Annotated in this window: 97 protein-coding genes and 3 tRNA genes; 47 read left to right on the top strand and 53 right to left on the bottom strand. The window is 39.8% G+C overall.

Going from position 1 to position 115,343, the window contains the following annotated elements; genetic code table 11:
- Nucleotides 1-17: 17 nt before the first annotated feature.
- Nucleotides 18-90: transfer RNA gene (locus tag B4A24_RS12680), tRNA-Lys, on the top strand.
- 196 nt (nucleotides 91-286) lie between these two features.
- Here the strand turns inward: B4A24_RS12680 and B4A24_RS12675 are convergent.
- Nucleotides 287-910, bottom strand: coding sequence for a hypothetical protein (locus B4A24_RS12675; RefSeq protein ID WP_293945398.1), 624 nt, complete (start codon nucleotides 908-910; stop codon nucleotides 287-289).
- A gap of 99 nt (nucleotides 911-1,009) precedes the next feature.
- Nucleotides 1,010-1,477: a hypothetical protein gene (locus tag B4A24_RS12670; protein WP_293945396.1), complete on the bottom strand. Its 468-nt coding sequence runs from the start codon at nucleotides 1,475-1,477 to the stop codon at nucleotides 1,010-1,012.
- Between the two features lie 521 nt (nucleotides 1,478-1,998).
- On the opposite strand from B4A24_RS12670, the gene B4A24_RS12665 reads away from it, so the two are divergent.
- Nucleotides 1,999-2,934 (top strand): 1-phosphofructokinase family hexose kinase, encoded by a 936-nt coding sequence (locus B4A24_RS12665; protein WP_293945394.1) that lies wholly within the window; start codon nucleotides 1,999-2,001, stop codon nucleotides 2,932-2,934.
- Nucleotides 2,935-2,988: 54 nt separating this feature from the next.
- Nucleotides 2,989-3,702, top strand: a complete 714-nt coding sequence (locus B4A24_RS12660) for a hypothetical protein (RefSeq protein ID WP_293945392.1) — start codon at nucleotides 2,989-2,991, stop codon at nucleotides 3,700-3,702.
- 22 nt (nucleotides 3,703-3,724) lie between these two features.
- On the opposite strand, the gene B4A24_RS12655 is transcribed toward B4A24_RS12660, so the two are convergent.
- The 5 genes from B4A24_RS12655 to B4A24_RS12635 all read right to left on the bottom strand — a co-directional run bounded on the left by B4A24_RS12655 (nucleotide 3,725) and on the right by B4A24_RS12635 (nucleotide 11,063).
- On the bottom strand, nucleotides 3,725-4,726 hold the full coding sequence (locus B4A24_RS12655) for a YihY/virulence factor BrkB family protein (protein ID WP_293945391.1): 1,002 nt from the start codon (nucleotides 4,724-4,726) through the stop codon (nucleotides 3,725-3,727).
- 97 nt (nucleotides 4,727-4,823) lie between these two features.
- Nucleotides 4,824-6,149, bottom strand: a complete 1,326-nt coding sequence (locus tag B4A24_RS12650; RefSeq protein ID WP_293945389.1) for a hypothetical protein — start codon at nucleotides 6,147-6,149, stop codon at nucleotides 4,824-4,826.
- Nucleotides 6,100-8,169 carry a hypothetical protein gene (locus B4A24_RS12645; RefSeq protein WP_293945387.1) on the bottom strand — a complete coding sequence of 690 codons (2,070 nt, stop codon included), beginning with the start codon at nucleotides 8,167-8,169 and terminating at the stop codon, nucleotides 6,100-6,102. Before B4A24_RS12645 ends, B4A24_RS12650 begins: the two co-directional genes overlap by 50 nt.
- Nucleotides 8,170-8,240: 71 nt before the next feature.
- Nucleotides 8,241-8,873 carry a response regulator gene (locus tag B4A24_RS12640; RefSeq protein ID WP_172394301.1) on the bottom strand — a complete coding sequence of 211 codons (633 nt, stop codon included), beginning with the start codon at nucleotides 8,871-8,873 and terminating at the stop codon, nucleotides 8,241-8,243.
- A gap of 12 nt (nucleotides 8,874-8,885) precedes the next feature.
- Nucleotides 8,886-11,063 (bottom strand): tetratricopeptide repeat-containing sensor histidine kinase, encoded by a 2,178-nt coding sequence (locus tag B4A24_RS12635; RefSeq protein WP_293945385.1) that lies wholly within the window; start codon nucleotides 11,061-11,063, stop codon nucleotides 8,886-8,888.
- Between the two features lie 277 nt (nucleotides 11,064-11,340).
- Here B4A24_RS12635 and B4A24_RS12630 point away from each other — a divergent pair, with 277 nt between their 5' ends.
- Both B4A24_RS12630 and B4A24_RS12625 read left to right on the top strand, forming a co-directional pair.
- Entirely contained in the window at nucleotides 11,341-11,673 is a 333-nt protein-coding gene (locus B4A24_RS12630) for a DMT family transporter (protein WP_172394303.1), read from the top strand.
- Nucleotides 11,674-11,726: 53 nt separating this feature from the next.
- A complete protein-coding gene (locus B4A24_RS12625) occupies nucleotides 11,727-13,025 on the top strand; it encodes a DEAD/DEAH box helicase (RefSeq protein ID WP_293945382.1) in 1,299 nt (432 codons plus the stop codon).
- Nucleotides 13,026-13,060: 35 nt separating this feature from the next.
- On the opposite strand, the gene B4A24_RS12620 is transcribed toward B4A24_RS12625, so the two are convergent.
- The 3 genes from B4A24_RS12620 to recQ all read right to left on the bottom strand — a co-directional run bounded on the left by B4A24_RS12620 (nucleotide 13,061) and on the right by recQ (nucleotide 17,265).
- Nucleotides 13,061-14,146: an SGNH/GDSL hydrolase family protein gene (locus tag B4A24_RS12620; protein WP_293945381.1), complete on the bottom strand. Its 1,086-nt coding sequence runs from the start codon at nucleotides 14,144-14,146 to the stop codon at nucleotides 13,061-13,063.
- Nucleotides 14,147-14,241: 95 nt separating this feature from the next.
- The gene (gene kdsA, locus B4A24_RS12615) at nucleotides 14,242-15,057 is read right to left on the bottom strand and encodes a 3-deoxy-8-phosphooctulonate synthase (RefSeq protein ID WP_293945379.1); all 816 of its coding nucleotides are present in this window, start codon (nucleotides 15,055-15,057) and stop codon (nucleotides 14,242-14,244) included.
- 18 nt (nucleotides 15,058-15,075) lie between these two features.
- Nucleotides 15,076-17,265: a DNA helicase RecQ gene (recQ, locus tag B4A24_RS12610; RefSeq protein WP_293945377.1), complete on the bottom strand. Its 2,190-nt coding sequence runs from the start codon at nucleotides 17,263-17,265 to the stop codon at nucleotides 15,076-15,078.
- A 101-nt stretch (nucleotides 17,266-17,366) separates the two neighbouring features.
- On the opposite strand from recQ, the gene B4A24_RS12605 reads away from it, so the two are divergent.
- The 4 genes from B4A24_RS12605 to B4A24_RS12590 all read left to right on the top strand — a co-directional run bounded on the left by B4A24_RS12605 (nucleotide 17,367) and on the right by B4A24_RS12590 (nucleotide 20,553).
- On the top strand, nucleotides 17,367-18,332 hold the full coding sequence (locus tag B4A24_RS12605) for a KpsF/GutQ family sugar-phosphate isomerase (RefSeq protein ID WP_293945375.1): 966 nt from the start codon (nucleotides 17,367-17,369) through the stop codon (nucleotides 18,330-18,332).
- Nucleotides 18,333-18,430: 98 nt separating this feature from the next.
- Nucleotides 18,431-18,805 carry a DUF1573 domain-containing protein gene (locus B4A24_RS12600; RefSeq protein ID WP_104382153.1) on the top strand — a complete coding sequence of 125 codons (375 nt, stop codon included), beginning with the start codon at nucleotides 18,431-18,433 and terminating at the stop codon, nucleotides 18,803-18,805.
- 94 nt (nucleotides 18,806-18,899) lie between these two features.
- Entirely contained in the window at nucleotides 18,900-20,099 is a 1,200-nt protein-coding gene (locus B4A24_RS12595; protein WP_293945373.1) for a pyridoxal phosphate-dependent aminotransferase, read from the top strand.
- Between the two features lie 160 nt (nucleotides 20,100-20,259).
- Nucleotides 20,260-20,553, top strand: a complete 294-nt coding sequence (locus B4A24_RS12590) for a hypothetical protein (RefSeq protein ID WP_104382155.1) — start codon at nucleotides 20,260-20,262, stop codon at nucleotides 20,551-20,553.
- 60 nt (nucleotides 20,554-20,613) lie between these two features.
- On the opposite strand, the gene cmk is transcribed toward B4A24_RS12590, so the two are convergent.
- From cmk to topA, 3 genes are read right to left on the bottom strand one after another with little or no spacing between them, the layout of a single operon-like run.
- Nucleotides 20,614-21,309, bottom strand: coding sequence for a (d)CMP kinase (gene cmk, locus B4A24_RS12585; protein ID WP_288812400.1), 696 nt, complete (start codon nucleotides 21,307-21,309; stop codon nucleotides 20,614-20,616).
- Nucleotides 21,309-21,722 carry a hypothetical protein gene (locus B4A24_RS12580; protein WP_104382157.1) on the bottom strand — a complete coding sequence of 138 codons (414 nt, stop codon included), beginning with the start codon at nucleotides 21,720-21,722 and terminating at the stop codon, nucleotides 21,309-21,311. The genes cmk and B4A24_RS12580 overlap by 1 nt, the downstream gene beginning before the upstream one ends.
- Nucleotides 21,723-21,724: 2 nt before the next feature.
- On the bottom strand, nucleotides 21,725-24,124 hold the full coding sequence (gene topA, locus B4A24_RS12575) for a type I DNA topoisomerase (RefSeq protein WP_293945369.1): 2,400 nt from the start codon (nucleotides 24,122-24,124) through the stop codon (nucleotides 21,725-21,727).
- A 423-nt stretch (nucleotides 24,125-24,547) separates the two neighbouring features.
- Between topA and B4A24_RS12570 the strand changes: the two genes are divergently transcribed.
- Nucleotides 24,548-25,393 carry a glycerophosphodiester phosphodiesterase family protein gene (locus B4A24_RS12570; RefSeq protein ID WP_293945367.1) on the top strand — a complete coding sequence of 282 codons (846 nt, stop codon included), beginning with the start codon at nucleotides 24,548-24,550 and terminating at the stop codon, nucleotides 25,391-25,393.
- 80 nt (nucleotides 25,394-25,473) lie between these two features.
- Here the strand turns inward: B4A24_RS12570 and B4A24_RS12565 are convergent, their stop codons facing one another.
- Complete coding sequence (locus B4A24_RS12565; RefSeq protein WP_172394313.1) at nucleotides 25,474-26,289, bottom strand: patatin-like phospholipase family protein; 816 nt, start codon at nucleotides 26,287-26,289, stop codon at nucleotides 25,474-25,476.
- Nucleotides 26,290-26,399: 110 nt separating this feature from the next.
- On the opposite strand from B4A24_RS12565, the gene B4A24_RS12560 reads away from it, so the two are divergent.
- The 3 genes from B4A24_RS12560 (at nucleotide 26,400) to ppk2 (ending at nucleotide 32,136) form a co-directional block, all read left to right on the top strand.
- Nucleotides 26,400-27,104: a DsbA family oxidoreductase gene (locus B4A24_RS12560; protein WP_293945365.1), complete on the top strand. Its 705-nt coding sequence runs from the start codon at nucleotides 26,400-26,402 to the stop codon at nucleotides 27,102-27,104.
- Nucleotides 27,105-27,173: 69 nt separating this feature from the next.
- Nucleotides 27,174-30,716 (top strand): chromosome segregation protein SMC, encoded by a 3,543-nt coding sequence (gene smc, locus B4A24_RS12555; RefSeq protein WP_293945363.1) that lies wholly within the window; start codon nucleotides 27,174-27,176, stop codon nucleotides 30,714-30,716.
- 610 nt (nucleotides 30,717-31,326) lie between these two features.
- Complete coding sequence (gene ppk2, locus B4A24_RS12550) at nucleotides 31,327-32,136, top strand: polyphosphate kinase 2 (RefSeq protein WP_293945361.1); 810 nt, start codon at nucleotides 31,327-31,329, stop codon at nucleotides 32,134-32,136.
- Between the two features lie 75 nt (nucleotides 32,137-32,211).
- Here ppk2 and pckA read toward each other — a convergent pair whose 3' ends face one another.
- On the bottom strand, nucleotides 32,212-33,828 hold the full coding sequence (gene pckA, locus B4A24_RS12545) for a phosphoenolpyruvate carboxykinase (ATP) (protein WP_293945359.1): 1,617 nt from the start codon (nucleotides 33,826-33,828) through the stop codon (nucleotides 32,212-32,214).
- Between the two features lie 245 nt (nucleotides 33,829-34,073).
- Between pckA and B4A24_RS12540 the strand changes: the two genes are divergently transcribed.
- Nucleotides 34,074-34,910: an MBL fold metallo-hydrolase gene (locus B4A24_RS12540; RefSeq protein WP_293945358.1), complete on the top strand. Its 837-nt coding sequence runs from the start codon at nucleotides 34,074-34,076 to the stop codon at nucleotides 34,908-34,910.
- An 80-nt stretch (nucleotides 34,911-34,990) separates the two neighbouring features.
- Here the strand turns inward: B4A24_RS12540 and B4A24_RS12535 are convergent, their stop codons facing one another.
- The 4 genes from B4A24_RS12535 to rpe form a co-directional block, all read right to left on the bottom strand.
- Complete coding sequence (locus B4A24_RS12535) at nucleotides 34,991-35,863, bottom strand: hypothetical protein (RefSeq protein WP_172394319.1); 873 nt, start codon at nucleotides 35,861-35,863, stop codon at nucleotides 34,991-34,993.
- Nucleotides 35,864-36,039: 176 nt separating this feature from the next.
- Nucleotides 36,040-38,307 carry an aconitate hydratase gene (locus B4A24_RS12530; protein ID WP_293945357.1) on the bottom strand — a complete coding sequence of 756 codons (2,268 nt, stop codon included), beginning with the start codon at nucleotides 38,305-38,307 and terminating at the stop codon, nucleotides 36,040-36,042.
- Nucleotides 38,308-38,357: 50 nt separating this feature from the next.
- Nucleotides 38,358-41,120, bottom strand: coding sequence for a bifunctional aconitate hydratase 2/2-methylisocitrate dehydratase (locus B4A24_RS12525; RefSeq protein WP_293945356.1), 2,763 nt, complete (start codon nucleotides 41,118-41,120; stop codon nucleotides 38,358-38,360).
- Between the two features lie 368 nt (nucleotides 41,121-41,488).
- Complete coding sequence (gene rpe, locus B4A24_RS12520) at nucleotides 41,489-42,169, bottom strand: ribulose-phosphate 3-epimerase (RefSeq protein WP_293945355.1); 681 nt, start codon at nucleotides 42,167-42,169, stop codon at nucleotides 41,489-41,491.
- A 150-nt stretch (nucleotides 42,170-42,319) separates the two neighbouring features.
- Here rpe and B4A24_RS12515 point away from each other — a divergent pair, with 150 nt between their 5' ends.
- The 11 genes from B4A24_RS12515 (at nucleotide 42,320) to B4A24_RS12465 (ending at nucleotide 54,948) form a co-directional block, all read left to right on the top strand.
- Nucleotides 42,320-44,437, top strand: a complete 2,118-nt coding sequence (locus B4A24_RS12515) for an HD family phosphohydrolase (RefSeq protein ID WP_293945354.1) — start codon at nucleotides 42,320-42,322, stop codon at nucleotides 44,435-44,437.
- A gap of 127 nt (nucleotides 44,438-44,564) precedes the next feature.
- Nucleotides 44,565-44,651, top strand: a tRNA-Ser gene (locus B4A24_RS12510).
- A gap of 254 nt (nucleotides 44,652-44,905) precedes the next feature.
- A complete protein-coding gene (locus B4A24_RS12505; protein ID WP_293945352.1) occupies nucleotides 44,906-45,775 on the top strand; it encodes a hypothetical protein in 870 nt (289 codons plus the stop codon).
- Between the two features lie 52 nt (nucleotides 45,776-45,827).
- On the top strand, nucleotides 45,828-48,203 hold the full coding sequence (locus tag B4A24_RS12500; RefSeq protein ID WP_293945350.1) for a hypothetical protein: 2,376 nt from the start codon (nucleotides 45,828-45,830) through the stop codon (nucleotides 48,201-48,203).
- 712 nt (nucleotides 48,204-48,915) lie between these two features.
- Nucleotides 48,916-49,758 (top strand): DUF3347 domain-containing protein, encoded by an 843-nt coding sequence (locus B4A24_RS12495; protein ID WP_293945348.1) that lies wholly within the window; start codon nucleotides 48,916-48,918, stop codon nucleotides 49,756-49,758.
- 281 nt (nucleotides 49,759-50,039) lie between these two features.
- Nucleotides 50,040-50,972: a TIGR01777 family oxidoreductase gene (locus B4A24_RS12490; RefSeq protein ID WP_293945346.1), complete on the top strand. Its 933-nt coding sequence runs from the start codon at nucleotides 50,040-50,042 to the stop codon at nucleotides 50,970-50,972.
- A 58-nt stretch (nucleotides 50,973-51,030) separates the two neighbouring features.
- Nucleotides 51,031-51,891, top strand: coding sequence for a fumarylacetoacetate hydrolase family protein (locus tag B4A24_RS12485; protein WP_293945345.1), 861 nt, complete (start codon nucleotides 51,031-51,033; stop codon nucleotides 51,889-51,891).
- Nucleotides 51,892-52,058: 167 nt separating this feature from the next.
- Nucleotides 52,059-53,078 (top strand): methionine ABC transporter ATP-binding protein, encoded by a 1,020-nt coding sequence (locus B4A24_RS12480; RefSeq protein WP_293945343.1) that lies wholly within the window; start codon nucleotides 52,059-52,061, stop codon nucleotides 53,076-53,078.
- Nucleotides 53,071-53,724, top strand: a complete 654-nt coding sequence (metI, locus tag B4A24_RS12475) for a methionine ABC transporter permease MetI (protein ID WP_293945341.1) — start codon at nucleotides 53,071-53,073, stop codon at nucleotides 53,722-53,724. Before B4A24_RS12480 ends, metI begins: the two co-directional genes overlap by 8 nt.
- Nucleotides 53,725-53,739: 15 nt before the next feature.
- Entirely contained in the window at nucleotides 53,740-54,552 is an 813-nt protein-coding gene (metQ, locus tag B4A24_RS12470) for a methionine ABC transporter substrate-binding lipoprotein MetQ (protein WP_293945339.1), read from the top strand.
- Between the two features lie 15 nt (nucleotides 54,553-54,567).
- Entirely contained in the window at nucleotides 54,568-54,948 is a 381-nt protein-coding gene (locus B4A24_RS12465) for a YchJ family protein (protein WP_293945337.1), read from the top strand.
- 53 nt (nucleotides 54,949-55,001) lie between these two features.
- Here B4A24_RS12465 and B4A24_RS12460 read toward each other — a convergent pair whose 3' ends face one another.
- The 3 genes from B4A24_RS12460 to B4A24_RS12450 form a co-directional block, all read right to left on the bottom strand.
- On the bottom strand, nucleotides 55,002-55,886 hold the full coding sequence (locus B4A24_RS12460) for an alpha/beta fold hydrolase (protein WP_293945335.1): 885 nt from the start codon (nucleotides 55,884-55,886) through the stop codon (nucleotides 55,002-55,004).
- 200 nt (nucleotides 55,887-56,086) lie between these two features.
- A complete protein-coding gene (locus tag B4A24_RS12455) occupies nucleotides 56,087-57,523 on the bottom strand; it encodes a dicarboxylate/amino acid:cation symporter (RefSeq protein WP_293945334.1) in 1,437 nt (478 codons plus the stop codon).
- 175 nt (nucleotides 57,524-57,698) lie between these two features.
- On the bottom strand, nucleotides 57,699-58,049 hold the full coding sequence (locus B4A24_RS12450) for a 4Fe-4S dicluster domain-containing protein (RefSeq protein ID WP_172394333.1): 351 nt from the start codon (nucleotides 58,047-58,049) through the stop codon (nucleotides 57,699-57,701).
- A 157-nt stretch (nucleotides 58,050-58,206) separates the two neighbouring features.
- Here B4A24_RS12450 and B4A24_RS12445 point away from each other — a divergent pair, with 157 nt between their 5' ends.
- From B4A24_RS12445 to B4A24_RS12420, 6 genes are all read left to right on the top strand, one after another.
- Nucleotides 58,207-59,220: an acyl-CoA reductase gene (locus B4A24_RS12445; RefSeq protein WP_293945332.1), complete on the top strand. Its 1,014-nt coding sequence runs from the start codon at nucleotides 58,207-58,209 to the stop codon at nucleotides 59,218-59,220.
- A gap of 55 nt (nucleotides 59,221-59,275) precedes the next feature.
- Nucleotides 59,276-59,479 carry a fructose-6-phosphate aldolase gene (locus B4A24_RS12440; protein WP_108631977.1) on the top strand — a complete coding sequence of 68 codons (204 nt, stop codon included), beginning with the start codon at nucleotides 59,276-59,278 and terminating at the stop codon, nucleotides 59,477-59,479.
- A gap of 5 nt (nucleotides 59,480-59,484) precedes the next feature.
- A complete protein-coding gene (locus tag B4A24_RS12435) occupies nucleotides 59,485-60,165 on the top strand; it encodes a cell division ATP-binding protein FtsE (protein WP_172394336.1) in 681 nt (226 codons plus the stop codon).
- A 157-nt stretch (nucleotides 60,166-60,322) separates the two neighbouring features.
- Nucleotides 60,323-60,871: a nucleotide exchange factor GrpE gene (locus B4A24_RS12430; protein ID WP_293945327.1), complete on the top strand. Its 549-nt coding sequence runs from the start codon at nucleotides 60,323-60,325 to the stop codon at nucleotides 60,869-60,871.
- Nucleotides 60,872-60,881: 10 nt separating this feature from the next.
- Nucleotides 60,882-62,036, top strand: a complete 1,155-nt coding sequence (gene dnaJ, locus B4A24_RS12425; RefSeq protein ID WP_293945325.1) for a molecular chaperone DnaJ — start codon at nucleotides 60,882-60,884, stop codon at nucleotides 62,034-62,036.
- Between the two features lie 312 nt (nucleotides 62,037-62,348).
- A complete protein-coding gene (locus tag B4A24_RS12420; protein ID WP_293945323.1) occupies nucleotides 62,349-62,936 on the top strand; it encodes an outer membrane beta-barrel protein in 588 nt (195 codons plus the stop codon).
- A 62-nt stretch (nucleotides 62,937-62,998) separates the two neighbouring features.
- Here the strand turns inward: B4A24_RS12420 and B4A24_RS12415 are convergent, their stop codons facing one another.
- Complete coding sequence (locus B4A24_RS12415; RefSeq protein WP_293945321.1) at nucleotides 62,999-63,772, bottom strand: C40 family peptidase; 774 nt, start codon at nucleotides 63,770-63,772, stop codon at nucleotides 62,999-63,001.
- A 73-nt stretch (nucleotides 63,773-63,845) separates the two neighbouring features.
- On the opposite strand from B4A24_RS12415, the gene B4A24_RS12410 reads away from it, so the two are divergent.
- Entirely contained in the window at nucleotides 63,846-64,319 is a 474-nt protein-coding gene (locus tag B4A24_RS12410) for a universal stress protein (RefSeq protein ID WP_293945320.1), read from the top strand.
- A gap of 90 nt (nucleotides 64,320-64,409) precedes the next feature.
- On the opposite strand, the gene B4A24_RS12405 is transcribed toward B4A24_RS12410, so the two are convergent.
- From B4A24_RS12405 to B4A24_RS12380, 6 genes are read right to left on the bottom strand one after another with little or no spacing between them, the layout of a single operon-like run.
- On the bottom strand, nucleotides 64,410-65,585 hold the full coding sequence (locus tag B4A24_RS12405; RefSeq protein WP_293945318.1) for an RsmB/NOP family class I SAM-dependent RNA methyltransferase: 1,176 nt from the start codon (nucleotides 65,583-65,585) through the stop codon (nucleotides 64,410-64,412).
- A 7-nt stretch (nucleotides 65,586-65,592) separates the two neighbouring features.
- Nucleotides 65,593-66,876, bottom strand: a complete 1,284-nt coding sequence (locus B4A24_RS12400; RefSeq protein WP_293945316.1) for an ABC transporter substrate-binding protein — start codon at nucleotides 66,874-66,876, stop codon at nucleotides 65,593-65,595.
- Nucleotides 66,833-68,383, bottom strand: a complete 1,551-nt coding sequence (guaA, locus tag B4A24_RS12395; protein WP_293945314.1) for a glutamine-hydrolyzing GMP synthase — start codon at nucleotides 68,381-68,383, stop codon at nucleotides 66,833-66,835. The genes B4A24_RS12400 and guaA overlap by 44 nt, the downstream gene beginning before the upstream one ends.
- 42 nt (nucleotides 68,384-68,425) lie before the next feature.
- Entirely contained in the window at nucleotides 68,426-69,262 is an 837-nt protein-coding gene (gene pyrF / locus B4A24_RS12390; protein WP_293945312.1) for an orotidine-5'-phosphate decarboxylase, read from the bottom strand.
- Between the two features lie 19 nt (nucleotides 69,263-69,281).
- A complete protein-coding gene (locus B4A24_RS12385; protein ID WP_293945311.1) occupies nucleotides 69,282-69,875 on the bottom strand; it encodes a TlpA family protein disulfide reductase in 594 nt (197 codons plus the stop codon).
- 8 nt (nucleotides 69,876-69,883) lie between these two features.
- The gene (locus tag B4A24_RS12380; RefSeq protein WP_293945309.1) at nucleotides 69,884-70,627 is read right to left on the bottom strand and encodes an RluA family pseudouridine synthase; all 744 of its coding nucleotides are present in this window, start codon (nucleotides 70,625-70,627) and stop codon (nucleotides 69,884-69,886) included.
- An 83-nt stretch (nucleotides 70,628-70,710) separates the two neighbouring features.
- Between B4A24_RS12380 and panB the strand changes: the two genes are divergently transcribed.
- The 6 genes from panB (at nucleotide 70,711) to B4A24_RS12350 (ending at nucleotide 78,011) form a co-directional block, all read left to right on the top strand.
- The gene (gene panB, locus B4A24_RS12375; protein ID WP_293945307.1) at nucleotides 70,711-71,526 is read left to right on the top strand and encodes a 3-methyl-2-oxobutanoate hydroxymethyltransferase; all 816 of its coding nucleotides are present in this window, start codon (nucleotides 70,711-70,713) and stop codon (nucleotides 71,524-71,526) included.
- A gap of 9 nt (nucleotides 71,527-71,535) precedes the next feature.
- Complete coding sequence (locus tag B4A24_RS12370) at nucleotides 71,536-72,138, top strand: hypothetical protein (RefSeq protein ID WP_293945305.1); 603 nt, start codon at nucleotides 71,536-71,538, stop codon at nucleotides 72,136-72,138.
- Between the two features lie 85 nt (nucleotides 72,139-72,223).
- Nucleotides 72,224-72,379, top strand: coding sequence for a 30S ribosomal protein THX (locus B4A24_RS12365; RefSeq protein ID WP_288811625.1), 156 nt, complete (start codon nucleotides 72,224-72,226; stop codon nucleotides 72,377-72,379).
- 171 nt (nucleotides 72,380-72,550) lie between these two features.
- Complete coding sequence (locus tag B4A24_RS12360; protein WP_293945303.1) at nucleotides 72,551-73,612, top strand: efflux RND transporter periplasmic adaptor subunit; 1,062 nt, start codon at nucleotides 72,551-72,553, stop codon at nucleotides 73,610-73,612.
- Nucleotides 73,613-73,618: 6 nt separating this feature from the next.
- The gene (locus B4A24_RS12355) at nucleotides 73,619-76,702 is read left to right on the top strand and encodes an efflux RND transporter permease subunit (RefSeq protein WP_293945301.1); all 3,084 of its coding nucleotides are present in this window, start codon (nucleotides 73,619-73,621) and stop codon (nucleotides 76,700-76,702) included.
- 7 nt (nucleotides 76,703-76,709) lie between these two features.
- A complete protein-coding gene (locus B4A24_RS12350; protein ID WP_293945299.1) occupies nucleotides 76,710-78,011 on the top strand; it encodes a TolC family protein in 1,302 nt (433 codons plus the stop codon).
- A 103-nt stretch (nucleotides 78,012-78,114) separates the two neighbouring features.
- On the opposite strand, the gene B4A24_RS12345 is transcribed toward B4A24_RS12350, so the two are convergent.
- Nucleotides 78,115-78,381, bottom strand: coding sequence for a hypothetical protein (locus B4A24_RS12345; protein WP_172394354.1), 267 nt, complete (start codon nucleotides 78,379-78,381; stop codon nucleotides 78,115-78,117).
- Nucleotides 78,382-78,704: 323 nt separating this feature from the next.
- On the opposite strand from B4A24_RS12345, the gene B4A24_RS12340 reads away from it, so the two are divergent.
- Complete coding sequence (locus tag B4A24_RS12340) at nucleotides 78,705-79,430, top strand: acyl-[acyl-carrier-protein] thioesterase (protein WP_293945296.1); 726 nt, start codon at nucleotides 78,705-78,707, stop codon at nucleotides 79,428-79,430.
- A 28-nt stretch (nucleotides 79,431-79,458) separates the two neighbouring features.
- On the opposite strand, the gene B4A24_RS12335 is transcribed toward B4A24_RS12340, so the two are convergent.
- The 16 genes from B4A24_RS12335 to B4A24_RS12260 all read right to left on the bottom strand — a co-directional run bounded on the left by B4A24_RS12335 (nucleotide 79,459) and on the right by B4A24_RS12260 (nucleotide 96,952).
- Nucleotides 79,459-80,088 (bottom strand): gluconate 2-dehydrogenase subunit 3 family protein, encoded by a 630-nt coding sequence (locus B4A24_RS12335; RefSeq protein WP_172394356.1) that lies wholly within the window; start codon nucleotides 80,086-80,088, stop codon nucleotides 79,459-79,461.
- A 19-nt stretch (nucleotides 80,089-80,107) separates the two neighbouring features.
- Nucleotides 80,108-81,541, bottom strand: a complete 1,434-nt coding sequence (locus B4A24_RS12330) for a Gfo/Idh/MocA family protein (RefSeq protein WP_293945293.1) — start codon at nucleotides 81,539-81,541, stop codon at nucleotides 80,108-80,110.
- A 19-nt stretch (nucleotides 81,542-81,560) separates the two neighbouring features.
- Nucleotides 81,561-83,246: a GMC oxidoreductase gene (locus B4A24_RS12325; protein WP_293945292.1), complete on the bottom strand. Its 1,686-nt coding sequence runs from the start codon at nucleotides 83,244-83,246 to the stop codon at nucleotides 81,561-81,563.
- Between the two features lie 43 nt (nucleotides 83,247-83,289).
- Nucleotides 83,290-84,534, bottom strand: coding sequence for a nucleoside permease (locus B4A24_RS12320; RefSeq protein ID WP_172394947.1), 1,245 nt, complete (start codon nucleotides 84,532-84,534; stop codon nucleotides 83,290-83,292).
- Between the two features lie 95 nt (nucleotides 84,535-84,629).
- The gene (locus B4A24_RS12315) at nucleotides 84,630-85,553 is read right to left on the bottom strand and encodes a hydroxypyruvate isomerase family protein (protein WP_293945290.1); all 924 of its coding nucleotides are present in this window, start codon (nucleotides 85,551-85,553) and stop codon (nucleotides 84,630-84,632) included.
- Between the two features lie 15 nt (nucleotides 85,554-85,568).
- Entirely contained in the window at nucleotides 85,569-86,552 is a 984-nt protein-coding gene (locus tag B4A24_RS12310; RefSeq protein WP_293945289.1) for an FAD:protein FMN transferase, read from the bottom strand.
- Between the two features lie 52 nt (nucleotides 86,553-86,604).
- A complete protein-coding gene (locus B4A24_RS12305; protein WP_172394360.1) occupies nucleotides 86,605-87,918 on the bottom strand; it encodes a Gfo/Idh/MocA family oxidoreductase in 1,314 nt (437 codons plus the stop codon).
- Nucleotides 87,919-87,952: 34 nt separating this feature from the next.
- A complete protein-coding gene (locus tag B4A24_RS12300) occupies nucleotides 87,953-88,921 on the bottom strand; it encodes a formylglycine-generating enzyme family protein (protein ID WP_293945287.1) in 969 nt (322 codons plus the stop codon).
- A 236-nt stretch (nucleotides 88,922-89,157) separates the two neighbouring features.
- Nucleotides 89,158-89,748, bottom strand: coding sequence for a hypothetical protein (locus tag B4A24_RS12295; protein WP_293945285.1), 591 nt, complete (start codon nucleotides 89,746-89,748; stop codon nucleotides 89,158-89,160).
- A 5-nt stretch (nucleotides 89,749-89,753) separates the two neighbouring features.
- A complete protein-coding gene (locus B4A24_RS12290; protein ID WP_293945283.1) occupies nucleotides 89,754-90,497 on the bottom strand; it encodes a hypothetical protein in 744 nt (247 codons plus the stop codon).
- Between the two features lie 415 nt (nucleotides 90,498-90,912).
- Nucleotides 90,913-91,176, bottom strand: a complete 264-nt coding sequence (gene rpmA / locus B4A24_RS12285) for a 50S ribosomal protein L27 (protein WP_046672918.1) — start codon at nucleotides 91,174-91,176, stop codon at nucleotides 90,913-90,915.
- A 43-nt stretch (nucleotides 91,177-91,219) separates the two neighbouring features.
- Nucleotides 91,220-91,531 carry a 50S ribosomal protein L21 gene (gene rplU, locus B4A24_RS12280; RefSeq protein ID WP_028068281.1) on the bottom strand — a complete coding sequence of 104 codons (312 nt, stop codon included), beginning with the start codon at nucleotides 91,529-91,531 and terminating at the stop codon, nucleotides 91,220-91,222.
- Between the two features lie 149 nt (nucleotides 91,532-91,680).
- Entirely contained in the window at nucleotides 91,681-93,723 is a 2,043-nt protein-coding gene (locus tag B4A24_RS12275; protein WP_293945281.1) for a M13 family metallopeptidase, read from the bottom strand.
- Nucleotides 93,724-93,791: 68 nt separating this feature from the next.
- On the bottom strand, nucleotides 93,792-95,300 hold the full coding sequence (locus B4A24_RS12270) for a carbon-nitrogen hydrolase family protein (protein WP_172394364.1): 1,509 nt from the start codon (nucleotides 95,298-95,300) through the stop codon (nucleotides 93,792-93,794).
- A 154-nt stretch (nucleotides 95,301-95,454) separates the two neighbouring features.
- Entirely contained in the window at nucleotides 95,455-95,796 is a 342-nt protein-coding gene (locus B4A24_RS12265; protein ID WP_104382326.1) for a DUF3467 domain-containing protein, read from the bottom strand.
- A gap of 37 nt (nucleotides 95,797-95,833) precedes the next feature.
- Nucleotides 95,834-96,952, bottom strand: coding sequence for a M42 family metallopeptidase (locus tag B4A24_RS12260; protein ID WP_293945279.1), 1,119 nt, complete (start codon nucleotides 96,950-96,952; stop codon nucleotides 95,834-95,836).
- Nucleotides 96,953-97,115: 163 nt separating this feature from the next.
- On the opposite strand from B4A24_RS12260, the gene lgt reads away from it, so the two are divergent.
- From lgt to B4A24_RS12240, 4 genes are all read left to right on the top strand, one after another.
- Nucleotides 97,116-97,931: a prolipoprotein diacylglyceryl transferase gene (gene lgt, locus B4A24_RS12255; RefSeq protein WP_293945277.1), complete on the top strand. Its 816-nt coding sequence runs from the start codon at nucleotides 97,116-97,118 to the stop codon at nucleotides 97,929-97,931.
- A 495-nt stretch (nucleotides 97,932-98,426) separates the two neighbouring features.
- On the top strand, nucleotides 98,427-99,617 hold the full coding sequence (trpB, locus tag B4A24_RS12250) for a tryptophan synthase subunit beta (RefSeq protein WP_293945275.1): 1,191 nt from the start codon (nucleotides 98,427-98,429) through the stop codon (nucleotides 99,615-99,617).
- Nucleotides 99,618-99,737: 120 nt separating this feature from the next.
- Nucleotides 99,738-99,962, top strand: a complete 225-nt coding sequence (locus B4A24_RS12245; RefSeq protein WP_293945274.1) for a hypothetical protein — start codon at nucleotides 99,738-99,740, stop codon at nucleotides 99,960-99,962.
- Nucleotides 99,963-100,130: 168 nt separating this feature from the next.
- Nucleotides 100,131-100,700 (top strand): helix-turn-helix domain-containing protein, encoded by a 570-nt coding sequence (locus B4A24_RS12240; RefSeq protein ID WP_293945272.1) that lies wholly within the window; start codon nucleotides 100,131-100,133, stop codon nucleotides 100,698-100,700.
- A 97-nt stretch (nucleotides 100,701-100,797) separates the two neighbouring features.
- Here the strand turns inward: B4A24_RS12240 and B4A24_RS12235 are convergent, their stop codons facing one another.
- The 7 genes from B4A24_RS12235 to B4A24_RS12205 form a co-directional block, all read right to left on the bottom strand.
- A complete protein-coding gene (locus B4A24_RS12235) occupies nucleotides 100,798-102,978 on the bottom strand; it encodes a DUF4954 family protein (RefSeq protein ID WP_293945270.1) in 2,181 nt (726 codons plus the stop codon).
- Between the two features lie 8 nt (nucleotides 102,979-102,986).
- On the bottom strand, nucleotides 102,987-104,828 hold the full coding sequence (gene glmS / locus B4A24_RS12230; protein ID WP_293945268.1) for a glutamine--fructose-6-phosphate transaminase (isomerizing): 1,842 nt from the start codon (nucleotides 104,826-104,828) through the stop codon (nucleotides 102,987-102,989).
- 152 nt (nucleotides 104,829-104,980) lie between these two features.
- Nucleotides 104,981-108,133, bottom strand: coding sequence for an efflux RND transporter permease subunit (locus B4A24_RS12225; protein WP_293945266.1), 3,153 nt, complete (start codon nucleotides 108,131-108,133; stop codon nucleotides 104,981-104,983).
- Between the two features lie 65 nt (nucleotides 108,134-108,198).
- Nucleotides 108,199-109,254, bottom strand: a complete 1,056-nt coding sequence (locus B4A24_RS12220) for an efflux RND transporter periplasmic adaptor subunit (RefSeq protein ID WP_293945264.1) — start codon at nucleotides 109,252-109,254, stop codon at nucleotides 108,199-108,201.
- A 14-nt stretch (nucleotides 109,255-109,268) separates the two neighbouring features.
- A complete protein-coding gene (locus tag B4A24_RS12215) occupies nucleotides 109,269-110,585 on the bottom strand; it encodes a TolC family protein (RefSeq protein ID WP_293945262.1) in 1,317 nt (438 codons plus the stop codon).
- A 28-nt stretch (nucleotides 110,586-110,613) separates the two neighbouring features.
- A complete protein-coding gene (locus tag B4A24_RS12210; protein WP_293945260.1) occupies nucleotides 110,614-111,213 on the bottom strand; it encodes a TetR/AcrR family transcriptional regulator in 600 nt (199 codons plus the stop codon).
- Nucleotides 111,214-111,385: 172 nt separating this feature from the next.
- Nucleotides 111,386-112,057, bottom strand: a complete 672-nt coding sequence (locus B4A24_RS12205) for an NUDIX hydrolase (protein ID WP_172394375.1) — start codon at nucleotides 112,055-112,057, stop codon at nucleotides 111,386-111,388.
- Nucleotides 112,058-112,242: 185 nt separating this feature from the next.
- Here B4A24_RS12205 and pfkA point away from each other — a divergent pair, with 185 nt between their 5' ends.
- From pfkA to B4A24_RS12185, 4 genes are all read left to right on the top strand, one after another.
- Nucleotides 112,243-113,220: a 6-phosphofructokinase gene (gene pfkA / locus B4A24_RS12200; RefSeq protein WP_371412046.1), complete on the top strand. Its 978-nt coding sequence runs from the start codon at nucleotides 112,243-112,245 to the stop codon at nucleotides 113,218-113,220.
- A gap of 18 nt (nucleotides 113,221-113,238) precedes the next feature.
- On the top strand, nucleotides 113,239-114,090 hold the full coding sequence (locus tag B4A24_RS12195; RefSeq protein ID WP_172394377.1) for a hypothetical protein: 852 nt from the start codon (nucleotides 113,239-113,241) through the stop codon (nucleotides 114,088-114,090).
- A 4-nt stretch (nucleotides 114,091-114,094) separates the two neighbouring features.
- Nucleotides 114,095-115,093, top strand: coding sequence for a type I glyceraldehyde-3-phosphate dehydrogenase (gap, locus tag B4A24_RS12190; protein WP_172394378.1), 999 nt, complete (start codon nucleotides 114,095-114,097; stop codon nucleotides 115,091-115,093).
- Between the two features lie 176 nt (nucleotides 115,094-115,269).
- Nucleotides 115,270-115,342, top strand: a tRNA-Phe gene (locus B4A24_RS12185).
- Nucleotide 115,343 lies beyond the last annotated feature (1 nt).

Genomic DNA, 115,343 nt, shown 5'->3' with positions numbered 1-115,343 from the left:
AGTTCAAAAAGAAGTACGATTCCGTAGCTCAGCTGGTAGAGCAATACACTTTTAATGTATGGGTCCTGGGTTCGAATCCCAGCGGGATCACAAAAGGAAAAGCTAATCGCAAGATTAGCTTTTCTTGTTTAAAGGTATCAGGATTCGAACGAAAGGTCGGCCGGGTTCGATCCAACTCCCATTCATAAATTCCTTTCTCAAAGATGAGAAGGTACTTCCTTGTCCATATCCGGATGAGTATTCCTGTTCATCCAATTTAAGTGTAAAATCTGCGATTTTCCAGTATTCAATTTAATTCCTGCGCTGTACCAGCCTGTACTTTTTTAAATTTACCGTCGTTTTCTAAAATGAAGGTTTCGGTTTCAAAAATAGGATCTTCGCTCATCCAATTGCTATTTGTTACCACTATTTTATTTTTCTCTATTCTACTCGTTTTCGCAAATGCAGATTCCGCTACTTCATCATATGCAATTTCCAGTTTGTCGATTATTTTGCTGTCCTTATCTATTGTGATCAATATTGTGAATAATTCGTGCTCACCGCCTTGGTAGGTAGCCACAATGGAAGCAAATTTTTCAGAAAATGGTATTTTATAATTAAGCCTAAAATTTGTCGCATCTTTACGTCTCGGGTCAAAATTGATCTTTTTCAGAAAACCGCTATCACGTATCCCTGATTTTTCAAAATTCTCGAAGTCAGTGGAGTCCAATATCGGAAAATGCCGGATGGGAAGCGATGTTAACAGATCAGTTTCTGCACCCGAAATTACCTTAATTGGCACTGAATGCACGCTATCCTTTCCAAATACTTCTTTTAATGGAGATTTTTCCATCATTTTCTTTTCCGTTTTATTATCACACGCCGTGAAAACAAACGCTGTTACCAGAATAAGTGTATATATTTTTATCATCCCACCCTTTTTAAGATAAATTGTTATGCTATTCCTTCTATAGATCTTTAGTCAATTATATAAGGATCAACCTAAAATTTTGCTTTTGCTACTTTAAAATCAATTGTTAGCTCGTTCCCCATCTATATTCATCTTTACCTGATAAACATGTTCAACAATGTACTTCCATTCATTGTTATTATAGGCATTCATTTTTGAGATGGTATCAGAATTGCTTACTACAATAATCTTGATATCAATTCCATCCATGGATTGAACACTTTTACCTCCCTTTGCGGACTTAAATGCTACCAAATTGATATTAGCTATAAGGTTATTCCAATCCTGAGATACTGTTTTCTTACGATATTCCGAATTCTTCTCCGGATTAGCGGCGACAGTTTGCTTATAGTGCGTGGAATCCTCATCTATTAACATACGGGAGCTATACCCCAGCTGGCCACCGGCACACATGATTTCAACCGACTGTATTTCTATATTTTTCATAACCTTAGGCTGGGCGGTTTTATAGTTGTTGCTGTCAGCACAACTGAGCAAAAACAACGATAAAATAGTTAATTTATACATCTCTCAAAATTTAGACTTTAATATTTGGTTTACTTGTGTCAGTCTACTGAAAACCAACCACAATTGCTACGGTCCAGGTCCCCTATTCAATACTGCCTCTGATTTTTCATTCACTGTTGGTATTATTTAATTTACCAATGTACCTTCACGAATAACACTATAAATTTAAGACATTTATCATCCCGCTTAAGCGCAATTTTATATTCGCAGAGGATGGCTTATAATCCGTCGGACACAAATCATTATTTAAATCACGGTCTTTGCACTATGATCAATTGCCGCTAAAAAACAATGGAGCGAACTGCTTGACAGCGTTAATGTCGTAGAAAGTGAGCCTGTGACAGTCGCGAGGATGTATATCAAGACAATGGCCTGTAAATTTCATCATAATTGTGTATATATTACAAATATCAATTATCTTCATGGTATGGACGCTATCTTTATTGTAATTCGCTCCTGAGGTAATGGTATTATGGCAATAAGGAGTATAGGATAAACCTGAATTTAACAACAGTAATAGGATGAAAAAATCTATTTTAACCATAACATTAAACCCCTCGGTAGACAAAAGTACCAGTGTTCAAAACATCGTTCCAGAAAAAAAACTGCGCTGCAACGCTCCAAAGTACGAAGCCGGAGGCGGCGGTATTAACGTAAGCCGCGCGCTCAAACGGCTTGGCATACCTTCTGATGCGCTTTTTACTTCCGGTGGAAAAACGGGCGATATGCTGGAGCTTCTTTTGAAACAGGAAGGACTCGATATTATACCAATCCACATAAGCAGTGAAACAAGAGAAAACTTTATTGTTGTAGACCAGACCACCAACCAGCAATACCGGTTTGGATTTCCAGGTGCATCTTTTACAGCAAATGAACAAGATGAAATTCTGACTATTATCGACCAATTATATCCGGCACCTGATTTTGTTGTCATCAGTGGTAGCCTTCCAGGCGACATCTCCGCTGAATTTATCGGGTTTCTTATCAAGAAATATAAAACAAAAGGAAGTAAAGTCGTCGTAGATACATCCGGAGATGCCCTTAGAGCTGCACTGGAGGAAGGTGTGTTTTTGCTGAAACCCAATGCTGGTGAATTGGCAGCCCTTGTCGGGAAAGAGGAACTGGAAAATACAGATTTAGATCATGCTGCCCAACAAATAATTGCACAGGGCCAAGCGGCCATTGTTGTGGTATCTTTGGGGGCTCAGGGAGCTGCATTGTATACCGCAACAGAAAAAATTCGAATGATCCCACCGCTTGTAAAAACACGTAGTACGGTTGGTGCCGGGGACAGCATGGTTGCGGGCATGGTTTCCGTTCTGGCTGGACAGGGAACTCCTGAAGAAATACTTCGTATGGGAATTGCCTGTGGCTCAGCCACCACAATGGCTGAAGGAACTGCCCTTTTTCAAAAGAAAGATGTGGATAGATTATATGCCGAAGTCAGAAAGCACTAAGCGATCGTATAACTCACAAACAGGCGAGTTTTAAGCTAATCAATTATCGTATTTATGCACATCAAAAAAATTCAGAACAACAATCTCTTTGCTTATAGAAGATTACGCAGGGCAATCGGGTATTTGGGAATTCTCCTGCCCGTGATCTTAGTTTCATTTTCACTTTTCAAGTTTTTTGACACAACGATACAACCGTCCATAAGTCATTATTATTTTTCAAACCTGCGTGAAATTTTTACAGGAACATTATGTGCCGTAGGGTTATTTCTTATTTGCTATAAAGGCAATGGAAACAAAGTCATCTGGAAGAATGACAACCTGCTTACAAACCTTGCTGGATTTATGGCGATTGCAGTCGCATTTATTCCTACGGATCCGATCGGTACCAGCTGCACACAATGTACGCTGATTTCGATTGGATTGAAAGAACTGCACTATGGATTTGCTGCTGTACTTTTTCTAACTTTTGCATTCCTTTCGATCAATGTATTTACAATTGGCCAAGAACCGAACAGCGAGATACCCATAAGCATACTAAATGAAAACAATATTTACCGATTTTGTGGATATGGTATAATCATTTGCATTGCATTCATTCCGCTCAAGCTCTTTGGACACGCGACACTTGTATTTGAAGCGATAGCGCTCTTTTTATTCGGCACATCATGGCTGATCAAAGGGCGTGCTCTGGGAGATAAAGGCCATATTGGCGAAAAGCTATACCGTGAGCACAATACCACCGACACCGAAGAGAGAGCATCGAACTAAAAGCTAAAAAGCCGACAAGGTCCTAATGTTTGTGATCATCTGCCGGATCAATTTCCACCCTCTTCTCCTCCTGAGTCAGGGGAGCCGGCGGAATCTCACCATCTGCGCGTTCGATCTCCTGGGTTTCCACATGTACGGCGAACTGGGCGGGCTCAATCGGGATCCCCATCACCGTTGCGTATTCTCTTGTGTAGATGGCTCCGAAATATAAAATAGCTGCAGTATAATATACCCAAAGCAAAATCAGGACAAAGGAGCCCGCAGCACCATAGGTATCCTGTGTCGCCGAATGCTCGAGGTATATTCCGATCAGATAACGGCCAAAAACAAATAAAATCGAGGTAAACAAAGCACCTGCGCGCACAGTTCGCCACTCAATATTAACATCTGGAAGGACTTTAAATATGATACTAAAAAGTAGGAATATGATTCCAAACGACAGCGCAAAGTTGATTCCATCAAGCAACAGTACCGTCATGTCAGGAAAATAGCGCTGCAATTGTCCGGTCATAGCCAAAATTACTCCATTGATAATCAGGGTGACGACCAACAAAAACCCGAGTCCGATGACCAAAGAAGAGGACAACAAACGGTCCTGAATTAACTTTAACCAGCCTTTTTTTGGTTTTGCCCGTACATGCCAGATTTTATTGATTGAATTCTGAATATCTCCAAATACAGTGGTCGCTCCCAAAATCAAGGTGATGCTACTGATGATCAGAGCCATATTGGATTTTCCCGATAGTTCAAGATTTTGGATAACTTCCTGGATCTGTTTGGCCGCACTATTGCCTACCAAGCCGCGCAACTCCATAAACACCTTTCCTTCAATAGCATCTTCGCCATAAAATATTCCGGCAAGTGCGATGATCAATACTAAAATCGGACCGATAGAAAAAACAGTATAGTAAGATAAGGAAGCACTATATTTCATTGAATCTTCATTTATAAATCCAGCAACGCTACTTTTCAAAATGCGCCAGTAGGTCTTTATTTTACTTCTACTTTTAGTTCTAATATCCATAGTAATCACCTTTGTTATTATGAATAAACTGCTCAGCAGCAAAGAAAGTTTTGGATTTTACAAAGAAACAGTGAAGAACTCTTGTATCACTACCTGATTATTTATGCGAATAGTCCCGAATAGTTCCCTGAAGAATAAGCTGATTTGACCGGGAAACTTTCAAGCTGAGATCCATGTCCGAAGCAATCGCCTTTAACATCAGAATCGGTGTCACTTTTAAGGCATCCGGCCAATCCGCAAGATGTATCGCTACATGTGAGAGACTATTGGTCTTCGTATATTTTGACTGTAAATTATCTTTGGCAGATGCTGTAGACAATAGATAAGACTGTTCATCTTTCCGCTGAAACCATTGGTAAAACAGCTTATTGGGTAGAAATTTCGACAATTCCGCATCACCTCTTATACTCAAGCTGACATTGGGTACTTTGCTTTCATAGGGCGTTTTCTCTGCCACTGTCTCAAAATTATCATTGACAGCATAATTAATAATCGTGTCTGTCTGTACTACCTGACTATTCAAAATTTCGATATCAACATAATCCCCATTGGCATGCGCCATAATCGAATCCGCTGCTATCGGAAGATCAGTTAAAATACGCTTTATAGTTGTCTTTAGACCTTGATTCGGGAAATTGATCCAGCCTTTGCTGATATAATTTTCCTTTGCTAACTCCCGAACAAGATATTCTTGTGGAAAATTCCAAGTGCTTGACTGAAGTTCCCCCGCGATTTCTATCCGGCTGCCTTTCAAATCAAATTCAATAAAATTATTTGTGGAAATGTTGCTGTAACGTAATGATGCGCGTGTTAATTCACTCGGTCGGTCGATGAAATGCTCAATGGAAATCCGCTCTGAATCGGATTGAATCAATTGGAGCATTTCATCTTTCTTTTTGTCCAGATTAAATCCCAGTCCCACCAATAATTCACGGCCTTTCCAAACAAATGCAATTTTGTTTGCCTCCTGATACGCATAATTTACCCCAGGAGCGGCATTATTTTCGATGGCATCGACAGCCAAACCCTCCTTTAAAAAAGTCAGAAATTGCTTCTCATCTTTTAAATCAAAAAATGCATAAAAGTTCTTCGCGCTGTCTTCCAGTGAAAAAAGAAATACATTCGCCTTGATATCTATTCCGTTGTCCTTAAGTTTATTCAATTTTTTGGCGAAGTCCTGTCCTCCTTTTGGTGCTGTTTGCCATTTATCGAAAAATTGGTTCAATAGAATATCATCCAAGGAAATCGTCAATAAGGCTCTACTTTTTTTATGTACGACAGACTGATACGACTGCTGCTGTCGGATGATATAAATTCCCCAGCCAACTATAGCCAGTACTACGAGAATACCTAAAGTCCAAATTATTCCTTTTTTAATCATTGTCAGTTGTATCAATTGGGTAGTCAAATTCGGGTTGTTCATCCGGTACAATTCCATCAAGCAGTTGGTTGATAACAAACTGTAGTCCGTTATTTGCCGTCACCGGCAACGCTAGTTGTACATCCGTTTCCAATCTATCACCTACAATGCCTTTAGAACTCACTGTAAAATTACCATAATTATTCAATTCTGCTAATGTAGAACGCAAGCTGTTACCTGATACTATACCCAGCTCCTTTGTTAGAGCAGGTATTTTCCCGGTCTGGAATGCTGCCGAAAATTTACTTCCCTTCATAAGCTTCACAAAAGATTTATTGACTTTGGCAGGACGATCTTGGTGCAAAATTTTATTTAGTGCAAGACTATCGTTGCTGATCATCACCAAATCCTCTTTGAACATTAAGTATACTGGGAAATCTTTACCATTGCCTTGTTTGATTTTATAGATACCGTCCGCTAAGATAGCCTCATTCTTTGATACTGCCACGTCCGCTGTCTTTCTGATGATCTTTTGATCTTCCGATGTGAACATCCATATGAAAGATGGCATCTTCTCCTCCTTTGTCTTTTTTACTTCCTTGGCTTCATAATTATCATCATACTCGTAATCGACGTAGTCTACCTTTAAATTAGTTATTCCATTGACAACAACCAAATTATCCCCGGGCATAATTTTGGCAATGGCTTTTTCATCCAATGCAATTTCAAGTCCAAGAGTCAGAAGTTCAAATAACTCATTTTCTTTGCCAAAATATTTTTTCAGATTTTTCCCAAAAAAGGCCGGCATTTCCTTTAAGTAAGCCTCTGTATTTATATTGACATTAAAATATCCCAACGTTTCCGTTGTTAAATACTTGGCAAATTTGGGATTTGGCTTTCTGGCATATAACTTTTTGGTCAGGTTTATCAAGTCTTTTCCTAAGGTTACACTTGCTTTCAGCGTAATTTTATTTTGTTGCTGTGCCAGGTCAAAAAACATATCTCTATAGCCGCTTTTCAAGGAGAAATCGCTTGTATTATAATAGGCGTCCACGATGGACCTTACGGAATGAAGTCCACTATAAAAGCTTCCAGCTCTAGGAATCCATACACGCGCCAGGTCCACATTTTTAAATAATCGTGTCTGCTCCTGTACCTTTATATTTGGATATTTACCACTCAATAATTGCTCCTGCTCATGCAGTAGCCACTTCTCCAACAACACATTTTTAATGGAATCATTTCGTCTATTCACTTCCTCAAAGGTTGTGTCAAGTGAATCATAGTTGACAGGACTATCATACACACTTGTATCAGTGTCTTTTGCACTGTCATAGACCTCCAATGGTTCTATTTCTGTCGGCTCTTCAGCTTGCAATGTGTCAAAGTCAAACGCATCCCATTCCATCGTGGAGGAATCCATTAGACTAGTATCTATAACGGCGCAATCAGTTGCTTCATCGGCCGCAGCTGTAGCTGCTGCTACGGCTGCAGCAGCATAGTCCGTATTTTCAATACCATATAGTGCAGCAATAGAATCATTGGCGAAATAAGTCTGTCCGACCTCCCCTTTTAGTACCCTGAACTCCTTGGCATTCCAGGCGAGTAGTTGCCCATCCATTGTTTTAAATCGGTGGTAACCGTTCAACGACGGAAGCGGGGTTCCCTGCATATTCAGCAACCTTTCAAAGCGGTTGCTATCATTGATCGGGATGATAATTTCACCGTATAACAAACTATCCCTGTCGTTTCGGTAATATATAGCTATTCCTTTTGAATCCACACCAGTCTGTTGAAAATCCTTTTTCAGATCAATGCTTTTCTTTTCAAAATGTTTGAAAAAGCCAATACGGTCCAACAGTTTATTCAGTGTGGCAGCCTCAGCAGATTCAACGACCTTAGCTAAATTAATAGCCACCACTGTATTTGATCCATCGGGTATTTTGGTACCAAAGCCCTGCGCACGAACTGTACTGAGACCTAAGCCTAAAGACAATACTAGGCCAAAACCATAGGGAAGCAATTTTCTTCCCCGACAACGGAATACATAATTTGATATAACCATATACTTTTGATACTTCATCTATAGCATCAAAAGTATCAAATGCATGGGGTTATTCTCATCCCTGAATTCAGGTAATTCCCGGATTTCCTTTAGGCTTCGCGTATCAAACCGTATTCTATGGCAGATTTGACAGCCGCGGTCACACTTTTTGTCTGAAATTTTTCCATTAAGTTTTTACGGTGGCTCTCCACGGTATGTGAACTGATAAATAAGGATTCAGCAATCTGATTGGTCGTCATTCCTTTGGCCACAAAAGTCAGTATCTCCTTTTCGCGACGGGTAAGTTTGGGAACTTGCTTCAGTCCCGCTTCTGTCTTCTTATTGAGTATGACCTGAGTTTTTGCACAGATGTAGCGCTTGCCAACCAAAACATCGGATATGGCAGCAATAATCTCAGCGCCGGTGGCATTTTTTTGAAGATAAGCATCCGCACCCTCATTTAATATACTATTGATCACCGCTAGTTCGTTATGGACACTAAAAGCGACAATTTTTAGTTCATTATGACGCTCTTTCAATCCCTTTACCAGATCAATTCCATTTGCATCGGGAAGATTGATATCCAGTAACAGTACAAGTGGCGCGTCTGATGCAATGTTTGTGAATAAGTCTGCAGCACTTGTATACATCCCCACGACCTCAAAATCTTCATGGGTATTAATAATATTCTTTAGCCCCTCCAGCAAAAGAGGATGATCATCTGTAATCGCTATCTTTATCATTTTACACTATAATTAAACGAGCGGCATTTCAATTTCTATCGTGGTTCCCTCACCTAGCGCAGATAAAATCTTCATATCACCATATAGAAAAGAAAGCCTTGACTGTATATTGTGCATTCCTGCGGAATGCTGTAAATCCACCTTTTCGGTATCAAATCCCCTGCCATCATCTTCAATGGTAATATGTAAACGCTCATTGTGTGCAGAAAGTTGTATTAGGACATTGCTTGCTTCGGCATGTTTCAATGCATTGTTCACAAGTTCCTGAATTATTCTGTATAGAGAGATTTCATGTTCCGTACTTAAATTTGATTCAAATTGAAGGAATTCGCACTCCACTTGACAATTCGGCTGACTCATCCGCGCGGCGTAGTCCCTTAGAGCTTCCTGTAAACCATATTTGACAATCAGATCCGGCATCAGGTTATGTGCAAGTTTACGCAGCTCGTCGACGGCATCATCTAATAGTTCAATGCTTCGTGTAATGCCTTCCTTCACAGCGGCCTGTTCGGATTCCTTATCGTTGAGGGATGACAAGCCAAGTTTTGTGCTCGACAACAGTCCGCCTAAACCATCGTGTAGATCTCGGGCCAAACGTGTCCGCTCTTTCTCTTCTCCGGCCAACATCGCGGTCAGATTTTTTATGGCATGCTGCTGGTTATTCTTCTCAATCTCGAGGCTATGTAAGTGCTCTTTTTGCTTCAATGTGTTGGAACGCTGCCAATATGCATAAAACAATAAAATGACGGCGATTAAACAGCTAATAAATAACCAGATATAGATGGAATTCATACGCGACTTAAAAGCGATCTCCTGCTTCGAAACATCAAGCTCCTGCAATCGTTGCGCATTTTCCAGACGGCTTAATTGAAGGTCCTTCTCCTTTTTGTCCCGTTCTAACTGAAGCACTTTCAACTGTTGTGTTCGGTTTAGTTCATTTAACTTTAAGTTCTCAACCAATTGATTTTGACGGTCATTAAGGGCTCTCATCAACGTGATTTGTTGTTCTTTTTTTTCCCCTTCCAAACGCAGCCGCATTAACTTTTGGTTCTGCAATTCCCGTTCATATTTGATTTCAAGTTGTTTGGTTTTATCCAGCTTATCTGAATTGAAAGCCTCCTCGAAAACATCGATATAGCTCTTTTGGAACTGAAATGCCTCCTCATATTTCCCCTCTTCGACACTCACCTCAGCAAGTCTACTATAGAGGCTCAGTCCTACCTGATAATCATAATGTGGCTCCCGCTGTAAGTTATAGAGTGCCTGCTGTAAATATTTTTTCCCCAGATCCCGATTTCCATTTTTGAATGCTTCATCAGCCAATACGCCGTAGGCAGGTACTGTAAGCGCATATTGTCCGGTCTCCTGTGCAATTTCTAAGGCTTGTTGGGCAAATGAAGCCGCCTTTTTTGCAGCATTTTCGGGATAGAATTCGTGATATAGATTAGCTAAATTAACGGAAACATAAGCCATATCCGTCGGGTTAATAAGATTCTTCCGATTATTTTTCGCTATTTGGTAAGCTTGAAGATAATGCTCTTCCGCTTTCTTCAATACGTTTGGGTTCGTTCGATCTGACCGATACTCTTCCTCAAACAGATAGCCGGCTTGCATATAGGCATCAAATAAACTATTTATATTCCGGCCAGCTTTGGCTGTCTCCAGTAAAAGACTTGTATATTTTTCCTGAAATTCGAAATTCCGCTGATTGGCGTAAATAGCGGTTAACTCTTTATAAATTGCTAACTTTCGCGCGATATTCACATCAGTCTGGGGGGCCTTTTCCAAAAAGGAAATTGCTTTATGAAACTGCGAAACAGCCTGATCCTCTTTATTCTGCCTTGTCATAATCCAGCCATCACAATAATAGATATATCCCTTAGTACTGTTGTCAACGATAATCGGTAGAACAGATTTTGCATGTTCCAGATAAAAACCTGATTTCTCAAAGAGATGATCATTATAACTGTTTATCGCTGCAATGCAATTTAAATAGGCATAGTACTGTTTATCTGGATAATTTTTGGCCAGTTGAATATTATCATTTAGCAACTGGCTAGCTAATGCCTTCTCATTATTGAAATATAATGCTTGCGCATATTTTCCAGTCAGTAGAAAACGCTCCTTACTTCCTAAGGGAAGATTATAATAAGATTTCTGAAGCTCCTGAAGCTGTTCTTGCGCATGCAATGAAAGGCAGGAAAGTAGAAAAACTAAGCATATAGTAAAGGGTTTAAAAAAAACTCGAATACATCTCATAAAGTCTATTCATTCCCATTAGTGGATTGGTCAAACTTAAATAAATTTACTTTTATAAACAATTAATACCTGCAAAATCGCCCGAACACCATTGAGTCGGCTATATTGCATCATTACTGTCATCAAAAACTCCTAAATTAAATGTCATCAGAACAAAGTAAAACACAAAAAGTGTAGCTTTGTTACAGTCCATTAGGAAGGATCATTTATGATGAAATATATATACCTACTTCTCGCGATTGCAGCAGAAATTTTCGCCACTACTTTCTTGAAAAAATCCGATGGTTTTACCTTATGGAAACCAACGCTTATCTGTATAATTGGCTATATTATAGCCTTTTATTTCCTAAGTATTACATTGAAGTACCTACCCGTTGGGATCTCCTATGCAATTTGGTCTGGGATAGGCATTGTTGCCATTACATTGATCGGCATGATCCTATTTAAGCAGATTCCCGATACAGCAGCTGTGATCGGAATGATACTGATTGTCGCTGGAGTTATTATTATTAATATGTTTTCAAAAATGGGTACACATTAGCTGATCTCAAAACTAAATGTGTATTTTTGCAACTTACATAAACTAAAGGATACGTGTCGTTAGAGAAACTAAAACTAAGCAAAAGATTGACAGCTACAATGACCGAACTCGGTTATTTGACCCCTAAGGAAATTCAGCGTAAGTGTATCTCCAGAATTCTTGGTGGACAAGATGTTATTGCGATTGCTCCCGAAGGAGCTGGCAAGACTACAACTTATGTATTATCAACCCTGATGAAATTAAAATTTACGGATGATGAGGCACCTAAGTTTTTAATCTTGGCTCCCAATGAAGAACGCATCAATGAAATTGTTGAAAAATTCTATCAGCTCAGTAAAAATAGAGATCTTCGTATTATTGGATTACGTGCTGGAGGAAGTATGGAGGAAGAAATCGAAGAATTAGTTGCTGGAAAGGATATTGTCGTTGCAACACCTAACCGTGCGCGGGCAATCTATCTTAAATTAGCACTGAACTTAAACCGTATCCAGACGTTCATTATTGATGATGCAGAAGAAATCATCAAGCAGGGCATGCAAACTCCGTTAAGGGAACTAGCAGAAAGTTGTGGTAAAGTACAACACCTGGTCTTCAGTACTGTTGAACATCAGAAACTGTATGACATGATTGATGCATATTTAAACGAGGATTATGCCTTGATAGAAGTGGATGAGTTGGAAAACAAATCCATAGATACCTTGGATCTCTTTCTATATCAGCTCCCTAATTTCACCACAAAAATCAATTTATTAAATTATCTTCTGCAGGATAAAGAAGTTTTTCAAAAAGTGATCGTTTTTGTTAATTCAAAGCTTACAGCACAGAAGTTAACAACGAGCCTATTCCAAGAGCGCAAAGAAGAGATCGCTATTTTAAACCCGCTCTTCTATGATGATTTTGGTTACGAAACAACCGAGGATTTTATGACCAATGTGCAATCCCGTGTATTGATCATTGCCCGGGAAAATAATACTGTAGTTGATGATCTCGCGAATATTCCTTTTATTTTGCAATTTGAATTGCCAAATGAAAAAGAGGAATTTTTAAACCATGTAGTCAAAAATAAAGAGAATGAGGATAGCGTGGTATTGACATTTTCTACCGATTTAGAACTTCCTATGGTTAGGAAAATCGAACAGGCTGTGGGAAAGAGAATGGAAATACTAGAGCTACCAGAAGATCTTCAAATCTACAATCCCTCGAATGATAAAAAGAAAAAATCAGCCAAGGAAGAACAAGATGACAGTTTCGGAGGTGGAGCATTTCATCAAAAGAAGGAAAGTAATGCAAAAACGTACAATTATGGTGGGGGTGAAAAAGCAAAAATGACGATGAAGTTGAAAAAGAAATAAAAGAGGGAAGTAAAAAACTTCCCTCTTTTATTTCTTTACTCTAACTCTAACACCTTTTTTAGCAGCTTAATATAGGCATTAGCAATATGCTCCATTCCCTGATCATTGGGGTGCGCATAATCTACCGTAGAATTCAAGTCAAGTCCTAATTCGTCACTTGATAACATAAAAATCCGACGCTCCCCCTGGGATTGTAATTTTTCGAAAGCTTTCTTCAAGACGCTACTACTTTGTTGGTATTCTTTATTTTTATCTTCGTTGAAAACCGTCGGAATACTCCCTGAACTATGTTGCGTTAGTATAATCGGTGTTGTAGGGTGTCCTTTCCTCAACAATGTAATTGCATTGAGCAATAAGGAATCCAGCTGTTCTTCTGTGCGTGATTTTGTAATGGCAAGATTGGGGATACAATCTAAAATATAACAAGCCGCATCCACTTGATTCATAACCTTTAGAATGGGTTCTTCAAGACGGCCATTCCCCGAAAAGCACAAATTCAAAACTTCGTTCTTTAGGGCACGCCCTACCTGGCTTGTCCAGGCAAGCCCCGGCCGGCTCGTACATGCCCCCTGTCCAATAGATGTCCCATAAACAACAATGGGTTTCAATGTAGCAGTACGGGTATACGCAAATTCACTATTACTTGGAATACCAATTTTCAGCCACTTAACCGTATTATATAAAGGAAGATACAAACGGTAACTGAAGTTACTGTTCTCACCAATATTCTTCCAAGTGTATGAAATCGTATCAGAAAAATTATAGTTACCATAAGCCCATTTCCAATCTTTATTGGTTTTATCGTAAGCGTAGAGATCTAAGCCGCTCACACCTGTAGTAGGCATGTGGGGCATATTTAATCCACCAGCAACTTGATATTGCACTTTAATTTCTGAAGCTGATGTTTGAAAATCAATATAGAGTCCTGCGGAATTTTCTCCCAATTGCCATACGGGTTTACGGACTTGGTTTTCTAATTCATCTGGAAGTCGATTAAAAGCTGTCAGTTTTTGATTGTCAATTCGGCCTTCTACATGTTTGTCCTCAAGCGGTGAAAACCACGTATAATTCTGTTGCCCTTTGACAATCGAAAACGAAAACAGTATGAATATGAGTGCCATGAAAAAAACTTTTGAAAACATAGGGAGCAATTTGAATTTGAATTGATTAAAAAAGGAGCCTATTGGCTCCTTTCTATTGCGATTTATTTATTATACTATAAAATAGCTTGTCTAACACGTATTAATTTTTCCATTAATCCTTCGAGTAAGTCCAGGTGCAACATGTTTGCCCCATCAGATTTTGCATTTGCAGGATCAGGATGGGTTTCGATAAATAAGCCATCTGCGCCCACAGCAATTGCCGCTTTGGCAATTGTCTCGATCAATGCTGGTTTTCCACCCGTTACTCCAGATGTCTGATTCGGTTGTTGAAGTGAATGTGTACAATCCATTACAGTGGGCACATTAAAGGAACGCATTTCAGGAATTCCCCTGTAGTCAACAATTAGATCCTGGTAGCCAAACGTATTCCCACGATCTGTCAAAAAGACTTTCTCATTGCCGGACTCTACAATCTTATCCACAGCAAATTTCATAGATCCAGCACTTAAAAACTGTCCTTTTTTTACATTAACGACTTTATTGGTTTTTGCCGCAGCCACCAATAGATCCGTTTGTCTGCATAAAAACGCTGGAATTTGAAGGACGTCGACATAAGCTGCTGCCATTGCTGCCTCATGGCTCTCATGGATGTCCGTTACCGTTGGAACACCGAAGGTCCTCCCTATTTTCTCCAAAATTTTTAATGCTTTTTCATCACCGATACCCTTAAAAGAATCCAAACGTGATCGGTTGGCTTTACGGTATGATCCTTTAAAAATATAAGGAATATTGAGTTTATCTGTAATAGTAACAATTTTTTCAGCAATTCGCATAGCGATTTCTTCTCCTTCAATTGCACATGGCCCTGCCATTAAAAAGAAATTCTGCGAAGTTCCATTCTTTATTTCAGGAATGTATTTGTTGATCATATGAATTATATAAAAATTTTAATTACCCAATTCCGATAAAAATTTGATACGCATCAATTGGATGTCTTCAAAAGTATAATCGTCGCCCCCTAATTCCTTAAGGGCATCATTTATTGAATCGGTTTCAGCCGTCTTAAAGTAATCGTACACTTCGTCTTGACGGTCCTCATCAATAATCTCATCAATAAAATAATTAATGTTTATTTTAGTACCAGCATTAACGATAGTTTCAATTTCTTTTAATATCTCCTCATAGGTAATTCCTTTTGCTGCAGCAATATCATCTAGCGCTATTTTCCGGTCAATATTTTGAATGATTGCCACTTTCAGCGCTGATTTATTTGCAGTACTTTTAATCACTAAATCTACAGGGCGGTCGATTTCATTTTCTTCCACGTAGTCTTTTATGAGAGCGATAAAGGAAGCACCAAATTTAATTGCCTTACCATTTCCTACCCCTTGAATTTGTTTTAATTCTTCGATATTGACGGGGTAATGTGTACACATTTCTTCTAAAGAAGGGTCCTGAAAAATAACAAAAGGTGGTAAAGATTTACTCTTGGCAATCTTTTTACGCAAGTCTTTGAGCATACCTAATAAGGTGGTGTCTAACGCTCCGGTACCATGACCGGCATCTTCACCACTCGTACTCTCTCCGCCTTCAATCGGACGGTTTAAAACAAACTTTAACTGATATGGATTTTCCAGATAACGTCGACCGATGTCGGTTAATTTCAACAAACCGTAATGATCAATGTCTTTCTCAATGAAATTGTCCAGTACGGCTTGTCTTAACAAAGACTTCCAATAAATAGAGCCTTTGTCTTTTCCCGAACCAAATAACCGGTGTTCATCATGCTTATAGGAAGATACAGGTTGATTGTTTTGTCCAATCATCACATTAACGACATGATGATCGTCAAATTTTTCGCCTTGCTCTTTAATAAAGCCCAGTACATCTTTTAAGGAGTCTTCGGCTTCAAAATATTCTTTTTCCGACCGGCAATTGTCACACATGTTGCTACAACCTTGTTCGTCAAAATTTTCACCAAAATAATGAAGAATCTGTTTACGGCGGCAGACAGCAGATTCGGAATAATCAATAACTTCTTTTAGTATCTGTGTCCCGATCTCGCGTTCGGCCACAGGCTTATCTTTCATGAATTTTGTCAGCTTCTCGACATCTTTCTCCGAATAGAATGCCAAACAGTAGCCCTCACCTCCATCACGACCCGCACGGCCAGTTTCCTGATAATACCCTTCCATAGATTTGGGGATATCATGATGAATAACATAGCGAACATCCGGCTTGTCGATCCCCATACCAAAGGCAATTGTCGCAACAATCACTTCGACATCCTCCATTAGGAATTTATCCTGTGTATCGGCCCTAGTTTTCGCATCAAGTCCAGCATGGTATGGTAGCGCTTTGATCCCATTAAGGTTCAAAACTTCACTTATTTCTTCAACTTTCTTTCTACTCAAGCAATAGACGATACCTGTCTTACCGGATTTGGTTTTGATAAAACGTACAATTTCTTTGACTACATCCTTTTTAGGGCGGACCTCATAGTATAAATTGCTCCGATTGAACGATGATTTGAATAACATAGCATCATTCATCTGCAAATTTTTACGGATATCGGATTGGACTTTCGGAGTTGCTGTTGCTGTCAATGCAATAATTGGAATATTCGATCCAATTTCATTGATAACCTGACGTATTTTACGATATTCTGGTCGAAAATCATGTCCCCATTCAGAGATACAATGTGCTTCATCTACGGCTACAAAAGATACCGTTATGTGATGCAAAAACTCTACATTATCTTGTTTAGCAAGCGATTCCGGAGCTACATACAGTAGCTTTGTCTTTCCCGCAAGCACATCCTCCTTTACTCGAGTGATTTCACTCTTGTTCAGGGAGGAGTTCAAAAAATGAGCGATACTATCTTCGCCGCCGAATGCACGAAGCTGATCCACTTGGTTTTTCATTAAAGCAATCAACGGGGAAATTACAATTGCAGTTCCCTCACTCATGAGTGCTGGTAGTTGATAACAAATTGATTTCCCTCCCCCGGTTGGCATAATAACAAACGTATCCTTCTTCTGAAGAATACTGGTTATAATAGCCTCTTGATCTCCTTTAAAAGTATCAAAACCAAAAAAATCCTGTAAATTGTCGAAAAGTGATTTTTCTATTTCCATTGCGCCTTGGGCAAAAATAAGATAGATAAATGAAGAAATAATCCTGAAAAATAATCTATTTTTGCAATCTATTCTAATACATAAAAGTAAGAGTATTTTTTGTGAAAAACAACTACGAAATAAAAAATATAGCTATTCAAGCTATTCAAGAAGAAGCGAAAGCAGTAGCTGCTCTGGCTCAATATATTGATGATGATTTTGTTACCGTGGTAAATAAAATTTTGCATCTCCAAGGTCGTGTAATCGTTACAGGTATAGGAAAGAGTGCCATAATAGCACAAAAGATTGTTGCAACATTAAATTCCACTGGCACACCGTCCATTTTTATGCATGCTGCCGATGCCATTCACGGAGATTTAGGCATTATCCAACAGTATGATCTGATTATTGCCATATCTAAAAGTGGCAATACACCAGAAATTAAAGTACTTGTTCCTTTTCTGAAGCAAACTAAAAACACGTTGGTGGCTTTGGTTGGCAATACAGAATCCTACTTGGCCAAAAATGCGGATTATATCCTGAATACCACGGTGGAGAAAGAGGCCTGTCCAAACAATTTAGCGCCAACGTCAAGTACAACAGCGCAGTTGGCCATGGGTGATGCCTTAGCGGTTGTCTTGCAGGAATGCCGGGATTTCACAGACCAGGACTTTGCAAAATATCATCCCGGTGGTGCACTCGGTAAGAAACTTTACTTAAAAGTCAGAGACCTATCTGATCAAAACGGCAAGCCGAGCGTACAATTGGATGCAAACGTCAGAGACATTATCATCACCATTACACACTTCAGACTCGGAGCCGTCGCTGTTTTAAAGGACACACAAATTCAGGGTATTATTACCGATGGTGATATCCGTCGCATGCTCGAAAAACATACTGACCTAGCGACAATCAGCGCGGCAGACATTATGGGCACATCCCCAAAGGTCATTGACAAAAACGAACTCGCAGCCAGTGCACTCCATATCATGCGGGAAAACAATATCACCCAATTGTTGGTAGCGGATCAGGGGAACTATGATGGCGTCATTCATATACAAGATCTGCTCAAAGAAGGAATAATCTAACTGTAATAAAATTGTTAGATGAATAATAAATTGACAATAAATACTACATTTGGCATATCAGTTGTACTAGTTTAATCACAAAGTAATATATTAGAAGCATGAAAAAGTATATAACAATCTTAGCAGTGATCATTTCCTTTATCGGTTTATCATCTATGCAGGCTGGTCAAGGGGAATTTAAATTTGAAAAAGAGACACATGATTTCGGCAAAATTCCAGCCGGAACACCTGTATCATATAATTTTAAATTTTCAAATACAGGCAGCGAGCCTATTATCATTTCGAACGTAGTCCCTACCTGTGGTTGTTCGGTGGCTGAATTTACCAAAACGCCTATCAAACCGGGAGAAACAGGAACCATCAAGGTTACTTATAACGCCGCGGCAAAAGCACCTTTTACCAAAAGTTTTACAGTACAATCAAATACGAAAACACCTGTAAAGACACTTTATATTAAAGGGATTGTGGAATAAAAATCCGACAGATAAAACAAAAAAAGCCACATNNATGTGGCTTTTTTTGTTTTATTTTGGTTAGCTTTGCACAACTAATTTTAAAAAAACTATAATGCCAGTAATATCAGAAAAAGGGCTGAATATGCCTGCGTCACCAATCAGAAAACTGACGCCTTATGCTGATCAAGCAAAAAAAGACGGTAAAAAAATATACCATTTAAATATCGGGCAACCTGATATCCAAACACCTGAAATTATGCTTAATGCATTGAAAAATATTGATTTCAAGGTGTGGGCTTATACTCCTTCTGAAGGTACGGCCTCCTACCGTAAAAAATTAGCCGAATACTATAACAAGTTAAATTACAATATTGAACCTACGGACATCTTGGTCACCAATGGTGGCTCTGAGGCGATCACAATTACCATGCAAGCATGTTTGAATGAAGGTGAAGAAGTGATTATCCCGGAACCATTCTATGCGAATTACAATGGTTTTGCCTGCTCATCTGATATTGTGATCAAACCGATCATGTCCTACATCGAAAGTGGATTTGCACTGCCTTCCATTGCTGAATTTGAAAAAGTAATTACGGAAAAAACAAAAGCAATCTGCATCTGTAACCCCAACAATCCGACAGGTTACCTTTATTCGAGAGAAGAGCTGGAAGCTTTACGTGAGCTTTGCCTTAAATATGATCTTTATCTATTTTCGGATGAGGCCTACCGCGAATTCTGTTACGATGGCAAGGAGTTTATATCCCCTATGCACCTGGAGGGTCTTGAAAATAATGTCGTCATCTTTGACACCGTTTCTAAACGTTATTCAGCATGTGGTGCTCGTATTGGTTGTATCATTACCAAAAACAAAGCGCTTTATCAGACTGCATTAAAATTTGCGCAGGCGCGTTTAAGTCCATCGATGGAAGGTCAAATTGCGGGAGAAGCTGCTGTAGATACACCAGATAGCTACTTTGAAGCAGTATCCAAAGAATATACAGCGAGAAGAGACACTCTGGTCAATGGATTAAATGCAATTGAAGGCGTTTACTCTCCTAATCCCGGCGGTGCATTCTATGTGGTTGCGAAGCTGCCCATCGATAACGCGGATAAATTTTGCCAATGGATGTTGGAAGAGTTTTCTTACAATAATGAAACGGTCATGATGGCTCCAGCTACTGGTTTTTATAGTACAGAAGGTGCCGGTACAAATGAAGTTCGCTTAGCTTATGTACTGAATCAGAATGATCTTAAAAACGCATTGACCTGTCTGGAGAAAGCGCTAGAGGTATATCCTGGAAGGACAAATTAAAAAGCAATGCGTAACCTTGCTTGCGGCCAGTCCAAAATGAGGACTGGCTTTTTTTTGCCCCACAACAAGCTTTAACGCCTTTTTTTTCTAATTTTAAAAAAAACAAAACAAAGTTTCGAGCGACATTGTTCTTATTACAGTATAACTAAAGATATTGCATATGGATAAATTGAAGAAATTCCAATTAATGGAAAAAATAGCAAGAGAGTTAGAAGATGTCAGAAACAGTCAACAAGCTGTTTTGGAAAAAATAGGCAAAATCGAAGTTGATAACATCGAACTTGGAGATAAGAATATTGAAAAGACAATTCCTGAGATTTATCAACGTACAGCGGATAATTCAGACGCTATCAAAGCGCTACTGGAATCTTTTCAAGAACAGACTGCAGAGTTTGGAGAGAAAAACAATGTCGACAAATTACTGGAGCAACAGCAAATCAATAGTATCAAATAGCTCGGGCTAAAATACAAAAGATGCCGATTTTTCAATCGGCATCTTTTGTTATATTTTTATTTATGCTTGCATCCTGGCTGCTTTAACTTTCAGATATTCTTCTTCGACAAAATGCAACTGTTGTTCCGGAGTCAAATTTGAGTTATCCAGCACGATGGCATCTTCGGCTTGCCGCAAAGGGCTCTCCGCACGGGTACTATCAATTCGGTCCCGATTGGCAAGATTTTCCACCACCTCTTCAAGTGTTACATCCTCCCCTTTTTCCGTTAGTTCCAGGTATCTTCTGGCTGCCCTAACTTTAGGATCAGCTGTCATGAAGATCTTGAGATCGGCATCCGGAAAAACCGTGGTACCAATGTCACGACCGTCCATAATGATATTTCGACGGCTGCCCAGCTTTTGCTGTTGCGCAACCATGGCGGTACGCACCGCTTTAATTGCACTGACCTCGCTCACTTTATCGGAAATATACATCTGACGGATCTCTTCCGAGATGTCTTCATCATTCAGGTGAATCTCCGTTTTGACAGCATTGGGAATAAAGTCGATATGGATATCATTTAAGGCGGTATCAATCGCTTCCTGATCGTTCAAAGCGATATTATGACGTGTAAAATAGAGTGTTACTGCTCGATACATCGCGCCACTGTCAATAAAGGCAAATTTTAATTTTTTAGCCAGAGCTTTTGCCAGTGTACTCTTTCCACAAGAAGAAAAACCATCTATGGCAATGATAAAATTGTGTCTTGTGCTCATTATTCGTTTCCTCCTATGATGACACCGGGTTTATTTACCAAGGGAACCTTAGTCAGGTTACCATCGACGATGCTTTCGGGTAAAAAGATATATTTTTTATCGTAAATAATATTGTCAATATAAAAACTCAACCAATATTCATTGGTCAGGCCAAATACCTGCTCGTCGATTGCCTCGACCCGATCAAAGGATTTTGCTTCAATATTTCCGATGAAATGCCGCAAAGTGGTGGTTGTTACTTGCCGACCATCTTTTTCACCGTAACCTTTTGAGCTGATCAGCACATTCTGTATCGCTATATTTTTATCGTTAATGACATACACTGTCCAGTTTTTTGTCTCCACAGTCTCGCCTTCCAAAACCACGGCAATCATAATATCTTTTACTATATTTTCTGGCAAATCTGCTTTCATCCTTATTTAGACTTTGTCGTTTTCTTTGCTGGAGCCTTCTTTGCTGTCGCTTTTTTAGCAACTGTTTTCTTTTCGGCAGTTTTTGCTTTAACAGCTTTACCTTTCGGTGCATCCGCTTCCGCCCACTTCAGCACATCTTCATAGCTGATTTTTTCGATTTCTGTTCCTTTCGGAATTTTCAGATTCTGCTTTCCAAAACGAATGAATGGTCCCCAACGGCCCTGTTCGATCTGTGCATCCGGATTTTCATCAAATACACGGATCACTTTTTCAATATCTTTCTGACGTTTCTCCTGAATAATCTGAATGCATTCCTCTTCGGTCACGTCCAACGGATCTACGCCTTTTGGCAAGGAATAGAAAGCGGAGTTATGACGGATATAAGGTCCAAATCGACCGATGGCAACTGTCATTTCCTTATCTTCAAATACGCCTACTTTTTTGGGAAGTTTAAATAACTCCATGGCATCTTCAAAGGTAATCGTTTCAATCATCTGTCCTTTGCGCAACGATGCGAATCGAGGTTTTTCCTCATCATCTGGCGAACCGATCTGAACCAGAGGCCCGAATTTTCCGATACGCACAGAAACCGGTTTTCCGGAAACTGGATCTATCCCCAGTTCACGTTCATTATTGGCGCGATCAGCATTTTCCAGCGTATCCTCCACTTCGGAGTGAAAAGGGCCATAGAAATCGTGCAGCATTTTTGTCCACTCGGTCAATCCATGCGCAATATCGTCAAACTCTTTTTCGACATTCGCCGTAAAGTGAAAATCTACAATACCATTGAAATGCTCTACCAAGAAATCATTCACGACAATACCGATATCAGTGGGGAACATTTTCCCTTTTTCGGCGCCTGTAATTTCTGTTTTGGTAACTGCTTTCAGTTCGGCATTCTCGAGGGTCAATACCCGATAGTCGCGTGATCTTCCTTCCCGTTCTTCTTTAACAACATAACCACGATTTTGAATTGTAGAAATGGTTGGCGCATAGGTAGACGGTCTACCGATACCTAGTTCCTCTAATTTTTTTACTAATGCCGCTTCCGTATAACGTGCCGGAGGTCTTGTAAAGCGCTCTGTAGCTGACATGCTTTTCAACGTCAGCTGTAATCCGACCGTCAATGGTGGCAGGATTGCGTTATCGCTATCTTCATCCAGTGTTGTCTCCTGATCATCATCCACGGATTCCATATAGACTTTCAGAAAACCGTCAAACTTCATCACCTCTCCTGAAGCATTCAGATCTTCCGGACGTGTAGAAATGGAAATCTTAGCCAACGTACGTTCAAATTCTGCTTCACTCATCTGAGATGCAATTGCTCTCTTCCAGATCAGTTCATATAACCTCTTTTCAGCCGAATCACCTTCAATGGTATGTTCCGAAAAATAGGTAGGACGTATAGCCTCGTGTGCCTCTTGCGCACCCGAAGTTTTTGTTTTATATTTTCTTACTTTATGGTATTGATTGCCATAAGCCGATTTAATTTCTTTTTCTGCTGCTTCAATAGCTGTATCACTCAAATTGACGGAATCCGTACGCATATAGGTAATACGTCCCGACTCATATAAACGTTGGGCAACCTGCATCGTCCTTGCGACCGAGAAGCCAAGTTTTCTACTTGCTTCCTGTTGTAAGGTTGATGTGGTAAATGGCGCAGCCGGTGAGCGTTTTGATGGTTTTGTTTCCAGATTTTTAATCGCAAACAAAGCTGCTTTACAGTCTTCCAAAAATCGTGTCGCCTCTGCTTCTGTTGCAAATCGTTGCGGAAGCTCGGCTTTAAAACTATCTTTGATCTTACCGGTATGGAAAAACGCAACAATCTTAAAAGCCGCCTCCGGTTCAAATTTGTTAATCTCACGCTCACGGTCTACAATTAATCGAACTGCAACAGATTGTACACGGCCTGCAGATAGCGAAGGCTTAACCTTTTTCCATAAAACAGGAGATAATTCAAAGCCCACTAGCCGATCTAAAACCCGTCTGGCCTGTTGTGCGTTAACAAGATTATAATCTATTTTACGGGGATTGTCGATAGCTTTTAGTATCGCTGGCTTTGTGATCTCATGAAACACAATACGTTTTGTACTTTCATCCTTTAATCCCAATGTCTCAAATAAATGCCAAGAAATAGCTTCTCCCTCGCGGTCCTCATCGGATGCAAGCCAAACAGTTTCTGCTGCCTTAGCTAATTTCTTCAGCTCGCTCACAATAGCTTTTTTATCGGAGGGAACCTCGTATTTCTGTTCGAAATTCTTCTCTGTATTAATCGCATCATCGGTTTTCACCAAGTCACGGATATGTCCATAACTTGACTTTACCATAAAATCGCTTCCTAAATATCCTTCTATCGTTTTTGCTTTCGCTGGAGACTCAACTATCAATAAATTTTTCGCCATCTAATTTGAGATTTGTGCAAATAAAGGGAATTCTAAAAGGAATGACAATAATTTCTTGCAAAAAAGACAAAAAAAATAGATTTCATCTTGGTATATAACTGTATTTTCTATTGCAAAACAACGTCAACATTGTCCCTAAGAGTATCCTCTTCTCGTAAAGTAAGGTCAATCTAACAGATTTTTAAAGCTCCGCTTTTCTTCATTTCAACAATTTCGAATCATTTTAGTTCGTGCTATTTTAAACGCACTTTCGAAATAGAAAATCAAGCATGCAAAGTCGCCGAAATAAAATAGGTTGTGTATATTCGCCTATTCAAAACGGGATAACCCTTATTTTGTTTTAAATATAGTAATATAATGAAAAAAAGTCTACGTAGAATAGCGTTTTTTAGTGTAATATCGTCCTTTATATCTTGTTCAGTAATGAAAGATTCCACTCAACCGGCAAACAGTTTTCCTAAACTGAGTTTGGAAGCACACCGTGGAGGACGCGGCTTATATCCAGAAGAGTCTATCGCTGCAATGAAAAATGCAATTGACCTGCCTCAAGTAACTACACTCGAAATGGACTGTCATATTACCAAGGATAAGAAAGTTGTTGTTTTTCATGATGACTATCTCAATCCCAAATTTGTATTAAAACCGGATGGCAATGAAATCCCTGAAAAGGATAAATCCCTGAAGATCTATGCAATGAATTATCAAGATCTCATTAGGTATGATATTGGATCGAAGTTTTACAAAGAATTTCCTGAACAAAAAAAACAGGTGACGCGTATAGCAAAACTCGCTGACCTCATTGATAGTACAGAAGCCTATGCCCTCCAAAAGAGAAAAGCACCCATGTTTTATAACATCGAGGTAAAAAGCAACGAAGATAAAGATGGTATCAATCATCCACGAGTGGAGGAATTTGTCGATTTAATTGTACAGGTCATCACAGAGAAAAAAATTGCCGCACGTACAGTTATTCAATCCTTTGATATTCGTGCTGTTAAGTATCTCAACACTGCCTATCCCCAACTAAAAGTGTCTTATCTTATTGATGCAAATTATTCAAAAAACGCGCAAGAAACAATCGATGCTCTAGGTTTTACACCCTTCATTATAAGCCCACACTATAAGTTAGTGAACAGCGATTTTATTCGCCAATACCATAAAGTGAATGTAAAGGTAATTCCATGGACAGTAAATACGAAAACTGTTATGGCGCAACTAAAAACTTTGAAGGTGGATGGAATTATCAGCGATTATCCAAACTTATTCTAATTCCTTGATGTTTTAAAATCAACTTGTTTTAGTATATAATGATTTAAATCTAAAAGACTAAACCAAGAGCGCGCAAACTGTTATCCTATTTTGGTCTTATTTTTAAGAGCGTTATCGATATACTCCCGTCCTTTTTGAACTAAAAATTCAGCGCGGTGATAATCCCATAAATTACAGATATTGTATGGGATGTCCACAACGACATCCGGACGGTATAGATCAATAATCATACGGCTCATTTTTCTACGCATCACATAATAGGAAGCCTGTAAAATGTCCAAAGAATTGGATGTTTTTGTATCGAGCTTTTTGATAACAGAATATTGTTTATCAGGTTTCGACTCCAGGTTGACGGCAATAATTAAATTTTCTTTTTTTGTAACATGATTGATGGGCAAAGGATTAAGTACCCCCCCATCTACATAGACATGGGTATTATCTTCTACAGCGGTAAAGACAGCAGGTATCGCGATAGAGGCCCGAATAGCATCATACATACTTCCAAAATCCAATACAACTTCTTCTTCATAGTTTAGGTCTGTCGCAACGGCCTTAAATAAAATGGGGAACGTTTCGATATTGGCATCAGGAATCACCGATTTCAATGCATTGAACACTTTGATCCCCTTCATCATCCCCAACCCCTTCCAGCTGAAATCCATCATATTGAAAACCGATTTCTTTGTTAAATTAAACATCCAATCTTCCAACACATCCATCTTTCCCTGGGCGTAAATGCCACCGACCAATGCTCCTATGGAGCAGCCGACTATTTCATCTATCTCAAAGCCCATTTCCTCTAATTTCCGGATAACACCGATATGTACCAGTCCTCTTGCTCCGCCACCTCCAAGGACAAGTGTTACTTTACGATTCAAAAAATCTTTCTCTGACATATGCTTAGACCCGCATTATAATGATGTTGACATTGGTACAACAATGTAATCCGATAATCACCGTTATAATATGTATTTTTGATTACAATATACGGAGTAAATTAAGAAATATGAAGATAGAAATTTGGTCGGACATCATTTGTCCTTTTTGTTATATTGGTTTGACAAAGCTTGAGTTGGCCCTGCACGAAACTGCAGATGAAGCACAAGCAGAGATTACCTGGAAATCCTATCAGCTCAACCCCGATTTTCCAGAAGATGCGGCGGGAATGCCTACGTACGATTATCTCGTCCGAACAAAAGGAATGAGCATGGATGACGTGGTGGCGATGACAACACAGCTCAGTGAGCAGGGGAAAGAATTAGGTATTGCGTTAAATTTTGATAAAGCGATCGTTGTAAATACCAAAAAGGCACACCGCCTTATTCATTTTGCGCAGGCGCACAACAAAGGAACAGCATTAAAAAAATCATTATTCAAAGCACATTTTACCGATGGTTTGGATGTCAATGATAATCCTACCCTTACTGAACTGGCTAGACTAGCAGGCCTTCCTGAGCGCGGAGTTCGTGAACTTTTGGATTCCGACAATTATGCTTACGATGTCAGTCAGGATATTCAAGAAGGAGTCAACCTTGGCCTTCGCGGTGTGCCTTTCTTTGTGTTTGACCGTAAATATGCAATTCCTGGCGCACAGCCCATGGAGGTTTTTCACAACACAATAAAAGAATGTTTGGCGAGCCAAGTCACCCCGCTGCAACAAAGAGGTGAAGATGGGCCTTCTTGTGATCCTGAAACCGGAAAATGTGAGTAAAGAAAGAAAAAAGTTTTAGTTTAATTTACTATTTTCGCAAGCTTATAACGACAAACAAATTTGGTATAAATGCAGTTAACCAAACTAGAAATAAAAGGATTTAAAAGTTTCGGGGACAAAATCACGATCAACTTTAACGATGGTGTCACCGCTATTGTTGGACCAAACGGATGTGGGAAATCCAATGTAGTGGACGCAATACGCTGGGTACTTGGTGAACAAAGTACAAAGATGCTACGTTCCGATAAAATGGAGAATATTATTTTTAACGGAACGAAAAACAGAAAACCAGCCAATCTCGCCGAAGTTTCCTTAACCTTCAACAACAATAATAATATTCTCCCAACGGAATTCTCGACCGTCACGGTCACCCGTAAACTATTCCGCAATGGCGATAGTGAATACCGTTTGAATGACGTAAAATGCCGTTTAAAAGATATCACGGATTTATTTTTGGATACGGGAGTTGGTGCGGATAGTTATTCCATCATCGAATTGAAAATGATTGATGAGATCATCAACAACAAAGACAATTCGCGTAGGAATCTTTTTGAGGAAGCCTCCGGAATCTCAAAATATAAGGTCCGTAAAAAACAGACACTAACAAAATTAAGAGATACCGAAGCAGATCTCAGCCGCGTAGACGATTTACTCTACGAGATCACAAAAAACCTCAAATCGTTAGAAAATCAAGCAAAAAAAGCAGAGAAATATACCTTGCTCAAGCAAGAATACCGTCAAAGCAGCATTGATCTCGCTTATTATAGAATTGCTGATTTTTCGACAGAGCTTGACCGGCTTCAAACACAGGAGTCTAAAGTTCAGAAAGACGCCGCAAATTCTCAGGAATTGATCCTGAACGCAGAAACACAATTGCAGTCGTTGCGTCAGGTAAATTTGGAGCAGGAGAAAAATCTTTCCGTACAGCAAAAGGCAACACAGGAGTTTGTGAACAAAATCCGTGGCTATGAATCGGAAAAAAAGATCAAAAATGAGAAAGTAAAAAATCTTCAGGACAAAGAAAATAGATTAAATCTGGATATCAATAGCGACAAACAACAACTTAATCACGTTCTCTATACGATAAAAAGGTTAAACGAGGAGTTGTTTGATGAGCAGAATAAACTTGATTCATTAAAAGACAACCTGGAGTCCAATAAATCTGAAGTCGATGCCTTACGCGGTCAGCAACAGTCTGCTAAAGGCAAATTGGATATCTTTAACAAAAGTAATGCTGAACTCCAAGCCAAAATTTATAAACTGGAGAAAGATCTAGCTGTTTTTAATATTCAAAAAGAAGCCCTTCTTCAGGAAGCTGTACGCAATAGCGCGGATACCGAAGCAAAGGAAACCGAGCTAGTACAATTCGACAATGCTGTAGCTGAATTGGAAGGTCGTGTGGAGGCCCAACAAGCACAGTATGAATCGGCCAATGCGCTTGAGGAAGAGCTACAGGCGCAAATTCTTCAATGCCAAACAAATCTGGAGGAGTTTAAAGCGCAGCTTGCGAAAGACCTCAGGTTAGTTGATGCCAAACAGAATGAATATAACCTGACAAAATCTCTTATTGACAACTTGGAGGGGTTTCCAGATTCCATCCGATTTTTAAAGAAAAATGCAGGCTGGAAAAAGCAACCACCGCTGTTCTCGGATGTACTGTTCTGTCAGGAAGATTATCGCGTTGCAATTGAAAATTACCTGGAACCGATCATGAACCATTATGTTGTCGAAACACAACAAGATGCTGTTCAAGCAATCCAGCTACTGAGTGATGCCGCAAAAGGTCGAGCTCATTTCTTCGTATTGGAAGCAATTGATGCCGCGGTTAATTCTCCCGTCCCTCCAAATAATAATCTCATGTCTGCTTTGGATGTGATCACCGTGGATGAAAAATATAAAGCTCTTTATACCCTACTCCTTCAGCATGTCTATATATTAAAGCAGGAAAGTGAAAAGGAACTGGAACAAGAGCTACCGGAAACAGGTCGAGTGATTCTGCAAAAGAATGGTCGCTATGCCAAACATCATTTGGGACTTTCGGGTGGATCGGTCGGATTATTTGAGGGAAAACGCATCGGTAGAGCGAAAAACCTCGAGGTTCTCGCACAGGAAATTAAAACGCTCAATCAAGAGATTGCAAAACTTGAAGACAAGATAACAGCCGAAACAGCGCGCGTGGAGGCTTTACGCAGTAACTCGCAAAAAGAACGCATTGATGAACTCCGTTTTCAACTCAATAGACTTAACAATGAGCTGATCACGGTAAAAACGAAACAGGAGCAATACCAGTCTTTCATCAGCAATTCGCAGGTCCGTAAAAGAGATATCCAGGAAAAAATTGCAGGTATCGAAACCGATCTTACTCTTGCCGAACCTCAGCTGCAGGAATTGCGCGTACAAAAAGATCAGAGTGTAGCCGAGCTATCGGAATTACAGGATCAATTCCATGAAATTTCAGAGATTTTGAATGAAAAATCTATCGCTTATAATCAGGAAAATATCAGCTATCATCAGCAATTAAATAAAGTTTCTAACATTACAAAGGATCTGGAATTCAGAGAGACCCAAAAAGATGATTATGAAATCCGTATCGAGCGAAATAGCGTCGAACTTGTTGAAATACAAGAAGCATTGCGCACCACTATTCCGTTTGAGGACGAAGAAGATGCGGATTTGATTGCCATGTATGAGCAAAAGATTGCATTGGAAGACGGTCTAAAGGAGCTGGAAGAAAAGTACTATGCAGACAAGCAACAGATCAATAATCTGGAGGATGCCCTCACTCAGCAACGCCGATCAAAAGAGCAGAGTGATTTTCTTATCGGTGAGATTAAGGATAAGAAAACCGCCTTACAAATTGATCTCAATACGCTAAAGGAACGCCTCTCCGTAGAATTTAATATCGAACTGAAAGACCTGATTGAACGTGAAGATGTACCAGAAATTGCGGAAGATCAATCCACCTTAGCGGCAAAATGCAGTAAACTCAAAAAGCAGCTTGATGAATTTGGAACGATTAATTTAATGGCCAAAGAAGCCTTTGATGAGATGAATGAGCGCTATGACTTTATCAATAAAGAAAAGGCAGATCTGATCGAGGCAAAAGGTTCTTTAATGGCTACCATTAAGGAGATCGACGACACCGCCAAAGTGCAGTTTATGTTTACTTTCAATGCCGTAAGAGACAATTTTATTAAGGTGTTCCGCTCATTATTTAATGAAGAGGACAGCTGTGACCTTGTCTTGACTGATCCAAGCAATCCGTTGGATTCAGATATTGATATCATTGCTCAGCCAAAAGGAAAACGTCCATTGTCAATCAACCAGCTTTCGGGAGGTGAGAAAACGTTGACTTCAACAGCGTTATTATTTTCACTCTATCTTTCAAAACCAGCACCTTTCTGTATTTTCGATGAGGTAGATGCACCTTTGGATGATACGAATATTGATAAATTCAATAATATCATTCGCGATTTTTCCAAAAACTCACAGTTTATCGTTGTATCCCACAACAAGAAAACAATAGCAAGTACTGATATTATCTATGGTGTGACCATGGTAGAACAAGGGGTCTCGCGTGTTGTTGCCGTAGATTTAAGGGAAGTAGCATAAACATATAGATATAAAAAAATAGCAAAGCCCTGCAATTTATGTAGGGCTTTTTTCCGACTCATAGTTTGCTTGCCATTAATCAAATTCCTAGTCACCACGAAGTATTCGTCCTGTCATTATAGTTTGTTTCTTCTAGTCTAGTAAAAAAATAAAAAGCCCAGAGTGGGGAACTCTGAGCTTTCGTTAGCCATATATTAACCTATTTTATGAAAAGTATTTGTAATTAAAACGACGCTTGTTTCAATTAATTATATGCTTGCCAATCCTTTAACATTTTTTAACATTTACACAATATCGCATCGAGTAAATGGCATATTTTAGCTACAAATCCAAATCAGCAGACATTAAGAACGAACCCATATTGGATGAACAATTTATGAGAAATAATAAAGCCCGAAGTTGAGAACTCCGAGCTTACCTAACCAATTATTAACCTAAATTTATGAAAAGTCTAATTTCTACTCAAAGCAATATTTTGTATCACTTTAGTTTATAACGTTTACTTTTCCATTCATAGTACATGCACTGATCGGATTTATCTCAATTTTGACATTATTTAACATTTCATTAAGTAACTTTAGTTGAATAAACTTAAAATCAAAATATATTTATGGCAGAATACGATTTAAAAGAGCTTCAAAAAATCCGTCAAAACAAAGATGTACTTGATTATTTAGAGCAGCATGGAATTATAGATATTGAAAAATTTAACGATGTCTACGACTATGAAAAAGAGCTCTACGAGCTACAGGTTAGCTTGCTCAAATTACAATATGACATTATCGAGAAAGGAAAGCGTGTCGTTATTATATTTGAGGGTAGAGACGCTGCTGGAAAGGGAGGTACCATTGGTCGTGTGACGGAACATCTCAATCCCAAAAAGGTACGAGTGGTAGCATTACCTAAGCCTACTCCGGAGGAAAATGGACAATGGTATTTTCAACGATATATTAAACATCTGCCAAATGCCGGGGAAATAGTAATTTTCGACCGTAGTTATTATAACCGTGCTGTGGTAGAACCTGTATTCGACTTTTGTACCAAAGAACAGTACGAATTATTCATGAAACAAGTGCCTGAATTTGAAAAGCAGCTGATTGACGATGGTATTATATTAGTTAAGTTATTCCTCAGCATTAACAAAGAAGAGCAAGCTGAACGGCTGAAAGAAAGGCAAGAGGATATTCTAAAACGTTGGAAGGTTGGAGTTTTAGATCAGCAGGCGCAGGAAAAATGGGATGTTTACACGGGTTATATTAAAAATCTCTTTAAAACAACGGGGACCAAAAAATCTCCTTGGTTTGAGATTGATAAAGACAATAAAAAGAAAGCCCGATTGGCTTCATTTCGGGTAATTATCAATGCAATTGTCGGTAATGAACAAGAGAAACTAGATTCATTTGTCAATAAGTATGCGTAGATCGTATCTTTATAAACTACCTCTAGAAAGACGGTATCTTTCTAGAGGTGCTTTATTTACAGTTTGTTCGGTATTTTAGGCCAGTACTGTTGTAACAATCCTGGGGCCAGCCATTTTTACTGAAGCCGGCATCTCATTATCGAATTTTTCAAAGTTTTCAATAAACAGTTTTGCCAAACGTTTGGCCTGCATATCATAAGCTTCATTATTATTCCACATTCCCCTGGCATCCAGGATCTGTTCAGGGACAAATTCACCGCAGTTTGTTGGATAATCCAATCCGAAGATCTCATGTTTATTAAATCGAGACTCCAATAATGAACCGTCCATTGCAGCGCGAATTAAAGCCCGGGTATAGTTCAATTTAATCCGACGTCCGATACCGTATGGCCCAGCAATCCAACCTGTATTGACCAACCATACTTTAATATCAGGGTTCTGTTCCAATTTAGCGCGCAGTAAAGAAGCATACTTCGCCGGATGTAAAGGTAAGAATGCCTGGCCGAAACAGGTGGAGAAAGCTGCTGTGGGTTCTTTTACACCCACTTCTGTACCGGCGACTTTCGCTGTATAACCACTCACAAAATGATACACAGCTTGATCTACCGTCAACAGGGAAATGGGCGGCAATACACCAAAGGCATCCGCTGTTAGGAAGAAAATGTTTTCAGGGGCATTACCCACGCCAGACATTTCAGCGTTTTCCATAAAATCTATCGGATAGGAAACCCGCGTATTCTCTGTTTTACTGATATCATCATAATCTGGTCGGTCAAACTCGTCCAAAACAACATTCTCTAACAATGAACCAAAACGGATGGCATGATAGATCTCTGGTTCCTTCTCCTCCGTGAGCCCAACACATTTTGCATAACAACCACCTTCAAAGTTAAAAATACCTTTTTCGCTCCAACCGTGTTCATCGTCACCGATCAACTTTCTATATTTATCAGCCGATAGCGTCGTCTTGCCCGTCCCAGAAAGTCCGAAAAATAAAGCCGTTTTGCCATCCTTGGAGGTGTTTGCTGAACAGTGCATAGATAATACATTATATTCTAGTGGCAAAATAAAGTTCAGGATAGAAAAGATACTTTTCTTGATTTCACCAGTATATCCAGTCCCTGCAATCAATACTATTCTTCTTGTAAAATTTATTGCTACAAAATTTTCATTACGGATACCGTAGTGCTGCGGATTCTCAATTAGTAATGTTGGCGCAGCTAGTATCGACCATTGTGGTTGATGATTGATATCCTCCGCCGGTCTCAAGAACAGGTTATTCGCAAAAATGCTTTGGTATGCTGTCTCTGTAATAACACGAATGGATAATTGATATGCTGGGTCCGCCCCGGCAGCACAATCCCTAACATAAATTGTTTTCTTGCTCAAGTGTGTGCCAACCATCGAAAATAATGCATCAAAATTGGTCGGAGTCATGGGCTGGTTTATTTCTCCCCACCACACGGTATCCTTGGTCAGGGAATCCTCGACCAAAAAACGGTCTTTGGGAGATCTTCCAGTAAATTTTCCTGTATCAGCAGCCAATGCTCCAGTATCAGATAGTTTTCCCTCTTGATTCGCTAGAGCATGTTCAACCAGCGCTGAAACAGGTAATTGATAAAATACAGTTCCTGTATGATCAATTTTCAAATATTTCAAATCAGGCGCGTTTCCAATGTTACCCTTTTTCATATTTTTTGTTTGTTTTAAAATGTGCCCAAAGTTAAAGGCAAATTTCGCTAAAAACAAAACTTAATTATCTTAAAATCAAGCTTATTGTACAAAAAACACAAAAACAACAAGTTCACTAACAGCTACTTATGAAGATAAAAAAAATTAAACTTTTTAGCATATTTTTTTAGCAAAATAGTATTGTGTACTGTTCTTATCATGTAGATTTTTCGTAAATTGTTCCAAGCTTTACAAATATTAATAAGATGAAATTACACGCGATAGAAACTGGTTTCTTTAAATTGGACGGGGGTGCCATGTTTGGAGTAGTCCCAAAAAGTATCTGGAATAAAACAAATCCAGCCGATGCCAACAATATGTGCACATGGGGAAACCGTTTACTCCTCGTCGAAGAAGGTAAAAGATTAATGTTGGTAGACACGGGCCTTGGCGACAAACAAACAGAAAAATTTTTCAGTCATTATTATCTACACGGCGATGCCACACTAGACAAATCCCTCAAGAGCATAGGTTTTGACAGAAATGATATCACAGATGTCGTTCTGACTCATTTACATTTTGACCATTGTGGTGGTGCAATAATCCGTGAAGGTGAAAAATTATGTCCCGCATTTAAAAATGCCAACTTTTGGAGCAATAACGATCATTGGGCTTGGGCAACAGCTCCAAATGCTAGGGAGAAAGCGTCTTTTCTAAAAGAGAATATTCTTCCAATTCAAGAAAGCGGCCAGTTGAAATTCGTTGAAGATGTGGAGGAACCATTTGGCAAGGAGATCGATATTCGTTACGCCCATGGTCATACCGAAGCTATGATGTTGCCACAGATTCAATATAAAGGAAAAACAATCCTTTATATGGCGGATCTATTACCTTCTGTTGGCCACATCCCCATCCCCTATGTCATGGGCTACGACGTGAGACCTTTAATTACCATGGATGAACGCAATACGTATTGGAATGAGATCGTTGACAATGAATACATTCTGTTCCTGGAACATGACCCAATGAATGAATGTTGTACCTTACAACATACAGAGAAAGGAATCCGAGTGAAAGATATATTCAAATTAAGTGATATTTAGAACTCTCAGATTGCATATTAAATGCTACTACTCAAGATACAAATAAGAAGGGNNCCCTTCTTATTTGTATCTTGAAATCGTTAGAATCTAAAGCCCAAAGCCCAGTAGTTTTCAAAAAACCAGATCTGTTGTGTCGCTTTGTCCACACCTCTTCTTCCCGTTGTACGGATATTGTATAAATCTGTCCAGCCTGTCTTAAAGTTCCCTTGCAGGTAAAGGCCTTTATAAAAACGATAATGTAAACCAACTTTTGCTGACGCACCGTACCCAGCAATATTCCAAAAATGATTGGCCCCCTCACCAAAGAGATGTACATCAGATCGTGGTATCAAAAGTCCGACATCTACACCGGACTCCATGGTAAGCACCTGTTGACCTTTACGATTGTTAATGATATCATCGTAGCGTTCTAATCCTACAGAGGCAAAGTTGTAGCCATCTGTATGTTCAAATGTTAGCATCGCAGAATCCACGGTAATCATTTCGCCATTGTATTGTCCAGCCCGGTTTCCCGTCGGTATACCAGGATTTGAGATTTCTTCGCCGATATAACCTGTGATCTTAACCTGCTGTGGGATATCCATTACATATTTCATGTGATCCCAACCTAAAGAGATGGAATAGTTATCTTTGATATAATATCCAAAATGCAAATTGAATTGCGGAATTGTTAACCGACTAGGATCAAAATAGGTTGCGCCAAATTTCGTCGGACGATCTCCCGCTTTTACATCATGAAGGATGAAATCATAGTTTGGGCCTGTGAAATGAATGTCAGATTTCGCATAAGAAGAAAAGTTATATCCCCAAAAGAAGAAAAACTTCCCTTTATTACTTTCCGTCCTTAAATTCTTTGGCTTAAAAATGCTTTTTCCTATCTCGGGATTTTCCTGTGCAAATAAACTCGAAACACCTAGTGCAAGTGCTCCAATTGTCAAAAATATTTTTCTCATATCAGCGCTAAAAACGTTGGGCAAAAGTACCCCCATTCTATATTATAACCAAATAAATTAGATGGAAAATAGGAAAATATGACGAAGATCACAGAAATGTTCCCTGTCTTGAGCTCACAAAAAAAGCTGCTTTCGATGAAAGCAGCTTTTCTATTAAACTATTTTATAAAGTCAATTTATTTCGCTTGATTCTTACGAATGATATTCAAAGCACCACCGGCTTTAAACCATTCGATCTGCTGCACATTGTAGGTGTGGTTTGCCAAGATCTCCTCTTGCGTTCCATCTGCATGGTGCAAGACAAGAGTCAATGGTTTACCAGGAGCAAACTCAGTCAAGCCAAGGATATCAATCGTATCATTTTCTTGAATTTTGTTATAGTCATCCTTGTTCGCAAAAGTTAAGCCCAACATACCTTGTTTTTTCAGGTTCGTCTCGTGAATACGGGCAAAAGATTTAACCAATACTGCGCGAACACCCAAATGACGAGGTTCCATCGCAGCATGCTCACGGGAAGACCCTTCACCATAGTTCTCATCTCCTACCACAATTGATCCGATATTATGAGCTTTATAGTCACGTTGCGTTGCCGGAACAGGACCATATTCACCTGTCAATTGATTCTTGACGTTATCGGTTTTCTCATTGAAGAAGTTAACCGCACCAATCAGCATATTATTTGAGATATTATCTAAGTGACCACGGTATTTCAACCAAGGACCAGCCATAGAAATATGATCCGTCGTACATTTACCTTTTGCTTTGATCAATAGTTTCAAACCTTTTAAGTCTGTACCTTCCCAAGCTGCAAAAGGTTCCAATAATTGGAGACGGTCTGATGTCGGTGCTACGTCAACAACAATAGCACTACCATCTGCTGCAGGAGCCTGATATCCCGGATCATCGACAGCAAATCCTTTTGTTGGTAATTCATCTCCCACAGGAGGATCCAACTTCACTTGCTCACCTTTATTGTTCGTTAATGTATCCGTAACAGGATTAAAGCCTAAATCACCGGAAATTGCAATTGCAGCAACCAATTCTGGCGAAGCAACGAATGCATAGGTATTTGGATTCCCATCTGCACGCTTTGCAAAGTTACGGTTAAACGAGTGAACAATCGTGTTTTTCTCTTGTTTGTCCGCCCCCACACGATCCCACATACCGATACATGGACCACAAGCGTTGGTGAATATCGTCGCGTTAAGATCTTCGAATGTTTTTAATAAACCATCACGATCCGCTGTAAAACGAACCTGCTCAGAGCCTGGGTTGATACCAAATTCAGCTTTGGTGATCAATCCTTTATCAACAGCTTGTTTCGCAATAGAAGCGGCGCGCGACAAATCCTCATACGAAGAGTTTGTACAGGATCCGATCAATCCCCATTCCACTTTCAATGGCCAGCCATTCTTATCGGCCTCCTCACGCATGCGTGAAACTGGTGTATATAAATCCGGCGTGAATGGACCATTCAATGAAGGTTCCAGTTCCGAAAGATTGATTTCGATCAATTGATCAAAATATTGCTCAGGATTAGCATAGACTTCAGCATCAGCTGTCAAATGTTGTTTAATGGTATTGGCAGCATCCGCAACTTCAGCACGGCCCGTCGCACGAAGATAACGTTCCATGGACTCATCGTAACCAAATGTTGAGGTCGTAGCACCAATTTCAGCGCCCATATTACAGATTGTTCCTTTACCTGTACATGATAGGGACTCTGCTCCTTCGCCGAAATACTCCACGATAGCGCCAGTTCCCCCTTTTACAGTCAAGATACCAGCAACTTTTAGGATAACATCTTTTGCTGCTGCCCAACCACTTAATTTACCGGTTAATTTAACACCGATCAATTTGGGGAATTTTAGTTCCCAAGGTAAACCTGCCATCACATCACATGCATCAGCACCACCTACGCCAATGGCTACCATACCCAGACCGCCTGCATTTACGGTATGTGAATCGGTACCAATCATCATACCACCCGGAAATGCATAATTTTCCAATACAACCTGATGGATAATACCAGCACCGGGTTTCCAGAAACCGATACCATATTTATTTGAAACAGAGCTCAAGAAGTTAAATACTTCTGAACTTTCGTTTTTAGCACGAGCTAAATCTTTATCTGCACCTTCTTTAGCCTGGATCAAGTGATCACAGTGAACCGTAGAAGGAACTGCTACCTTGGGACGTCCAGCCTGCATAAATTGCAATAAAGCCATTTGTGCAGTTGCATCTTGCATCGCTACACGATCAGGAGCAAAATCAACGTAAGAAACGCCGCGTTTGTAATCTTCTGTCGCATTACCATCCCAAAGGTGGGCATATAAAATTTTCTCAGATAAAGTCAAAGGTTTGTTTACCACCTGACGAGCCGCAGCAATGCGTTCATCATAACGGCTATACACCTTTTTAATCATATCTACATCAAAAGCCATATCTCTCTTATTTATGTTATTTAATTAAGTTACTGAAACCCTGATAGCTTTTATTTTGTCGGAATAGGCGCAAATTTAGTTAAGTTAATGCCTTCGACAGCAGCTTTATATTCTTCAATATTAGGAATACGACCTAAAATAGCTGAAAGTACAACGACAGGTGTAGATGCCAATAAGGATTCTCCTTTTTTACCATCTCTGTCCTCTACGACACGCCCTTGAAACAAACGGGTTGAAGTAGCCATGACCGTATCACCTTTGGCCGCTTTCTCTTGGTTACCCATACAAAGGTTACAACCAGGACGCTCTAAGTACATGATATTTTCGTATTCTGTACGGGCGGTGCTTTTTGGCAATGCATCACTGAACTCAAATCCAGAGTATTTTTGCAAAAATTCCCAATCGCCTTCAGCCTTCAACTCATCAATGATATTATAAGTTGGAGCTGCAACAACCAATGGTGCCTCGAAAGTAACAACACCTTTTTGCTGTTCGATATTCCGCAACATTTTAGAAACGATTTTCAAATCGTCCTTGTGCACCATACATGAACCAACGAAACCTAAATCCACCTTTTTGTTTCCACCATAGTAAGAAAGGTCACGAATGGTATCATGCGTATAACGTTTAGATACATCTGCATTATTCACATCTGGATCAGCAATCATAGGCTCCTCAATAAGATCCAAATCAACCACAACCTCAGCATAGTATTTTGCATTTGTATCTGGAGCCAACGCTGGTTTCGCACCAGATTTGATTTCCTCAATACGTTTGTTTGCTTTATCAATCAAGCCTTGTAAAACCTTATTTTTATTTTCCATACCCTTATCGATCATGATCTGAATACGGTTTTTAGCAATCTCTAAGGATTCAATTAAGGTCTCGTCCTGAGAAATACAGATCGATGCTTTTGCTTTCATCTCTGCAGTCCAGTCTGTAAAAGTAAAGGCCTGATCGGCAAGTAGTGTGCCGATATGAACCTCAATGATTCTACCTTGGAAAACGTTTTCTCCAGCGAATTGCTGTAACATCTGCGCTTGCGTAGCGTGTACAACATCACGGAAATCCATGTGCTCTTTCATGCTACCCTTGAAAGTTACCTTGACAGATTCGGGAATTGGCATAGAAGCTTCACCTGTAGCTAAAGCCAATGCAACAGTACCCGAGTCGGCACCAAAAGCCACACCTTTAGACATCCGTGTATGCGAGTCACCACCAATGATGATTGCCCATTCATCAATTGTAATATCATTTAATACCTTATGGATCACATCGGTCATAGAATGATATACGCCTTGCGGATCACGTGCAGTAATCAAACCAAAATCGTTCATGAATTTCATCAATTTTGGAATATTTGCTTGCGCTTTCTTATCCCATACAGACGCTGTATGACAACCTGATTGGTAGGCACCGTCAACAGTCGGCGAAATTACAGTAGCGGCCATTGCCTCCAACTCCTGTGCCGTCATTAAACCTGTCGTATCTTGAGAGCCGACAATATTCACTTTCACACGAACGTCAGAACCAGCATGCAATACTTTTCCCGGTGTTACCCCAACAGCATTTTTGTTGAAGATTTTTTCTACTGCAGTTAAGCCTTGACCTTCAATGGTGATTTCTTTCGAAGGAGCAAATACTGTAGGTGCCTGGATACCTAAAGTTTGCGCCGCGAAGGTTTGGATTTTTTTACCAAATACGATGGCATAAGAACCACCTGCTTTGATAAATTCCATTTTTTGTGGCGTTAACGCTTTTGAAATATCAATTAGCTCTTGTTCACCATTATAGAGTTTTTTTGTTTTTGTATTGATGGTCAATACAGTACCTGTAGCTACAGAATAAACTTCCTCTAAAATAGGCTCATCTTTTTCATTGCGAACCACATTTCCGTTTTCGTCTACCTTCTTCACCCAGTTTTTAAGGTCAATACCGATACCACCCGTAACGTCTACTGTCGTTAAGAAAATTGGAGAAATACCATTTGTACCGCCGACAATTGGCGCGATGTTTACAAAAGGAACATAAGGACTTGCTTGCTTACCAGTCCATAAGGCCACATTGTTCACCCCTGACATCCGTGAGGATCCTACGCCCATTGTACCTCTTTCAGCGATCAACATAACGCTTTTACCCGGATGTTGCGCCTGCAATTCTTTGATTTGTTGCTGCGCTTCTGGTGTGATCATACATTTACCATGCAACTCACGGTCAGAACGGGAGTGCGCTTGGTTACCGGGAGATAATAAGTCTGTAGAAATATCACCTTCACCTGCAATAAAAGTAACCACCTGAATTTCTTCTGCTACTTCAGGAAGTTTCGTAAAGAATTCAGCTTTTGCATAACTTTCTAAAATATCTTTTGCGACAGCATTACCCTGCTCATAGGCTTCTTTCAAACGAGCTGTATCAGCATCATACAAGAAAACCTGTGTTTTAAGCACCTCCGCTGCTTGATTTGCAATCGTAAGATCAGTACCTAGCGTAAGGTCCAATAATACATTAATCGAAGGCCCGCCCTTCATGTGAGATAACAGCTCAAAAGCAAAATCTGGTGTGATCTCAGCAACAACTGATTCCCCTAGAATAATCTCCTTTAAGAACTGTGCTTTAACACCAGCAGCTGGCGTTGTGCCCGGCAAGGTATTATAAATAAACAATCTTAAAGATTCCGCTCTATTTTCATTGTTTAAATCTTTAATCTGAGCAATTACTTCACTTAGTAATTCTGCTCCGTCAATAGGCTTAGGATGTAATCCCTGGCCTTCTCGTTCTACAACCTCTTGTACGTAATCGTTGTAAATACTCATAGGTATCAATCTTTCTATTTTTAAGGGTAGTGCGGAAAACATATTCTTATCTTCCTAAACTACCGTGTCTGTAATATAATTAAGTAAATATATAACTCCTGTAGCTTCCTACATCCAAATTATAAATTGACCCGTTCAATTCGCATTTTTAAGTCGACTCATTTACCGTAAATCAACTATAATGACTAAATACAAAAATAGTGAAAATCCAACTTTAAACGCATGCATTCCATTTATTTAAATCAATTTGGAATTGTTCTAAACAGCATTTATGCGATCCTGCCATTTCCTTTCTGAAACTATTTTTTTTGTTATCCAGTTTTAAAAAAAAGAGGCGATTTATTTGATTAAATCACCTCTAAATACCGCTATATGCTTTCTATATTTATGTCAATATCTTTTAATGTTTTGATGGTTTCTAACGGGTCCTCAGCATTGAATACAAAAGAACCAGCAACCAATACATCTGCACCTGCTCTTAATAATTGAGCAGCATTTGCTGTTGTAACTCCTCCATCAATTTCAATAAACAGACCATCGTTGACACCTTTTGCCATTGCACGAAGCTCTTGTACCTTGGCATAGGTATTTGGAATAAACTTCTGTCCGCCAAATCCAGGATTGACAGACATCAAACAAACTAGATCCAGGTCAGCCAAAACATCCTTTAAAAGAGCAACGGACGTATGTGGATTTAGTGCAACCCCTGCTTTACAACCTAATTCTTTAATAGCTGCCAATGTACGATGCAAATGCGTACACGCCTCATAATGCACCGTAATCACCTCTGCTCCAGAATCCTTACACACTTGTAAGTAACGATCAGGATCAACAATCATCAAATGTACATCCAAAGGTTTCGTGGCATGTTTCGCAATAGCTTGCATAACCGGAAATCCAAACGAGATATTCGGTACAAAAACGCCATCCATAATATCGATATGAAACCAATCAGCCTCACTGTTGTTTACCATGATGATATCATCGGATAAATTTGCAAAGTCTGCTGCAAGGACGGAGGGTGCAATTAGATGTGATTTTTTTGACATGTTGTATTTTTTTTGCAAAGATAACAAGTATTTTTCGTTCGGCACAGTATTACGTACATTTAACACGTTCAAACTGCATCTGACAGAATTAACAAAAAATAAATTATAACTACATTTGTATATTAACATTATATAAAAACATCGTTCACAGTGGGAAGATTAAAAATAAAATACAAAAGAGAACTCAATACAACAGAAAATCTCATCCGAAAAATTGGATTAATACTAATCACCATTGTCCTGATTTGTATTTTTCTTCCCAAACAACCACGATTCCGATATGAATTCCAAAAGGGAAAAGTTTGGAATCATGAAAATTTAATATCGCCGTATAATTTTGCGATACTAAAAACACAGGAAGAGCTCAATGCTGACAAAAAAGGCATTCTGAACACCATCCAGCCGATTTATAACGTTAACATAACCACAAGTAAGGAGCAGATTGACCAGTTCAACACAGATTTGTCCGAAAAATGGCAAAGCAGTAAACTCGATACAACACATGAAAATATTAATGATTATCGAAGCGCTGGAAATGCTATACTAAATCACCTTTACGGAAAAGGGATTCTCTCGCTAAATAATCGGTTTCAAAACCGCAATAACGAAAAATCACCGGCCTCCAAACATTACAATTTCACCTTAATCCAGGATAAGGTTGCTTCTCAAAAAAATACAGCTGACTGTTATACCATCGAAAGCTCTTATAAATATATGGACGATTTGATGCCCAAGCTAACCAAAATCAAACAAAAGAGCTGGCTAGAGGAGACATTAAAAAATTATATCACGATCAATTACATCTATAATGACCAGCAAACCGAAGCACTTGAACAAAATGCTATCGCAAATATATCTACTACCCGGGGCGTTGTACAAAAAGGAGAACTGATTGCTGAAAAAGAAAAGATTATATCCAACGAGACTTACCAAAAACTTGAATCGCTACGTAAGGTATATGAGGATGAAGGCAAAATAAGTGGAAATCAAAACTATGTAACGTTAGGGCAATTCCTTATCATATCGCTGGCCCTTTCTATACTCATGGTATTCCTTTTCCTTTTCCGGAAAGACATTTATTTCAATAATAGGCTGTTGATGATTATTATGATTGTCATTATTGGCATGCTCGCTGTACTTTCCTGGGCCATTAAAATCAAAATACCAAACCTTTACTATATACCATTTTGCGCTGTTCCTATTATTATCCGTATCTTATTTGACACGCGGGTAGCACTTAACATCCACCTGTTGATGGTACTACTAGCAGGGCTATTTGTGCCAAACAGTTTTGAATTCGTCTTTTTACAGTTTATGGCGGGCATCGTTGCGATATACAGCATCAAGACATTGGTCAAGCGGGAGCAGCTATTTGTTTCTTCGGCTATTATTCTGGGCACCTACTGGGTGGCATACATTGGCTTGGTCGTTACCCGAAATGGGTCGATTGACACCATCTATTGGTCAGACCTCCTTCCCTTTCTTGTCAGCGTCATGATCACATTGCTGGCCTATCCGATGATCTATGCGTTCGAAAAGCTCTTTGGAATTGTATCCGATCTGACCTTAATGGAACTTACAAATAGTAATTCCAAATTACTGCGGGAACTCTCGTTTAAAGCTCCTGGCACCTTTCAACATTCTTTACAAGTAGCTAATTTGGCTGAGGCGGCAATTTACAAAATTGGCGGCAATCCCCTATTGGTCCGTGCAGGGGCATTGTACCATGATATAGGGAAACTGACAAATCCACAGTTTTTTATCGAAAATCAAAAAACGGAGAAAAATCCGCACGATGAACTTTCTCCGGAGCAAAGTGCACAGATTATTATCTCCCATGTCATCAAAGGTGTAGATATTGCCAAGAAACATCAGCTTCCCGAAGTGATCCTTGATTTTATCCGGACCCATCATGGCACCACCCGTGTGGACTATTTTTACAATGTGTTTGTTAAAAACAATCCGGACAAACTCGTGGACGAATCTTTATTTACCTATCCGGGCCCTATCCCCTTCTCTAAGGAAACAGCTGTACTCATGATGGCAGATTCGGTTGAAGCTGCATCTAGAGCGTTAAAAGAACCGTCGGAGGAATCCATTAATAATCTCGTCGACAAAATCATTGAACACAAATTGATGCGTGGACAATTCAACAATAGCAATATTACATTGAAAGATATCACGGAATCGGCCGTTATTTTTAAGGCTATGCTCAAAAGTATTTACCATGTACGGGTAGATTACGATTTAAGCAAAAAAACCTTATAATTTTAATTGCTAAACAACAAATTGAAATTCAAATGCTTATTGTGACATTACGTTTTTTTTGCATTTTTTTTGATATTTAGGCTTTGCAGATTCAAATAATTGCCTTATGTTTGCAATGTCAAAACACGGAAGGGTGCCTGAGTGGCCGAAAGGAACAGTTTGCTAAACTGTCGTACTGGAAACGGTACCGCGGGTTCGAATCCCGCCTCTTCCGCTAAGATTCCGAAAAGCTCAACATTAGTTTGAGCTTTTTTCTTTCATACCTCCGATCATTTCGCCGAATAAGCAATTCCTATATTCTCCCATAAAAATCACGTTTGAATTCCTCTTTTGTTCAACGGCGTCGTTCATCACAGCTGACGGAAAATTTTTCTTACCGTTACAGACTATCGGGTAGGAAAATACCGGAAACCAGTGATAATCTTAGCCTAAAATTCTTCTATTTTTGCAACAGCGAACAGGACAAAGATGAGTTTTAAGAATTTCACATGCGTATGCATAAGCTTATTACCCTTGCTGCTAAAAGCACAGGACAGTATCTCATTTGACGATGATTTTAACCTTTGGAATATACAGAAAGGACAAACTGCCACTATTTTTGTTGAAAAGGCCTACATCCGTTCCGCTCCTGGGCTCAGCTCAAAACTGGTAGATTCATTAACCCATGGCTCAACTATCACCATTAACAGCGATCCGTTTAAAGGCGCCACAATCAAAAATTTCTATGCTCCCTGGCACCAGATCAGCTATACGAAGAATGGCCAGCTTAAACAAGGTTTTATCTGGCTTGGCTTATTGGCACTTGGTAAGCAAGTCGACAAGGAAGGCCTTCAATACCTATTCGGTTTTGACCGCTTTATCAAACAGAGAAATGATGAAGAACCAGCGTATTTCTTAACTACAGCAAAGCTATTAAACGCTCAAGATTCGCTCATCGCAAGCCAATCCTACACATTTCCTTTTACTGGCCAACTAAGCGCTCAAGGTAAATTATTGTCCGGTATGGGCTTAAATACTGTAAAACAGATCTTACGAATGGAGTTTCTTTCAGGCGCATGCGGTGTTCCGAGCGAATATTATTACGTTGCCTGGACTGGACAAAAACTAATCAACCTCCCCAGCAGGTATGCTGTTACTGATGCAGGCGCCTTCTATTACGACGAGAAGATCCTATTCCCATCAGAACACAAAAAAAATAATCAATTGATTTATAAATACATCGAAGAGGGTGAAGTAAAAGATGATGGTGCCGAAACTCCCAACTATCGCATTTCAACTAGGGAAGAACATTTTCAATGGGATGGCATAAAGTTCACAAAACTCTCGCTTTCGAAATAATTTCAATAAAATTTAACATATTAGGGAAAAGAATAAAAAGAAAAGGTTAGGAATGGACGAAAAAAGTATATACGATTTATTTTACAGTGGACAACTGGATTTATTTATCATCGAAGGTGAAAATCAATTAAGACAAAACGAACAGGATGTGCCGCTTTGGACACATCTTGCTGTTGCTTATCACGATCAGGTATTCTACGAAGGACACGAAGCTATCTTTGATATCATCCAGGAGAAGATGATACCTTATCTTCAAAAAGCACTTAGCATAGAGCCCGAAAACGAAACAACACTCTATCATATGCTCAACTATGTCCTAAGTAACGAGGCCTCATTAGCTCTGATCAATCGCCCAAGAAAACACATTCATGAGGACAACAAAGACCAGTTTATTCGCTACGCAAGGCAGTTGATCGCCATACCAAAAATGACTTCGTATGGTTATGGCTTCCTGGCAAATATTTATGAAGGGCTTGAGAATGATAAAGCTTTATTGACAGTATTGGAAGAAGGGATCAATTATTTCAACGAAGCTTTTAAAGACGACCGCGAAAGTGCGGACCATAATTTCTCCCTATTTTGGATAAAGAAAATATATCTTTTAGACCGCACAAAGCAAATTTCCGGAGCCGCATTAACGGCGTTAATCAGGGCGCAATTTGACCGTTTCGTCAGCAGTCATGAAATGCAGTATGTGGATCTTGCTGAGATTGCTTATGAAAATAAAGATATAGATCTGGCTTTAAAGATATTATTAAAACTTATTAAAGGAGAAAATTCAGCGGCACATATCCACCAGGAACTGGTCAAGTGGCACGGCCGTTTTGAAGAACTGATCGCTGACGGCTATGAGCATCCGGAGGTATTCTATTACCAGCTGATCATTGAACGTAATTATTCCGAAGATATCGGTATACCATTCGATTATTATTACCTGCATGCATTGAAACTGATTGACCAGTATCCTGACTTTTACGCTGGCTATCATTTTGCCGGTGCATACCTTTACGACGATGGACAACACGAGGCTGCTATACCATATCTTCAACAATCTGGTGAATGCCAATGGAACGCTACATCTTGGCGGCGTCTTGTTGAATGTACCTACTTAACAACTGGTGATATATACACAGAGACTCCTACTTTTGACGACTTACCACGTGAACTCTATAATGAAGCCGTCAATTTAGCTGATTTTGTAGACGCACTGGACATTGTATCTACCGAAGATACTCTTGCCTTGCGCCAACTGTACCTTGCTATTTATCGCCAAGCTTATGATGCTTTCGCAGCTTATTTCGGAGAGGGGAAATATGAAAGCGATTATTTTGGTGGAAGCCACAATCGTGCAATGAATTGCAACAACCTAGCTATTGCATTAAAAAATGTTGACCTCCTTGAAGATAGCTATCAAATCGCAACCGAAGGACTAATTTACTCAGATTTTGAAGAGCTACACTACACCCGTACAGATGCCCTGTCTAAGCTCGAAGACTATGAACGCATGAGAGATGCTCTCACGCAATATTTCGACACCTATCAGGTCACATTGGGCGACCTTGAAGAAATGCAACACGAAGAAATCGAGGAAGAATCAACAGAAGAAGACTCAGACCTGGTATTTCCCAGCTGTTACCAAATGTTTGTTTACCAGCTTGAAGTGAATTATCACCTAGGCCTTTCCCAAGACATACAGGCCGAAGCGCAATATCTGTTGGAGCATATCTATCAATTCTATATCAATCATCCGACCTTGAACGACTATCATTACCGGGATTTTGAAGCCGCTAAAAATGGCGTGGAAAGTGTAATTTATGATATCCTTGAGCCGCATGACCGGGATTACCGAATCCGTTATTATACGGATATGGCGCGACAATATCCACATGAAGCACAGCCACAATACATTCTGATGCAACTATACAATGAAATATTCGACTATCGTGCCATTGTTGTTGCTGCACAAAAATACCTTAAAAACAAAAAGGAATTTATCATCAATGATTTTGATAAGGCAAAAACCTTATATCTCATTATTAAAGGGTATTACTTCCTATCGGAATTTAAGCTGGGCGAAGAAATATTTCAACGCTATGACAGCTGGGTTGCAACCGTCATGGATCCCGAAGACTATGTGCTCTGGATTAAATTTGGAATCATGTTGTTTGCCGAACAAGAAAACCTAGCGAAAGTCAATCACTACGGCGCGATCTTTAATGATGCATACGCACAACATGAATGGGGTTATGATGACGACTGTGAGTCCGTAAAGCTAGCTGAAGCACTCGTTAACTACAAAACGGGAAATTTGAAAAAAGCGCACAGTCTACTCAATGAAGTATTGGCATATTCCGATCACAGTCCACTAGCAGACGACTATAAAAAGACCTGGAAGAAACCCGGATTTCTATCGAATTTCAAGTTTTAACAAAAACCCGCGGTTTAAGTAAGTATAACGCGTAGTAAGTAATAAGCTGCCTACTACGCTTTATACTTTACGAAACAACAGGAATAATGCTGCAATATCCCCCGCTCTTCCAAGAATCTATACTGGTATGAATAGAAACAAAAAAGCTCGGACAAGCATCCGAATGGATTTAGTACTTATCCAAAAAAGCTTATCTTTGAACTGTGACCGGACTGAAACATCTAATCGGATTATTGCTCTTTCTTGGCTTATGGCTCAAGCCAATGGCTGCGCTATGCTGTCACCAGAGCAAAGTTCAAACTTGCCGTATGGACGGTACGGAATCTGAAAGTAAAAAAAATAATTGCTGTAAAAAGTTCCTCAGTAAGAAGAAAAACAAATGCCAGCACCACAAGCAATGTCGTGATTGCAGGTGCCACTGTACTCCCGTAACAAGTATATTAGCACTCTCGACAGCCGAGGTACAGCTTCCTAAAATCCCCTCTTCATCCTTTAAAAAATCATATAGCAGTTTGCTATTCGTTTACCTTTTAGACGGTTACTTTTACCCTTGGGTTCCGCCAAAAATAAGCTGACAAAAAAAACGGTTCAAGCTAAAAAAAGAGCGCCCGTATACTTTAAAAGAGAACGCATTTCAAAATCGCGATGGGAACCGGATAAGGTCGGATAAAGCCCATTTAATCAACCAAACATTTTAAAAAATTTGGAACACATGAGAATTCTAAATAACATCATAACAGCTAGCCTTTTATGCGTGAGCATATTTACTTATGGCCAGCATAATACCGTGACAACACAAACCGTAAAAATCAGTGGCAACTGCGGTATGTGCAAAAAAACAATAGAAAAAGCGGGAAACTCCGCGGATTCCAAGGTCGATTGGAACGAAGACAATCAAACAGCCAATGTTTCCTTTGATGCAAGCAAAACTTCTTTTGATGCGGTGTTGAAAAACATTGCACTTGCCGGTTATGACAATGAAAAGTACCTCGCACCAGCGACAACTTACGCCGATCTGCATGGTTGTTGCCAATATGACAGAACCTTAAGTGCCCCACCGGCCAATCCTGAAAATACTCCTGAAAGCAAAGAAGAAAGCGCAGGATCGTTATCTGTCGCCAAGGCGGGCAAGTTCCAGGCTATTTACGACCAATATTTCCAGCTGAAAGATGCACTGGTTGCCTCCGATCGCAAGACTGTCGCTACGGGTGCTGCAAAACTTGCAAGTCTGCTGACGACGTTAAAATCGACCGACCTAACTGCTGCCGAACAACAGGTGTGGAAAACACAAGCAAACGCGATAACACAGTATACAAAGATGCTCCAGGAGGCAAAGGATCTTGCAAAACAACGTGAGGCATTTGTATCGCTCTCCGAAGAGGTCTATAAACTGGCAAAAAGTTCCAAACCTTCACTTCTGGTTTATCAACAAAAATGCCCTATGTTTAACGATGGCAAAGGAGCAACTTGGTTGAGCCTCAATAAAGATATCAAAAATCCATACTATGGCGCCCAGATGCTAACTTGTGGGAATACAATCCAAACGATACAATAAAGAAACCAGCATCTCAAAAAGATCAGTCTCCATACCAAAAGGTTCGTCCACAACGCAGGCGGACCTTTTTTATGACATCGCTCGATTTGGCTACTCCATCTTGAAAGGGAAAAGATAAATTACCAAACGAAATTCTCATAAACTGATTATTTCGAAGAATAAACCTTAAATTATAGCTTCTTTTATTGATTCAAAATAGTATATTAGGAGAAGCATGATAACCATGTAAGGAGTGACTAATGAAGAGAAATAAAGGGATCAATTATGAAGCGTTTTAATCCATGGAAAAAGTAATTATTACAGGCGGAACAGGTGCAATTGGCCTTCATTTGACAAAATTGCTGGTCGCCAATTTCTATGAAGTAATCATCTTCACAAGAGATCCAAAGGCTCAACCTGAACAACATAACGTTCGGTATGTTGACTGGAATCCGAAAAAGCAAATTATTGATATAAAGTCAATCCAGGAGGCTGATTATATCATCAATTTAGCTGGTGCCAACCTCAATGCCTCACGATGGAACAAAGCGTACCAGCAAGAAATTATATCCAGTCGTGTAGAAAGCGGACAGCTGATTTATCAGACATTAAAACAGATTCCAAACCAGGTGAAAGCAGTCATATCGGCGTCAGCGATCGGTTGGTATGGGGCTGATGACAGTTATCAAAAAAAGCCATTTGAGGAAGGTGATCCCCAGGGTGGTGATTTTTTATCCTGGGTCTGTAACCTTTGGGAAAGCAGTGTCAAACCAATTGAAACACTTGAAAAAAGACTTGTTGTCTTTCGATTCGGCGTTGTGCTCAGTAAAGACCAGGGCCTGTTGAAAGAGATCAATCAATTGTTACGTTTTCGGCTGACTCCCATTTTGGGATCAGGCAAACAGATGTTGAGCTGGATCCATATGGAGGATCTTACTCGGATGCTCCTATTTGCAATACAAAACAACGCTATCGCCGGCGTTTATAATGCTTGTTCGTCCGAACCTTTGCAGCTTAGCCAATTCACCAAACGGATTGCAAGACGACGCTATGGCATACTGTACCTCCCTTTTCCCGTACCCGCCTTTTTGATTAAGTTAGTTCTTGGAAAAAAAGGAAAAGAAATGGTACTCAACGGAACCTGGGTGAGCAATAAAAAGATCCTCAATGAGAAATTTCCATTTCAGTATCCGACTTTGGACAATAATTGTATAGATAATTTACACATTGGTTAATTGTTAATTCCCGTTAAATTCCACCCTTTTTGGGACAAAATCCGTATATTTGCGGCTTATGAAGATTTTTAGATATGGCGCAAGGGGCTCCGAGAAGGCGGGAGTCATTTTAAATGAAAAGAAATATGATGTTTCAGAAGGAAATTTTCAATATAACCGTGATTTCTTTGCAAATACGGCAAATTTGGAAAAACTTCAGGCATATGTAGCAGAGAATAATGAAAACCTGAAAGAGATCGATGCCAATGAACGTATCGGCACTCCTTTAGAGACTCCTTCCAAAATTCTTTGTGTTGGATTAAACTTCGACGATCACGTTAAGGAGACCAACTTGCAACAAGCAGCAGAACCTATTGTATTCATGAAATCGGTTTCTGCGTTTAATGGACCTTTCGATGGTATTACATTGCCTAAAAATTCCGTGAAATCCGATTGGGAAACTGAGCTTGCTATCGTTATCGGCAAGAAAGCTTCTTATGTCAGTGAAGAAGAAGCGCTGGATTATGTATTTGGCTATGTATTGCATAACGATTTGACTGAACGGGAGTTTCAGATCGAAAGAGGTGGTACCTGGGACAAGGGTAAAGGTTGCGATACGTTCGCCCCTATCGGCCCGTTTATTGCCACAAAAGATGAAATTCAAGATGTAGATAACATGAGAATTTGGCTTAAATTAAACGGTGAACTGATGCAAGATGGTAACACGAGCGATTTTATCTACCGTGTACCTAAATTGATATCCTATTTAAGCCAGTTTATGTCCCTCCTTCCAGGCGACATTATCTCAACAGGGTCGCCAGCAGGTTCAGGTATGGGAAAATCTCCACAACGGTTCCTCCGCGATGGCGATGTAATTGAATATGGCATTGAGGGACTTGGATCTGGAAAACAACTTGTATCAGCTTACACCTTATCCTAGAAATCTGTTCTTATGGACCGGTCTTTCCATGCAGCAACTAAAGCCTGGAAAGACCGAATCAACTGCCATTTTTTTCGTCATTTCATTGTAATTTATCAACCGTATTTATGTACATTTATATCGACATCCACTTTGTTAACATAAATGCATAAATCCTTAAGGGGTCAATGATTCAATTAAACAACATATCTAAATCATTTCAGGTTAAATCCAGACGAATTGATGCACTGAAAAGCCTTTCTCTGACCATCGGTAAAGGAGAAATATTTGGTGTCATAGGAGCTTCCGGCGCCGGAAAAAGTACACTGATTCGTTGTGTCAATCTTTTGGAGAGACCGGATACAGGTCAAGTCATTATTGAGAATAACGACTTAATGTCTATGTCTTCCAGAGACTTAATGATGAAACGGAGAAAAATTGGAATGATTTTTCAGCATTTCAATTTACTATCATCCTTAACGGTGTTTGAAAACATCTCCTTTCCATTGCAGCTTGAAGGTAAATCAAAAACGTTTATCCGTCAAAAAGTTTCCGAATTATTGCATTTAGTTGGTCTCGAAGACAAAGCCGAAAGCTATCCGGCTAATTTATCGGGAGGACAGAAGCAACGCGTTGCTATAGCCCGAGCACTTGCCAATGACCCCCATATTCTACTTTGTGATGAAGCTACCAGCGCATTGGATCCTGCAACGACCAAATCCATACTTGCCTTATTAAAAAAAATCAATAAGCAACTGGGACTTACAATTTTATTGATCACCCATGAAATGGACGTGATCAAGAGGATATGCGACCAAGTAGCCGTGCTGGATCATGGGACTTTAATTGAGAGTGGTTCTGTTGAAACCATTTTTGCAAATCCGCAGCAAGAAATCACTAAAAACTTTATCCAGTCCTCATTGCAGGTTGATATTCCTTTAGGGTTTCAAGAGCGGTTAAAAACGCAGGGAAATCCACTTGTGGAGATTTACATGACATCAAGTGAAGAATCCATCCCTTTCATTCAACAATTGGAAAAGCAGTTTCAGGTTAAAACAAATATTATCACCGCACAAATCGACTACGTTGGAGAAATGAAATTCGGTGTCATATTGGCTGAATTGTCTGGTAATATCGAAAATATAATGGCGAGTCTCTCCTATTTAAAAGAGCAGCATCCGCAAACTAAAATATTAGGTTATGTCTGATCAAGTACTGGATTTACTTTTATCGGGAACGCTCGAAACACTTATGATGACTTTCCTATCGGGCTTTTTTGGATTTGTAATCGGGCTTCCGCTTGGAATCTACCTCTTTCTAACGCGGAAACATCAGCTGCTGGAAAACAAAACCATGCATCAGATTGTTTCGCTCCTAGTGAACGTGTTCAGATCTATTCCATTCATTATTCTCATTGTATGGATGATCCCATTTACACGTCAGCTTGTAGGAACATCAATAGGTATGTCAGCAGCATTGGTCCCCTTAAGTATTGGCGCAGCACCGTTTATTGCGCGATTGGTAGAAAATAGTCTACTGGAGGTTCCCAATGGATTAATTGAAGCCGCCAGGGCCATGGGTGCAAGTACACAGCAGGTCATCTTTAGAGTACTGCTCCCTGAGGCGCTTCCCTCGTTGGTAAACAACGCGACAATAACATTAATTACACTCGTAGGCTATTCGGCCATGGGGGGTGCTGTTGGAGCTGGCGGACTGGGGCAGATTGGCTATCAATATGGCTATGTAGGTTATGACACCTTTATCATGAATTCTGTTCTTATTTTATTAATTTTAATTGTATTCCTGTTGCAATATACAGGTGATTACATATCGAAAAAAGTAAACCATCGTTAACATTAATTGTATCATATGAAAAAATTGAACTATGCATTTGCGATCTTAGCTTTTAGTCTTACGACTATTGTAGCTTGTAATAACAGGGAAAAAAAAGAAAATACCCTTAAAGTTGGTGTGGTATCAGGTCCTGAAAAGGAACTTGCTGAAACGGCTAAGAAAGTTGCAAAAGAAAAGTTCAATCTGGATGTGGAACTCGTTTCCTTCAATGATTACGTTGTTCCAAATGAGGCCTTGAATCAAGGTGATATCGATATCAATGTGTTTCAGCATCAGCCTTATCTACAAGAACAGTCCAAACAACGCGGCTTCACCAAATTAACTATCGTAGGAAACACATTTGTCTTTCCAATTGTCGCCTATTCCAAAAAAATCAAGACGATTACCGAACTTCAGCCAGGTGCAAGTATCGCAATTCCAAATGACCCAACTAATGGTGGACGTTCGTTATTACTGCTTCAACGCGAAGGCATCATTGGTTTAAAGGAGAATGTGGGCATACAACCCAAAGTAACAGACATTGTGAGCAACCCGAAACAGGTCAAAATTATTGAAATGGAAGCGCCACAGCTACCACGCGTACTTGACGACCCTCAAATTGTAATTGCGATCATCAATAATAGCTTTGCTTCGCAAGCTGGACTGGATCCTGAAAAACAAGGTTTGTTTACAGAGGATAAAGAATCACCGTATGTCAACTTAATTGTTGCTCGTGCAGATAATAAAAATGATGAAAAAGTACAGCAATTTATACAGTCCTATCAATCACCAGAGGTAGAAGCAACAGCAAAAAAAGTATTTAAAAACGGCGCCATAAAAGGCTGGTAAATTGATATTGATTAAGTGTTAGAAATAGATGATTTATGCCCATGTGGCTCAGGTAGCTCTTACGGAGATTGTTGCCGGCAGGTACATCTTTCCCATGCCAAGGCGAATACGGCAGAAAAGTTGATGCGAGCACGTTACAGTGCATTTGTTGTACATGACGTAGATTTTCTATATGATACATTTCATCCATCGACAAGGAGGTTTCAAAATAAAAATGCTATTCGACGGTGGGCTCTCGAAAATAAATGGATGCAGCTTTCAATCCTCAGATCTACACCGCAAACTGTGGAATTCGAAGCTCATTACCTGGATTCAACAATGGAAATTCAGGTCCACCATGAAAAGTCTACATTTAAACAGCAGGGCAACCTTTGGTATTATGTAGATGGCCGATAAAAATATTTTACTTAAAAGCCATCGCAAAATAGTGGCACTACTTCCGAACACATTTATTTTATAAAGGAAAATATAGCTTCAGTAAATTCTTTATTTCGCTCGTAATATAAAACGTGACCGCCGTTAATTAGCACCGTTTTTTGGTTCGGAAAATTAAACTTCCGGTAATGATCCACTCCAATTGCATAATCCTTTTTCCCGGCAATGACCAAAACTGGCACCTTAATATCTTTCGTTTCTTGCCTAAAATCTTCAGTATAGATTTTATAACCCCACACATGTTTTGCAAAATCATTTGATCGCCCATAACTGTCATCAATATGATCCAACATATCGGTAGTTTTTTTATCATCCGAAAGCATCTTATATCCTAACCCTCTATTTGAAAGCGTACGCCTTGCCAACGAAAACATCGACAAAATAGAATCTGCGGGAGTAGCCTCAAAATTGGTATTGATTAATTCGTTGACATGCTGTATCTGAGCTTCTAATGAACTAGTAAGATCTAAAGTCGAATTCGCTAAGATTAAACCAAACAAATGATTCGGGTATTTTTTTGCATAATTTACTGCAATTACACCGCCAAATGAATGAGACAGCAAATAAATTTTTTCAGTTCCTAAAGCACGGCGAATATCCTCGATATCATCAACCATTCGATCTAATGAATAGTTTCTTTCAGCCGAAGTATCTGATCTTCCACAGCCTCTTTGATCAAAATACACCATCTTTAGTTTTTTTTCCAGATTGTGGCCACCCATCTCCTCAAAAGACTTGCTCCAGGCTCCAGGTCCACCATGAAGGAAAATACAAACCGTCCCTGTTCCGGCAGTCTTGACAAATAATTTAACATGGTCGGACGTTTCAATAAAAGGCAATGAAGCTCGCTTAACATCTGTTATTTTCTTTTGCGCAAACACAAAATTTACGAGTATCATGATTACAAAAAAAAGAAATATAGGCCGTCTCATTCTCTATGTATTAGTTGGTTTATGTTCGTCTATGTATTTACAATAATAAATATAACGAAAAAATAGCACCTTCTGGCTTGTCAATATCCATGTATTATAATAAAAAAGCAGTATTAACATGGGGGTTAATACTGCTTTTTTAAACGATAGCTTTTCAGTTATATCTTTTAGATCAATTCCTCAGTATCTTCACGATAAGGCGCCTCCTCATCAAACTCACCTTCCCACTTCGCCACAACAACTGTTGCGAGACAATTACCAACAACATTCACTGAAGTACGAGCCATGTCCATCAATTCGTCTATTCCCAAAATAGCGGCAATAACAAAAGTGGGTAAACCAAACTGATCCGCTGTCGCAATTAAGATAATCAACGAAGCACGTGGCACTGCCGCAACTCCTTTGGAGGTAATCATCAAAGTAAAAGCGATCATCAACTGCTCCCCGAAAGACAGGTGAATTCCTGCGGCTTGTGCCACAAAAATAGCGGCTAATGACAGATAAAGGGAGGTGCCGTCTAAGTTGAAGCTATAACCAGTCGGAATAACAAATGAAACGATCTTACGGGGAACACCAAACTTTTCCATTGCGCTCATTGCTTTTGGTAGAGCGGCATCTGAACTTGTCGTGGCAAAAGCAATAGATACAGGTTCTTTGATGGCATTGATAAAACGCCGAACCGGAATCTTTAAATAAAGTGCCACAGGAAGCAGCACCAAGGTCAAAAAGCAAAGCAAGGCAAAATACAATGTTGCCAATAGCATAAATAAGTTTTTCAAAATATCAACACCAAGATGCCCCACCGTATAGGCCATCGCAGCTCCTACTCCAACTGGAGCGAAATACATAATAATGTTCGTGAACTTAAACATCGTCTCGGACATACTTTCTGTAAAATCGACCAGCGGTTTCCGCTTCTTCTCATCGACCATTGCAAGTCCGATACCGAATAATATCGAAAAGACAACGATTTGTAGAACCTGATTATCAGCAACAGATTTTACGATATTTTCAGGAAAAAGGTCTCGGATAAACGAAGTGAATTTATAAACAGGATGTACATTATCAGGCAGTGATTTCAATACATGTTCGTCCATACTTTCTTTGGGAGCGGGCAGTTCTTCATGTGGCATATGTGCGACATCGACACCCACACCTGCACGGGTCAGATTAATGGCACCTAAACCAATAAAAATAGCACAAGTTGTAGCACAGAAGAAATACAACATAGACTTCCAAGCCATACGTCCTACTTGTTTTAAATCTGAGTGTCCTGCAATACCATAAACCAGTGTTGCAAAAAGAATAGGCCCAACAATTGTTTTTACCAGTTTGATGAATCCCTTGCTCAATGGCTGTAAAGAGATTGCCAGATTTGGAAAATCCAGGCCAACAAAAATACCAAGGATCATACAGGTCAGAATCCAAGTGGTCAAATTTTTCTTATAAAGCGCATTCACAACCAAAACGGTGGCAACTATCCAACGGACAGCCATTAGAAATTCATGCGAAAAGCCTACAACATCAAATTCGTATAATACAGCAATGATACAAGCTAATGTAACTGTGATGAGGGTGATTAACCCTATTTTGGTTTTTAACATTTAAAAGATTTTAATGGTCAAAAGAACAAAAATAAAAAAATCCTATTCTTTTGCAAATATTATTATTTAAATCACCCATGTTTCGCAACAAAATACCGATTACCCCGAAAAGCAAGCGCACAAAAAAAAGCAGGATAATTTCTTATCCTGCTCTATATTTTAACGGAATAAAAAATTATTCCGCGTGTAACCAAGATTTTTTCGCCAATAGCTCATCCTTAGACTCACGCACATCTTCGTCATCCACACAACAATCTACTGGACAAACAGCAGCGCATTGAGGTTCATCGTGAAAACCTACACATTCTGTACATTTATCCGAAACAATATAATAGACTTCATTTGAGATCGCTTCCTGTGACTCATTCGCATCAAGCGTAACGCCATCACCAAAATCTATAACACCATCCAGAGCCGTCCCATCTGAGAATTTCCAAGTTACACCAGCATCGTATATTGCATTATTTGGGCATTCCGGTTCGCAAGCACCACAGTTAATGCATTCGTCTGTAATTTTAATCGCCATTTATAACCTCACAATTATGATAAATAAACTATTTTTGCATTATCAATATGAAAACAAAGTCCGATTGTACAATAAGGCTAGTTGATTCACGTTGATTAATGTTAACAGCACAAATATAATACAAATTTGTGTATTCATCTTTTAAAAATTTAATATTTTGACAAAGCAACAACGAATAAATGCGTTTGTAAAACTGGGTGAACTGTTGCAGAGGCAGCCAGAGGATCTTACTCAGATCATTCATTTGGCGCAACATAAAAACCCTTGGTATACCATAAAAAATGTTGAAAAGGCACTTCATGCGATTTCATCGAACTTATCAGTAAAAAAGCTCAATTATTGGCTACAGGATTATCCCGATCTCGAATCAACAAAAACAGTAGGCTTGATTCTCGCCGGTAATATTCCGCTGGTTGGGTTTCATGATATCCTTTGCGTATTGATCAGTGGATTTAAAGCAAAAATTAAATTATCCTCTGATGACGCAGGCTTAACAACCTATGTACTCAATCGTTTAAAACAAATCGAACCCGCTTTTGAAGCATCTTTTGAAATTGTTGATAGACTTAAAGACTTTGACCTCGTCATTGCGACAGGCTCAAACAATACAGCCCGTTACTTTGACTATTATTTTGGGGCTAAGCCTCATATTATCCGACGCAACAGAAATAGTATTGCCGTTATTACAGGTAAAGAATCTGCGGCACAGCTACAAGCTTTGGGACATGACATCTTCGATTATTTCGGACTCGGCTGTCGTTCCGTTTCCAAAATTTTTGTTCCAAAAGACTATAATGTCTCCCATTTTTTTGAAGGAATAGCAGATTTTAAAGATGTGGCCGACCACTATAAATACAATAACAATTACGATTACAATAAATCCATCTATTTGATCAATGGGGACAAACATTTTGACAATGGTTTTCTGTTGCTCAAACAGGATGAACGTACAGCATCTCCACTATCTGTCGTTTATTATGAAGAATACAACAGCCTTGGGGATGTCGAGAACGAGCTGAATCAACAAGCTGAAAACATCCAATGTGTAGTTTCCGAAGTGCAATTGAATATTCAGTCGCCCGTTTTTCATTTTGGTGAAAGTCAGTGTCCTGCCTTGAATGATTATGCAGACGGGATGAATACCTTAAACTTCTTATTTGCAAACAAGTAAGCTTCGGTTAATTTCGTAGTACGGAAATTACATTAAAAATACTAACTTTGAAATCATGTATATCATTAAAGTAAGAGGTGTCGCCAAAATCCCCGACTATGTGCAGCTGCGAGATGATGCCTTCACCTTGTTGGCATATTTTAGAGTGGATCGGCCTGACAAATCTCTTGATAAGATCGGATTGGGAGAAAAGGCAGAATATATCATGCAATTGGTCAAAGAAATGCCCTTTGGCCAGATTAAAAAATTAGAGTTTTAACGCCCATGATTGAAAATAAAGTAATTACATTAAAGAACGTTGATATTTTTCAACAGAAACATCTAGTATTATCCAATGTCAATTTAAGTATCGGCAAGGGAGAGTTTCTCTACCTTATCGGACAGTCTGGCAGTGGAAAAAGTAGTTTATTAAAAATCATCTATGGCGATTTGTATATCGGCAATGGCGAAGGAATGATTGCTGGCTTTGATTTAAAGAAACTTCATGAAAATGACGTACCTTATTTACGTCGGAAGCTAGGAATCGTTTTTCAGGATTTTCACTTACTATCGGATAGAACAATAGAGAAAAACCTTGAGTTTGCCTTAAAGGCGACGGGCTGGAAAGATAAAAAAATGATCGATGGACGTATCTTGGACGTCTTGGAAAAAGTTGGACTTCGCTCCAAATTAAAAAAAATGCCCCATGAACTTTCTGGTGGAGAGCAACAGCGGATTGTTATTGCCCGAGCACTGCTCAATAATCCGGAGATTATCTTGGCAGATGAGCCTACAGGTAACCTAGACCCCGCCACTTCAGAAGAGATTGTCCTTTTACTACGCGACATTGCCAATTCCGGAACTGCAATTTTAATGGCTACCCACGATTATACAATCATTCGCAGTATGCCTTCCCGGATTATTAAAACGGGCGACGGTATTCTACAAGATGATGTCAGTATATAAAGGAAAAACTGACAGCTAAAAAGACATTTTTTCAAATTCCGACAAATTGTTAGGCTTTTTTAATAAAATCTGACAAGCTGTCGGAATTTTATTGTTTGGCAAAAACTTTGACAAAAGAAAATATAGTAAATTTTTGAATCTATTTAGCATTGAAGATATGAATGAGCAAGATAATTATTATGATGAGAGTCAAGATCAAGTAGAAACAAATTCTTCTGATCAACAAGAGCAACCTATGGACGATCAGGTAGAACTATCTCCTGAAGAAAAGATGGCTGCAGAATTGGCAGAGGCAAAGGATAAGTACATTCGTCTTTCTGCTGAATTTGACAATTATAGAAAACGTACGAGCAAAGAACGTGTTGAATTGATTCAATCTGCAGGAAAAGATGTGATCAGTAAATTATTACCTACTTTAGATGATTTTGATCGTGCGTTAAATGCCATGGAAACTGCAACAGACGTGGTATCTGTCAAAACGGGAATGGATATCGTTAACAACAAACTGAGACAAACATTGTCTCAATTGGGGTTAAAAGAAATGGAAACAGTTGGTCAAGCATTTGACCCCGAATTACAAGAAGCTATTACATCTATTCCAGCACCCACCGCAGATTTAAAAAATAAAGTGGTAGACGTAATCGAAAAGGGATACTATTTAGGTGACAAAGTGATCCGTCATGCTAAAGTAGTTATAGGTCAATAATATTAAGACGATGTCAAAAAGAGATTATTACGATATACTTGGTGTCGCGCGTTCAGCGGACGAGAAGGAGATTAAATCAGCCTATCGCAAGTTGGCGATTAAATATCACCCGGATAAAAATCCTGGAGATCATGAAGCTGAGGAAAAGTTTAAGGAGGCTGCTGAGGCATACGATATCTTGAGCAATCCACAAAAACGTCAACGTTACGACCAGTTTGGCCATGCAGGCAATTCCGCGAGTGGTGGCTATGGTGGTGGAGGTATGAATATGGATGATATATTCAGCCAATTCGGCGATATTTTTGGTGGCGGACACCCCTTCGAAAGCTTCTTCGGTGGAGGCGGTGGAGGTCAACGCGGAGGCCGCCGTGTAGCGCGCGGAAGCAATTTACGTATTAAAGTTAAATTGACTCTTGAAGAAATCGCTAAAGGTGTTGAGAAAAAAGTTAAGGTCAACAAACAGGTCGTTTGTCACAGCTGTGACGGTTCAGGAGCAAAGGATAAATCCTCTTTCCATACTTGTAAAACCTGTGGTGGCTCTGGATCGGTGCGAAGAGTGACCAACACCATCTTAGGACAAATGCAGACGACCAGCACCTGTCCTACCTGTAATGGCGAAGGTGTTGAAATAACTGCAAAATGTACAACCTGTCGAGGCGAAGGATTAGAGCGTGGAGAAGAAACAATCGCGATCAATATCCCTGCAGGTGTGAGCGAAGGAATGCAGCTCTCGATGAGCGGCAAGGGTAACGCAGCTCCTCGCGGTGGTATTCCAGGAGACCTCATTATATTAATCGAAGAAGTACCGCACGAAAGCTTAAAACGGGATGGCCTAAATGTCATCTATGATCTATACATCAATTTTGTGGATGCCGCTTTAGGCACTAGCGTAGAAGTTCCTACAATTGACGGAAAAGCCAAAATAAAAATTGAACCTGGAACGCAGGGGGGTAAAATATTACGTCTAAAAGGAAAAGGTATTCCCGAAGTCAATTCCTACCACAAAGGGGATCAACTTGTATATGTAAATATCTGGACACCAAAAGCTGTGTCCTCCGAAGAAAAAGAATTATTGAATAAATTGAAAGAATCACCAAACTTTAAACCACAACCTGGTAAAAGTGAAAAGTCATTCTTTGAACGAATAAAAGAATATTTCGAATAAAGTCAGCATAAACGACAATGAGAAGAGCCATATATCGAATTGATATATGGCTCTTTTTTTTCTTCCTTACATAGTACTGACAAATAATTACAAAAAGTCAACACTCTTCAGATATTGTTAAAACAATAAGCAATTTATAAAAAAAAGCATAAAATTTAATCAATTGAACCACTATAATTTACGATTTTGGTAAAACATCTAGACAATATAGTGACAATAAAATAAAATAACTTTACGATATTTGACTAATGAATTTAAAAAGTCAGGAAGTAATTACTGACTCATTAGAACAAACTATTAAAATAAAAAGACATGAAAAAAGTTTTACTTACATTAACTGCCATTGCAGGTTTAACAATTGCAGCAAACGCACAAACTGAAAAAGGAAAAATTATGGTTGGTGGTCAAGTCGGCTTCGAAACTTCAAAAGTTAAAGATACAGACCATAAAAATAATTCGTTTTCGATCAACCCAACTGTTGGATACTTTGTCAGTGACAACTGGGCAGTAGGTACTGGTGTTGGTTACAATTGGAGCAAAAACGAAGCTGACAAAAACAACAGTACTAAAGTTGATGCTTTTCAAGTAGCTCCATTCGTAAGAAAATACTCTGCTAATGGTCCATTAAGATTCTTTGCGCAATTATCCGTACCAATGTCTTGGGGAAAAATGACAGCTGAATCAAATAACGTTGAAACAAAAAACAAATTCGAAAACTATGGTGTTGAATTAGCGCCAGGTTTGGCATACTTCCCAACAAGCAAAATTGGTATCGAATTAAAAGTTAGAGGTTTATACTATAACTATAACAAAGATAAAACCAACGATATCACAACAAATACATTCGGTTTAGATGCGAATTCCTTAGCACCAACTTTAGGTGTACAATTCCACTTCTAATCGGTAGTTGATAGGAAAGGAAAAGGCTATAGGTATTGGATACTTATAGCCTTTTTTCATCCTTAGGTATAGCGTTTAATAATTCGCAATTTATGCGAATAGCGATTCAATTCCTGATTAAAGATTCCTTCATTGTCCATCCGGTCAATACGCACTTTAGCTGAGGCATGAATAATGGTATCCCGATCTAGCATAATGCCCACATGGGTAATCCGTCCGTCCGCGTTGTCAAAGTAAGCCAAATCGCCGACTTTAATTTCCGAAATAAAATCAACTGTCTCCCCAATTTCTGCTTGCTGATACGCATCCCTTGGTAAATCTATCCCAAAACTACTATAGATTAATTGCGAAAAACCGGAACAGTCAATTCCCCACTGCGAACGTCCGCCCCATAAATACGGACTGTTTTTATAGCTTAAGGCGAGTTCAGCCACTTTAGCCTCAAAATCGGCCTTAGAAAACAAATTGAAACTCCCCTGGTAGACCATATCCAACTGGGCTAACCTAAATCTATTTGTTTCATCTAAATAAAGCTTTGTACCATGGCAGAGCTGAAGTTGATCTGTATCATTAAACAACACCCCGCCCTCTCTTCCGACTAGACTTGGCTCTCCCTTGAGATAGTGCTCCATCGCCAGGGTTTCAAGCGCTTTAAACTGACCATTCTGAATCCAGCCCAAGTAACTTGTTTCTAACAACCTTATCGCGGTCCAGTCGGGTTGTATATCCAGTATCTCAAATAATTCACCAAATAACACCTGAGAAACCATCTCACTCCGATGCGTTTGCTCCGCACGCAATGGAACGAGAGCAAGTGTACAAATACCATATTTCATTGGTCAAGCAAAACAAAATTGTCAAATCTATGATTATACATTATAAAACGAAGATAAATTAATTATAGTAGATATGGAGAATACAAATTTAAAATTCAAAAGAATACTCGTTGCAGTTGATGATGCTCCATGTTCAGAAAAAGCCATTCTATACGCCAAAGAAATGGCTCAGGTATTTAGCGCCGCTATTGCCCTTGTAACGGTAATACCGCCCACTTCCCCCACCAATTTTGGAGCTGATCCCTTACTGGGCCAACAACCGATAATTGTACCGGAGGTATCCGAAATGGAACAGGAAAATGCGCAGAAGTATCTAGAAAAATTAAGTCGGGAATTTACCGGCCCAGGAGAAGTGTATCTTTTCAACCGAATTGGATCCATCAAAGAAGAAATACTTGCTACCTCTCACGAATGGTCGGCGGATCTGATCATTATGGGATCTAATGGAAGAACTGGATTCGACCATTTTATCTCGGGTTCTGTCTCTGAATCCGTTATCCGTAAAGCAACCTGCCCGGTGTTAGTCATTCCGAGCAAATGTGATTAATAGAATTCAGACATCATTAACCAGAAATATAATTAAAAGCCTATTCTTTTCTAAAAGAATAGGCTTCTAATTACCAATAGGCCAACTCAGTTACTTTTTTATGAGTCGGGCTACAAACATGGTATCTGCCCGTTCAGTATAGCCTTCCAGACAGCGCATACTTTCGAGCTCAAATCCCAAATTATTTAAGATATAATCAACAACGTCTTCATTTTCTGCCTTAAATATGGAGCAGGTGATATAAATCAGTGGTTTGCCTACTTTCACATAACCAGCGACATAGCTCGCAATTGTCTTCTGTAATGTACTAAATTCCTCAATCTTGCTTGTTTGAAATTGTCGAATCATCTCTGGTGTACGCCCCCAGGTGCCCGAACCGGTACAAGGTGCATCCAATAATACGCCATCAAATTTTTCATTTCCCAATATAGGGTATGGATCTTTTGTCAAATCAAGTATTTTCTTTCGATAATGCTTAATACCAGCCTGATCAAATCGTTCATCCAGATTTCGAAGAATACTCATCCGAAGATCAGACACCAAAAGGTTAACCGAAGGACAGGAATCCATTAATAAAAGAGATTTACCGCCAGAAGCAGCACAAGCATCCCACCAGGATTCTTTTCCCTCAGGTTTCATAAACTCGAGTGTACGCTGCGAAGATAAGTCCTGCACTTCAACGATGCCTTGCAGTGTTGAGAATCGTTGTAATGAGGTACCATTTGCCAAAGAGATAGTTTGTTCACCCAATTCACGATAGGAAATTTGGTTTTCGTCAAGGATGGCACGAACAATTTTATTTTTCCCCTGTTTGATTCGGATATATAGGTCAGGTTGAACCAACTGACTTCTCAAAAAAAGCCTGGTATCAATCTGGGGCGAAAAATAAGCCGTGAAAGGAAATAGATCATGGCTTTTCAGTAGGCCTTCAGATTCAAGAAAAGCTATTTTTTCATCCAAGGTCAACCTTAATTTATCGATATAAGCAGGTTCAAGCGTCCTTACCAACGGACTTTCCTGTTCACATAAAAATTCCGCAAGAACCAGCCGTCGTTGCTGCGACAGCTGCGAAGCTGCTAATCCTAGACGAAAATAATTATAACACAGACGAGAAGTAGCCTTACGGTCTGAAGATCCCATCTGTTTATTGACCTTAAAGAAAGTTGTCAAATACCGCGAAAATGGCTGATCCTCCTCAAAACCATCCATTGCTCGCTCAAAATTACGTATCTGCTGGTACACACGTTTTTCACTGAATTCAGCCATTCAAAGATTATTTTCTTTCAAATTTCTTATTGTGATAGACCATTATCCCCAAAGCTCTATTGGCATATCCCCACTTCGGATAAAACTCAAACCTGTAATCACTATTCAGCCCTGAGAATTTTTCTTGGGTGATATGGCTTACATAGTCAACACCATATTTATGCAATAAACGGCCAAAATAAACAGCCGCATCATAGCCCTTGTAAGAAAACTCCGAAGGATCTACCTTGTACAGCGATTTATAATTTGATATAAATTTTTTTGTGTCACTATCCGATTCATCGGCCAAGCTGGAAGAAGTAATGGTCAGGCTGTAAAAATCCATGTTTTCAAAATTCTCGAAAGTGAGTTTTGAAAGATTTGGATGCCCATATAATTTAAATTGGTTACCAGGATTCAAAAAACGATCATCCATAGCATCCAACAGCCCCTTTACGAGGTTTTTATTAGCCGTTCCGGATATAATGTGATTCGTCCCTGTCAAGACAAGACTATTGTTGAGCTCATTGATGCTCATAACCGTTTTTACTTTTGCCTGTGCATTTGCTTTTGCAACTTCATTGGAAAAATTAACTAAAAACTGTTTGCTCTCATCGTCACCAGCATCATAAATTAAAATCTGGTCACCATTATAATATTGTTCGGCCACGTACTTCGCCAATATTTCCGAGTGCGTGCGTATCGAGGGGGTCATCGACACGAGGTTGGGAACACTAAATTCCGAAGCCATAGTAGCCGCCAATGGGGACACCTGAAGAACATTTTTGTTGGCAAAGGTTTGCGCAAAACTTTTAATTTCGCGCGGATAAACAGGGCCGACAACAATAGCGGCGTCTTTCACTGTTGCCGATGTACCCAAAGACGCATTGTAGGCTACATTATCACGCGAGTCAATCACCTGCAGATCAAACAGCATTCCGTCTTTAGCGATCTTATCCAGACCTATCTGAAAACCTTGGTAAAAATCCAATGCCAGCGCAGAGCGCTCGACATCTTCGGTAGTCACTGTTTTAGCGATACTATTTAATTCAAATGGCAAAAGAAGTGCAATTTTATTATTTTTAACCGAATGGCCATTTACATTTTGCACATCGCCTACATTTACGACCGGCTTATCTTTCTCTCCGTTTGGTTTAGTGACAGCAGTTTGCTGTTCGCCCCGACTAGAAGAGGGCGAACGCAATACGGTGCTTTTCTTGGTCGTACAACTCGCTAGGCATAGTGCCACGAGAGCTGCAACCCATATTTTATTCCCACTCAATCGTAGCGGGTGGTTTTGAACTGATATCATATACAACTCTGTTTATTCCTTTCACATGGTTGATAATTTCATTTGAAATTTTTGCTAACAGGTCATATGGTAGATGTATCCAATCCGCAGTCATTCCATCAAGCGATCCTACAGCTCTTAAGCTGACGACATGCTCGTAAGTACGTTCGTCACCCATTACCCCTACCGAGCGTACAGGTAAAAAGATCGTGCCAGCTTGCCATACTTTATCATACCAACCGGATTCCTTTAAGTTACTGATAAAGATTGCATCGGCCTCCTGAACAATTCTTACTTTTTCGGCAGTAATATCACCCAAAATACGAATGGCCAAACCAGGACCTGGAAACGGATGTCTACCCAAAATTGCCTGATCTACCGCTAATGCCTTCCCGACTCTTCTGACTTCATCTTTAAACAAAGTCTTCAATGGTTCAACAACTTTTAACTTCATAAAATCAGGTAAGCCGCCGACATTATGATGCGATTTTATGGTTGCTGAAGGTCCTTTAACCGAAACTGATTCAATAATATCGGGATAGATCGTACCTTGTCCCAACCATTTCGCTTCGATTCCTTCCGGTAATTCTTTTTGGATTTCCTTCGCAGCTTCATCAAACACATCAATAAAGGAATTACCGATGATCTTACGCTTCTCCTCAGGTTCGGAAACTCCTGCCAAACGACCATAGAATAAGTCTTTCGCATTAATTCCCTTAATATTTAAACCCATATTTTTGTAAGAATCCAATACTTGTTCGTATTCGTCTTTACGAAGCAAGCCATGATCCACGAAAATACAGTGTAACTTCTGTCCGATCGCGTGGTGTAATAAAACTGCCGCAACAGTAGAATCCACACCACCAGATAAAGCCATGATCACATGGTCTTCACCCAGTTGTTCTTTCAAGGATGCTATTGTTGTCTCCACGAATGCATCTGGCGTCCAGTCTTGCGTACAACCACAGATACCGACAACAAAATTTTTCAACAAAATAGCACCATCCGTACTGTGTGTTACTTCGGGGTGGAACTGTATACCATAAGTACGCGTACCTTTTACCTGATAAGCCGCTACGCGTACTTTATCTGTACTGGCAATGATATCAAAATTTGCTGGGACCTCTTTAATCGTGTCGCCATGTGACATCCATACCTGAGATTGTACGGGTACACCTGCCAACAATTCATTTTCACTATTGACAAATTGCAGATTTGCACGACCATATTCACGGATTTCAGATGGCAATACATTTCCGCCCGATTTTTGAGCAATGTACTGCGCGCCATAGCACACACCTAAAAGTGGGAAGCGCTCCTGAATAGCAACAAAATCAATTTGAGGTGCATCTTCTTGTCGAACGGAAAAAGGACTTCCCGAGAATATAACACCTTTCACAGATTCGTCAAAATCTGGCAATTTATTAAACGGGTGTATCTCACAATACACATTTAGTTCTCTGACACGTCTTGCGATCAATTGCGTGTACTGAGACCCGAAGTCTAGAATGATAATTTTTTCTGGCATGCTGCAAAGGTAAGTATTACGAATGAATTATTAAATGTCAAATCAGGAAATAATACCTGCTTTTAATAGTTCAATTTCCATTTCTTTTTGCAGTTTCAAGGCTTCCTCACGCGCGCGTTCTGCAAAATCGCGTCCTTTTGAAGCGTATATAATTCCCCTGGTACTATTCACCAAGAGTCCACAATCTCTATTCATCCCATATTTGCAAACATCTTCTAACGAACCGCCCTGTGCACCTACCCCCGGAACCAATAGAAAATGTTCCGGTGCATGCTCACGAATCTTAATAAAGCCTTCTCCCCTTGTTGCGCCGACGACGTACATTAAATTGTCTATATTCCCCCAAGTATTTACTTTGTCAATAACCTGCTCAAATAATTGAAGTCCTTCCTTGTTTTCAAAATTCTGAAAGTCCAGGCTCCCTTCATTCGATGTTAATGCCAATACAATAGCCCATTTATCTTTGAAATCCAAAAACGGTGTGACCGAATCTTTCCCCATATAAGGAGCAATGGTAATACTGTCGAATCCTAAACCTGAATTTGACTCATCAAAAAATGCCATCGCATAACGGCCGGAAGTATTTCCGATATCGCCACGTTTGGCATCAGCAATACTAAAGCAATTCTTTGGCAATGCGGCCCAGGTTTTTTGAAGCGAATGCCATCCTTTTAATCCATAACATTCATAGAAGGCAATATTTGGTTTATAAGCGACACATAAATCAGCTGTAGCATCTATAATTGCTTTATTAAAACTATAGATCGGATCCTCATCATCCAAAAGGTGCTCAGGAATCTTAGTAAGGTCTGTGTCCAATCCGACACATAAAAACGAACGTTTCTCTTTGATTTGATGAATAAGTTCTGCTCTGGTCATGCTAATGTATAGATCGTAATTATTTATTGATTAAATCTTGAATAAAAGTTGCCACATCGGGTGTAGAATAGTCGGCCATGCCCTCATGTCGTGTTGCTAAGTTGCCGTCCTTATCCAAAATAACTGTACTTGGAATAGACTCTGAAAGCCATTCTTTCGGGATATCACTGTTCGGATAGCTGATGGGTAAAGTTAGCTTTTCATTTTTGACAAAAGCAGCTGCTTTTTCCTTATCACCTTCTATCTCCACAATTAGGAATACCACATTGGGATTGTCTTTGAATTTATCATAAAGCACATTGATGGAAGGCATTTCCGCGCGGCATGGCCCACACCAGGTTGCCCAAAAATTGATAAACACCACCTTGCCTTTTAAACTCGCTACCGGTACCGTTTCACCTAATTGATTCACAAACGAAACGGCCTTACCAACATTTTCTATCCCCGCACTGAGAGGCTCCGCAACCTGTTGTGGTACTTCCAATTTCGGTTTAAAAAAGCCGATTTTCATCAGCAGCTGATGAAAATAACTCCTGCTCGTCGGCCATATTAACAAACCAATGAGCAGCACAAATACAACATTGCCAATTATCTTTTTTGTTTTTGGATTCATAAATAAGATTAAGAATCAAATTTATCCAACAACTTCAGCAAAGTCGCAAAATCCTTCGGATAAGGTGCCTCAAACACCATCTGCTCGCCATTCAATTCAAACTCAACATGCTTGGCATGCAAGGCAAAACGTTTCATGATCGGTTGTTCTTCTTCATCCTTGGATAAAGTATAGCCTCTTTTCTTGATCTGCGAGAGATAAACAGGTTTTCCGCGGTACATGCTATCCCCCACGATCGCCGCATGCTGTGTAGCCAAGTGAATACGGATTTGGTGCATGCGCCCAGTGATCGGTTTACACGCTACTAATGTATAATTCTTATAATATTTAAGGGAATTAAAGATTGTTTCGGCAGGCTTGCCATTTGCACGGTCAATAGAAACATTTTTATTACCTACGTTTAAAATAGGTAAATCGACTACAAGATCCTGAAAGGTATGCGTCCCGCCAATGATGGCATGATAAATCTTATTGACCCTGCGCTTTTCAAATGCGATGGAAATCGAACGGTAAGTCTCCGGATTTTTCGCAATCAACAAAATACCTGAAGTCTCCTTATCCAAACGATGGCAGACTTGAGCGTCAGCATGATATTTCTTTGCCAAACGGAGAATGTTAATCTCTCCCCCCTCCCTTTCATCCAAAGAAGCAACAAAAGGTGGTTTATTTATAACAATCAAATTTTCATCCTCATGGATTATTAATTCTGAAAATTTGGGAAATTTAAATAGACGGGTTTCATTCTGTATCATTTTACAAAAATACAAAACACAAGGCAGAATATTGGCCAATGTATGATAAAAACCTTACTTTTGAACTTACAATATAAGTTAAGATGTCTGTAAACAAAGAAATAAAACGAGTAAGCACAGCGATGCTGCAAGCAATGAAAGAACGCCAAGAGAAGATTTCGATGCTGACCAGCTATGATTACTCCATGGCCAAAATGGTAGACAGTGCCGGTGTGGATGTTATTCTGATCGGAGATTCTGCAGCCAATGTATTTGCTGGCTACGAAACTACCCTACCCATCACGCTCGATAATATGATCTACCATGCAGCGGCCGTAGCTAGAGGGACCCAGCGCGCCATGGTTTTGGCAGATTTACCTTTTGGGAGCTACCAGGGCTCTGCAAACGAAGCTTACAATGCCGCTGTACGCATGATGAAAGAATCCGGCGCCCATGCCCTGAAATTGGAAGGCGGCCTTGAAATTATTGAAAATATCAAAAAGATTATTTCCGGCGGAATCCCAGTTTGTGGACATTTGGGTTTAACGCCACAGTCTATTAACAAATTTGGAAATTTTGGCGTCCGAGCCAAGGAAGAACAAGAAGCAGCCAAACTTATTGAAGATGCACTAGCCCTTCAAGAAGCAGGCTGTTTTGCCATCGTATTGGAAAAAATTCCAGCAGCTTTAGCCAAAACGGTAACCGAGAAATTGGCCATTCCAACAATCGGAATAGGTGCCGGTGCCGATTGCGATGGCCAGGTATTGGTCATTAATGACATGTTGGGTATGAATGCGGATTTTAAGCCCAAATTTATGCGACATTTTGCTAATCTTCACGAGCAGATTACAACAGCAGTGAGCAATTACGTTGCTGAAGTCAAAGCGGTACAGTATCCAAACACAGAAGAACAATATTAACAAAGCATTATGAGATTGTTGATCGTTGGACTAATTCTCCTAGCTGCTTATCTTCTGATCCGGAAAAAGTTTATTTTTTCCGGATCAGAAGATACAAATTCCAAAAATTTAAAATCGGGTTTTCAATTGATCGAAGCACCTGCAGCGCTCATTCAATCTACCCTTAAGAAGACAATCTCCAATGCCCTAATGGGCGTGGTTCTTATTCTCATCACGGTATTGCTCTTTGTCAAAATTAAGATTGTATTATTTTTGCTCCCAATGGCCTTTTTTTTAATTGGGTACCTCTTTCTTTTCAATAATCACTTCAGCAAGATCAAGAGCCAGCAGATCTGGTTTAACGCCAAAACAAATGAAGTTTTTGTGGAACAACTTAAAGCGGCTAACTATACCTTTAATATTTTCCAGGATGTCCAGGCCGTACAAAAGATCGAATCAATTCAGACGACAAGAGGTTTGTTATACGGCTACTATCGTATAAAACTAAAAGATCACATCTTAGAGATCCCTTATTTCGTTGCTGAAAATAGACCTGCCAATAATTTGTTTTTTGATACCATCAACCACAACTTTAAAATTGTGACACAGAAAAGAATTTTTCCAATTATTTAATACTAAGTAAATTGCAAATCCAAAAGGAAAATGGTATATTTAAACTTATCAATAATGTATTGTTAAAACCAAAATATTTTATACTATGGGAAAAGGTGATATCAAAACCAGAAGAGGAAAAATATCAAATGGTTCTTTTGGAAAAAGAAGACCACATTTATCGAAAGCTTCCATCAAACCAAAAGTAGATGATTCGACGCCAAAAGAAGTCGAAAAGAAAACAGTCAAAGCAAAAAAATAATAAACATAAAGCTAGAACAAGATTCTAGCTTTTTTTTATTGCCGGCATATTGCGCTATCAACGGATAGATGGTTGCTCTGTATTGTAAAATCCTTTTGACAACCGGTTTCATCATTAGAATAAACCTATCTTTATCCGTCAAATCAAAAACCACATAAGGACTATACCACAATGAATAAAAAAACGACCATCTACATCCTTCTAGCCTGTGCTGTTATCGGAGGTGGATATTTCCTCATAAATCCAAAAAAAGACAAGAAAGAAAGTGCTCAATCTGCTGTCAAAAAAGATGCGCCTGTCGCCGCCCAGGCGATTATTGCAAAGTCATCTGTAGCAGATCGGTCAATCAATTTATCTGGGAGTATCGATGCCGAAGAAAAAGTTGAAATCAGAAGCGAAGTCAGTGGTCGAATTACAAAAATTTACTTTTCTGAGGGGCAACGTATCCAAAAGGGACAGCCTTTGATCAAGATTGATGATATCGAACTTCAGGCACAACTAAAGCAGGCACAAACAACAAGTCAACTCAACGCCGAAAATGAGCGTCGGGCAAAACTGTTACTTCAGAAAGGGGCGATCAGTCAGGAAGAATTCGATATTGCAAGTGCCGCATTAAAAACTGCACAGGCACAGATCCAGTTGATCCAAGCACAGATTTCCAAAACAACGGTACGCGCACCATTCAGCGGCATGATCGGCTTAAGAAATATTTCAGTTGGAGCGATTGTTTCATCCAATACGCTGATTGCAAATTTGGTCAAAGACAATTCAGTCAAGATTACATTTGCTATTCCCGAAAAATACAGCAACGTGGTCAAGTTAAATACGCCAATAGAATTTAGTGTTGCCAATGATCCTACAGTCATCAAAGCAAACATTTACGCGATAGAGCCTGAAGTATCCCTAGATACCCGAACATTGACTGTCCGGGCACGGACAACGAACGAACAAGGTCGGCTCCGGGTAGGGTCCTTTGTCAATGTTATCCTTCCTATTGAAGTAGAAAATGATGCTATCGCCATCCCAACGGAGGCCATCGTTCCTGTTCAGGATGGAAAAAAAGTATTTATCCTTCAGAATGGACTGGCTAAAGAGACCAAAGTTGAAACTGGTGCCCGCACCGATAAGGAAATTGTGATCTTATCTGGGATAAGTGCAGGTGACACGGTATTGACAACTGGTGTTCTTGCATTAAAAGACGGAGTAAAGGTTAAAGTTTCACTAGCTAACTAACTGTACATGAATTTATCTGCCGTTTTTATCAAGCGCCCCGTTTTAACCATTGTAGTCAATATCACGATTATTCTGTTTGGCTACATTGGCTTTAGTTTTTTGGGTGTTCGTGAATACCCTTCCATTGATCCGGCTATCGTATCGGTACGGACCAACTACGCCGGCGCCAACCCCGACATCATCGAGTCCCAGATAACCGAGCCTCTGGAAAAGGCAATCAACTCTATCGATGGAATCCGCAACATATCCTCCTCGAGCAATCAGGGATCCAGCAATATTACAATTGAATTCGATTTAAAGAAAAATCTTGAAGAGGCCGCTAATGATGTTCGTGACAAAGTGTCTCAAGCCGTTAGAAGTTTGCCTCAAGATATTGATGCTCCTCCTGTTGTATCAAAAGCCGACGCTGACTCGGACCCTATCATTACACTTACCTTACAGAGTGAAACCAGGGATAAACTTTCATTGAGTGATTACGCTGAAAATGTCATTTCTGAAAGACTTCAGACCATTCCCGGTGTCAGTAGTACACAGATTTATGGTCAGAAACGTTATGCCATGCGGCTCTGGCTCAACCCCGACCGAATGGCCGCTTACGTCATTACAGCATCCGATATCCGCACTGCACTGAACAATCAAAACGTAGAGTTACCTTCCGGCAAAATTGTCGGCAATACCACCGAATTGACCGTAAAAACAGTAGGAAATCTTTCCACACCCGAACAGTTTAATAATATTGTCCTAAAAGCAGATAGTACTAGACTCGTCAAGTTTATCGACATTGGTCGGGCAGAAATTGACGCTGAAAACTTGGAGACAAAAATGGTCAGCAACGGTAAACAGCTGGTCGGTGTTGCCATTATCCCACAACCGGGAACAAATTATCTCGATATCGCGGATAACTTCTATAAGATGCTCGATCAGATGAAAGAAGATATCCCACAAGATATCAGCATCAATATCGCATCTGACAACACCAAATTCATCAAAAAATCGGTTATTGAAGTAGCTGAGACTTTACTGATCTCCATTATTTTGGTTACCCTGATTATCTATTTTTTCTTTCGCGATTGGGGGATAGCCTTACGTCCCTTATTGGATATCCCCGTTTCACTGATAGCGACTTTTTTCATCATGTACATTTTTGGCTTTTCGATCAATGTACTGACCTTGCTGGCGATTGTATTAGCGACAGGACTCGTGGTCGATGATGGAATTGTCGTTACCGAAAACATTTTCAAGAAAGTTGAAGAAGGCATGTCGCCTATTGAGGCAGCCTTAAAAGGCTCGAAGGAAATTTTCTTTGCAGTCATTTCTATTTCGGTTACGCTCGCTTCTGTATTTTTGCCAGTGATATTTCTTGAGGGATTTGTAGGTCGTCTCTTTCGGGAATTTGGCGTGGTAATCGCATCCGCTGTGCTTGTATCCGCCTTTGTCTCACTGACCCTGACCCCCATGTTAAACGCTTATCTAATTAAAGGCGGAGGTCATAAAAAGACCCGCTTTTACGAATGGACCGAACCCATGTTTGTGAAAATGAATAAGGGATATGCCAATAGCCTGGATAAGTTCATGAAGTTCAAATGGATCAGCTTCCCGATCTTATTGGTCTGTTTTGCCATCATCGGGATAATCTTCTCCTCAATCAAAAAAGAAACAGCCCCTTATGATGACCGAAGCAGTATTATGGTCAATGTCACCGGACCTGAGGGAGCCACCTATGAGTATATGGACCGTTATATGCAAGAACTGGACAAGCTCGTTTACGATTCCATTCCCGAAAATAAGATTAGTTTGAATATCACTTCTCCGGGTTTTGGCGCCAGTTCCGTCAATTCCGGACGGATTCGCATGACACTAGTCGATCCTGAAGAACGCACAAGATCACAGGACGATGTTGCAAAAGAACTGACAAAATGGACAAAAAAATACGATGGTGTACGTGTCAATGTATCGCAGACACCAACCATTTCGATGAACCGCAGAGGTGGCTTACCCGTGCAATACATTATTCAGGCGCAGAATTTTGAAAAGCTTCAGGAAAAGATTCCTGAATTTATGAATGAAGTGAACAATGATCCTACATTCTCTACTACAGACATTAACCTCAAATTTAATAAACCCGAACTTCATGTCGAAATCGATCGATTAAAAGCATTGAGCATGGGCGTGTCTGTACTCGATGTGTCTCAATCCCTCCAGTTACTGTTAAGTGGGCAACGTTTCGCTTATTTTATGCGCGACGGAAAGCAATACCAAGTGATCGGACAGGTCGAGAACGATAGACGGGCAACGCCAACAGATCTGACATCAATTTATGTACGTAATAATATTGGACAACTTATACAGTTAGACAATGTTGTCAATGTCAAAGAAGAAAGTAGCCCACCTCAGCTTTACCATAATAACCGGTATATGTCGGCTACGGTTTCCGCTGGACTGGCTCCCGGCATGAGTATGAGCGACGGTATAGCTGCAATGGACCGTATCAAAGAAAAGGTACTGGATCACAGCTTCACAACCGACCTTAGTGGCGAATCCCGTGATTTCGTAGAGAGTAGTTCCAATACCCTATTTGCATTTGGATTAGCCTTACTGCTGATCTACTTGATATTAGCCGCACAATTTGAAAGTTTCCTAGATCCTTTTATCATCATCCTTACCGTACCAATGGCCGTAGCTGGTGCACTGATAAGTTTATGGTTATTTGATCAGACCTGGAATATATTCAGCCAGATTGGAACCATTATGCTGATTGGACTCGTGACAAAAAACGGTATATTGATTGTCGAATTTGCCAACCAGATGCGAGAAGAAGGCATGGAAAAATTTGAGGCGATCATGCATTCTGCCGAATCACGTTTGCGACCTATTTTAATGACCAGCCTTGCCATCGCACTAGGTGCCTTACCAATCGCCATGTCTCTTGGAGCAGCCTCGACAAGCCGTATTGGTATGGGGGTTGTCATTGTGGGAGGTACTATATTTTCGTTAATATTGACCTTGTTCATTATTCCGGCAATCTACTACATGTGGTCAAGACCGAAGAAGCACAGACCCGAATTTGATAACATTAAAAGCTACGAATAGATCAGACATGAAGAGAAATATAATCATCGCACTGTTGCTTAGCTTCATCCTGTTTCAAGCCCGTGCACAACAAGTATTAACACTAGAGGAGGCCTTGACAACCACCTTGAGCAACAATTTCAACATCCTGTTGGCAAAAAATGACAGCAAAATAGACATCGAAAATACCAGCCTCGGTAGTGCAGGAATGCTTCCTGCAGTCACCGGCAATTTCAGCCGGAGCAATTCAATCCAGAATTCCCGGCAAGTAAGGGCCGATGGTCAAGTACAACAGATTTCCAATGCCAAAAACGACAACATGTCTTATGGTGTTAACCTCAACTGGACAGTATTTGATGGATTTGGCATGTTTGCCCGTCGCGATAGATTTAAAGAAATACAGCGTCAAGGTGAAGCCGAAATCAAATTTGAAGTGATCAGCCAATTGAGCGAAGTCATAGCAACTTATTACAATTTGGTACAGCAGAAACGTTTATTAAATGCTTTAGACACGACCATTGCCCTATCCCAATATCGCGTCACGCTAGCTGAAAACCGTCTGGAAATCGGAAAGGGATCCAAATTAGATTTACTGAACGCAAAAGTAGACCTGAATACAGATCAGACGAATTTGCTGCGACAACAAGAAAGCTTCCAAAATACGAAGACCTACTTGAATCAGCTAATGACCCGTGACCTGGGAATAGATTTTCAGGTAGAAGATGAGATGACGCTGGATACCGAACTTAAACTGGGCGACCTGATCCAGATAGCTGATCAACAGAATCCGCAAATTCAATTGGCACTTATTAACAGGCGGGTTGCTGAATTGAACCTAAAATCTGTAAAGGCCGAACGTTATCCCAAAATAGGACTGAATACAGGATATAATTGGAATGAATCTCACTCTTCATTGGGTTTCTCCACGGAGAACAAAAATAAAGGGCTCAACTATGGCGTCACTGCTTCGCTGAATATCTTTAATGGATTCCTACAAAATAGAAATGAACGAATTGCCAAATTTCAGATGCAAAGCACGGAAATACAGATTCAACAACAAAAGCAAAGTATACAGGCGCAAGTTCGGACACTATTTCAAACCTATATCACCAGTATAGAACTGGCAAACGTAGAGAAAAAGAACGAAGAGCTGGCCAAAGAAAACCTCAATATCACGATGGATAAGTTTCGTATCGGAACAATCACGACATTGGAAGTTAGGACAGCGCAATTAAATTACATCAACGCGATGACCCGCAGCTATACAGCTCAGTACAATGCTAAAGTTTCAGAAATACGCCTAAAAGAACTAACCGGCGAAACCTATTGAAAATGCTGAGTTATTTGCCTCAAAAGCGCAAACTGAGACCTTTCCTTTAGGATTAAATATACAAAGAAAAAAGGCTCCTGAATGTATTCAGGAGCCTTTCGTATTAATAGTCAATTGCAATAATAGACCGCAGTGGGATTAATACGCCACTTTTGATCTGAATATATCTATCAGTTAATGACCATACTGTGGTTTCGATACGCTTTGGTCCGGAATCTGTTTGAAAGGCTATTTCAGTTTTGGATTTAAATTCGTTTCCTAACCGAAGTGCCCCTTTCAATTTATCCATAAATGTCGCTGACTTATCTTCACTCGCAGGGATAAATTTAAATTGAGGAATTTCCTCTTTAGCTATTAGTTCTCCAACCATAATATTAGCATTTAATGTGTAAATTTAATGTTCGCGCTACATTAGATATAACGCGATAAAACCAATCTTATTTTATTATTTTATGCCATTGGCTTATTTAAATCTACCTAATCTGATGATAATAATCAATTAAATATTTGAAAACTATCATTTATTTTACAATAAAAAAACGATTGGCGGTTTTCGCTTTTTTGTTCTGTTAATGCCTGAAATTTGCCATACAATACAATATTATCCGAATATCTTAAAATTATGTCATTTCATTTTGATTTAAGGGATCAAATCAGTCATATTGCCTAATTTTATAAAAAACTAGACAACAGATGGAAAAATCAGTCTTTGAGAAAAACTGGGAAATTTATTTTACACAATGCTACTCCAATGGTCGTATCCGTTTCTCCGACTTATCAAATATCCTTCAACTTACTGCTGGCGAACATGCGACCAGCGTTGGTTTCGGTTTTAAAGACATGGCTAAGCACAATCAAACCTGGGTACTCAGCCGAATGCGTATTGAAATCAACAGACTGCCCAAATGGATGGACATCGTTCAGGTAAGAACATGGATACAGGAATTGGAAGGCGCGCGCTCTACACGTAATTTTGAAATTTTGGTGAATGGGCAAGTGTATGTCACAGCCACAAGCTATTGGGCAGTGATCAATACCGTAAAGAGGAGTTCTGAAAATTTGGCCATTTCAGCGGATGATTTTACAACTTACCCAGACCGGCCCGCGACACAGCGGCCATTCTCAAAATTGGATATTTCGCAGCCTGTCAAAAATATTGATCAATATAGCGTCAAGTTATCCGACCTTGATATTGTCAATCACGCCAATAATGTAAAATACCTGGACTGGTGTATGGATAGATTACCGATCGAACTGGTGTTGACCAATCAGATCAAATCCTTGGAGATGAATTACCTCAGAGAACTCCGCTACAATGACAGCGTGGACATCAATGGCGATTCAACTAACAATGGTTATTTTATGACTGTGACAAAACAAAAACGCGTTCATTTTGCGCTGGAAGTAGAGACTAAATAAAGAAGGGGGCTAAGCCCCCTTCTTTATGTTAAGCGAATGCTTTATCTCCTTTTTTGTACGGAAGGTTCCCATCATATTTTCCAGGGATTTTGACAAAACGCAATGCTTTTGTACAGCCTAATTCCGAATTAAAGAAACCTGTCAACGTCAATTGTTTAAACATCGTGAACCAGTGTGGTGGATCGTTTTCTACGTAATTATACAATTGATTTTGTTTTTCTTTGTTTTTCTCCAGAATATCCTTTTGGTCTTCGGCCTGTTTTTTATTAAACTCATTTGATTCTTTATCCAAAGCTGCTGCTACTGCTGTCCGATCCGCAGCTGAAAGCTCAAGGAAAGGTTTTCCCTTCACTTCCTTCGCTTTATCGTCCAAGCTGGCAAAACCCGTCATAAACGCTTTTTGCTGCTTCTCAGTGTAGCAATCGCGCACCATGACTGGGATAAAGCTCCCAACACCAGCTTCTTTTGCTCCAGGAGTTGCTGTTGCTGGTAAAATAGCTTCGGCTAAATCACCCAATAAATCTGTTGTTTTTGCTTCGAATAAGGCTTCCACATCCTTTGTAGCCGAACGCGTACAACCTTCCAAAAATAAATTGGCGCCGATAACGGTACCTCCTAAAATCAAGGCAACCCGTTGTAATGCTTCTCTTCTATTCATACTACTAAATATCTTAATTTTAGAAATTATACTTCATTTCCCAACCTTGTCTATAGTTCCGTTTGACGTATTGATTCACGTGATCAAAATTTGTCACACGCATATTGTTGTTATCCCATAACAATTTCAAATTACGTCCTGGATATTTTCCGTCCATACGTAAGTCAGCACCTCTGATCGCTAAATTAGCCATTAACAAAGCCTCAGTCAAAGGACCAGCGATTTCGAAAGGAGAACTCACCTCTTTCTTACCATAACCTGCTTGACAAGCTTCTACCCATTGTGCATAGTGACCGGCCTCTTGTCCTGGTACACGTGCATATTTCTGAGCGACCTGATCTTTTCTTGATGTTGGCAATAAACGTGCATTCTGACCGTACGTATCGGCCAAAATTTTACCTTTTGTACCTACCAATAAGATACCGTTGCCGCCGTCACCAAAGATTTCATTTGGACCCAATTCATCAGGACGTGCAGGTTGAATACCACCATCCATCCAATGTAATGTTACCGGGCCATTTGTACGCGGTGTTTTAGGGAAGGTCAATGTTGCGTGGCTTGACGGAGGACAGCTTTCAGGGAAATATCCACGTTTAAATTCATCCACATAGACAGATCCTACTGTTGCCTGCACATCTTGTACGTAAGTCAATCCTAATGTACTGAAAGGAACTTCCAATAAGTGGCAGCCCATATCACCCAATGCACCAGTACCATAATCCCACCAACCACGCCAGTTGAAGGGCACCAATTTATCCACATACTCTTTATATGGAGCAGTTCCCAACCAAAGATCCCAGTCCAGCTCTTTCGGAATCTCTGCTTTACCTGTTGGCCATGCAATACCAGAAGGCCATACCGGACGGTCAGTCCAACAGTATACCGTATGAACATCACCGATTAACCCAGCTTCATACCATTCACGTACAAAACGTGGCCCATCGTTGGATGCCCCCTGATTTCCCATTTGGGTCACCACTTTATATTTCTTCGCTGCATGCGTCAATGCTCTCGCTTCCCAAACATCATGTGTCAGTGGTTTCTGAACATAGACGTGCTTGCCCAGTTGCATTGCCGCCAATGCCTGGATCGCGTGTTGATGATCTGGTGTCGAAACAGAAACAGCTTCAATGCGTTTATGCTCTTTGTCCAACATCTCACGGTAATCTTTATAATATTTTGCTTTTGGGTAACGTTTCAACGCACCTGCAGCACGACGATCATCCACATCACACAAGAAAGCGAGATCCGCCTTACCTGAATCATGAAATGCGTTAATGTCGCTGAACCCTTTACCACCTACACCAATACCAGCCACTTGTAACTTATCACTAGGAGCGATGAAACCATTACCTCCTAATACATGACGAGGAACGATCATGAAAGCTGCGGCAGCGGTTGCCGCAGTCTTTAAGAAATCTCTTCTACTCGACTTATTTGAGTTATTTTCCATTGTTATCAATCTTTAGCTATTAGATATTACCTTTTTTCAATTCACTAACCGCAAAATCGACCGCACGTGCAGTAAGTGCCATATATGTAAGCGATGGGTTAACACAACCAGCAGAAGTCATACAGGCTCCGTCCGTAACAAATACATTCAAAGCATCCCATACTTGGTTATTGCCATTCAATACCGATGTTTTAGGATCACGTCCCATACGGGCTGTTCCCATCTCGTGGATACCTTGGCCAAATCCATATACATTATCGTAAGTATAAGTATCCTTTACGCCAATGCTCTCCAACATTTCCTTCATCTCATTTTGCATGTCACCACGCATTTTTAACTCATTATCTTTGATTTCAGCATCAAACGACAATACAGGTAAACCCCATTTATCTTTTTTGCTCTTATCCAGGGTAATTTTATTCTCATGGTAAGGCAAAGTTTCTCCGAATGCCGTAAAACCTACGCTCCAGTCGCCAGCTTCACAGATCGCATCTTTCCATGCGCCACCAACTTCCATCTCCGCAACCGCCCCAGACCAACGGCCCCGACTTGCTGCGCCCTGATAACCAAAGCCACGAACATAATCACGTTTTTTGGTATCTCCTTCAACGTTCACAAAACGTGGTACATAAAGACCTGTAGGACGACGTCCATAGACATAACTATCCAAATGGCCATCTATTCTACCCCCAGCTCCACAGCGGAAGTGATGATCCATTAGGTTATGACCGAGTTCTCCACTACTGCTACCCAATCCACCATCCCATACATCTGTAGCTGAGTTCATCAATACCCAAGTTGAATTTAAGGCAGATGCACATACAAAGATTACTTTAGCAAAAAATTCGTATGTTTTATTTGTTTCAGCATCAATAATTTCGACACCTTTTGCCTTTTTCGTATTTTTATCGTAAATAATCTTTGTGACAATAGAAAAGGGACGTAAGGTTAAGTTATTCGTCTTTCTTGCTGCCGGTAAAGTCGCCGATTGAGTACTGAAATAAGCACCAAAGTTACAACCCAACCAACATTGGTTTTGATATTGACAGTTGACACGGCCTTCGTGCGGAACAGTGATGTTCGCAGTACGCCCCATAATAAAGTGGCGCTGTCCGCCATATTGTTTTTTCAAACGTTCAGCAAGATCCTTCTCCACAATATTCATTGGCATTGCCGGCATATAGTCACCATCAGGAAGAGAAGCAATCCCATCTCTATTTCCAGAGATACCAGCAAATTTTTCAGCATAGCTATACCAAGGAGCAATATCTTTATAGCGGATCGGCCAATCTACACCGTGGCCATCTTTCAAGTTAGCCTCGAAATCCAGATCACCTAAACGATAAGATTGTCTACCCCACATTAATGATCTTCCACCTACATGATATCCGCGGAACCAGTCAAAACGCTTTACCTCTGTGTATGGGCTCTCTTTCTCATTTACCCAAAAATCCAAATTTTTCTCATTTAATGGATAATCTCTGCGCAATACAGGGTAGTCTTCGATCATCTGCTGCGTGCGACCACCCGCATGAGGCCATTCCCATGGATTTTTGTTTGGCGCAGTATAATCCTTAATGTGTTCGATATTACGACCACGCTCTAGCATAATTGTTTTCAGTCCTTTTTCTGTCAATTCTTTCGCAGCCCATCCACCACTTATCCCCGAACCGATCACAATTGCGTCATAAGTATTTGTTGCCATCTCTCTTCTAATTATTTGTTTTTTAAATAGTTATTTTTTTCGTTTAGTGTGTAGCATTGGTACTATCTATTTTCTCATCTTTGAATAGTGCTAGAAAGATAAAAAATACCACTGCTGCAATAATAGCAGGAACAACCCAGGTATGATTCCAAAATCCTGCTAAATCAGTTGTTTTTAATTCTTTATATTTATCACCTACATAACTTGCTACCCAAAAGCCAATCAACTGACCAACACCGTATGTTGCCAATGTAATCAAGCCCTGCGCTGCAGATTTGTATTTAATGCCAGCTTTACTATCTGTATAAATTTGTCCCGAAACAAAGAAAAAATCATAACAGATACCGTGTAAGGCGATACCAACAAGTAACATGAATGAAAGTTCACCCGCGTTGCCATAGGCAAATAGCAGATAACGGATCACCCAAGCCAACATCCCTACAAGGATGGTTTTCTTAAAGCCAAATTTGGTAAAGAAAATCGGAAGCGCCAATAAGAACAATACTTCTGATGCTTGACCAATAGTCATCTTACCGGTTGGGTTTTCTAATCCGATTTCGGTAAGAAATAAGTTCGCGTTTGAATAGTAGAATGCTAAAGGAATACAGATTAAAACGGAGGATACAAAAAAGATCAAAAAATTCTTGTCTTTCAACAATTTGATGGCATCCAAACCAATAATTGATGCAAATGATGGTTTTTCACCTTCATCGAGTTTGACTGGAGGTGTTTTTGGTAAAGCAAAGGAAAATACCCCTAATACCAAAGAAGCAACGCCTGACATCAAGAATGTATTTTTCAAGGCACCATCAGATGCGGCAGCATCCCATTTAAAGATATAGCTAATTGCCAAGCCCGCTACGATCCATCCAATTGTTCCCCAAATGCGTATGCCTGAAAATTGCTTTTCCGGATTAGTCAATTGGCGAAATGAAACTGAGCTTGCTAACGCTAATGTTGGCATATATAAAACCATATAAGCCAATACATACGGATAAAAAGTAGACATGTCGGCCGCCCCGTACATCTGATACATTAATACGGCACCGACTAAGTGCAAAACACCCAAAATACGCTCTGCATTAAAATAACGGTCGGCAATCATTCCTACGATAAAAGGAGCGATGATCGCGCCCAATGATTGCGTCGAAAATACATTGGCCATTTCAAAATCCGTTGCATGCAGATTCTTACTCAAAAAGGTGCCTAATGTGACAAACCATCCCCCCCAAATAAAAAATTCAAGGAACATCATGAAGGATAGTTTAAATTTTATTGTTGATGAAATCATAAAAAAAATGGTGTTTTACAATACTACTAATTGGTTTTACCTGCTCAATTTAAGAAATTAAATCTAATTGTCAATAGTACACTATTAAAATATTACAAAAAGCTATCTACCTCACGGTAGGCAGTCACCAGTCTATCTTCTCCCTCCTTGCCAGGCTTAGAATTCCCATGTTCCATGCCCATTATACCTTTATATCCCTTACTATGAATGAGTTTGAAAACATTTTTGTAATTGATTTCACCAGTAGTAGGCTCTTTACGTCCCGGATTATCACCAATTTGAATGTAGGCAATTTCTTCCCAACAGCGGTTCATGTTTGCGATCAAATCCCCTTCCGTACGTTGCATATGGTAGATATCATACAAAATCTTACAAGAAGGACTGTTTACGGCTTTACATAGCGCATAAGTTTCATGCGTTTGCTGTAAAAATAAATCCGGTGTATCACTTAACGTTTCGAGAACCATCACCAAACCATGTGGTTCAAAGATCTCTGCTCCTTTACGCATCGCTGTAAGGATATTACCGAATTGATTCCCCCAGGGGAGTCTCCGCTCATAGAACCCGGGAACGACCGTAAGCCATTTCGCATTACAGCGTTTGGCAGCCTCGACGGACTTATGACAAGTTTCTATAAATTTATCCAAAAATTCCTGTTTACCTGTCGCCAGGGAAGGCATCCAATTTTGACCACCATCAACCACAAATACCCCCATTGTCATTCCCAATTTGGCCAATAGATCACCTATCTTCTTTTGCTCATCCAATGTACGGCCGAGGTAGCCATTGTCTTCAATTCCGCGAAATCCTAGATCATACATGTAGCGGATTTCGTCTAGAAAGTTGTCCCCAGCGTGATTCTTGAACATTCCTTGATGTGGTGCGTAATTTAAATTAAATGTCTTTCCTTTATCCATCATATTGGTTGCATTTTGATGTGTTGAAGCAAATGTATGACCGGATAATCCGGCCCCAGCAGCCAAAAGGCCGCTTTTGATAAAATCTGATCTCTTCATTTTGTTTATAGTTGATTAATTTTTGAATAATTTACCAAATCCATCCGAATAAATCGTCTGAATCGTCTGCTTTTTATCATGATAAATGACAAAAACTTCTATGCCTTTCAACGTCTTGGCTTTAGCAATAATTTCAGCGGGCTCCATTCCCATAAAGTAGTTATCCAAGGCGTCTGCATCCATGGCGGTTTTGGCATATACCGAGACGCTTAAAACACACGTTGTATAGGGAAATCCTGTCATCGGGTTTATATGATGGCCCATCTTTTTATTCTTATATTGAATAAACTTTTCAAAACTACCAGCTGTGGTTAAAGCTCCGGATCGGAGTTGGACAATGGCCGTTATAATCTCCCCCTGTTTATTTTCATCGGGATGTAAAATACCAATTGAAAAGCCCTGTTGCTCAGGTGGCGCTCCCGATGCCCTGATTTCGCCTCCCACTTCCACCATATAACTCGACAGCCCTTTATGTTTTAGGTAGTCAGCCAGCACATCTACTGTATAGCCCTGTGCAATACCATTCACATCAATCTTAACACCCGGTTTTTTCTTTATTAGCCGACTGCCCTTCACGTTGAGATAGTGCATACCAACAAATTTCTTTGCCTGATAGACCGTTGCCGAATCTGGTACAACTTCGCTTCTTTTCACACCAAAGCCCCAAAGGTTGACCAGTGGGGCAATGGTAATATCGAATTGGCCGCTGGATAGCTTGTTGTATCGGAATGAGGCAGCGATGACATGAGCCATATGTTTATCCATTTCGATATGTGTCGCAGTATCCTGGTTGAACAGGGATATCTTCGAACCCTTATGGTAGACCGACATCGATAGATCAATAACTTTTAAGATACTATCTATTTCCTGACGCTTGACAACGCTATCCGATGCGAAATAAGTAACGTGAAACTGTGTGCCTTGTGCAGGGCCCTCCATGCGAATCTTGCGCAATTCTTTTGAAACCGTTTGCGCCTGTATAACAAGCGAGCATAGCATAAAAAAGAATATATAGCAAATTTTACTGTTTAGCCCCATCACCGCACAGCTATTAAATATAAAGGTTTGTATTTTGACCAGGATTAGCTACGGCATAAAAACCTTCGGTATCAGGCAATAACTTCGGTTTAGCATCCCATGCGAGTACATCTGGTCCTAACTTGATGCTGGATTTCAATGCTTCATCCCATTTGATAACCTTACCTGTATAACAAGCAATACGACCAATAATACCGGTTAGCGTACTGTATGCGCCATACTCTGCATTCTCAAACTTATACTCACCTTTAGAAATCGCCTCGAAAAGTTCTTTGTGCTCCTGTTGGTAAGGGTTAGGATTACCTTTCGCATCATGACGATAGATTTCTTTACCTTTCCAATCATACAATACAGCTTGTCCACCGGCTGAGAGGTATACACGGCCTTTTGTCGCCTGAAACTGCTCGTCGACACGATTTTGTATTCCTTCAAAATGTCTACATTGGCTATATACCACACTGTTGTCCGCATAGGTCAATTCCAACGCAAAATTATCATAGATCTCACCATACTCTTTACCGGTACGATGCGCCCGGCTTCCAGTCCCTTGGATAGACACCGGATAAGATCCTTTCACCCAGTTGGCAATATCAATATTGTGTACATGTTGCTCAACGATATGGTCTCCGCACAGCCAGTTAAAGTAGTACCAATTCCGCATCTGATACTCCATTTCTGTTTGCTCAGGCTTACGTGGGCGTACCCATACCCCACCCGAGTTCCAATAAACCTGTCCCGAAGTAATATCACCGATTGCACCATCGTGAATACGTTTGATCGCTTCGCGGTAATTTGTCTGATAGCGACGTTGTAACCCAACGACAACATTCAGCTTTTTACGTTTAGCTTCGGCTGCCGCACGTATGACCTGTTGTACCCCCGGAATATCGACCGCAACAGGTTTCTCCATAAAAACATGTTTTCCTTGACGGATAGCTTCTTCAAAATGTGCTGGCCTAAATCCAGGAGGCGTGGCCAAAATAACAACATCAGCCAATTTTATAGCCTCTTTATAAGCATCAAATCCGACAAATTTATGATTATCGCTGACATCAATTTTATCTTGCCATTTTTCCTTAAGCGTATTATATGTGCTGTCTAAATTATCTTTAAACGCATCAGCCAAAGCAACAACTTTGATATTTGCACCCGAACTTAGCGCATCGAAGGTAGCCCCCGTACCTCTACCCCCACAACCTACTAAGGCTATTTTGATAACATCAGAGCCAGCGGCGTAAGCCCCGGATAAAGGCAGTGAGCTCAACATGGCACCGCCTGCAACCACGGCAGAAGTTTTAATAAAATCTCTTCTTTCTAGATTTTCCATAATAGTTTTATATTGATATTGATTATTTTATTTTTTAAAAATCTTTTATTGGTTTTTTATCATAATAAGCCATAATTTCCTCTTGGCTAGGTGGGTTGACCGGTCTAACTAAACGCAGACCGACAAATGGTGCTTCTGGAAACCACCAATTGCTTTTTGGAACTTGTGGATCTAATTGTTTCCATATTGGATCCGAAGCAGCACGGGCAGCCGAACGAAGGTCCGCAGCTGCACTGTCGAAAGCACCACCGCGAACGACATGTGGATACAAAGTCGTTGGAACAACAACCGGATTTATCAACACTTTATCCTTGCCTTGGGCATAACTATCTGCCTTATATTGATCATAGGTCCATTCGCCGACATTACCATAAATATCGTAAAGACCCCAAGGATTTGGCTTTTTCTCTCCTACAGCATGTGTTTTTTGCTCGGCATTGTCTTTAAACCATGCATATTCAGTGAGCTGAGCATCATTGTCACCAAAGAAATAAGCAGTACTAGCTCCAGCGCGAGCAGCATATTCCCATTCCGCCTCTGTAGGAAGACGATAGAATACGCCTGTGCGTACATATAGCCACTTACAAAATTGAATCGCGTTATAATGAGTCATAGCAAGTGCTGGATGCCCCTCTTTACCAAAACCAAATGTCATATCAAGATAGGGTTTTGTAGGTCGGGTTACCGCATCTATTTCTGGGGCAACTTTACCATCCTTACTTTTCGCGATTTCATAATCTTTGTACAAAAAGGGTTCAAACAAATCCCAGGTTACTTCGTACTGCCCCATCCAAAATGGGTCGAGCTTAACTTCATGTACCGGTTTTTCATCTTCTTTTCCGCCAGAAACGGATCCCATTTTAAAACTTCCGCCGGGGATAGCCACCATTTTAAACGAAAGATTGGTCCCCGCAATGGCCTGCTCATAAGGATCAAATTTCGTCTGAGCAAAGGTATGTGCTCCAGCTAACAGCAAAACAGGAATTAAGAATCTTTTTAACATATTTAGGTTTCTATTTAAGGACTAAAATATAAAATAAGGTGTACACTTTACACTTTGATAGTATAACTTTTTTATTACAGTTTAATCCGTAGCAAAAGAATCAATCATAATAACGGTTTAGCAAATCGAACTTGCCCTCTCTACAGCACTCAACAAATCAAAAAGATAATCCTGTTCATAAAAAAGGTTTTCCATGTACATGGAAAACCTTATTATCTTTTGCTGTGCTATAGTTTTTATAACAGGATTTTTCGGCTTACCGTTTTGTCAATGGTAATGTATCCTGGATAAAATACCGATTGCCCAGCAATATTGATCGAAGGTTTAATTTTTAACGTAAATATTCCTTTTTTATTCTCATCACTGGACATTAAAAAATTTTGCAGGTCTGAATTTACCAAAAGATCATAAATATTGGTCGCAATACGCACATTAGCTATAGTAGACCCGCCTGGTTCAATTTGTAAGGATTGATTGACAATCCCCTCGACAAGTTGCTGGCCACCATAAAGGATGATATACTGAAATTTATTGATTGATGCTTTCTTTAGGGTTGGATTATCTATTTTGAGACGGATAACAGCATCCAATGGAATATCCTTCCGTAGGTAGGCCAAAGCCAAGCTAGGTGCTGCGCCTAGATCAACCTGATTATTTTTGATCAGACGCTGTAAAGATGTTCCTGCCAATCGAATACTATCAACTGATTCCACATCAAACTTACATTTTGCCAAGTTCTCGATCTGTGCTTTTTGACGATTCACCCCACATCCGGAAATGAATAAACCTAAAAATACTAAACACCCAAATAAAATTTTCTTGCTCATAGCCACTATTTTCCTCCAAATTTATACAAAACTCCTAGTGTAAACAATGGATACCCCGCTTTTAAATATGTATTACTTTTAAAACCGAAAACCATACCATTTGTATACTGTAACTTCCATCCTTTTCCAAGCCCCATCCTTGTATAAAATACAGGTTCAATGAGCATGTTGTTTTCTTTCTCCACTGGCAGACCATCAATGGCAAAATTCTTCATCTGCATATTACTCAGTCTTATAATAGTCCCATAATCGATATCATGTCTATTACCGAACAATTTCAGGGCATCTTTCTTTTCGGACGAAAAGTTTACTTGCACAAACACCTTATCAAAATCCATATCCTGCGTCTCCACAATCGCCTGTCCCATTGTTGAAGATCGTTTGTCAACTACACTTGTAGTCCCCAGTCCGTATCCTCCATATACCTCAAATACACGATTATTTTTTCTACCAAAGCGCGTATAATACCCGATCCCCGCTTCGCCCATTTTCTGTGCATAGTCTTTCGTATTGGATTTGTTATCCACATAAGACCCATTTGCAATGACAGCGACATGATCGGTCACCGCTACGCCTAGATTTGCAGACACATTTGCCTTTGTATTGATATTCCCTGAAACATACACCTCACCCGCTTCTGTAAACATGGGCGCCGAAGGCACATTGGGCATATAAATGGAACTACAGGAATATAATGAACAGGCAAACACCCCAACACACATACCATATCCCAACTTGTTGTATTTCATATGTAAATAATTAGTATTTTAAAGGCCATAGGAAGATCCCGATTATTTAAGCGCAAGTATTTAACCCCAGATGGCGTACATGCTACTGCCTGGTCATTTGTATTTTGCAATCGTGGATAATTCATAAATCGGTATTTATCTTAAAAACACCTATCCCTTATAAAAATTGTACCAAAGCGGTTACATTTAACAGTAAATAACAGTTCGCCGTATCATTTAAGCGTATAATTTAGGCGTAAATTCAACACACTTAGCCTCAATAAATCTGCAATAAACTCATATTCAGCAAGATGAATCGCTTCAATTTTAACAAAATAGAATAAATCTGTTAAGTATAAAAATTTAATAACAGAAAGTACCTTACATAAAAAAGGCATCAATTGCTTGATGCCTTTTTCAAATATTGTTGCAAACCTTATGCTTGTTCTGTAGGAACTACAGATACATAAGATTTATTGTTAGCTTTTTTACGGAAAACTACTTTACCGTCTACTAAAGCGAACAATGTGTGGTCTTTACCAATACCAACATTTGTGTCAGGATTGTGTTGTGTACCGCGTTGGCGTACGATGATGTTACCTGCGATTGCTTGTTGACCACCGAAGATTTTGATACCTAAACGCTTGCTATGTGACTCACGGCCGTTCTTAGAACTACCCGCACCTTTTTTGTGTGCCATTTCTTTATCTTAATTTAAGACTAATGTCTGATTAAAAATTCAATTATAACGTAATACCAGTGATCTGGATTTTAGAAAATTGTTGACGGTGACCGTTTTTCTTTTTGTAGCCTTTACGACGTTTTTTCTTGAAAACGATAACTTTATCGCCTTTTAAATGAGACAAAATTTTAGCCGAAACTTTTGCACCAGCAACGCTAGGTGTACCAATGGTAAATTTACCACCGTCTTCTGCTAACAATACATTGTCAAATTCAATACTAGCGCCTTCATCTCCTTGTAAACGGTGTACAAAAAGGAACTGGTCTTTTGCAACCTTAAATTGCTGTCCTGCTATATTTACTATTGCGTACATTGTTAATTAATTAAATGTGTTATTAAATGAAGGGCAAAAGTAATTAGTTTTTACCACAATTCAAAGATAAATCTATCTTTTTCCCTTCATTTACTCCCAGCTGATCCGCTACTACCATCGGAAATAACAGAATAGCAGCTATTAACAGCTTACCAAACTAAAATTCTTTTTTCGGGTGCAACGTACATTTTAGCTGTAGGCTGCACATTGAATGCTTTATAAAATGCTTCCATATTATAAACAGGTCCATTTACACGAAATTGCTCTGGACTATGCGGATCAACCTTCAAACGTAAACGCATACGTTCATCGCTGCTTTTTACCCGCCAAACTTGCGCAAAACTCAAGAAGAAACGTTGATCGGGCGTAAAACCATCAATTTTCTCACTTCCCTGCCCCTGTTTGGTCAATTTAAAAGCATCGTAAGCAATATTCAAACCACCGATATCAGCCAAATTTTCACCTAAGGTCAGTTCCCCGTTGACATGTTGATTGTCCAACAAGGTAAAGCTTCCATATAATTTAGCGACTTGATTTGCACGTTCGGTAAATTGTTTGGCATCTACTGCTGTCCACCAATCGTTTAAGTTACCAGCTTTATCATATTGTCTACCTTGATCATCAAAACCATGTGTCATCTCATGACCTATTACAGCACCAATAGCACCGTAATTAATCGCATCATCCGCATTGGCATCAAAGAATGGAAATTGCAGAATTCCCGCTGGGAATACAATCTCATTGTATGGTGGATTATAGTATGCATTGACTGTCGGAGTCGTCATCAGCCACTCTTTTTTATCAACCGGTTTACCTATTTTATTTACCATTTCTTTGTAGGCATGCTTAGCTGAGGATTGAAGGTTGGCATAGTATGTATCTTTCGCTACTTCCACATCACTATAATCTTTCCATTTTTCCGGATAACCAATCTTCTTGACAAACGCTTCCAATTTTTCAATTGCTTTTTTCTTGGTTTCCGGCGTCATCCAGTCTAATTTTTCAATTCTTGTCTTGTAGACCTTTTGCAAATTATCGACCAATTCCATCATGCGCTGTTTTGCTTCCGGTTTAAAATAGTCATCCACATAGAGTTTTCCGACAATTTCGCCCAAATTTTCATCAGCCGAACTGACCATCAATTTCCAGCGTTCTTTCTGTTGTTTCTGTCCATTGAGGGTCTTGCCGAATAGCTCGAATTTAGCATCTCTAAATTCCTTGCTAAGCGCACTTGCCGATGCATTCGCTAAGTCAGCTTTTAACTTTGTTTTCCAAACATCTACAGACTGCGATTTCAACAAATTGTTCAATGCGATATAAAACTTAGGCTGCTGTACCAAAATCGTATCGGTCTTTACCTCCAAGCGCCCGAGGATCTCTTTCCAATTCAGATTTGGGGTCTGTTTCTGAAAATCCTGAACAGCAAACTTGTTATAGTTTTTAATCGGATCCCTTAATTCAACAGGTGTCAAATGGGATTTCGCAATTTCTGTTTCTAGCTTGAGCACTTCTTGGGCAGATTTTTGAGCACTTGCCCCCTCACCGATCAATCCAAACAGTTTAACCAGATAAGCAATGTAGGCTTCCCTGATCTTTTTGGCCTTATCATCCTGATCCAAATAATAACTAGCTTCCGGTAGATTCAATCCACCTTGAAAAAACTGGAGCGCATTTTTAGTACTGATTCGATCATCTGCAGCCACATAAAAGCTAAAAAGGTCGCCATCACCATTTTTGAATCCATCGGCCGCATAGGCGATCAGTTCATCGACATTTTTCAGCGCATTGATTTTCTGAACAGCCTCTTCTATCGGCTTGGCACCTAATTTATCGATGGTTATGGTATCCATTCCACTCGCATAGAAATCACCAGCTTTTTGCTGATCGGATCCCTTTTTACTGTTGGATTGAGCTGCATTTTCCAAAACAGTTTTTAGTTTCTGCAAATTTTCATCTGCCAAAATATAGAATGACCCCCAACCTGTTTCAGAAGCTGGTATCTGGGTATTTTTCATCCATGCTCCGTTCGCATATTGAAAAAAATTATCGCCAGGATGGACCGTTGTATCCATGCCAGAAACATCAAAAAAGCTGGTTCTGACTTCCTGAGAACTCTCCTTGCTCTTATTTGACTGACATGACATCATCATTAAGACGATAGAGAGCGTCCCCCATTTGAATTTTTGTATCATACTTTATTAGATTAAAGAATATAATTAAAGCTAAGCATATTTTGAAGTCCTTCAAAAATACAGGTTAATTATTTCAAAAGTTTTACTTCATAGAGATCTTTGCGTCGATCCTTTTTAACTTTTACAGTGCCATATTCATGCAGATCCCTTAAAGCATAAAGATCCACATCTGCAATCAGTACCATCTCCGCATTGGGTGTCGCTTCGGCCTTGATTGCATTGTTCGGAAATGCAAAATCTGACGGTGTAAAGACTGCAGATTGCGAGTATTGAATATCCATGTTGTTGACACGTGGCAAGTTCCCGACAGAACCAGCAATTGCCACATAACATTCGTTTTCAATGGCCCGCGCTTGTGCACAGGTCCTGACCCGGATGTAGCCATTCTGTGTATCAGTCATAAAAGGTACGAAGAGGATCTGCATACCTTGGTCAGCCAATATACGACTGAGTTCCGGAAACTCTACATCGTAGCAGATCAGAAGGCCGACTTTACCACAATCGGTATCAAATACCTTCACCTCGCTTCCACCTACCATACCGTAGTATTTAAATTCATTTGGCGTAATATGAATTTTCTTAAATTCATCCAGCTTACCATTACGATGGCATAGGTAAGAAACATTATAGAGTTTCTTATTTTCCATCAGCGGCATAGATCCCGCGATAATATTCACATTATAGGAAACAGCAAATTGCTGAATACGATCGATAATATCTGAAGTATGCTGTGCCAGCCTTTCCATCGCCAACCGCTCGGGAAGATCATTATACGGGCTCATTAGTGGCGTGTTGAAAAACTCCGGAAACATAATAAAGTCCGTTCCATAGTCACTTACCGTATCCACAAAGAATTCAATCTGATCATAGAAAGCTTCTATATTATCAAATAAACGCATTTGCCACTGTACCAATCCCAGACGAATTGTCTGTTTGGTCGTTGAGATCGATCGGGTTTCTGATTCGTAGTAAATATTATTCCACTCCAGCAAGGTGGCAAATTCCATAGACTCGGCATCTTCCGGTAGATAATGTTTCAGCACCTTTTTGACATGAAAATCATTGGAAAGCTGAAAGGTCAGTGTCGGGTCATAAATTTCCTTACGTTTTACCTTCTCAATGTATACTCTCGGACTCATTTTGTCCGCATAATTATGGTAATTGGGAATTCGGCCACCGGCCACGATACATTTTAAATTCATCTGTTCACACAGCTCCTTCCGTGCGTCATAGAGGCGTCGCCCTAAGCGCAATGCACGATGTTCGGGATGAACAAACACTTCGATGCCATATAACGTATCTCCGTCATCACTGTGTTTACTGAATTTCCCATCATCAATAATATCGTAATAACTATCGTAGATATTATTCTTTTTGGAATTAAGGATAATAGACAGCGCACAGGCCACTACATGCCCGTCGATCTCCACGCACAATTGTCCTTCGGGAAATATTTCGATCAAATCCTGAATATTTTCCTTTGACCAGGTATCCCCTACACCATCATAAGCTTGCTCCATTGATTTTTTCAAATCAACATAATCCTTCTTTGTCAAGTTGCGCACCTGAATATCCATATATAAATCTCCTTTTGAAATAAGTTTTCCTAAAAATAGTAAAAGTCGGGCCCGAGCCCAAATATCGGGGTAGCCAGGCAACCACAAATTGAGACAAAAAAAGACGCCAATTGTTTTATTGGCGCCTTAAAATATCGATAGATTGTACTACTGACTATGCTTGACCTTGAGGAGTTCCGAATGGAAATGCTACCGTTGGGTCACCACCTTGTTGAGGTTGCTCCGCAACACCTACATCCATTTTGATCGGACCGTTCAATGCTTCGAAACGATTCACGTTATCAACCAATGCACCTAACAAGCGTTTTGCGTGCTCTGGAGTCAAAACGATTCTTGATTTCACTTTTGCTTTTGGCACTCCTGGCATCACACGGATAAAGTCAACCACAAATTCTGTATTAGAGTGAGTGATAATCGCAAGATTTGAGTAGATTCCTTCTGCTACTTCTTCTGTCAACTCAATGCTCAATTCGTTTTGATTTTGGTTATTTTCCATAATAATTCTAAATGATAAGTTAATATAATCCTAAATTCTATTTTGTAAAAGTTCTAAAGTCCTGTCCATCCTCGATATTCAACAATGTCTGATAAATCAAACGGATCACATTGTCAACATCCTCTTTGTGTACCATCTCAACAGTCGTATGCATATAACGTAGTGGCAGGGAAATCAACGCCGAAGGTACACCGCCATTGCTATACGCAAAAGCATCCGTATCTGTCCCAGTATATCGCGAGCATGCCTGACGTTGGAACGGAATATTGTTTTGCTCTGCAACTTTCACCAACAGTTTATTCAAATTGACCTGAACTGCTGGCGCATAAGACAATACCGCGCCTTTTCCGGAGAACAAATCTCCCTGGGTGATCTTGTTGATCATTGGTGTCTGCGTGTCATGTGTTACATCAGTCACAATGGCCACATTGGGCTTAATACGATCTGCAATCATCTCAGCGCCCCGCAGACCAATCTCTTCCTGCACCGAATTTACAATATATAATCCAAACGGCAGTTTCTTTTTATTCTCTTTTAGCAAACGCGCAACCTCAGCAATCATAAAACCACCGGCACGGTTATCTAAAGCACGTCCGACATAATAACGATCATTCAGGATCGAAAACGTGTCTTCGTAAGTAATCACACAGCCTACATGTACACCCAGTTCCTCCACTTCTTCTTTAGAACTACAGCCGCAATCCAAAAAAATATTTTTCAGGGATGGATTTTCTTCCTTCTCCCCCGAACGGGTATGAATAGCAGGCCAGCCAAATACAGCCTTTACAATCCCTTTTTCTGTATGGATATTGACACGTTTGGAAGGAGCAATTTGATGATCCGAGCCACCGTTTCGTACCACGTAGATTAATCCATCTTTTGTAATGTAATTGACAAACCAGGAAATTTCGTCGGCATGCGCTTCGATTACCACTTTATAGGCAGCCTTTGGGTTGATAACGCCAACAGCTGTACCATAATTATCAACGAAAGTGTCATCGACATAAGGCTTCAGGTAATCCAACCATAAACGCTGACCGTCCCATTCAAAACCTGTGGGTGAAGCATTATTTATATATTTTTCAAAAAATGAAAGCGAATCTTTTGTTACGACCCCAGTTGTTTTCTGTTCTTTTTTCTTATTCTTTTCAGCCATCTTGTCCTTTTCTATTTACTTTCGTCAAAATATGAAAATTTCAATGAAATGCAAAAGTAAAAATGTTTTTTGGAATATTCCTTTTACATTTCACTTTGATTTTATTGAAAAATAAGATTAAACCCTATCTTTACCTTAGTAATTTAAACAGACATAAAAAAATATGAATTCAATACTAAGTGCAATACACTGGAATGTAGATCCCGAGATGTTCAACTTTGGCGCTTTTGCCCTACGCTATTACGCCTTATGTTGGCTCCTCGCTTTCTTTGTGTCCTATGTTATTATGTTGCGCATTTTCAAAAATGAAGGCCGCACGCAAGAACAACTGGATCAACTATCTATCTATATCTTCCTCGGTACACTGATCGGCGCACGACTTGGTCATTGCTTATTCTACGATTTTGATTATTACAAAGACCATATATTGGAAATTTTTCTTCCTTTTAAATGGGATAAAAACGGATTCCACGTCACCGGTTTTGCCGGTTTGGCTTCGCATGGAGGAGCGATCGGCATCCTTGTTGCACTCTACCTATACTGCCGTAAGACGAAGACCGATTTTTTATGGCTGGCAGACAGATTAGTTGTGGTTGTACCTATCGCTGGCGCGCTGATTCGTATTGGCAATTTTTTCAATTCAGAGATGGTCGGTACACCAACGGACTTGCCTTGGGCAATAATCTTTGAGCGTCATGACAATATCCCCCGTCATCCAGGCCAGCTCTACGAGGCTATAGCCTATATTATCATCTTTATTATCATCGGTTCCTTATTCAAATCAGACCCGAATCGTCAAAAAGGAAAATTGTTTGGTATTTTTATGGTCTTATTATTTGGTGCACGAATGGTACTGGAGCACTTTAAAATTGATCAGGAAGCTTTTGAACAAAGTATGCTGCTCAATATGGGACAACTTTTGAGTGTGCCTTTTATTTTGGTCGGCCTCTATTTTATCTTTCGCAAACCAAAAGCTTAAAATATACGGCAATCAAAGACAGTTTGCAATGTCGATATATAGCTGGCATCTTTCTTACAAAAGATGCCTTTTTTATAGTTATATGCAAAAGTTATACATGCTCCATCGATGCTTCGGCTTGTGTTCGACCGCGGTAGCGGCCTGTTCCGACACTGCACCACCCTCTAACCGCGATGAGTCCGCCGTAAATCCGATATGAGTCCGTAGTGACTCCGAGTCTAACACACATTTACCATAAACCCATCCCGCTTCGATATTGCTGGCAGTTGCCTTCAGAGACGAAGCAGCCTCGAATTATTTTGCCAGAGAGAGAGAATATCCCTCAATTAGCGCTAATAACACGGACTGTATAAGCGATAAAAATGAGTCAAATCCAATGAGCTAAATCCGATCCATAAACAAAATCATCTTGTTTTTTTTCAAAGACTCCAAAGATCACTATATTTAGGCTTCTTTAATGAGCAAAATTTTTACAACAAGAAACTTAAGCCTAAAATGAGTCTAGAAAAGTGTGCATCTGTCGAAGCGAACGAAAACATGCTTCAATACAATGGTAAATATGGTGAGTATGGAGGATCTTATATCCCACCTGTCCTAGAAAATCAGTTAAACAAATTAGCCGATTTTTTTGACAGCCATGTTCAGAAAGAAGAATTTCAGAAGGAATTCATCTCCATCCTCAAACACTATGTGGGACGTCCTTCACCTTTGTATTTTGCAAAGAATCTGAGTGAATATGTAGGATCCAGGATCTACTTAAAACGGGAAGACCTGAATCATACAGGTTCACACAAAATCAACAATTGTATCGGTCAGATCTTATTGGCAAAACAAATGGGAGCTACGGAAATTATTGCCGAAACCGGAGCTGGTCAACATGGAGTTGCAACCGCGACCGCCGCTGCTCTCTTAAATATTCCATGCAAGGTGTTTATGGGCGAAATCGATGCCGCCCGTCAGGCCTTGAATGTGAAACGGATGGAGTTGCTTGGCGCTGAGGTTGTCACAACAAATCTAGGAAGCCGAACACTTAAAGATGCTGTTGACGCCGCGTTGATGTATTATGTTGAAAACCCGACATCTTATTATCTTCTTGGTTCACATGTCGGACCGCATCCCTATCCTAAAATGGTGGGCTATTTTCAGAGTGTGATCGGCAAGGAAGCCCGGCAACAAATTCTTGAACAGGAAGGACGCCTTCCTGACAGTATCTTTGCCTGTGTAGGCGGTGGATCAAATGCCATTGGATTATTTTCAGGTTTTCTGGATGATCAAGAAGTTGAAATCAATGGCGGTGAAGGCGGCGGCTCAGGTACTTACCCTAAAACAGCCGCTACCCTATCTTTTGGTAAACCGACTGTATTTCAGGGTACCTATTCCTACTGCCTTGTTGACGATGCAGGCAATCCGATCCCATCCACATCCGTATCTGCTGGACTGGATTACCCGGGCATCTCGCCTCAGCATGCCGATTTAAAGGACAGTAATCGGGCCAACTATTATCCGGTTACGGACGACGAAGCAATCGACGCCTATAAATTGCTTTCCAAATTAGAAGGAATCATCCCGGCAATCGAGTCCTCACATGCTGTTGCCTTGGCGGTCAAACTATTGAAAGATAAAAACAAACTTGCTATCGTCAATCTATCTGGCCGTGGAGACAAGGATGTCCACCGTGAATTTTAATAGATCACTGAATTTAAATAGCTATAGCGGATTGCTCATAGGGCAACTCGTTATGGCTATTGATATGAATCCGGGTTTTCCATGTAAGCTAACCGATCCATTTAGATAATAGCGATTCTTATGAAACGAAATAAAAACCGCCGCAACTGGCTAAAAATCGTTGCTGTCGTATTCCTCCTATTGGTTTTGGGGACTACCGCCTATAACCTCTATCCTGAACCCCGCTTACCAAAAAATGCGGTGATCGACAAACTTGTAGTCTATAAATCCAAACGAACCCTATCGCTTATGCGCAAGGCAAATTGCTCAAATCCTACCGAATATCGCTGGGCGAAAAGCGATTAATCCCTAGCGTGATCAGCGCTGCAGAACCATTGGCGAGACAGGCTGTATGTGGCTTGCCCAGCAGAAGGCACCAAAAAACTACAACATATCGCCTAAATCTTACAACCGTGTGTCTTATTAATTTGCGATCTTTGAGTTTGGATTTGTAACTTGTATAAAAAAAATCGAATGAAACTCGCAATAAAGAATATGGTATGCAATAGGTGCATCATGGTTGTCGAAAATGAATTGACCAAGCATAATCTTCACATTAAACATATTTCTTTGGGACAAGTTGAAATTGAAGAGACACTGGACAGGCTCCAATCCGTTCAATTAGCCGAGAGTTTTTCTGCACTTGGCTTTGAACTAATCGATGACAAGAGATCCGTATTAATTGAACAGGTTAAACATTTAGTCTTGGACTTAATCCGTAACCAACATAATAATACAAATTTAAATTTATCAGAAATAATCAGCAACCAGATTTACCATGATTACAGTTATGTTTCGAATTTGTTTTCAGATGTGGAAGGCATGACAATCGAGAAATATTTTATCAGCCAAAAAATTGAATACGTCAAGGAATTATTAGTTTATGACGAGCTGACTTTAAGCGAGATAGCCTATCAATTGAATTACTCGAGTGTTGCATATTTGAGTAATCAATTCAAAAAAGTCACCGGACTGACACCTAGTCATTTTAAGCATATTAAAGAGAACAAACGCAAACCGTTGGATAAAATACATGATGCTTGATAAATTTGTCTAGTAACATTTATTCCCGATGGATAAGATCATTATCCAAGCTTAAAAGGTAAAACAAGAAAAGGCTTCCGAGCGGAAGCCTTTCTTTTTAAAATTGCCCTTTCAAATTAGCAACCCTTATTTTAAATATCTCTAATTCTTTTTGTTGTTGATTGATAAAGGAATTCTCCTCCAACTTCCCAACGACAATATCCCGTTCCTCATCATTGGCATATACCATATTCTTGAACGGGTTTTTGTAATCTTTCGCTCGCGATTTATAGATCTGCTCACCTATCCAGATCCGCTGCCCTAAAGCCTCATCTAACAAAGATACAATTTTATCTTTGGATATTTCAACACCTTCCAAAGTAAGAATTTCAATAAGGGACAACAAAGCATGCTTACGTTTATCCAATGGATAATCCTTACTTCGTTCATGATAAAATTCGTGAATATCATCCCAAGAATCAATGCTTTTGGATTTGATATCTTCTAAGAAAAGGTGTAAAGCATTGCTTTCAATAAGCTGTCCACCAATATTTTCCCAGCTTGTCCGCTTTTCAGCAGAAAGATTTTCAAGGATATCATCCAACGATAAACCAGACTCCAATGCATCCATCAGGTGCAATACACCATAATACTTAATGAATGAACGATAAAGATGATAAGCTTCACCTACTTTTTGGATTACGGTAGGTCTCCGTGAGTTCTCCGCGCCAGACAGAACGATCGTTTTATCTTTCAGATCAATATTGTTGGCAAGTAAGTCACGTCCCGCCAGGATCCGCTCCTCTTGCGTCTTATTTTCTCCAGGTTGAAGGCTTTCCGATACGGCTAAGGCCAAAGCATCCATTCCGGCAAACATCTCATTAACCGTGTCGGGTGCCAACATATCGTATTCAAAATATTGATTTTTAAAATGTCTGTTGTCCCGCGCCTCATACTTATTAGCATTACGCACCAGCGCGTACATATTATACATAAACCAATATCCTGGGATCAGCACAAGCCTATCGTGCTGTACATCATTGCTTACTAAGGTAAAAGGTAACTGTATGTCCAGTTCATGTAAAAAATCTCCTTTTACGATCAAACAATAAGAAGCAAATCTAGAATTGTGTTTGAGGCTCACACATAAACCTGGCCAGAAACCACGGCCTGCTATAATCTCGCCGTCAGCAGCTCTGGAATTATGGTTAGACCCCACGGTAGCCCCAGCAGCCATGTTACTTTGTCCCATAACCAATGCCGCGCATAAAAAGGAATTATTATGATGCTGCTCATGTGCCGGAAAAATCAAAGAATTAAGCACTTCACAACAGGAGATGGTCGAGTTATCACCAAGATAGGAATTGATCAACCGCGCTCCATATTTTAATTGTGAATAAGAAGCCAAAATAAAACGTACCGCTTTTACTCCATAGAAAATACGGCAACCATAGCCAATGATCCCATTGACAAGCTCACAGCCTTCACCAATTTGCGTATAGGATTCCTGTGATGAATTGATGGTCACGTTCTTCAACTTGTTAACCCCTTTAATATAAGCATCTGTGCCAATCTTCACATTTTTGATTGTGAACGTATTTTTGATCACACAGCGATCACCGACCTGACTATAATAACCACGTTGCGTACCAAACTTTTGATCTGTCAGTTCCTCAAAACGGCGCTGTAGCTGATGATCGTGGCGATTTCGTGTCCATAAATAGACATCCGCTGCCTGCATGCCATCGAAGGGATAAACGGAGCGTGCGCCATTTTCATTACAGAGCTCCAATTGAATGCGTTTACCCGATTCTTCACCGTCGCGAAGAATGCCATTTCCAAATTTAGCCGTACTACCGGTCTCCATCTCCTTGATTTGACTCAGCAGTACTTCATTACCCACAATAAAATAGGACAAATAACCTACATGGTGTACAGCAACATCGTCGCCAAAATCGGAACTGATAATGGTCGAATGATATAAACCTATAGGAAGTTGCAGGTTGCGGTATTCCAGGTAACTAGGGCTCAGGTTCCCGATACGTACCAAGCCATAAAATTTGCAGTTCTGAATTTGCTTGGGATCAAAGATTGCTGACACTTTCACCTTCGACCAATCACTGGACCAATTCCCATTTGCAATGAGCTCCTGAATCTCGCTTGCCGTGAGGTCACGGTAATCATCGCGTGGATTTTGTTGAAAACGCAGGGTATACTCATCTTGCCCTTCTTTAAGAAATTCATTTGGGATAAAACCATATCCCAAATGTTCCAAAGGCCTTTTCTTTAATACACTCATATGTCTTCTTATTCTACTGTAACAGATTTGGCCAGATTACGTGGTTTATCGACGTCTAGGCCTAATTCCACACCAATATAATACGACAAGAGCTGCAGTGGAACCACGGAAATCAAAGGTGCAATAATCTCATCCGCTTCCGGGATTTCCATATAGTCATCTGACAGACTTTCAGATACTGCGTCACCTCTGGTGACAACCGAAATAATCTTTCCTTTTCTTGCTTTTATCTCCTGAATATTGGAGACAATTTTTTCATGATAAGCATCTTTCGTTGCTACGAAAACAACGGGCAAATTCTCATCCACCAAGGCAATAGGGCCATGTTTCATCTCTGCTGCTGGATAGCCTTCAGCGTGAATATAAGAGATTTCCTTTAGCTTTAGTGCACCTTCCAAGGCCACTGGGAAGTTATATCCCCTACCAAGAAACAAAAAGTCCCTTGCATCTTTATATTTTTTTGCTATTTGTTGGATCTTTTCGATCTGTGTATCCAAAATCCATTGAACTTTCTCCGGAACCGTATGCAATTCTTCTGATAATTGTAGAAAACGTTCTTCAGAAATCGTTCCTTTTAATGCAGCTATTTTTAAGGCAATTAGATTTAAGACAGTAAGTTGGGCGGTAAATGCTTTGGTACTTGCTACTCCAATTTCAGGTCCCGCATGTGTATAAGCACCTGCATCTGAAAGACGGGCAATCGACGATCCGACAACATTGACAACTCCTAAAATAATGGCACCTTGCTTTTTCGCATTCTCAAGGGCAACCAAGGTATCTGCGGTCTCACCACTTTGCGAAATAGCCAAAATAACATCTCCGGGCTGGATCACTGGGTTGCGATAACGGAATTCAGAAGCATATTCCACTTCAACATTGATGCGGCATAATTCTTCAATGATATATTCAGCAATTAAACCAGCATGCCAGCTCGTCCCACAAGCAACGATAACAATCCGATTGGTATTGCTGATTTCATGTGCGTATTTCTCTATTCCACTGAGAATAATTTGCTTGGCCTGCAAGTCCAAACGACCACGCATCGAATCGTAGATCGTATCAGGTTGTTCAAAGATTTCCTTTAGCATAAAGTGGTCGTAACCACCTTTCTCTATAGCTGATAACTCTAGGTCTAACTTTTGGATATATGGGGTAATCCGCTCATTGCCCAGGTTCTTTAGAATTAATTCGTCAGGAGTAATAATCGCCAGCTCGTAGTCATTGATATAAACGACCTCTTTGGTATAAGCTAACATGGGGGAAGCATCTGAACCCAGGAAGTGCTCATTTTTACCTATTCCAATTACTAACGGACTTCCTTTTCTTGCCGCAATAATCCGATCTGGGTGACCAGCTTCCAATACAAGGATTACGTAGGCACCTACAACCCTTTTCAAGGCAATGCGAATTGCCTCCTCCAAGGGACACTCATTCTGTAATTGGATTTCTTCAATAAAGTTAACGAGTACTTCTGTATCTGTATCACTTTTGAAATGGTAACCTTTATTAATTAATTCCGATTTTAAGGAAGCATAGTTCTCTATGATACCATTATGAATCATCGCGATGCGACCACTATTTGAATAATGCGGATGGGCATTCCTATCAGAAGGCTCACCGTGGGTAGCCCATCGTGTATGTCCTATTCCTGTTGTTGATTGGAGATCTTGACCGTATACGAATTCTTCCAAATTCACCACTTTTCCGGTTTTTTTGTAAACATCAACATGTTCACCCTTGTGCAGCGCTACTCCTGCACTGTCGTAACCACGGTATTCTAATTTTTTTAATCCATCAATGACGATACCATACGCCTGACGGTAACCTGTGTATCCTACAATTCCACACATGCTTGTCTCAATTTTAAGTATATATTTTTTTTGTTAATGCGGCCGCAATGTAATAAAAAAAAATTACGCAATCGATTGATTAACCTAAAATTAATACAAAAAAAAGGAGACCAATGACTTAGCCTCCTTTTTTTTGTAAAATTGATTTATACTTAATGTTCAGCTACATCAATATGATCGTAGTCCTCCACCATTAATGCTTCATAGTCATTCTTTTTCTTTTTACCAAAACGGCGTTGCAAACTGTCGAAAATCGAATAGACAACAGGAACGACAACCAGCGTCAAGAATAAAGATGACAACAGACCGCCAATGATTACAATTGCCAAGCCTCTATTCATATCGGCACCATCACCCGTCGCTATAGCTATTGGAATCATACCGAATACCATCGCAATTGTCGTCATCAAAATCGGACGAAGACGGGCATGGTTCGCAGCTACTAGAGCATCATGGGTATTATCCCCTGCCTCCTTACGGTGATTGGCAAAATCAACCAGCATAATCGCATTCTTGGCTACCAGACCGATCAACATAATGATACCCAAAATCGTAAATATATTCAATGTTTGATTTCCCAAAGCCAAGAACAATAATGCCCCAATAAATGACAAAGGAATAGAGAACAAGACAACGAATGGAGTGATAAAACTATCATATAAAGCAACCATTACCAAGTATACTAGGATAATAGATGCCAATAAGGCAATTCCCAAAGTTCCAAAACCTTCGGTTTGGTTCTCCATGTTACCACCCCAGATAAATACGATTCCTGGTTTGCGCGGTAGTTTTTCAAACTGCGCCTGCCACTCCTGAGCTACTGTACCCATCGGTCTACCGATCGCCTGCCCTTGAATAGATACCGCTGGCGATTTGTCCCGGCGTTCCAACAAAGTGGGGCCTGAACCATAAGTGACGTTAGCAAATTGCTCCAATGAAATCGAAGCACCCTTATCATTAATGAACTTCAAATCACGGACATTATCAATATTTGCACGACCACTTTCGGTATAACGGATATTAATATCATATTCGTTATCTCCTGCCCTATATTTATTATCGGTATTTCCCGAAAATGCAGTTTGCATAGTCATACCGACAGTCGACACATTCAAACCTAAGGATGTCATTTTATTACGGTCAATCTTCACATTGATCTCTGGGTTACCCGCTTCAGAGGTCAATTTTACTCCTGCAGCTCCCGGAATTTTGCGCAATTGGTCAGCAGCTTTCTCCGCAAATTCTTGCGCGTCTTCGACAGATGCACCAATAATGGTCAACTTCAACGGCGCTTGCTCTGCTCCCATAATACCAACGTTCACGGTTTTGACCTTGGCACCAATCAGTTTATTTTCCAATTCGCGTTTTAAGGTTGCAGAATACACCTGGGAATTTCCTTCAAAATTCTCCTTGTCTAAAATAACATGGATTTCGGATTTATAACGAGATCCAGTAGTGGAAGCCATACCGTCCGAAGACTGACCGACCGTAGTGATTATTTCTTTAACATCTGGCTTAGATTTAATATAAGCCTCCGCCTTTTGCGTCAATAAGTTTGTTTTTTCCAAGGAAGCGTCTTTATCGAGTTCCAATTGGATAAAAAATTCCTTACGGTCGATACCTGGGAAGAAATCCGAACCGATATAGCCCTTCACTACCAATGAAAATGAAGCAATCAAAAGTCCTATCGCTAGTCCTAGCGTAGCCAGTTTAGTCAATCGTGTTTTTAAAGACCACACCAATAATCCGGATACCCAATGCGTAAACGCAGTCAAACCACTTTCAAATCCATAGATTATGCGTCCAAACAAAGATGTTTTGCTCAAGTGTTCAAGTTTTCCGAAACGCGAGTACAACCAAGGAACTACCGTAAATGACACCAATAAAGATAACATGGTAGAGATAATCACGGTCACACAGAATTGTGCCAGGATATTTGCAACCAGTCCTGTAGACATTGCTATTGGAAGGAATACGACAACGATAACCAAAGTAATCGCCGTAACGGTAAATCCAATTTCGGAAGCGCCATCAAATGCCGCACGCACCTTGTTTTTACCCATCTCCATATGGCGGTGAATATTCTCGATAACAACGATCGCATCATCCACCAGGATACCCACCACAAGGGATAAACCTAACAATGACATCAAGTTTAACGTGTAGCCCATCAAAAGTAAGCCGATGAAGGTTGCAATCAACGACAGCGGAATCGCGACCATTGTAATTGCGGCATTTCGCAAACTCTGTAAGAAAAACAACATAATAAAACCTACTAAAGCAATTGCGATCATCAAATCATGAATGACGTTGTCGGCTGCATTCAAGGTAAAGTCAGAAGAGTCATTTGCAATAAGTATTTTGATGTTGTTATCTTTATAATCTTTTTCTACCTGTCCAATAGTTTTCTTTACACCTTCAGACACAGCTACTGCATTGGCATCAGATTGTTTAAAGACCTGCAACAAGATGGTATTCTGGCGGTCCAAACGAGCCACTTTTTCAATTTCTTTGATACCATCCTGAACGTCTGCAATATCACGCAAATAGATCTGTACCCCTGCAGGCGTTGTAATCGGCAAGTTACGTAACTCTTCAATTGACGTTACCTTTCCGGCCAACCGGATCGTGGTTCTATTATCACGGGTGCTTACATTCCCTGTAGGAAAATCCAAGTTAGATGCCGCTACAGTTTGTTGCACCTGTGAAATTGTCAATCCATAACCTTCGATTTTCTTCGGATCCACAGAAATCTGAATCTCCCGCTCTTCGCCACCGATCATGTCTACTTTAGCAACCCCATTTATGCGTGCAAAAACAGGTTGGATTTTATTGTCCAAGAGGTCATATAACTCTTTCTCGGACAAGTTTGAGGTAACCGCCAAACTCATGATCGCTACATCGTCCAACGAGAACTTGGACAGGGAGGGTGTCTCCACATCATCAGGCAGATCGTTAATGACAGCATTGATTTTCCGCTGCGCATCGGTAAGCAGAAAGTTGACATCGGCGCCATTATTAAGGGTAATCATAACGATCGATACCCCTTCAAGCGAGGTCGATTCTACTTTTTTGATACTTTCCAAGGATGAAATGGCATCCTCAATTTTCTTGGTGACAGAGCTTTCCACCTCAGCGGGGGATGCTCCTGGATAGACCGTCTGCACCGTGATGACGTTGATCTCAAATTTAGGGACTAGCTCGTACCCCAATTGAGTATAGGAAAACAACCCGCCTAATGTGAGTATTATAAATAATACGATAATTATACTGGGACGTTTTATCGATATTTCGGTAATTTTCATTAGAATTATTTGTTTTTAATGGCAATGAAACCACGACTTCATTTGCTACTGGTTATCAGTATACATTATTTAATAATTTCAACAGGACTCTGATCAAACAAATTGATTTGACCAGAAACAATCACTTGATCGCCATTTTGCAAGCCACCCAAGATTTCGATGTAATCGCCAAAGTTTCTTCCGGATTTCACCTTGGTCTCAATTGCTTTGCCATTTTTAAGAACGAATATTTTATTGTCGCTCACACTACCTACGAATGCATTACGAGGGACGATAAGCGTATTGCCGGCAACACCCTCGCCAAACATCGCTGTGCCATACATACCGGCACGCAATTGATTGGATGAGTTATTGACTTCAATTTCTACCGGAAAATTTAAGCTTCCGTCTGATTTGGGCGCGATAAACGTCACTTTACCGGTGAACCTTTGATCAGCATAAACACTTGCCGATACATCCACAGATTGACCGATTTTTAAGGTTGCCACATTTTTCTCATCCACATTGACACGTAATTTTAGTATACCGACATTTACGATATCGAAAGCCGGAGTTCCCGGACTTACATAAGCACCGGGTTCAATTTTACGTGCATTGACAATTCCTGCTACCGAGGTTTTAATAGTTACATCACCTGCTTTTAATTTAGCTGAACGTAGGCTATTTTTGGCACTTTCCAATTTCAATCTTACTTCATCTACTTTTTGTTGCGTGACACCGCCTGTTGAAAAAGCATTTTCATGACGTTTCATATCCGCTAACGCATTATCATAAGATGCCTGTGCATTTGCGACATCTACATTTAATTTGTCACCTTCTATAATTGCCAATGTCTGACCAACACCCACATGTGCTCCCTCATCTACCAATACACGGACAACACGTCCTGCAGTTTCTGCTCCAACAGTCACTTCCTGCTTCGGTTCGAACGTCCCGTTAGCAGTGTAACGTAAGTCCATCGAGCTTACTTTCGCAGTGTCAATACGGACCGCGATAGCCGCATTTGTCTTGGCAACTTCTGCTGTTTCGGCTTCATTTTTCTTTTTATTTTTGTTCAGTACAAAAAATATACCTGCCAACCCGGCAGCAATAATCAATAAGGTAATAATTCCGCGTTTCATATAGTTGTAGTCAATTATTCTTTAATTAATGATTTCAGTTCACCATTTGCCTTTATAATCTGTACTTCGGCAACCTTATAATTCAATAAGCTGGTATTTAAATTGTTTTCAGCATCCGCCAAGGCCTTCTCTGCATCCAATAACTCCGTCAATGTCGCAAGACCGTTATTGAAATTGTTTTGTGTGTCACTCAAAACATCTTTCGCCAAGATTACATTACGACGGTTATTATCAATATTCAATAAACTGATCTTTACTTGTGATTTGGCATTCTCTTTCGCCAAATTCAGGCCGAGCTTTGTATCCTCCAAATCTACCTCAGCCTGTCTAATCTGAATATCAGCCTGATTGATTTTGGCTTTAGTTGTCCCACCCGTAAAAATTGGGACAGAAAGGTTTAAACCTATACTTGAGCTTTTTGGCCAATTGAAACTGCTTCCAATCGGAAAACCTTTACCAAAACCATTAAAACCAAAGTCCCCGCCTAAGGATAATTTAGGATAAAGATCTGCAACTTTAGATTTTTTATTTAGTTGGTACAACTCAATTTGCTTTTTAGCCAGTTGGACCTCCGTGCGGTTTTCAACATTAGCTTCCTCGGCATTTAAGGCCGGATTTAGCTCAAATGTTTCTTTCGACAACTCAATATCTTCTTCAATTGGCTTACCAATTGCAAATTTCAAAGCATTCTCCTTGATCTGTACTGAATTTAATGATTGTTGCCGCTGCGCTTCCAAATTATTTACATTTACAATCAGCCGATCCAAATCAATTCGTTTCGCCAATCCAGCATTCACCATGCCCTCGGTCACATTCTTTGTTTTTGTTGTACTCTGAAGATTATTTTCAATGGTCTGCAATTTCAGATGTTCCTGATAGATTTCGTAATACGCATTTGCAACTTTTTCGATTACTTGTTCATCTGTCAACTGTGCGTTTATTTGATAAAACTCTTTGGTCGTCTTGGCCGCCTTTAAGCCCGTAAATATCGATTGGTTAAACAGTTGTTGGTTTAGTGAGACCATTGCAGTAGAATTCCACGGTTGCCCCATTTTAATTGTTTGCGTTTGCCCGCCTGCTTCTAATACCATTTCCGGAATCAGAACATTATATTTTAAGGATCCGCTCGCAGTAATTTGTGGCAATGCACCACCTCGGACTTCATCGATTTGGTACTGGGCATTTTCAAGGTCCAATTTGGCTTTTTTTGCTTCCTTTTTATTCTGTAAAGCAAATTTGATCGCATCACTTAGGCTTAACTGCTGTTGTGCATGACTTTGGAAAACCATCGCACCTAATAAAAGGCTGGCTAGTATTCTGATTGTTTTCATTCCTAATTTATTTGTCCTAATTTTATATCTACTTTTTATTTATACCGTTAAAAAACAACTTCGTAGCAAGCTTCTGTTTCTGTAACACTTCATCAAAGCGGTCTTGATTTGGTATACCAGAAATGATATCAGAAATATTGCACATCAACGATAGGCTTTTCATCAATTCTACATAGATTTCCGCCGTTTCATACAGATGTTCTTCATTGAGTTCCCCATTTTCTGCACCTACTTTAAATATTTCATAAAGCGCCTTTACATCACGGTTATGTAAGCACTGAAAGAAATCCTGCATTGAAAGTCCCTTAATCCATTCCAGATTTTCGTTCATATGCAACATATAGTACTTACGCACAAAAGCATCCCGCATCTCTAAAATTTTCATGATCAGATCATAAGTTGTCCCTGTATGTGCAGCAACCAACTTTTCCTCCTCCGCTCTATACTCATCTGTCAAACGTATAAGAACGTCCCGTATAAGCGCATTCTTCTCTGAGTAATAATAATATAAATTTGCTTTAGTGATTTTTATATCCTCTGCAATTTCATTCATTGTTGTCTTACTAAATCCATAATGCATAAAGCGTCTAATTGCGGCATCAATGATTTGCTCTTTTCTATCTTCCATTCTTCAAAAAACTCCTTTCTACTTTCTGACTTTTATCAGAAATTGTTCAAAAATATAAAAAGTAACTTCCTCTACAAAATATATTTCGAAATCCTTATTAATTTGATATTTAATTGACAACAAAAAAGGCAAACTTTTGAAGTTTGCCTATTCCTTAATAACTCTGATTTTATTAAAACGCTACAGTGTTCTGAAAATGTTTAAGAAATTTTCGTTTATCTAACTTATACAAGCGGGCAGCGCGGTAAGCCACACCTGTTTGTACTTCGTCTAACTCCTTTAGAAAGCCATAATTCTGCATTTTCTTTCTAAAATTGCGCTTATCCAATGTTTTATTTAATATCCCTTCATAAACCAATTGCAATTGAGTGAGGGTAAATTTTTCAGGCAAAAGCTCAAAGGCAATCGGTTTATAGGCCAAACGCCGCTGTAATCTTTCCAGACATAAATCCAAAATCTGCTTATGATCAAAAGCCAATTCAGGTACATTTCTAACAGGGAACCATTTTGCCTGCTTCATGTAATTTGTAACAGGCTTGGTTTTCAACTTTGTATTATCAAGCTGAATCAGGGCATAATAAGCGACAGTCAGAATACGTCCTTTCGGGTGCCGTTTGAGACCCGCAAAAGAATGCAACTGATCCATAAATACATCCTTCAGGCCTGTATTTTCATACAAAATTCTTTTTACGGCATCTTCCATTTCTTCGTCATTATCCACGAAAAAGCCTGGCAATGCCCACCAATCCTTAAAAGGATATTCATTTCTTTCAGCCAAGAGAACCTTTAATTCTCCTTCATGAAAGCCTAATATGACACAGTCTACGGTAAAATTACTATACAAAACTTCTAAATTTATTTATGTGCAATATACTGAGCTAAATTTATCGGCTACTAATCATCGGGTTATCTGTAACAATTATACGCTTCCTAAACGTGATGCGCAAAAAAATAATGAAAAATTTATTCAAAGTGTAGAATATACACTATAAAAATCTTATATTCGTAAAACCTAAAATATAGAGTGTGATAAAAGAAATTAAAAAAATAGGCGTATTAACATCTGGCGGTGACGCACCCGGCATGAATGCCTGCATTCGTGCTGTCGTCCGTACAGCCTTACACAAGGGCCTTCAGGTAACCGGGATTTACCAGGGTTATCAAGGTCTGATTGACGGAAATTTTAAAGAAATGGATACCCGCTCGGTGAGCAACATCATACAGCGTGGTGGTACGATATTAAAAACAGCGCGTTGTCTTGAGTTTAAAACAACTGAAGGACGAAAAATCGCTTACGATAATTTAAAGGCAGCAGAAATTGATGCTTTGGTGGTAATTGGTGGAGACGGAACTTTTACCGGTGCGAATTTCTTCTCCAAAGAATTTGAGATTCCCATTGTAGGTATCCCCGGAACAATTGACAACGACCTTTACGGATCCGACTATACCATCGGTTATGATACAGCCAATAACACTGTTATCGAGGCTATTGACAAAATCAGAGATACGGCTGCCTCCCATGAGCGCCTTTTCTTTGTTGAGGTCATGGGCAGAGACTCCGGATGTATCGCATTAAACGCTGGAATTGCAGGGGGTGCAGAGGCCATCTTACTTCCGGAGAAAGAGACGGCTATTGATGACTTAATCCGTCACCTGGAAGATGGTGCGATTAAAAAGAAATCCTCATCCATTGTTATTGTCGCAGAGGGCGATCAAAACGGTGGTGCATATTATGTCGCAAAAAAAGTAAAGGAAAAATTTGATCATTACGACACGAAAGTTAGTATATTAGGGCATTTACAACGTGGTGGATCTCCAACGAGTTTTGACCGCGTATTAGCCAGTCGATTGGGGTTTGCTGCCGTGAATGAAATTTTAGCAGGCAATACACGCATCACTGTGGGGCTTCGCGGTAATGAAATCAAAACTACACCGATTGAAGAGGCGATCAGCAATAAGGAAATTAAACTTAGCCCTGATCTATTGGAAATGGCTGAGATTTTATAATATAAAGCAAAGCAGACTATGATAGCAGTAGTATACAGTGGATCTCGATTCTCAGACTGGCGGTTGGCTGACAAAGGCCGGATAACCACCGGATTCCGCATGAATGGTATCAACCCCTATCTTCAGGATGAACGGTCCATACTACAGCATTTAAATAGAAACACCAATTTGATCAATAACGCTGAAAAAATTAAGCGTATTTATTTTTTTGGTGCCGGTTCTTCCTCCAAGGAACGCAAAGATAAAATCAAAAATGTCTTCGAACGCTTCTTTGTCAACGCAAGGGTCAAGGTAGACCACGATGTCATTGCTTCGGCAATTTCAACTTTCGGAGATGAAAAAGGCATTGTGGGCATCATTGGAAGCGGATCGAATGCGGCTTATTATACAGGGAAGAAAATCATAGAAAACAACTATGGCTTGGGCTACATCCTCGCGGACGAAGGTGCGACAAACTGGAATAGTCAGCAATTGCTAAAACACTATATGACGGACACCCTTCCGCTCGATCTGAAAGAAAAATTAGAAAAAGAATTTACCCTTGACAAGAAAAGTATTTTGGAGAAGGTGTACATAGCACCACAACCCACTAACTTTCTAAATTCATTTACGGATTTTGTGCTTGAAAACAAAGAGCATCTTTTTATCAATCAGCTAATCAAGAATGGACTGCGTATTTTTATTAAAACTTACATTAAGCCATTAATGAAAGAGTATCCGGATAGTGATGTGAATTTCACCGGTTCGGTGGCATTTAATTATGAAAATATCCTCCGGGAGGTAGCGACAGAAGAATTTAGTATCAGTATTGGCACCGTAGTTAAGGAGCCGATACATAATTTAATTAAATATTATATCAATAAAAATTAAGAATATGAAAATTGGAATTAACGGATTTGGCCGTATTGGTCGTTTAGCATTCAGAGCTGCTATCAATCGTCCAGAAATTGAAATTGTTGGTATCAATGACTTAGTTGAGCCAGATTATATGGCTTATATGTTGAAATACGATTCAACTCATGGTAAATTTGAAGGTACTGTAGAGGTGAAAGACGGTAACTTGGTCGTGAATGGCAAAACAATCCGTGTGACTGCTGAAAAAGATCCAGCAAACTTGAAATGGAATGAAGTAGGTGCTGAAGTAATCATCGAATCTACAGGTTTCTTCTTGACACAAGAGTTGGCTCAAAAACACATCGATGCAGGTGCGAAAAAAGTTGTTATGTCAGCGCCAGCAAAAGATGACACACCTACATTCGTAATGGGTGTAAACCACAAAGAATTAAAAGCAGATCAACATATCGTTTCAAATGCATCTTGTACAACAAACTGTTTAGCTCCTATCGCTAAAGTATTGAATGATAAATTCGGTATCGTTGAAGGTTTGATGACTACAGTACACGCTGTAACAGCTACTCAAAAAACTGTGGACGGTCCTTCAGTGAAAGACTGGAGAGGTGGCCGTGGTGCTTACCAAAACATCATCCCTTCTTCTACAGGTGCTGCTAAAGCTGTAGGTTTAGTTCTTCCTGAATTGAAAGGTAAATTGACAGGTATGTCTTTACGTGTTCCTACTGCTGACGTTTCAGTTGTTGACTTAACAGTACGTTTGAATAAAGGTGCTTCTTACGAAGAGATCAAAACTGCCATGAAAGAAGCTTCTGAAGGCGAATTGAAAGGTATCTTGGGTTATACAGAGGATGATGTAGTTTCAACGGACTTCTTGGGTGACGCGCGTACTTCGATCTTTGATGCAAAAGCTGGAATTTCTTTGAATGATAACTTCGTTAAAGTTGTATCTTGGTATGACAATGAGTGGGGTTATTCAAACAAAATTGTTGATCTCGTATTAGAAGTTGGTAAATTATCTTAATAAGATCCACTTGGACAATATCAAAGGGTTATTCAGATCGAATAACCCTTTATTTTTTCCACTTAGGAATCAGCAGGTTGGCGTTTAAACGCAAAAAAAAGCACTTTTGCCTTTTGTATTTCAAATAATCCCTCTATATTTGCAGCATCAATAAGGCAAACAGCTAATATTGAAAAGGTGCCATAGCTCAGTTGGTAGAGCAAAGGACTGAAAATCCTTGTGTCGCTGGTTCGAATCCAGCTGGCACCAC

The organism is Sphingobacterium sp. UBA7249 (genome assembly GCF_002472835.1).
Taxonomy (GTDB): domain Bacteria; phylum Bacteroidota; class Bacteroidia; order Sphingobacteriales; family Sphingobacteriaceae; genus Sphingobacterium; species Sphingobacterium prati.
The sequence above is the reverse complement of the archived record's forward strand: the minus strand, read 5'-3'. Positions and strand labels throughout refer to the sequence as shown.

Coding starts and splice junctions, on each gene's coding strand:
- B4A24_RS12675 (WP_293945398.1), bottom strand. CDS start 910: ATGATAAAAATATATACACTTATTCTGGTAACAGCGTTTGTTTTCACG.
- B4A24_RS12670 (WP_293945396.1), bottom strand. CDS start 1,477: ATGTATAAATTAACTATTTTATCGTTGTTTTTGCTCAGTTGTGCTGAC.
- B4A24_RS12665 (WP_293945394.1), top strand. CDS start 1,999: ATGAAAAAATCTATTTTAACCATAACATTAAACCCCTCGGTAGACAAA.
- B4A24_RS12660 (WP_293945392.1), top strand. CDS start 2,989: ATGCACATCAAAAAAATTCAGAACAACAATCTCTTTGCTTATAGAAGA.
- B4A24_RS12655 (WP_293945391.1), bottom strand. CDS start 4,726: ATGGATATTAGAACTAAAAGTAGAAGTAAAATAAAGACCTACTGGCGC.
- B4A24_RS12650 (WP_293945389.1), bottom strand. CDS start 6,149: ATGAACAACCCGAATTTGACTACCCAATTGATACAACTGACAATGATT.
- B4A24_RS12645 (WP_293945387.1), bottom strand. CDS start 8,169: ATGAAGTATCAAAAGTATATGGTTATATCAAATTATGTATTCCGTTGT.
- B4A24_RS12640 (WP_172394301.1), bottom strand. CDS start 8,873: ATGATAAAGATAGCGATTACAGATGATCATCCTCTTTTGCTGGAGGGG.
- B4A24_RS12630 (WP_172394303.1), top strand. CDS start 11,341: ATGATGAAATATATATACCTACTTCTCGCGATTGCAGCAGAAATTTTC.
- B4A24_RS12620 (WP_293945381.1), bottom strand. CDS start 14,146: ATGGCACTCATATTCATACTGTTTTCGTTTTCGATTGTCAAAGGGCAA.
- kdsA (WP_293945379.1), bottom strand. CDS start 15,057: ATGATCAACAAATACATTCCTGAAATAAAGAATGGAACTTCGCAGAAT.
- recQ (WP_293945377.1), bottom strand. CDS start 17,265: ATGGAAATAGAAAAATCACTTTTCGACAATTTACAGGATTTTTTTGGT.
- B4A24_RS12600 (WP_104382153.1), top strand. CDS start 18,431: ATGAAAAAGTATATAACAATCTTAGCAGTGATCATTTCCTTTATCGGT.
- B4A24_RS12595 (WP_293945373.1), top strand. CDS start 18,900: ATGCCAGTAATATCAGAAAAAGGGCTGAATATGCCTGCGTCACCAATC.
- B4A24_RS12590 (WP_104382155.1), top strand. CDS start 20,260: ATGGATAAATTGAAGAAATTCCAATTAATGGAAAAAATAGCAAGAGAG.
- cmk (WP_288812400.1), bottom strand. CDS start 21,309: ATGAGCACAAGACACAATTTTATCATTGCCATAGATGGTTTTTCTTCT.
- B4A24_RS12580 (WP_104382157.1), bottom strand. CDS start 21,722: ATGAAAGCAGATTTGCCAGAAAATATAGTAAAAGATATTATGATTGCC.
- topA (WP_293945369.1), bottom strand. CDS start 24,124: ATGGCGAAAAATTTATTGATAGTTGAGTCTCCAGCGAAAGCAAAAACG.
- B4A24_RS12570 (WP_293945367.1), top strand. CDS start 24,548: ATGAAAGATTCCACTCAACCGGCAAACAGTTTTCCTAAACTGAGTTTG.
- B4A24_RS12565 (WP_172394313.1), bottom strand. CDS start 26,289: ATGTCAGAGAAAGATTTTTTGAATCGTAAAGTAACACTTGTCCTTGGA.
- B4A24_RS12560 (WP_293945365.1), top strand. CDS start 26,400: ATGAAGATAGAAATTTGGTCGGACATCATTTGTCCTTTTTGTTATATT.
- smc (WP_293945363.1), top strand. CDS start 27,174: ATGCAGTTAACCAAACTAGAAATAAAAGGATTTAAAAGTTTCGGGGAC.
- ppk2 (WP_293945361.1), top strand. CDS start 31,327: ATGGCAGAATACGATTTAAAAGAGCTTCAAAAAATCCGTCAAAACAAA.
- pckA (WP_293945359.1), bottom strand. CDS start 33,828: ATGAAAAAGGGTAACATTGGAAACGCGCCTGATTTGAAATATTTGAAA.
- B4A24_RS12540 (WP_293945358.1), top strand. CDS start 34,074: ATGAAATTACACGCGATAGAAACTGGTTTCTTTAAATTGGACGGGGGT.
- B4A24_RS12535 (WP_172394319.1), bottom strand. CDS start 35,863: ATGAGAAAAATATTTTTGACAATTGGAGCACTTGCACTAGGTGTTTCG.
- B4A24_RS12530 (WP_293945357.1), bottom strand. CDS start 38,307: ATGGCTTTTGATGTAGATATGATTAAAAAGGTGTATAGCCGTTATGAT.
- B4A24_RS12525 (WP_293945356.1), bottom strand. CDS start 41,120: ATGAGTATTTACAACGATTACGTACAAGAGGTTGTAGAACGAGAAGGC.
- rpe (WP_293945355.1), bottom strand. CDS start 42,169: ATGTCAAAAAAATCACATCTAATTGCACCCTCCGTCCTTGCAGCAGAC.
- B4A24_RS12505 (WP_293945352.1), top strand. CDS start 44,906: ATGAGTTTTAAGAATTTCACATGCGTATGCATAAGCTTATTACCCTTG.
- B4A24_RS12500 (WP_293945350.1), top strand. CDS start 45,828: ATGGACGAAAAAAGTATATACGATTTATTTTACAGTGGACAACTGGAT.
- B4A24_RS12495 (WP_293945348.1), top strand. CDS start 48,916: ATGAGAATTCTAAATAACATCATAACAGCTAGCCTTTTATGCGTGAGC.
- B4A24_RS12490 (WP_293945346.1), top strand. CDS start 50,040: ATGGAAAAAGTAATTATTACAGGCGGAACAGGTGCAATTGGCCTTCAT.
- B4A24_RS12485 (WP_293945345.1), top strand. CDS start 51,031: ATGAAGATTTTTAGATATGGCGCAAGGGGCTCCGAGAAGGCGGGAGTC.
- B4A24_RS12480 (WP_293945343.1), top strand. CDS start 52,059: ATGATTCAATTAAACAACATATCTAAATCATTTCAGGTTAAATCCAGA.
- metI (WP_293945341.1), top strand. CDS start 53,071: ATGTCTGATCAAGTACTGGATTTACTTTTATCGGGAACGCTCGAAACA.
- metQ (WP_293945339.1), top strand. CDS start 53,740: ATGAAAAAATTGAACTATGCATTTGCGATCTTAGCTTTTAGTCTTACG.
- B4A24_RS12460 (WP_293945335.1), bottom strand. CDS start 55,886: ATGATACTCGTAAATTTTGTGTTTGCGCAAAAGAAAATAACAGATGTT.
- B4A24_RS12455 (WP_293945334.1), bottom strand. CDS start 57,523: ATGTTAAAAACCAAAATAGGGTTAATCACCCTCATCACAGTTACATTA.
- B4A24_RS12450 (WP_172394333.1), bottom strand. CDS start 58,049: ATGGCGATTAAAATTACAGACGAATGCATTAACTGTGGTGCTTGCGAA.
- B4A24_RS12440 (WP_108631977.1), top strand. CDS start 59,276: ATGTATATCATTAAAGTAAGAGGTGTCGCCAAAATCCCCGACTATGTG.
- B4A24_RS12435 (WP_172394336.1), top strand. CDS start 59,485: ATGATTGAAAATAAAGTAATTACATTAAAGAACGTTGATATTTTTCAA.
- B4A24_RS12430 (WP_293945327.1), top strand. CDS start 60,323: ATGAATGAGCAAGATAATTATTATGATGAGAGTCAAGATCAAGTAGAA.
- dnaJ (WP_293945325.1), top strand. CDS start 60,882: ATGTCAAAAAGAGATTATTACGATATACTTGGTGTCGCGCGTTCAGCG.
- B4A24_RS12420 (WP_293945323.1), top strand. CDS start 62,349: ATGAAAAAAGTTTTACTTACATTAACTGCCATTGCAGGTTTAACAATT.
- B4A24_RS12415 (WP_293945321.1), bottom strand. CDS start 63,772: ATGAAATATGGTATTTGTACACTTGCTCTCGTTCCATTGCGTGCGGAG.
- B4A24_RS12410 (WP_293945320.1), top strand. CDS start 63,846: ATGGAGAATACAAATTTAAAATTCAAAAGAATACTCGTTGCAGTTGAT.
- B4A24_RS12405 (WP_293945318.1), bottom strand. CDS start 65,585: ATGGCTGAATTCAGTGAAAAACGTGTGTACCAGCAGATACGTAATTTT.
- B4A24_RS12400 (WP_293945316.1), bottom strand. CDS start 66,876: ATGATATCAGTTCAAAACCACCCGCTACGATTGAGTGGGAATAAAATA.
- guaA (WP_293945314.1), bottom strand. CDS start 68,383: ATGCCAGAAAAAATTATCATTCTAGACTTCGGGTCTCAGTACACGCAA.
- pyrF (WP_293945312.1), bottom strand. CDS start 69,262: ATGACCAGAGCAGAACTTATTCATCAAATCAAAGAGAAACGTTCGTTT.
- B4A24_RS12385 (WP_293945311.1), bottom strand. CDS start 69,875: ATGAATCCAAAAACAAAAAAGATAATTGGCAATGTTGTATTTGTGCTG.
- B4A24_RS12380 (WP_293945309.1), bottom strand. CDS start 70,627: ATGATACAGAATGAAACCCGTCTATTTAAATTTCCCAAATTTTCAGAA.
- panB (WP_293945307.1), top strand. CDS start 70,711: ATGTCTGTAAACAAAGAAATAAAACGAGTAAGCACAGCGATGCTGCAA.
- B4A24_RS12370 (WP_293945305.1), top strand. CDS start 71,536: ATGAGATTGTTGATCGTTGGACTAATTCTCCTAGCTGCTTATCTTCTG.
- B4A24_RS12365 (WP_288811625.1), top strand. CDS start 72,224: ATGGGAAAAGGTGATATCAAAACCAGAAGAGGAAAAATATCAAATGGT.
- B4A24_RS12360 (WP_293945303.1), top strand. CDS start 72,551: ATGAATAAAAAAACGACCATCTACATCCTTCTAGCCTGTGCTGTTATC.
- B4A24_RS12355 (WP_293945301.1), top strand. CDS start 73,619: ATGAATTTATCTGCCGTTTTTATCAAGCGCCCCGTTTTAACCATTGTA.
- B4A24_RS12350 (WP_293945299.1), top strand. CDS start 76,710: ATGAAGAGAAATATAATCATCGCACTGTTGCTTAGCTTCATCCTGTTT.
- B4A24_RS12345 (WP_172394354.1), bottom strand. CDS start 78,381: ATGGTTGGAGAACTAATAGCTAAAGAGGAAATTCCTCAATTTAAATTT.
- B4A24_RS12340 (WP_293945296.1), top strand. CDS start 78,705: ATGGAAAAATCAGTCTTTGAGAAAAACTGGGAAATTTATTTTACACAA.
- B4A24_RS12335 (WP_172394356.1), bottom strand. CDS start 80,088: ATGAATAGAAGAGAAGCATTACAACGGGTTGCCTTGATTTTAGGAGGT.
- B4A24_RS12330 (WP_293945293.1), bottom strand. CDS start 81,541: ATGGAAAATAACTCAAATAAGTCGAGTAGAAGAGATTTCTTAAAGACT.
- B4A24_RS12325 (WP_293945292.1), bottom strand. CDS start 83,246: ATGGCAACAAATACTTATGACGCAATTGTGATCGGTTCGGGGATAAGT.
- B4A24_RS12315 (WP_293945290.1), bottom strand. CDS start 85,553: ATGAAGAGATCAGATTTTATCAAAAGCGGCCTTTTGGCTGCTGGGGCC.
- B4A24_RS12310 (WP_293945289.1), bottom strand. CDS start 86,552: ATGCTATGCTCGCTTGTTATACAGGCGCAAACGGTTTCAAAAGAATTG.
- B4A24_RS12305 (WP_172394360.1), bottom strand. CDS start 87,918: ATGGAAAATCTAGAAAGAAGAGATTTTATTAAAACTTCTGCCGTGGTT.
- B4A24_RS12300 (WP_293945287.1), bottom strand. CDS start 88,921: ATGTTAAAAAGATTCTTAATTCCTGTTTTGCTGTTAGCTGGAGCACAT.
- B4A24_RS12295 (WP_293945285.1), bottom strand. CDS start 89,748: ATGAGCAAGAAAATTTTATTTGGGTGTTTAGTATTTTTAGGTTTATTC.
- B4A24_RS12290 (WP_293945283.1), bottom strand. CDS start 90,497: ATGAAATACAACAAGTTGGGATATGGTATGTGTGTTGGGGTGTTTGCC.
- rpmA (WP_046672918.1), bottom strand. CDS start 91,176: ATGGCACACAAAAAAGGTGCGGGTAGTTCTAAGAACGGCCGTGAGTCA.
- rplU (WP_028068281.1), bottom strand. CDS start 91,531: ATGTACGCAATAGTAAATATAGCAGGACAGCAATTTAAGGTTGCAAAA.
- B4A24_RS12275 (WP_293945281.1), bottom strand. CDS start 93,723: ATGATACAAAAATTCAAATGGGGGACGCTCTCTATCGTCTTAATGATG.
- B4A24_RS12270 (WP_172394364.1), bottom strand. CDS start 95,300: ATGGATATTCAGGTGCGCAACTTGACAAAGAAGGATTATGTTGATTTG.
- B4A24_RS12265 (WP_104382326.1), bottom strand. CDS start 95,796: ATGGAAAATAACCAAAATCAAAACGAATTGAGCATTGAGTTGACAGAA.
- B4A24_RS12260 (WP_293945279.1), bottom strand. CDS start 96,952: ATGGCTGAAAAGAATAAGAAAAAAGAACAGAAAACAACTGGGGTCGTA.
- lgt (WP_293945277.1), top strand. CDS start 97,116: ATGAATTCAATACTAAGTGCAATACACTGGAATGTAGATCCCGAGATG.
- trpB (WP_293945275.1), top strand. CDS start 98,427: ATGAGTCTAGAAAAGTGTGCATCTGTCGAAGCGAACGAAAACATGCTT.
- B4A24_RS12245 (WP_293945274.1), top strand. CDS start 99,738: ATGAAACGAAATAAAAACCGCCGCAACTGGCTAAAAATCGTTGCTGTC.
- B4A24_RS12240 (WP_293945272.1), top strand. CDS start 100,131: ATGAAACTCGCAATAAAGAATATGGTATGCAATAGGTGCATCATGGTT.
- B4A24_RS12235 (WP_293945270.1), bottom strand. CDS start 102,978: ATGAGTGTATTAAAGAAAAGGCCTTTGGAACATTTGGGATATGGTTTT.
- glmS (WP_293945268.1), bottom strand. CDS start 104,828: ATGTGTGGAATTGTAGGATACACAGGTTACCGTCAGGCGTATGGTATC.
- B4A24_RS12225 (WP_293945266.1), bottom strand. CDS start 108,133: ATGAAAATTACCGAAATATCGATAAAACGTCCCAGTATAATTATCGTA.
- B4A24_RS12220 (WP_293945264.1), bottom strand. CDS start 109,254: ATGAAACGCGGAATTATTACCTTATTGATTATTGCTGCCGGGTTGGCA.
- B4A24_RS12215 (WP_293945262.1), bottom strand. CDS start 110,585: ATGAAAACAATCAGAATACTAGCCAGCCTTTTATTAGGTGCGATGGTT.
- B4A24_RS12210 (WP_293945260.1), bottom strand. CDS start 111,213: ATGGAAGATAGAAAAGAGCAAATCATTGATGCCGCAATTAGACGCTTT.
- B4A24_RS12195 (WP_172394377.1), top strand. CDS start 113,239: ATGATAGCAGTAGTATACAGTGGATCTCGATTCTCAGACTGGCGGTTG.
- gap (WP_172394378.1), top strand. CDS start 114,095: ATGAAAATTGGAATTAACGGATTTGGCCGTATTGGTCGTTTAGCATTC.